Genomic DNA, 115343 nt, shown 5'->3' on the forward strand with positions numbered 1-115343 from the left:
GAGTTGAAGCATAAAACAAGATTCTATAATCTTATTTCTCCTAAAGCTTTTATTACACATACAGAATATATTGGGGAATGTAATGTGATTGCACCGTTTTGTGTGATTGCCTATAACGCAAAAATCGGCACAGGTAACGTTATTAATGTGCAATCTGCAATAGGACATGATAGCCAGATTGGAGATTTTAATGTGATTGGTTCTTATTCTGGATTTGGTGGATTCTCTAAACTTGGCAATGGGAATTATTTAGGTCCTAGAGTGAATCTCTTCCCAAAGTCGGTTGTAGGCAACAATTGCAAAATATCAGCCGGAAGCATTATTTTTAAGCGTATGCGAGATGACAAAATCGCCTTTGGCAATCCTGCCGTAGTCATCGGTGAGAATGAAATATTTACTTTTAATTAAGGAGCAATTATGCAAGAAATTTATCAGAAGTTACAAGAACTTTTAGACGTAGATTCATTGAGTGAAGAACAATTACTAGCGGATTTTGAGGATTGGGATAGCTTAAGCATTATTTCCTTTATTGCTTTTTTGGACACAAAATATCAAATCAATCTCTACACAAATGAGTTGCAACAAGCAAAAAGTGTCAAAGATTTATTGCAACTCATTGCGGATAAGCAGCATGAGCAAGACGGCAAATAAACCATTTATTTTACTTAGTGGTGCTACTTCGGGCATAGGTAGAAGTATAGCCCTAGCCTTAAGCGAAGAATATTCACTTATTGTTCTCGCAAGGGATACCAACAAGGTACATTCCTTGCAAAACGAACTAAACCATAACAAAAAGCGGGATTTTCTCCCTCTTCTATGCGATTTAAGCAAAATCGACTCCCTTAGTAACATACTCAATCAATGTGGAGAAAACACTATACAAGCTTTTATCCATTGCGCTGGATTACGTTATGTGGGCTATGCTAAGACGTTTAATTATGCAGAAATGCTTGAAGTCTCAAATGTCAATCTTTTTGCATGTATGGAAATTATGAAATACCTGCTTAAAAAGCAAAAACATTCCTTGCAGAATTGCGTCTTTCTCTCAAGTGCCTTTAGTCAGAAAGGAGAAGTAGGTAATAGTTTCTACGCCGCTACAAAAGGCGGATTAGATTCCTATATGAGAAGTTTAGCCTTAGAGCTTGCACCAAAGATTCGAGTAAATAGCATTCAATGCGGCGGTATTTTTGACACAAACATGACTAATACACTTTTTACCCCTGCGCAAAAAGAAAAGATACTCCTCTCCTACCCTCTAGGAGAAGGTAACAAAGAAGACATTGTACATGCAGTAAGATTCCTACTTAGCAAACAAGCTCGTTGGATAACGGGAGTGGGTTTACAAGTAGATGGCGGATTGCACATTTAATTCAAAAGGACATTCATGCGTTCACCTGCTCTGTTTGCAACACAACACACAACAATCTCAAAACAAGATATTTTTGCAAGTCTGCGCAAAATAGAAGCTTGCAATAGCGAATATCTTTTTATTCATTCTGCGCTAAACTTTGGCATACCGCTCTTGCCAAAACAAGAAATCCTAAAGCATTTAAGCGATATTTTGCTAAAACTTGGAGCGAAATACCTTATTGTACCTACTTTCACATTTAGTTTTTGCAATAAAGAAAACTTTGATAGAGTGCATTCTAAGTCTTCTATGGGAATGCTGAATGAATATTTAAGGAAGCTTGACATTGCCAAACGTACAAGAGATCCTATTCTCTCTTGCGCTATTATCCCTTGTTCCTCACAAAGCGTACCTTCTGATTTGTTGCTTTTAGGGAAACATTCCTGTGGGAAAGATTCTATTTTTGATAGATTGCATTATGCAGAAAGAGTAAAGTTTCTCTTCTTTGGCAATAGAGTGCATGACTGCTTCACGCATTCGCATTATGTTGAGGAACAATTACAAGTACCCTATCGCTACAATAAAGAATTTAGTGGCTACATTATCGACCAAGACAAACAAGAATGGGAAACATTTATCCTGCCTGTGCGCTACGCCAATGTAAAAGCCTTTAGTGATGACACTCTTAGCAAGGCACTTGATGCGCATCGCGCCATCAAAAGAACAACCCTAGGCAATGGCTCTTTGGAAATAGTAGAGGAGAAACAAGCTTATACAATCATTGCAGACAACATACGTAACAATATTGATTTTATGCTCGCAGAACCCTATCCAAGAGAGCATTTAGATACTACATATATTTATGAAAAGAAGGTAGCCTTATGAATTACACACTTATTACAGGTGCCACATCGGATATTGGTATGGCGGTTTGTCGAAATCTTAAAGCCTATCCTTTGATTTTACACGGTAGAAACACACAAAAGCTTGATTTTTTATTCAAAGAATTAGCAAACCCTTTGAATCGAATCTGGCAACATGATTTAGAAAATATAGAGAATCTTTCTCCATCATTGCAAGCCGTTTTACAAACGCACATTGAACATTCAAACAATACGGGGGGGGCAGTCCATGCAAGATTCTAAGAATCAATCTTCCATGCTAGATTCAAGCTACTCCGAACGTGCCTTACATCACGTTAAAACAGCTCCTAATGATACGGTATATATTAATGCCGTGATACATATTGCAGGGATAGCACAATTTAATGCAATCAAACATTTCTGTTTTTCTGAATGCGAAAGAATGTTTCGCGTAAATGTCTTTAGCATCTGTGAGATTATTAAGGCTCTAAGCAGCAAGCTACATAGAAAGCATTTGCGAAACATTATCTTTCTCTCAAGCATTAGCGCGCATAGAGGATATAAGGCTATGGGGTTATATGGTGCTTCTAAAGCTGGATTATGCTCTCTAGCTAGAAGTCTAAGCGTGGAATTAGCTCCCTATACACAAGTGAATAGCGTTGTGCTAGCGGGCATTCGCACAAGTGGCACGGAATTTCTCTATACAGATTCTTTCATAGAAAAAATGGACACAATTTATCCTTTAGGGCAAGGCACTATCCAAGATGTAGCGAATCTTATAGAGTTTCTACATTCCAAAAGCCGATGGATAAGCGGACAAAATATTTTCTTAGATGGCGCAATGGGTATGGCTGGACAGCAATGAATAGATTGCGCTTCAAATACAATAACCTATTAGGAGGACGTGTTGCATATTAACGTTATGGAATATTTTTTACGCACTGCAAAGAATCATCCAGCCAAAATTGCCTGTCAAGACAAGTATCGCTCTATTTCTTTTGAAGCCTTAGCAAAAGAATGTTTCACTCTCTCAAGTAACCTGCTTAACACAACATCATATTCATCAGAACAAGCGCGCTTGACAAACATTGCTAGTGATTTTTATCATCTATATAATCCACCGCAATGCTATGCCCTATTCTTGCCTAAGAGTATAGAATCTCTTGTTGCGTTGTTTGGTGTATTGCTTTCGGGCAATATGTATATGCCTCTTGATGTGAAGAGTCCTAAAGAGAGGCTAAGAAATATTTTATGTAATATTCAGCCTCAAGCTCTTATTGCAGATACAAAGCATTTAGGGGTTTTGTCTGATTGTTTAGGGGAGAGTTTTGATTCTAAAGAAAGTGTTTGTTATTTAGAATCAAATTGTCAAGAATCCTTTTGTATGCAGATTCTTTTGATAGAAGATTTATTGCGAGAATCTATTATGAAACAAACTAAGTATCAATACAGAATTGATACAGATCCAGCTTATATTATTAATACTTCAGGTTCAACAGGTATTCCTAAGGGGGTGGTTGTTTCTCATAGATCTGTGATTGATTATATAGAATGGATAATAAGTGAAGATTCTCTTAGACCTAGTGTCAATGATATTATTGGGAATCAATCACCTTTTTATTTTGATAAATCATTATTCGATATATATCCCAGTATTGCACTTGGCGTAAAGTTACTACTCATTCCCGAAGAAAAATTTCTTTTCCCTTTAGAGTTGCTGCGATTCGTAGAGCAAAAACATGTGAATTATATTTATTGGGTGCCCTCGATACTCAAAAATATCGCCAACCTTGATTTATTGAAAGTATGCAAACCAAAACTAGAAAAAATCTTCTTTGGAGGTGAAGCTATCAATGCCAAAACACTCAACTATTGGATTGCGAATTATCCTAACGCTACCTTCGCTAATCTGTATGGACCAAGCGAAATCACAGATATATGCGCTTATCATATAGTGAAAAGAACATTTCATGACAAAGAAATCATCCCTATCGGTAAAGCCTGCCGCAACACGCAAATCTTGTTGTTAGATTCTGGCAATAAGCTGATACATACCTCTTTCACAACCGGAGAGCTCTATATTCGTGGCTCTTGTCTTTCCTTGCAATATTGTCGAGATACAGAAAAATCACAACGAGCATTCATACAGAATCCTCTGCACACAAATTTCTATGATAAAGTGTATAAAACAGGGGATTTAGGCTATTACAATGAACATGGTGAAATCGTGCTAGTGGGTAGGAAGGACTTTCAAATCAAGCATAACGGTTATAGAATCGAATTAGGTGAAATCGAAAATATTCTTGCGAATCACAAAAAAATACAAGATGTTTGTGTGTTGTATAGGCAAGAGGAAATTGTCTTATGTTACCAAGGGGAAACTATCACACATCAAGAAATAATACAATACTGCAAAGACAAGATCCCAAAATACGCAATGCCTAGCAAACTCTTTAAAATAGATTCTATGCCACTTAATGCCAATGGCAAAATCGATAGACAAAAATTATTAGATTGGCTTAAACTGCAGTCTTAGGGAAAACAATTTGCAGTAAATGAGCGTTTTCGGAATCCAAAAACCACAACGTTTGTGAATCAATAAGAAAATCCGAAAAGTTTCTGATTTCTTTTTCCAAATATATCTCAAAAACCCTACCTTCAGGAGTAATCTTATATAAAATATTGCGCACATTAACAGATTCTTCCTCTACATGCTGCGCTACTTTATCCTCTCTCTTGCTTACAAAAATCTCTCCTTTGTCTGTAACGGCTATATCAGAAAACTTGCCAGATAAGCTACTCAAATGAGTAATATTTTTTCGGTGAATATCAATTTGTAATATCCGAGCTTGTTCCTGCCTACAAGAAGTGATAACATAGAGATTCGTACCATAATACGCTAAACGATATGGGGAACAAAGAGAGAATGGAATAACAACAAATGTAGAATAGCTCTTTCTTTTTAAATCAACTACAAAAATAACCCCTGTTGTCCTACCGCTTACAAACAACGTATTAGCACCACCATAGATAATATCATTCAAATGCGATTCGCCATTAATTTGCAAGTTAAACACTTGTTTTTTGGTACGTAGATTAAAGCCCTTGATTCTATCAGAATCCATAACATACAAAATATTATTAAGAACTACCATGCCTTGAGGATAATCAAGATTTTTAATGAAATGAGATTCTATAAGCACGCCTGTTTTACTGACTTTAGAGATAAAAGCATTGCCACGTTTGATGGTGTTAGATGTGTTATTAGCAACATTACTGATATATAAAAAGGATTTATCCGCAATAATCCTATTTGGCATAATAAGCTGATTGGCTAAAGTATGCACTTTGACTTCTTGCGCCCAGACAAAACTCTCCCCACCCCATAATAAAATGAGCAAAAAAACCACAATTTTCAAGATACTTCCTTTATTTTCTAATGGATAAAAATTATACTTGAAAATATTATTGATTTAAATTAATTTTTGCCCTCTTTGCAATCTAGCTTTTATAGTCTAAAATACGGGAATAACTTCCCCTTGATAATGCTCTTCAATAAATTTCTTTGTTTCTGGGCTTTGTAATGCCTTTTTGAGGGCTACAATATCTTCTCTATTTTCATCTCCAGATCGTACGACTAAGATATTAGCAAAAGCCGATCGAGAATCTTCTAGCTTTAACGCATCTTTAGCTTTCAAATTTGCTTGCAACGCAAAATTACCATTAATAACAGCCGCATCGACATCATCAAGAGTTTTTGCTAGCAAACCAGCATCAAGCCTCTTAATCTTAATCTTCTTAGGATTGCTCTTAATGTCATGTTCTGTTGCAGCAAGGTTATTTGGATCTTTTAACGTAATGATTCCGCTGTTGTGCAACAAAATAAGCGCACGCGCAAAGTTACTTGCATCGATAGGCACGGAAATAACAGCCCCTTTTCTTAGTTGGCTTATATCTCGAATTTTTTGCGAATAGATTCCAAGTGGCTCGATATGGATTTGCGCAATGCTGACTAAGTGCAGGTTTTTGTCTTTATTGATTTTCTCGAGATACGGCAAGTGTTGCATAAAATTCGCATCTAATGATTTATCCTCTAAAGCAAGATTAGGTGTTATATAATCATTAAAAACAACTATTTTTAAATTCACCCCTTGCTTTTTAAGCATAGGAACAACCGATTGCAGAATCTGTGCGTGAGGGACAGGAGTAGCTCCTACCTTTATCTGACCTGCGAAGCCTACGCCAAAAAGTAGCAAACTCGGTATAACCAAATACAGTAACCTTTTCATAATAATTCTCCTAAATATCTATTGGTATAGAATCTTAACGATACTATGTTTCCACTTAAGGCAATGGAAACTCTCAATATAATACCACTTTTTATTTCAAGCAAAACGAAAATTTTTCTAGGCTTAAAAATTTATTGATATATTTATACAAAATTAACAAGTGCGAGATACTATAATTCTTGTGGCTTTACCAACAAGAGACATAGCTTCGTTATGCTCTCTACTCACAAATACAATGGGGCTGACTTGGCTTTCGACAGGAATGGATAGGCTTAAGTGCATGTGAGCCGGTACGCTCTGAAACTGCCACAATTTATAAACGCAAACAACGCAAATTACGCTCCAGCTTACGCAAAAGTAGCGTAAGCTTCATCGCTTTTTGGAGCCGATTCTAGTATTTCTTTCTAGCAGAAAGCTAGAATCGTCATTCTCGCTAGATGCTTCTTTGCTCGCACCGAAAGTAAAGGAAAAGACAAAGGTTGCTTGTGGATTCTATCTCGGGGCACTGGATAACCACAAAAAGACAGCATTGCCTACTAAACATGTAGATTCTTAAGAAGCTTCATTTTTGGACTGGGGTTCAACTCCCCACAGCTCCACCATTTATTCACACTTTGATTGGCATTTATTTGTTTAATTGTATAAATTTCATTCTACAACACAATATATTCAAGCCTTTTTTCACATTTTACATATTTTGACTTGGCATAAAAGATTCTAATAGTATAATTAAGTCACAATTATTAATTAAATAAAGAATACGAATGGGAACGGACTTCAAAGATTTCACAGGTTTTATCAATGCAGCACAAGTGATTTGTAAAGACAGAGTCTACACAGATTATCTTCGTTTATTTGCTTACGGCACAGACGCATCTTGCTATCGCTACATTCCAAAAGCCGTTGTTATAGCGCACAATGAATCAGAGATACAACAACTCTTTACACTAAGTCAAAAATTCAATGTGCCTCTTACATTTCGCGCCGCAGGGACAAGCCTTAGTGGGCAAGCATGTAGCGATAATATCCTTGTAGTAGCAAATGCGATGTGGAAAAACATAGAAATAACACACAATGCAGAAAGTATTTTTTGTGATTGCGGCGTGATTGGCAGCGAAGCCAATGCGGTACTTAAACCCTTTAACAAAAAAATAGGGCCAGATCCTGCCACTCTCAATAATGCAATGATTGGGGGGATTTTCTCTAATAATTCTAGTGGTATGTGTTGCGGAACGAAACAAAACAGCTATCAAACTATACGTTCAGTGCGAGTAATCTTACATGATGGCTCTGTACTTGATACAAGCGAAAGAGCAAAGCCAAACGAAAGCTTATCGGCTTTCATGCAATTACATAAAGACAAAGCAGACGCTCTGCTAACCCTTCGCCAAGAAATTTTAGATGATAAAGAATTATGCGCGCTGATTAGACGTAAATTCGCTATCAAGAATACTACGGGATATAGTTTGAATGCCCTGCTTGATTTTGATGAACTCAAAGATATTTTAAATCATATTTTCATCGGCGCAGAGGGAACTTTAGCGTTTGTTTCAAAAGTAGAATACGAATGCGTAGAAGACTACACGCATAAAGCATGTGCTCTATTATTTTATCAGGATTTATACTGCGCATCAAAAGCAGTAGAGATTCTTGCACGTAATGAAGATATTGTGAGTGCCGCGGAGATTATGGACTATGGTTGTTTAAAGGCTGTTAGGAGTTTAGACAATATAGACGAAAGGATAATGGACGCACAAGAAGGACAATGTGCATTGCTTGTACAACTCGAGGATTCTAATAAACAAGGCTTAGAATCTAAAATCACCACTATTACAACAGCACTTAAAAATGCGCCTAGTCTTTTTGGAGAAGAGTTTAGCCTTGATGAGAAAACACAAAATTCTTGGTGGAAAATTCGCAAAGGACTCTTGCCACTCTCTGCTTCAATGCGACCGAATCGAAGTGTAGTAATCACGGAAGATATTTGTTTTGAAACACAAACCTTTGCACAGGGTATAGAAAAAATAACACAACTCTTTACTGAATTTAACTTTGAGGGTATTATTTTTGGACATGCGTTATCAGGGAATGTGCACTTTATTATTACTCCTATTTTAGACGATGAAGGCGAAAGCGCTCGCTTTGGTTCTTTTATGGAGGCTATGGTGGATTCTGTAATTGCGCTTGGCGGCTCTACAAAAGCAGAGCATGGTACAGGACGGATGGTTGCTCCATTTGTCGAAAAAGAATGGGGTAAAAAAGCCTATGCAATGAATCAAAAAATTAAAGCTATCTTTGATTCCGATAATCTCATTAACCCTGATGTTATTATTTCTTCTGATCCTTCTATACATCTTAAAAACTTTAAATCTTCCTCTGCCGTAGAGGATTTCATTAATGGCTGTATGGAATGTGGATTCTGCGAAAAAATATGCCCTAGCAAAGAACTAAGTCTTACGCCTAGACAAAGAATCACTATCCAAAGAGAAATCGCAAGACTACAAAACAAGCAATCCCCAACACATGAAGAAACACAGCTCTTAGAAGAATTACAAAGAGATTATCTCTATTTGGGTGTAGAAACTTGCGCAACTTGCTCACTATGTGCGACACTTTGCCCGCTAGAAATTGACACTGCAAAAATCGCCTTACAAATCACACCCAACACCGTCTCAAATACTGCAAAATTCATTGCCGCACAAGTAGGAAAAAACTTGCCTCTTACCCTAAGAATGGCAAAAGTTGGCTTGAATCTAGCCAATATCGGGAATAAAATATTTGGGAATCACACTATCAGCAAGCTAAGCAACAAGGCAAATACATCTTTGCGCATGCCTTTTATCCCCACTACTATGCCACGTAGCAACAACTATATCCCACAAACAAAACACACGCATTCTTCTCCAGCTGATAGGCAAGTCATTTATTTTAGTACCTGCATTAATCGTACTTTTGCCCCTTCAGCTCAAATGAGTGATAGCCGCACTTTACAGCAGGTATTTGAAAACGTTTGTGCTAAAGCTAATATAGCAATTATTTATCCAACCAATCTCGAACACCTTTGTTGCGGTAAAGCCTTTAAAAATTATCCCGAAACTTCTTCTAGCAAAGCATCGGAGTTATATGCAACGCTTATGCAACTAACACAAGGCAACAATATCGATATAGTATGCGACCATAGCGCGTGTAGCTATGAGCTTATAAACTCTATTGCTACAAAACAAGATTCTAAGAATCCGCCCTTAAAAGTCTATGACATGCCACAATACATTGTTGAAGTACTTTTGAATCGATTACACATTACGCCGCTCAACGAAGATATTGCACTTTATGCAACCTGTGCGACAAAAAAAGGAAAAGCGGAGGATACATTGCAAAAAATAGCTAAAGCCTGTACAAACGGACGTATTCTCGTTCATGAAAAAACACATTGCTGTGGATTCGCAGGCAATAAAGGTTTTAGCACCCCCGAACTCAATGCAAGCGCGTTAAGAGAATTTGCTGACTTTTATGCAAACACAACCTGCAAAAGAGGCTTTAGTAGCTCAAGTACTTGCGAAATAGGGTTAAGTCATCACAGCGGCTTTACATGGCAGAATTTACTTTATTTAGTTGATGAAACAAGCACGCAAAAACAATAGACAATAGAGAACATAGTATAATTTGGAAACTATTGCTGATTCTAAAGGAAAATTATGAAGAATATAAGAAATAGCATTAATGATTTTAATGAAGCAAAACAAGTAATTCCTGGCGGAGTAAATTCCCCCGTACGTGCCTATGGTAACGTTGGAGGTACGCCTCGCTTTATTAAAGAGGCAAAGGGAGCCTATCTGATTGACGAGGATGATAATTCCTATATCGATTTTGTACAAAGCTATGGACCGCTTATACTTGGACATAGCCATGAAATAGTCATTCAAGCGGTACAGCAAGCAGCACAAAAAGGATTGAGCTATGGTGCACCAACAGAGCTAGAAACTGCGCTTGCAAAAGAAATCATTAGTACTTGTGAAGGCGTAGAAAAAATACGACTTGTTAATAGCGGCACAGAAGCAACAATGAGTGCTATTCGACTCGCACGTGCCTTTAGTAGTAAAGACGGTATTATGAAATTTGAGGGATGCTATCATGGACATAGTGACAGTTTGTTAGTAAAAAGCGGAAGTGGGTTAGCAACATTCGGAGAGACTAGCTCTAAAGGAGTTATCCACGATATTGCAAAACACACATTTGTAGCCCAATATAATAATTTAGATTCTGTACTTGAATGTTTAAAAGCCCATAAAAATATCGGAACAATCATTGTTGAGCCAATCGCGGGCAATATGGGCTTAGTGCCTGCTACACAAGAATTTTTACAGGGGCTACGTTCTATCTGTGATAAAGAACATATTGTACTAATCATTGATGAAGTAATGAGCGGATTTCGTGCTAGCCTTAAGGGTTCTTATCCTTTCTATGAAGTCAAAGGCGATTTAACCACTTATGGCAAAGTTATTGGCGGTGGCATGCCCTTAGCCGCATTTGGAGGTAGAGCAGAAATCATGGATATGCTTTCCCCTTTAGGCAATGTCTATCAGGCAGGAACATTAAGCGGTAATCCTATTGCAGTTTCAGCTGGGCTCGCAACTCTAGCTGTGATCAAACAAGATACAGGACTCTATACAAGATTAGAATCTTTAGCCAATCAATTCAGCAATGGTTTTATGCAAATCGCAAAAAAATACAATATTTCCCTACAAACGGCAGTTCGTGGTGGCTATGATAATCATACGGTAAAGAGTTCTTGCTCTTCCTTGCTAATATCTAATTGCGAGGAGAGATAGAAATATTTCCTCAACACTAATAAATTAATCGCTGCTTCTAGCTTCGCGTCAAAAAACTGCTCGCAAAATTTATGCGCATTGTGGATAATCTCCTGTGCTTCATCTGTATTGCGTCTATAATATTCCATCTTTTCTATAAGATCGCTATATGTGTTATCAATTGCAACATAATGCACGTCCGCCTTAAGAGAGGATTCCATAAACCATGTTTCCATTTCTGGTTTTGGCATAATGCACAAAGAATTGGAGCTAAGAATCCATTTTAAATTGCTCGCGACATCATACCCCTCAAGACTTAACAAGAACTTATAAGGCAAATGCGCCGCAATCGGTAGTTTAGGCTTACGCCAAAGCTCGTGAAGATTCTGTAATGAATGCGTGTATTGCGAATTGGCATTGGTAATATTTTTTGTGTCTGCAATGAATGCTTGATCTGGATATGCTAGTTTCATTTCAGAATCAAGCATTTGCGTAACATGGCTTGCAGTCATAGTAGGATCTACTCTCCCAACATGCCCTATATCACATTGAGGATGAAAGAAATATTTGTGAAAAAAACGTATTCGGTGTTTTTGATATACCGCTCCACGAAAAAGCAACATGTCTTTTTTGTCTTTAAAATCCATAGTATCGTGCACAAATTGAAAATGCCTGTATTTTTCTAATTGCAAAAGCACGGAGCAATCATTTTGTGGCACGATAGGACGAGATTTCACAATGCTAGGAGTGTTAAGCAAAGAGCTTACATCGTTATACAGAAATGCCCAACGTAAAGAATTAGGAAAATATCGCAACCATTCTTCTGAATCAAAATAATAAACCGAACCAAACTTCGCACTATTATTTCTAATATTGTCTATATGTGGAGATATGACATCTAGTTGATACAAGCGACTAAATGGGGAAAACTGTTTGCTATTATCAATGGTTGTTTTAGGAGGCAATTCCGACTCACTTTGTGGCAGTACAAAAGCTTGCTGCAATTGATTGCAGAAATTCACTCTTTTTTGTAAAATATCCCATTGCTTATCATACATGCGAAAAATACGAGAGATAGAAGATTCTAATTTTTTTTGAAAAAAAATCTTTGGTATCTTTGCTTTGATAATGCCCTGTATATTATAAAGTAGTCGAGGACGGCGCAACATAATCCCTTAAATCATCAAATTCATTGCAGAATAATCAAATGTCAACTAATTAAATTGACTTGATAATTCGCGTACAATTTTGACTAATGCGACAGCATTCTCTCGAGGTAAATCCTCTATCATGCCGTGCCCTAAATTAAAAATATGCCCTTTATTTTGCATGATGTTTAGTATTTCCTTAACGCCTTGTTGCATAGAATCATAATCATAAAGTCGCGCTGGCTCAAGATTACCTTGCAAAACGAATCTATGACCTACTTTATGTTTTGCCTCCTGCATACTAATCTGCCAATCGATACCCAATACGTCAAATTCGCCATACAAATTTTCTAAATATGCTCCTACGCCTCGTGGAAACACAATAATAGGTATGTGAGGGTATTCGCGTTTGATATAAGAGGTAATATCTTGCAGATATTTCCAGCCAAATGCTAAATATTGCGACATCTCAAGAGCATTCGCCCATGAGTCAAAAAGCATGACTGCATTGACACCTGCCTGTATCTGCAGACTTAAATACTGTTTAATTTCATTGCTAAGAATCTGTAAAAGCTTATCTAATAAAGAAGGGTTAGTGTAAAGCATTTTTTTGCTTTTATGGTAATTTTTTGTCCCATGTCCCTCAATCATATAAGTAGCCAATGTCCAAGGTGCACCGCTAAAGCCGATTAACGCTTTGTCAGCAGAAAGCTGTTGGCGAGCGCACGAAATAGTATTATACACATAGCTAAGACTATGCTGTATCCCTGTTTTTAACGAACGCAAAGAATCCGCAGAATCAATACATCGTTGAAACTTAGGTCCAAAGCCTTGAATAAATTCTAACTCTAATCCCATTTCATAGGGAATCACTAAAATATCACTAAAAAGAATTGCCGCGTCAACGTCTAATAAAGTAATTGGTTGCAAGGTAATCTCTGTGGCTAAATCTACTCGCATGCAAAGATCTAAGAAATTTTTCGCTTGCGAGCGTACCTGCTTGTACTCAATCAAATACCTGCCCGCCTGCCTCATCATCCAAATAGGGGTATAGGGGGTAGATTGTCTAAAACATGCTTGAATGAAAACCATATTTAACCTTTTTAACAAATAATCTACTAGCAACCATTAGAGATTTCTAAATGATATTTTAGAATCGTTTTTTGTTTACATCATCTAAAATTTTACTTGCAATAGCATTAACATTATCACTAATAGTCTGTGTCTTGTGTGCAATATCAACGTTATCTTGCGTTACGTTCTCTAATTGTGAAACTGCTTCATTGATTTGAGAAATGCCTTGTGCTTGTTCTCTAATGGATTCTGCCATATCATTAATGGATTGCACTAAGATATTGGTATTGGCTTCTATTTCTCCTAGAGACTTCTGTGTTCTTTCTGCAAGCTTTCTTACTTCATCTGCTACAACTGCAAAGCCTCTGCCATGTTCTCCTGCCCTTGCTGCTTCTATGGCTGCATTTAATGCTAAGAGATTGGTTTGGTCTGCAATGTCTCTAATGATTCCAATTACATTTTTAATGTCTTCACTTTGGTGAATGACTTCATCTGTTCTTCCAGAAACACTCTGCATAGAAGAAGTGATTTCTTCAATAGCTGTGGCTGTTTCTTCTAAAGAGCTTGCTTGTTTGTTGGAAGATTCTGAAAGTGTATTGACTGCATTCTCTAATTCTTTAGATTGAGATTCAAGCTCTTTAGCGAAGTTTCGTGAGGTAATAAATATTTGCGTTATAGAATCTCCAAGATTATTGACACCTTGCTCTAACCCTTGTGGATTCTCTATTCTTGGAGTAAAGTCATTCTTTTCAAAAGAATCAAAGACTCTTTTAGCATCTGCAAGATTATCACCGATAAGATTGTAGAGAGTCTGGGACATTTCATTCAAAGAATCTTTGAGTTTATTGATTTGTGGATTCAAGCTAGTCTGTGTAATGTTCTTTCCAAAGCGACCATGCTTTGCTTCATCAACAATCGACATGACTTCATTCACAAGCAAGGAATCTTGTTCTAGGCTCTTTTGTGTTTTTTCTATGTTGGCATTAATGGCTTCTGCCATATTGCCTAGTTCGTCATTTGCGGTAATTGTAATAGGTTGTGGCTTTTTACCTTCATAATTAATATATTTAAAAAAATTATCGAGAAAAGTACGCAATCGCATTAATCTCGCTAGGATTTGCCATTTTGTAAAAAATGTCAATACGACAAGCACAATAACAATTACACATGCTACCATAATGATAATTTGTGTGCGCAAACTATAATAGACAGAAAGTATATCCTTTGTTGGCGTAAGCGTTAAAACATGCCATTTAACATCACGTCAAACAACGGAATATTGATATTAGCATGTGCCGCATAATTCTTCTGTCCTGTTGTATCCCTGATAGCTGCCTTCATTTCTTCATTATTCAATACTTTAGCAACCACAGATTCCAAATGTGGCGACATCTTTACTAAATCACGTAAATTCAAACCGATGATTTTATCTTTGTTATTGGAGTTAGAAGTGATAATTGTGCCATCTTGTGCTATTAAAATTCTCGCTTCATCAGGATATGAGACATTAGTCGTAGCAAGGAGCACATTGGCAATATGCTCATAGTCCAATATACCACCCAACACACCTATAACCTCACGTTGCTTATTGATAATAGGGAAAGCAAAGACGGAACCTTGTATTTCTCGACCTTCAATCCTTATGCGCATAGGAACACCTAATTGTTCTTTACGAGTCTGTATCGCTTGTTGCACAGCAGGGAGATTGAGAATCTCTCTATCAACTCGTAAAATATTTGAACTACTTTGGCTAGCAAAAATCATAAGACCGTCATCAATTCTTATATTTTCTGGAGCATCAGAATTTCTATGTATCAAATAGAGAAATCCGTAACTTGTATTATCACTCTCGTGAGTAATTCCAAGAACTTGGTCAATCAGATAACTATATTCTAGCGCATGAAAATGTGAGAGACTAGAAGCATATACCTTAAACGGATACAAACCAGAATTTAACAAAGCATTCGCATTGCTAGCGTTATACTTAGCGGACAGCAATATAGAATCCATAGCAGATTCTATTTGTGTTTTTTTGACTTGCCTTAAAACAACCGCACATAAAATACCAATAGTAATAAAAATCGTAGCAAAGATTATTAACCTCATCTTTGAAGCCAAGCCGAAACGATACTTTTTAACCATAACCACTCCTTAAATATTTAAAGTTAAAACATATTCTATTCAATAGCGAGATACATCAGAATCTACCCTGCTCCTGTTGTATCTCGTTGCTCGCATTGTACTCTAATAGTATGTTATTTCATTACTGCTCCTTAACGTACTAACAATTTATTTTAATGTAATTTTTGTAAAAAAAATTCTCCTAATGTATTTTGATAAGTTTCTAACATGCTAATTTCTTTACCTTCAAGCAATATTCGCAATTTATTTTCTGTCCCAGAATAACGAATAATGTGCCGAATATGTTTTGATTCAATTTCCTTGAGAATCTGAGTCAAGCCTTCAATATTTTCAAACGGAATCTTTTTTTGTATAGGAAGATTCGCTTGTATTTGTGGATAGAGAGAAAAAGGATTAAGAATTTCACTACTTGATTTTTGACTTACTGCCATTAGTGCCAATACTTGCAATGCAGACACCAAACCATCACCCGTTTTCGCAAATCGTGAAAAGATAATATGTCCACTTTGCTCTCCGCCAAAAATAAAATCATGCCGTAACATCTCTTGTAATACAAACTTATCGCCAACACCACAACGATAAAGCTGTATCCCATTTGATTGCAAGAAATCCTCTAAAGCATTATTGCTCATAATAGTTGCGACTACGCCAAGATTCTTAAGGCTCTTTTGATTTTTTTGGAAAAGGGCTAATGCTCCAATAAGCTTATCCCCATCTACAATGTTTCCTTGATTATCCACAACTACAAGTCTATCGGCATCACCATCAAGCCCAAAACCAATGTCTGCTCGCATACGTTTTACTTCTAAAGACAAAGAATGAGGGAAAATAGCACCGCAATTTTCATTAATATTATAACCATTAGGAGTATTATTAAGCACAATAACATCTGCACCCAATTCCCTAAAGATACTCGGACCAACCTTGTAAGCTGCTCCATTTGCACAATCTAAAACAATCCGAATCCCTTGTAAATTTAAATGCTTGGGGAAAGAATGCTTAAGATGCACAATGTATCGACCAATTACATCATCAATGCGTTTGCTTGAGCCAATCTCTCTATCTGTTTTATAACATTGCAAAGAATCCACATTGTGATAGATTTCCTCAATTAAAGTTTCCTTATCTTCAAAGAGCTTGAAGCCATAGCTATCAAAAAATTTCACTCCGTTATCATAGAATGGATTATGACTAGCACTTATCATAATTCCTCCATCACAACGCATATCTTCAGTCAAAAAAGCAACTGCGGGCGTTGGCATAGGTCCTATTTGGATAACATCCATGCCAACAGAAGTTAATCCAGAAACCAACGCATTTTCAACCATATAGCCGCTCTTTCTTGTGTCTTTGCCTACGAGAATCTTATTAGCAATTTTGTTTCTTTGAAAGTAGATTCCAGCGGCGATTCCTAGACGCAAAGCAACCATAGAAGTAATATCCACGCCAGCCTTGCCACGAACGCCATCTGTGCCAAAGATTTTCATAGACTATCCTTCATTAAGTAATCAAAGTTACAATACAATCTTAGCATATTTTCTTACTGCAACGTAACTAGTAGCCATTCAATTTAAAGCCTTAAAATGAGAGAAAATGCGATTCTAAACCTCATGGAGAATAATAGATGACACGAAACCTTATGCTCTATAGTGTGCTACACATTTGCTTGTTTGCGGATTCTCTTGATAGTATTGTTATTGAGCAATTGCAGCAAAAACAAGAGCAAAAAGAACAATCTCAAAGCCAGAAACAAACAGAAGACTCCCCACAAAATCAAGAAACAGAATCTACAAACGAACAAGATTCTAATAATCAAGAAAAGCCGCAAGAAAAAGGCAACATGCAACGTTCTATTTTTGATTTTCGTCAAAACAAAACCAAACAACAAACAGCCAACAATACCTCTTTGTGCTGGTTTATCGGTGGAAGTTTTAATGGGTATTATCAAACGCGACTCCATTCACTGGATGTAAATTTCTTCGCAACATCTCTGCACGCGGGAATATTTTATGAGTTGGCTGATAATCATGGTTTCAAGGGATATGCAAGTGTGGCTTATAAGAGCCTTGATAAAAACAATTTGTTTGCCGCTGGAGGTGGAATCGATTATTTTTATAATTTTAAAACCGCAGGAATATTTGGCGGAATCTATGTAGATATACCCATACAAAGCAAGGTTTTACGTTCGGCTGATGTGATTATTCAAGGTGGAATGAGTTTATATGTCTCTCCGAAATTGCGTATAGAATTTGCAATAGGCTATCCTATTGCGCATGATGAAGCAATACAACGTAGCTTTTCTTATGGAGTATCTTTACAATACCTTTTTAAGAATAATCCTCCTCAACGTGATTCAATAAAATGACAACCCGCCTGCAATCTCCGTAATCCATCCTCTAATCGTTCCCTCGAAGTTGCAAGATTCATACGCAAAAACCCCTTGCCATTCTCCCCGAAGTCTGAACCTTTGGAAACATAGAGTCCTGTTTCACGTCGCAATATTTCGCAAAAGTTTTCTATGCTCTCTGAATCTTTCGATGGAATTTGTGAATAATTAATCCATGCAAGATAGGTTGCATTCGAATGAACAACCCGCAAATAAGGCAAATGGGTAGCAATAAAATCTTGAAGTGTTGTTTTATTTTCTTCAATATATTGCACTAAGGATTCTAACCAATATTCACATTGCGTATAAGCAGCGATACAGGCTTGTAATCCGAATATATTAGACGAATGCGCATGCTCCTTTTGCAAAGCTCTTAACATCTTTCTTCGTATATCGCTATTAGGAACAACAAGACAAGCGGTGTGTAAATCTGCTATATTAAAGCTTTTGCCAGCAGAGAGTGTTGTAATACTATGCGCAGCGCAAAGAGAATCAATTGATGCAAACGGTATATAACGTACAAAAGGAGCAGTTATATCGCAATGAATTTCATCCGCTACTACCAATACCTTATGCTTCGCACATAAATGCCCTATTTTGCGTAATATCTCTTTATCCCAAACTTTACCAATAGGATTATGCGGACTACAAAGGAGAAAAACCTTTGTTCGTGTCGCACTAAGTTTTTCTTCTAAATCTTCAAAGTCTATTTCATAATCCCCATTACGATACAACAACGCATTATTTAGTACTTCTCGTTGGTTTTCTTCAATACATCGATAGAACACATGATAAACAGGGGATTGCAACAATACAGAATCTCCCTCATCTGTAAAATGACGAATAATACAAGAAATAGCTGGGATAACTCCTCTTGCAAAAAGCAGCCATTGCCTTTGCATAGCAAAACAATACCTTCTCTGCCACCATGTCATAATACTTTCAAAATATAATTCAGGCACAACTGTATAGCCAAAGATTCCATGTTGTAACACTTTATGCAATGCTTCTGTAATTTCCTTAGCAACTTGGAAATCCATATCTGCCACCCACATGGGTAGTTCGTTTTTCATAACATTCCATTTAAGTGAGCAAGTATCAAAACGATTAAGAGTTTGAGAAAAATCACGCATTATTATTCCTTATCTAGTGCTAATAACAAAGTAATTGTACTACAACTATATAGAATAGAAGAGCAACAAAACACAATCTTAGAATCATAGGAAAGAGTGTTCTAATAAATGGATAGGAAGTAAAAGAAGATCCGTATAAACTATCTAGCAAGATTTGCCAATAGCTTATATTGTAGAGAAGGAGATTTGCTGAATGCAAATCTAATGAATAAAATAGGAATTAGAGCTTATCGCTATTTTGTGAAAGATATTCTTTCACGCCATCTGCTGTTGCTTTCATGCCTTTATCGCCTTTTTGCCAACCAGCAGGACAAACTTCGCCATGTTCCTCATGGAAAAGAATCGCATCTACTAGTCGCAAATATTCATCCATATTTCTACCAAGTGGTAAATCATTCACTGTAGCATGTCTAACAATTTGATTTCTATCAATAATAAAACTTCCTCTAAGTGCTACTGCTCCATTAAAGAGAACATCATAATCTCTTGAAATTTGCTTAGTAATATCAGAAACCATTGGGAAAGTTACTTGACCGATACCGCCTTGATTAATAGCTACATTTTTCCATGCAAAATGCACAACATCAGAATCAATAGACACTCCAATCACATTGAATCCTCTTTCATTAAAAGCCTTAACTCTCTTGTCCATTGCAATAATTTCGCTAGGGCATACAAAGGTAAAGTCTTTTGGCCAAAAGAACAAAACAGCGCCATTTTTACCCAAATTTTTACTTAATTCAAAATTATCAACGATTTGGTTATTTGGCAATACTGCTGGAGCAATAAAGTCTGGTGCTTTTCTTGTTACTAACATGCTTGTCTCCTTGTAAAAAATAAAAATTGTTTGATAATAAATAATTATTATCGCTTCAAGATTCTAACCTAATACATTTAATGATTTTTCACAAAAAAATAAAATTTTTCAAGACATTAAGGAAAGTCCCTAGCAAGTAATTATCTCTGTAAGGATTGCAATGATTCTATTTCTGCTTGTGTGTAGCCTGCCCGCTGTCTCGCAATGATATTTGGAATTTTACCTATCAGATTAAAATCGCTAAAAGATTCTAGAATCTGCGCTAAAGAACGGCTATCGCTTTCCTTATCTTGTGCATACGATAGCCACTTCCCACCCTTTGCAACGTGCGCGATTTCATCATGCAGAATAATTTCTAAGACTCGCAAAATCTCCTCTTTCAAAGAAAGATTGGTTTCTGCAATTTTCTGTGCTACAAAAGGATTAGAATCTAACCCTAAAGCCTCTAACCCCTTGTGCACCAAAGCCATACGTTCAATTAAAGTAGGTGTTCTTTGCATAGCACAAAAGAGATTATCGTGGACAAAAAAATCTCCATACTTAAACCCCAACTCCAATAAAAGAGACTCTAGCATATTAAAATGCGTTACTTCTTCATAAGCCAACTCAATAAAATCTTTATAATATTGCTTTGGCATGTTTCTAAATCGATACGCAGCATCCAGCCCCAAATCAATCGCGTTATACTCGATATGCGCTACTGAGTGTAGCACTTTGGCGACTGACTTTACACTTTCACACTTCTTAGGACGTTTGATTCTCGTAGGGTGAGTAATTTTACACAATGTTGTGTATGAAGGTTCTGATAAGGTATGTATAACGCCTCCATGAATAAACTGCATAGAATCAAAATTAATAGAGATTTCTTTTATTTGCGCACGCTTAGATTCTATATCATTGCTAATAAGTGCTTCAAAAACACGAGCAAAAAAGTCCATTTACACTTACCATGTATCTCTTAAGAAAATCTCACTATCTATAAATAAAACTCTTTCCAACTCTGCCAACATTGTCTATACTGAAATTAAGATTCTCGGTATAAATATTATCATGAATGAAAACCTCTTTTGCTTCTACAATGAGAGTTGAAGAAGTCTGATTAAACTGTAATATCTCTTTAAATTCACAAAAAAATGCTACAAGACTCCCTTGTACCATCGGTGGATAATGGATAGAAACAGATTCTAAAGGAATAGCATATTGCGTTGCTTCACTAACGTCATAGGGCAGTTCTGTACTAGTTTGCTGCATAGATTCTAAAAATCCCACTTGTACCGTGCTAATTGTTATTTTTTGCGTAGATTTTGCATTGATAAGCGTGTCTTTTAATTCTCCATTCCCTTTATTCATAATGTTGACTCCAAAAATAACAGGAGTCGCACAAAGTGGAGCAAAAAAGCTAAAAGGAGCAAGATTCACTACTCCCGCGCTACTTATTGTGCTAATCCAAGCAATGGGTCTAGGCGTGATAGAATTACTAAGAATCTTATAATTAGCAAGTGGTGTAGAATCTAAAAACTTGATTACCATCTATTCATTCTCCAAGCATAAGAAAGTCTAATGCAAAAGATACTACAAATACCGCGCAAAAACTAAGCAAGGCGCAAGTTGCAATAATAAATTTAATGCTAGAAGTAGCATTGTTTTGATAGAAATTTGGATCTTCATTCGCATGCTTTGCTCTAAAAAACATAGCAACAATCGGTTTAAGATAATAACATACAGCAATTGCACTATTAAACATCATTACAAAAGCCAAAGCGATTTCTCCCTTTTGCAACGCGCTACTTACAACAAATATTTTCCCCCAAAAAATGCTAAAAGGCGGTATTCCGGCTAATGACAGCATAAAGAAAGCCATAATAAGTGCCCCGATTGGACAAATTTTACTAAATCCATAGAATCTCTCAAGATGATAATCAGAGCCAGAATAAGCACTCACTGCAATATTATTAGGACGATAGACCCACAATAGCGCAAATGCCCCTAAATTAGTTATCAGAAATAATATCCAATAAAGTGCCAAAGATTCAAAGCTACCTAAATACACACAAGCCAACGCAAAGCCAGAATGAGATATAGAGCTAAAGGCAAGCATTCTTTTTATATCTTTTTGCAAAAGAGCTGCAATATTTGGCAAGGTAATAGTAATAAGTAACAACGTCCACAAGAGCTTTTCTACAAAACCATCTTGCAAAGTTTCCACATCAAAAATAACACCAAAAATCTCTAAAAAAACAACAAATCCAGCAATCTTTGGAACAATAGAAATATAACCAGCTAACACAGGGTTACTTGCTTCATAAATATCAGGCATCCAACTATGCCAAGGCACTAATGAAACCTTAAACCCAAGCCCAGCCAAAATAAATATCACACCACCAAGCACAATAAGATGCCTTGAAATATCTTCATAGCGCGAAACTTCCTTATAATAAGACATAGCATCAGCAATACCGAAACTTCCTACATAAAGATAGAAAAGCAAGATTCCAAAAATAAAAAATATACTTGCTAATGCGCTAGCTACGAAATATTTGATGCTTGCCTCAATCCCATGCGATCGTCTATTAAAGGCAATAATCGTAGCTAAAGGCAAACTCCCAATCTCTAATCCCAATAACACAAAAATAAGATTATTGGCATTTGACATTAATAAAAAGCCAGAAACCGAAAAGAGATATAAAGGGTAAAATTCAGCCGTTTGAAATTCCACAAAACGTAATCGAGAAAAAGTAAGGAATACAAAAAAGAACGAGGCAGTAAGAATGATAAGTTCAGCAACTAAACTCACAAAAGAAGTATTCATGCGATGCCCCACACTTAAACAGAACAAAAATGCGGAAGCAATAAAAATCATACATAAAGAAAGGCTTGTACTACGCGAAAAAGAATTGGCAAAAGCATTGCCAAATAATACGACAATAGCCCCAATAACCAAAATAGCAGATGGCATGTAAGCATAGAAATACATAGAGAGTTCTGTTTGATTCATTGGTTACTCCTATTTTGTTGTATTGCGCGTTCGTTTTCATCAGCAGGGGAATCTTGCGATGACGTTTCATGTAATTCTTCACTCAATAATGTTTCTTGCTGATATTCTTGAAATAACTTCTCTAAAGCCTGACGAATTTCGGCAGAATCTAATATATCATCCGGATTGTCATTATTAGAGATTGTATGTTCAGAATCAATAGAATATCTTTGCGAGATTACAGGACCAATAAGACCTTCATTGACTTTTAATAAATGCTGCTTGCTACTTTCTTCATGCGCTAAAGTATAGATTGTAGCAATAAGCTGTTGTACAGAAATCTGCATGGGCTTCAACAAAGTGTTAGGGAATACTCCAAGCCATATAATCACTAAGACTATTGGAACAATCGCACAATATTCTCTAAAATTCATATCTTTTAAATTCGAAGTGAAAGATTTATTCTCAACAAATTCACCATAAAAAACATTTTTAAACAAATAAAGCATATAGCTTGCTGAAATAATTAATGTCGTACCCGCAAGAGCAGTAAGAATAGGCGATGTTTGGAAATAACCATACAGCGATAAAAATTCACCAACAAAACCAATTGTTAAAGGTAAGCCTACATTAGACATCATAACCACAGCAAAAAACGTAGAGTAATGAGGCATAACAGTAGCTATTCCTCCGAAGTCATTGGTGTGTCTTGTCATTGTGCGATAGTACAGCATACCAGCCAAGAGGAATAGACCGCCGCTTGTGATTCCGTGTGCTACCATCATAAATATTGCACCGCTAATTCCTTCGCTATTAAAACTAAAAATTCCTAGAACTACGATTCCCATATGTGAAATAGAACTATACGCAATGACTTTTTTAATATCTTTCTGCTTAAACGCAATAATCCCTGCATATACGACCATAATTACCGCCAAAACACTCACAATTGGCATAAAATAAATACTTGCATCGGGAAATAATGGCAACGGAAAACGTAACAAAGCATAAGTACCCATCTTAGAGAGCAAAGCCGAAAGCATAACACTTCCTAAAGCTGGTGATTCGGTATAAATATGTGGCAGCCATGTGTGTAAGGGAACAATTGGAATCTTTACAGCAATAGAGAGGAAAAAGCCCAAAAACAACCAAACTTGTGTTTCAAAAGGAATATAAATATCTGCACTCCTCCATACTGAAAGGTTGAAACTCCATGCGCCTGTTTGCTGATAGCATAAATACCCCATATAAATAATTGCAAGCAACATAATCACGCTTGAAGCAAAAGTGTAGACAAAAAACTTCAAACCAATATAAATCCTTTGTCCGCTGCCCCATGCTCCAACCATATAAAGCACAGGAAGCAAAGCCAACTCCCAAAAGGTATAAAACATCAACGCATTCTCTGATAAAAACAACGCCATGAGAATCCCCTCTAATGAGAGCAAGCAAACAACAAAGGGTTTTGCATCATCGAGTCTACGTAAATAGATTGTTGCAATAAATATAAGAAAGGCTGTTAAAACAATAAGAAATAAAGAGATTCCATCAACAAAAACAACATAATCAATGCCTAATTGCGGAATTAAGAAAAACTTATTAAAAAATTGTACATCCACAACATCAGGGCGATAACTTATCCATAAAGTAACCACTAACCCTAATTCGATAAAAGAAATGATTCTGCCAAATCGCTTTGCTCCACCGTCATCAAATATCAAGACAAAGAGACACGCGACAAGAGGGCAAGCGATAATTAAACTCAACAAATATTCCACATTCTACTCCTTGCCTATACCAAAATAAAATAGAGCAACGTTACGATGAAGAGTATCGCGACGCCAACGGACATCAACCGAAGCATACTGCTAAGATTCCCATTTTGAATCGGACGTAAGAGATAGCTCATTACCAAGAATAATTTGCCTACTGAATCCACTATTTTATCAATAATGCCCATATCGATAATATAATAAAACAAATCTGAAAGTAAACCAAATGGCTTAACAAATACTATTCTATAAAGCTGTGGAATGTAGTATTCATTACTAAGAATCCTATGAAAAATATTATAGTGAGATTTTTCTTGATAACCTTTTTTATACATAATATAAGCAAGCCACATAGAAATCACAATGAGTCCGAGCGTTAAAAGAATAAGCAAGAAAAGATTCTCTATATGAATCTCTACTGGCAACAAAGCAGTTGAGAGAAAAAGAGCAAACTGCTGATGAAATAATCCCGCTACAATAGCTAATATAGCCAACGGTGTCATAGCATAAAGCATAACCTTACTTGCCTCATGTGGATGTTCATTGTGATTCTTTGGAGCAATAAACACAAGTGTATACAACCTAAAACTATAAAAGGCTGTACAAACCGCACCCAATAGTAAAACAACCCAAATAGCATACTCATGCTGCGCAAAAGCTAATTCCAGAATCTTGTCCTTTGAAAAATATCCAGCTAAAGGTGGGATTCCACATAATGCAATAGAACCAATCAACATAAAAATCATGCTTGCTCTTAAAGGCTTAGATAGTCCTCCCATCTTTGTAATATCAAGCTTGTCATTCATTGCGTGCATCACGTTGCCAGCCCCTAAAAATAGTAGCGATTTGAAAAAAGCATGCGTAAATAAATGAAACAATGCAATCCAATACGCGCCAAGTCCAGCAGCAACGAACATATAACCAAGTTGAGAAAGTGTAGAATAGGCAATGATACGTTTTAAATCCCGATTAACAATTGCCATAAGCGAAGCAAAAATTGCAACAAAAGCTCCAAGGCATGCAATAAAATAGGCAACATGTGGCACAAGATTATAAATAGGTGCTAAGCGAATAACCAAATAAACGCCGGCAGTTACCATTGTAGCAGCATGAATAAGCGCAGATACGGGAGTTGGTCCCTCCATAGCATTAGCGAGCCATGTATGCAAAGGGAATTGCGCAGATTTACCCATCGCACCAATAAAGAGCAGTAAGGCAATCCACGTAAGAATGGTATCACTAGGAGGATTAGTAGCTAAAGCTACAAAAATATCACTATAAGAAAGCGAACCAACAGCAATATACACAAGAAAGATTCCAAGTAGCATTCCCAAATCTGCTACCCTATTCATTACAAAGGCTTCGATAGAAGCAGCATTAGCACTCTGCCTTTGATACCAAAAACCAATCAACAAATATGAGCAAGTTCCTACACCTTCCCAGCCAACAAACAAAATCAAAAGATTATTGCCGCCTACGAGTAGAAGCATTGAAAAAACAAATCCCCCAAGATAAGCAAAGAATCTATTGAATCCTTTATCATGCGACATATAACCGATAGAATAAAAATGTACCATACTAGAAACAAGGGTAACCACAAAAATCATAACTGCATTAATCTTGTCAAACATCAATGCAAAACTCACATGAAACTGCCCCGTCTCAATGAAATCCCATAGGATAACATGGAAGCTTTTCACATCAGACAATGCAATAAAATACAACAGTAAGCAAGCAATCACAAAACTTAGGCTAATAAGTAAAGAACACACAAAACCAAGTGCTCTTGATGGAGCTAAAGTCGCACTAAATGCACCCAATAGGCTTGCAACAAGAGGAAGAAATACTAGTATCGATAATAATATTTCCTTATAAAGAAATATCCAATTAAGTAACGACATATCAACCCCTCATATTGCTTAGATTATCAATATCTAAAGTTTTATATTTCTTATGCAACAGCAAGATTAATCCAAGTCCAATGGCAACCTCTGCTGCAGCCAATGCAATAATAAACAACGCAATCACTTGTCCCTGCAAATCTTGCGTGTAGTAACCTATGGCGATAAAAGCTACATTCATTGCATTAAGCATAATTTCTGTTGAAAACAACAATAAAAGAATATTCTTGCGCCGCAAGATTCCATAGAGCCCAATACAAAACATAATGGCACTAAATACTAAATAATGGTTGAGCGTAATCATTGCGCATCCTTTGTAGAAAATCTCGAAACTTGAGAACTATGAGAATCTGCCACACAAGCTGTGTTATTGCCATTATCTACCCCAACTAAAGGCGGTAATGTATCAATATCTTGAATAGATAGTTTCTTATGAGCCCCTGCACCAATGCCAGCTATCATTGCCATAAGTAGCATTACTGCCGCAGCCTCAAAGCAAATGAGATATTCTTTAAAAAGCAAATGTGCTAAAGCATTCGTACTCATGTCTTTGGTATGTATTTCATTAACACCATTAAGAGAATCAGCACTACCTACAACAATCAATAAAGCAAGCGCGATAGAACCCGTAAGACTCCATACAAAAAACTGATTATGGAATCTCTCCTTGACTTCTTTATTAGAATCAAAAAACATCATTCCAAACGCATACATTACTACGACTGCACCAGTATAAACAATGATTTGCACAACACCCAAGAAATCTGCATGCAGCAAAAAAAAGAACCCTGAAACCAAAATCATGCCAAAAGCTAGCGCGCTTAACGCGTATAAGATATTATTTGACATAACGACAATAAGAAATGCGCAAAGGGTCAAAGCTGCAAACGTATAAAAGGCAATTACTTCAAACATTCTTTCTCCTTCTCTAATACTAATAATCCAAAGGTGTTTGTTTCACTTCAGAATCTGCATTGGGTCGGACACTGCCAAAACCATCAAATTCAAGCTGCTGATGAAATTTTGCTTCCTCTAAGTCTTTGAGAAAATCCTCTTTCAATCCAAAATGCGCTCTTTGTTCGCTTGCATTCTCAAAACGATTCCCCATAACAATGGCTAGCTCTGGGCAAACTTCCGCGCATAAACCACAATAAATACATCTACCCAAATTAATAGTATAAGAATCAATTTTTTTGCGTCCGTCCTCTCCCTCATGTGTGAGGATTCGAATGCAATTACTCGTACAAATTTTCTCACATAATCCACAACCAATGCAACGTTCGTTACCAGATTCTAACATTCGTTGTAAATTATGAACAGCACGATAACGAGGACTTAGAGGCTGTGTTTCGAAAGGATAGTTAACTGTTACAGGTTTACTAAAAAATTCCTTAATCGTTAAAGCCATGCCTTTTACCAAGTCTAAACCCAGACTCAATTTTGCACTCCGCTTTAATGCTCCAAACGCATTATGCGGTAAAGATTCCATAGGAACAAAATAATAATGCGACTTTGGCGAATCTGCCGATACAGACGCGTTATTTGTCATGTTTCCCAAATTGGATAAGGAAGAATCCTGTACATGTGATTGTGTCTGCGGCAATTGTTCATTGAGTAAACTATCTTGTGTTGTATTGTGATTTGTTTGACTATTATTTGTTTGCATGATTCCTCCTTACAATAACACTATGCCCGTAATAAGCACATTAATTAACGCCAATGGCATAAGGACTTTCCAACACATATTCATTAATTGATCTGGTCGAATATGCGGCAAAGTAGCCCTAACCCACATAAATAAAAAAATAAAAAAGCACACTTTTAGAATAATAGCAAGCCCTCCGGGAATAAATCCAATCGGATTAAATCCTCCTAAGAAAATAAGACTAACAACAAATCCAAAGGCAAACATGTGAGCATATTCTGCAATAAAAAACATTCCCCATTTTAACCCACTATACTCTGTACAATATCCCGCTACAATCTCTGCCTCATGTTCAAGTAAATCAAAAGGCGTCCTATTGAGTTCCGCATAACTTGCAATCAAAAATATAACAAAAGCTAAAGGTTGCTTAAAAATCAACCAATCAAATAGGCTACCACTTTGATAATCATTCATTGCGACAAGAGATAATGATCCTACAAGCATAATAGGCGTAAGAATAGAGAGCGCGCTGACTACTTCAAAGCTCAAGACTTGAATGCAAGCTCTAGCCGCACCTATAAGGCTATATTTGTTCCCGCTACTAAGCCCCGCTAACACAGGAGCATAAATCCCGACTGCGCCAACGGAAATAAAAAAAAGCAATCCAACATTAATATCCGAAATAATGGGCGTTACCTTGTACCCAAATATTTCAAAATCAGGGAAAAATGGAATAGCCACCATAGAAGTCATAGCACTCACAAGAGCTATAACTGGGGCTAATCCAAAAATAATCTTATTGGCTCCAGATGGCAAAATATCTTCTTTTGTGAAAAGCTTGATAGCATCTGCTCCAAATTGCAACAATCCAAAAGGTCCCACATAGCTGGGTCCTAAACGACGTTGAAAAAATCCTAAAACTTTTCTTTCTATATAAGTAGCAAACCCGCCCAAAAAAGAAAAGACTAATACGACTACAAGCACTTTAATAATAGTCTCAATGATAAATGCACTCATAGATATTCCTTTCAATTATCTAGTCTATGAAACCAAATCTACCGACAAGCATACTCTTGTCTACATTCTATATTGCAGCTGGCTCTTTTTCCTCTTTTTTATACAAGGATACTTTTGTATAAAAACCTACATTAAAAAGAGCATCCACTCCCTCAACCATCGGGGAAATAAGAAAAATGCCATCTTCTAAATCGTAATCGCAATAAATAGCTGATTGCACTTCCCCAAATTGACTGCAAATAACAACTCTCTCTTCTTCCTTTAACCCCAACTCCGCAAACATTGCCTTGCTTGTGTAGATTCCGCTCTTTGATTGGAGATTCTTACTTGCAAGAGTGGTGGGATTAAAGTGATTTTGTGTTTCTAATTTGATTGCTTGGAAAGGCATTTGCTCTGCGCACTCTTGTGTTTGCATCGCTGCATTTGCTTGTTCCATAGAATATGGCTGTAATGAAAATTTAAAGTCTATGCCACAACATTTCATTTGCTCCTGCTGTTGCGATGATATTGCATCCCTTGCAAGAAGCATATAACCACGATTGTCCTTTCCGTCTCGCTCAAAACATATCTGCAAATCTTGATAACCAACGTCTTGATAGACAAAATTACCCTTACTATATTTCGCCAAAAATTTAGTGAAATCACCTATGTATTCAATATCTTCTAATTCAGTATGACTAAATACGTCTAATTCCCTTGCGACATCACTTAAATCAAAAGCAGCTTGTAGATTAGAATCCAAATAAGGAATGCTTGGACGAAGCGGTAGAACACGTAATTCCATGCTTGTAACACTTCCTTCGTTTTGCGCAAGTGTAGGGAGTGGGAAATGGGGCTTAATAGTCTCTAAATTGGAATCGAGCACAAAATCCCCTTTTGCCCGAATACCAATACTACATTCAGAACGTATAGAATCTTCTAATGTAAGATTACAGAGATGGGCAATTCCTAAGGTATTAGCACCTTGAGGAATATAAAGTATCTTTAGGTCCAATTTACAGCACACAAAGGCAAGTAAATGAGCAAAAATTTGAATTTTACTTTGTGTATCCATAAGCATATTAGCAATAGGCTTTGTAATGCCTTCGGCAATAGTCGCGCTCACAGCCTCTGTAATACTTGGGGGGTTTGTTGTATCATTATGATTCAGAGCAATACCATATCCATGAATATGCTGTAAATCACTTGCAATAAATTCTTCAATGGTATAAGGCGAGATAAGAAGCACGCCGCCTTTTTTTGCAATCTTTAGGGAATCTAAATTCTCTATATGCAAAGATTCTAATAGCGATGAAAGATTATAGGGTGCAAGATTATCAAGGGAATTATCATGGGATGATTCTGGTGATTCTATGGTTTGCTCAGAAGACTGCATGTGATTTAGCTTATCGGTTAGGGATTGGGAATCTTGTAAAGATTTCTTCGTATGCAAAAGCGATTGTAACGCAAATGGGAAACAACGTTCAAAATCATCAATTAAGTCATTAGCAAATATCAAGCCTAAAATACCAACTACGCTCACTTGAGAATCTGCCGTAATTTGCACAACATTCTTGCCTAAGCTTTGCAATAAAGAATCTTTAAACAAACCAATATTTATAAGTTGTGTGTTTTTTGACATTTTGAGATTATTATTAATCTTATAACGAAGTGAAGGAGCATCATATTTAAAATAAGCATGCAATGCAACAAAAGTCGGGCTAGCTTTTACATCATCATAATTGGCAAACATCTTAGAAGTTCTTTTTCGCAGGTTTTTTTGTGGCTTGTTTTCTTGAAAAGATTCTGATAAAAAATCTTGATAAAAATAGCTAGCCTCAATGAAATATGATTGAAAAATTTGGTATATCCCTGCCTCACGATTAATAAGCGGGAGATTATATTTCTCCGCAATAAGATTCGCTATCAGGGCTTCTTCATTACTTACATCGCTACCTAAAAAAATCGAATCTGCCCTCTTAAATGCTTGCAGCACAGAAGTAAGATTCCTGGTCCCAATAGAAACCGTATCAAAAGCAAATCTCCCCGCGCCACAAATAGGATTATATAGATAATCGTTTTGCACACGATAAACCTTTTGCAAATCCCCTTTGACATCTAAATGCTTCACATTATAAATGAGTTGGCAACCGCTAGCGCAAAACCCGCAAGTTGAATGTACCTTCTCTAATTCCCACGCGTTACTTGTATAAGTGAAGTCCTTATAAGTCATTGCGCCCACAGGACAGACAGAAATACATTCTCCGCAATCCCTACATTCGTGTTTGCCAATAAATTCAATTAAACCCTTTTGTCGTTTTGCCCACACAGAATAAGGGTCTTTTCCCATAGAATCTTTGTAAGAATCAGGGGTAAAAAGATTGGCTTTTCCAGCCTTAAGAAAATTCTCGCCAATATTGTCTTTGCATGTTGTAACACATCTTTCACACATAATACAAAGAGCGGGGTCATAAAAACTCTGCGCGAAACTAAAAGACTTTTTATCAGCCTCTTGCAAGCCGAATTGCTGCGTATCCACCTGTGTATAAAGTGTGAAATCTTGCAATTCGCATTCCCCGCTTTTATCGCATACTCCGCATTCTAACGGGTGATTCACACAATAGGTTGTCATAATTTCATTCCTATCTTTCTGCAATGCTTCATTATGTATAATGACTTCCATGCCATTCTTAATTTTGGCATTACAACTATACATGCGTTTACCGTTTACCTCAACCATACACATTTTGCAGGCTAAAGTTGGGCTACAACCACTCAAAAAACAAATTGTCGGAATCTGAATGGCATTTCTTCTCGCGACATCGAGGATTGTTTCTCCTTCAAATGCCTCAAATTCCTGTCCTTCAATCATTATTGTCACAACAAATCCTTTTTGTGTTATATTCGTTTAAAACCAAAATATTTGTTAGAATCTACAATCACATCGCTAGCAAGCACAGCAACCATTCCCTTTAGAAATGAAGTAAGCAACACCTTGACGCGAATAGCCTGCCTACCAATTTGCAATGTGATAATTTCACTGTCTTGTAGCTTTGAAGCAATGCAAAACTGCTCGGAAACTTTCAGGATTCCATGTACTACATCCCCATTTGTCGCAAACTGCTTGGAATAATATTCGTTACGATAAAAGCTAAAATTACCGCTCATTGCCGCCTTATAGATAAAAATCCCGCCACTCTCGCTAAAGTTGATTTCTTTAGGATAAGCAATCGTAAAATCCTTATATGATTGAGACATAAGACTCGGACATTGCAATGAAGATTGCAAGGTATCGAAACAAAATTCCTTTTTGCCTTTGATAAATGGCAACTTCTGACTAATCTCTATGAGATATTCCTCTGAAAGCTCTAAATACTCTCTACAAATATCAAGCAAATCAAGATTAGGATTCTGATATCCTACGCCTTGAGGCATGGCATTGCTGATACCGCCAAATCCATTATCCACAAAGCTGGGCTGCAACTTAACGAGATTGAGATGAGCATCTATATATGTTCCCTCAAGAAACTGCAATGGCAAAATAGGGCAATAGTTCTGTAAAGATTCTTGTGAAAGACAACAAGATGGCAAATCTGTATTAGAAGAATCCACAGAAGAATCCATATTATCCGCATTTGATGATGGACAATATTCCTTAGAATCTTGGCTAACAATATAAGGGGCATAAGGCATTGGAGCAATGCTAAATTCAGCATTACAGCGAATACCAAGCACAGAGTGAAATAATCCTTCATCATAATCTAAATCGCAAATTGCCCCAATACCATGAATATTATCATAACTAATAAGGCTTATATTCTCGCCTATAGCATGGTGAATCGCACTTAATATTTTCGCAATGATTCGATAATCATCGCAGAGATAAAAATCCTGTCCGACAAGTATCCTTATGTCCGCACAATTCATATTGCTTGCTACGTAAATATTTCGCTGCGATTGTTGTTCATTTGCATGAACTTGCGCCTCAAGAGGTGCTTCATAATTACAAAGATTCTGGAGACGTTCTAATTCATATTCGCTAATAGCAGTCTCTGCGATAATGTATGCCAAATCAAGCTCATTAAGCCATGCTAATGCCTCCCTAGTAGATTCTATAATCTTGCACATACGGTTATCTGTTGTTCCTTGATTTAACATAATATTGCGCTGTAACTTCTCCTTGAAAACATGCAACAAAAGAATAGCTATTCCCAATTCCGTATGTACTTCATACTTCAGCGACAAATCACTCTGGAAACGTTCTTCTGCTATCGTGCTTATCCATACATTTTTACTGCCTTTTTTTAACGCGTTTTTTGCTAAGTCGCTACGTAAAACAGGCATTTCATCATAAAGATAACTGCCAAGCACAATAACTACGTTCTGTGCATGCGCATTCGTTCGTATATCTTGTATCAAAGAATTGTCTTTAGAATCTTCTAAAGATAGAGCGGTAAGAATCTGCAAAAACTCACTATAACGCAATGCTTCATTGCAATAGAGCTTTTTCTTAGCCTTTGTAGCCAACATATTTGCAAGATATGCTTCCTCATTCGTAACATTTGTACCAATACGTAGAGCTTCTACTCTATCTAGCACTTCTGCTAACAAAAAATCCTTTGCTAAGGGATTCTTGATAAACGGATAAGCCACGTAAGAATCTATTGCGCTTGCATGAAGAAAAGTATCACTAAAGGGATTTTGTCGTAGGAAATTATGTCGCCCCGCATGACATAACTGTTTAATATGAGCATCATTTTTGATTCTATACACTTCTTGTTGAGAGTCTATATTACATTTCACTTCGTATCGCAATTCACATCGCAAAGAACAATGCAAGCAGATAGAATCCCTCTTGTCTAATTCCCATGCGTTACTTGTGTAAGTAAATCTTTGTGAAAACATAGCTCCTGTAGGACATACACTTACGCACTCATCGCAATCTTCACAATAAGCATTAAAGTCCACTCCTATCTTGGAATGGAATCCACCACTAAGCACGGTAAGCACATTGTTACCGACAAATTCATTGCAGGTTCTTGCGCAACGTTCGCACATAATGCACAAACCTTCATTGTAGATTTTATTATGAAAATGCACAAAATCTTGTTGTTTTTGTATCGCAAAATAGGGTTGTATAGAGACTTTTGATTCTAAAACCTTATCTTGCAATTCGCACTCCCCGCTTTTATCGCATACTCCGCATTCTAACGGGTGATTAATACATAAAAAGCTCATAATTTGATTGCGATACTTCTGAAGTTTCTCCGTATTAGTGCGGAATCTTACAGGTTTAAGCGATGGATTAGGATAGCTTTTGCAACTAGCGATAACATTGCCATTTTCCTCCTCTACTATGCACATACGACAGGCACCTGTCGGCGATAATTTCGATAAATCACACAAAGTAGGAATATAGATTCCATTTTCACGTGCTATTTGCAAGATGCTTTGTCCGCTTCTAGCGACACATTGCTTCCCGTCAATAAAAATTACAAAGTCCGAACAATGATTATCAGTAAATTTTTTATCATATTGCTTCATGTTACTCACATTCGCCTCCAATCATTGTGCATACTTAGAATCCTCAATAGATTCTAGAAATTTATCTGACATATCCACAACACACATACTAATATAATAACAACGCATACATCTTGATGCTTCACTTAATGCCTTTTCGCGACTAAGTCCAAAATTCACTTCTTCAAAGTTTTTTGCCCGATATTCTGCGGCTAGCTTAGTACTTATCTCGCGTGCATTGCCACGTAAAAACCCATGTACTTCGCGATTTTTATCAAACACTCCAATCTGTTTAAGAATGTCCTCCATTTTCTCATCAGCATTAATTGCAACCTCACCTGTTTGCAAATAATTCGCAATAACACTCGCCACTCTTCTACCATGTCCTACGGCGTTAACTATTGTTAATGGACCACTAACGCAATCTCCTGCGGCAAAAATTCCTTTCTTAGTCGTTGCATAGCTCGCCTCATCAGTAACAATTGTCTTCCATTTGCTAACCTCAACACCAAAGTTAGATTCTAATGGAAAGTCCATTTCTTGGCTCACAGCTGGGATCAGAATATCGCAAGGCATAATGACAGCACCATCTGCAATCAATCGCAATTCGCCCTTAGGGCTTGTTTCACTTTTAATGAGCTCATAGCGATTTACTTTCAATGCAGTAATCCTGCTATTCTCTTCGATAATTTCATCAACAGCACTTAGAAATTGAAACTCTATGCCCTCTTCACATGCCTCATGGTATTCTTCACTCGAAGTATTGGCAATGATTGTCGATTCATCTCTGCGATAGAGCATAATGACTTTTTGCGCTCCCAAACGCACACAGCAACGAACAACATCCATAGAGGTAAATCCACCGCCAACGCATATAACTCTTTTCCCCTTCAAGTTCGGTAATTCACCAATGTGAAATTTTTGCGCAAGATTCACCATATCCATAAATTTTATAGCTGGGATATAACCCTCTAACGCAATATTTTCATTCTTACAGCCAAGCTTCTTACTAGCTCGTGTCCCTACGGCAATAACAAGAGCCGAATGCTTCTCTTCTAATGCGATAATGTTTTGAGAATCTACGAGAAAGTTCGTATGAAAAACAACGCCTAACTCTTTGAGCGCATTAATATCATGATTGTAAGCAGTAATTGGCATACGATAATTCGGCACACCGACTGCAACCTCACCGCCTAAGACGGGTAATGCTTCATACACTTCAACTTTAATCCCGCGTAAAGCCATATAATACGCACTGCTAAGTCCAGCAGGACCCGCACCAATTACCCCTACAGACGCAAAAGATTCGAATTTATTAGTAGAAATTTGCTCGGAATCTTCATGATTAACGATGATAGAATCATTATGTAGGGATACATTATTGGGAGCAGCGTAACCCTTCCAACTTTGAGTTTGCTTCAATGCAAATTCCGCATCTGCACCCACTCTTTTAAGCTCCATAATACTAATTGGGTCATCAAGAATAGCCCTACGGCAGGCATTCTCGCAAGGATGAGGACAGACTCGACCACATACTTGCGCTAAAGGCATATTCGCTCTAGTGCTAGAGAGTGAATCCATATAACGTATATCTTTTACTCCCTCAATATAGGCTGGAATATCTACCCTTGAAGGACATTCATCGGTGCAAGGAGCAGTGATTTTGGAAATATAAGTAGTGCTACCAATCTGTGTTGTAATAGCACTTTTATATCGTTGTAATGGCTCAAAGCTATTCTCTTGTAATCCCCCCTCTTCTTGAATCGATCCAACAAAGTCAGAACGAGCGGCTCGATAAAATACTTGAGATGATGTAGGTATAATGTGTTCTTTTTGATAATCATTAGAAGAACATTGCTCTGTTTGAACGTGCTGTGATATTTGCGTTTGTTTTTCTATCTTTTTAGCAATGGCGTCTGTAAAAACCGACGGCTTGGATTCTAAAATTTGCAATATCGGCTTAGGTGTAGTCTTCCCGATCTCACATTTAGAAGTAACGCGCATAAGCTCGCAAACTTCTTTGAGTTTTTCTATATCTGCATTTGTAGCTTGCGGATCATTTTGAATCTTCTCGAGTAATTCATACAAAACTTTGCCACCAAACTTTCCTGGCGTGCATCTCCCACAAGACTGTGCATAATTTTGATATTGCTTGGCATACACTTTTAGAGTCTGTAAAATATCAACATCTTCATCAAAAATAACTATACCATCCCAACCTACAAAAGCCTTGATTCTTTCAGTCTGCTCACGCTGTTTATCGGTAGTAAAAAATTTGACTTTCGAGAGAGATTGAGGGAAATTACTAAGGCTATAAGGAATGTTTGGGTTATCTTTTCTTACCATAATAAAATCCTTTAAATGTCTTTCATTAAGACTTTTTAACTACAAGCGTCCAATCTACATGATTAAACTGCAATGAATTCATCAAAATATGCCCTCTTTCTTTCACATAAGCGGCACTTTTCGCAACATTCTCATGCTCTCCCTTTTCAAACAAGAATATTCCTACTTCCCCTTGTGCGAGCTGTGTATCAATAAGCTCTCCCATTTTGTCATAAAAATCATTCTTCAAATGTCTTAAATCAAATCGTTTCATCGCTATGCCTTTCTTAAACTATAAAAGCCTTGCTATCTATCAACCTCTCCCAAGATAATATTACTATTACCAATCATTGTAATAATATCTGCCAAGTAGTGTCCAGGCATAATAGCTGTCATACCTTGTAAATGATAAAAACTAGGTGCTTTCACTTTCACTCTATGCGGATAAGGATTGCCAAGAGAACTAATAAAGAAACCTAATTCTCCTTTAGGGGATTCCGTTGGTGCATAAACTTCTCCTTTGGGAGGCCGCATACCCTGCGTTACCAAAACAAAATGTTGCATTAATGCGTAATTTTGCGTCATAACATCTTCCTTTGGTGCAGAGATATAATTTGGCGCATGCGCCATAAGTTGCGTAGAGGTATCTTTATAAAATGCAATTGCCTGATTAATAATCTTGCAACATTGATAAATCTCTTCAGTATAAAGAATATAACGTCCGTAACAATCCCCGCTATCTGTATAAGGCACACTGAAATCAATTTCTTCATAAATCTCATAAGGCTCTTCTTTGCGAATATCATATTGTACACCAGAACCACGTAACATAATGCCACTTAACCCATAATCTCTCGCCTGCTCTTTGGTAATCTTCCCTACTCCTTCAAGCCGCATACGCCAAATCCTATTTTTATCTAAAAGCCCTTTGATAAGATCTGTCGTTTGTGCAACCTCCTTAAGACAGGCTTTAATATTTTCAAACCAATTATTTGGAATGTCCAGAGGAACACCACCAATACGAATAGAATTATGCGTAAGTCGTGCTCCGCAATAATCCTCAATCATATCCAGTATATATTCCCTTCCCTTGAAAGCGTACAAAAATACACTCATCGCCCCTACATCAAGAGCATGTGTTGCTATGAAAAGCAAATGAGAAGCTAAACGATTCAGTTCTAACAGCACAGTGCGGATAACTTTAGCCCTACGCGGTACTTCAATGCCCAATAAAGTCTCCACACCATAGGCAAAAGCATGGTTATTGCTACTTGCAGCAGTATAATCCATGCGATCTGTTGTGGGCATAAATTCATTATAAATCATATTCTCTGCAAGTTTCTCTACACCTCGATGTAAATAGCCAATATCTGCAATCGCTCGTGTAACCATTTCACCATCAAGCTCTAAAATCAAACGTAATTGCCCGTGCGCACTTGGATGTTGTGGACCTAGATTAACTACCATTCTATTATCATCTTGCTCAAAAAGAACATTTTCAAATTGTGTTTGTAATTTATTAAAATACTGTGCCATAGCTACCTCACGTTCTCTTATCTAGGATCTTAGGATTACTTGTAGGAAACTTCTTAAGAATGGGGGGCTTATCTTTCTCTTGATAGGTAACTTCATGAATACAATCGCTAGGTTCTGCTCCTTTGGGAACTTCTTTACCAATACGTGCAAAATTTATGCTGTCATCTCTATCAACTCTCGCACTATCTCTTTGCTCGGGACCAACAATATCACGGTACTCTCTTCCAAAAATCTTATCGACCTCATACCACGAAGCAAACTCATCGCCTTTAAGCGGATAAGATTTCAAAAGTGGAAATCCAACCCAGTCAATAGGCATCAAAATACGTTTAAGAAAAGGATGATTCTCAAATTTAATTCCAAACATATCATAACATTCACGTTCGCTCCAATTAGCGGCAGAAAAAATGCTGCTTACAGACGGTACAGATTCATTATCGCGAATCCTACATTTTACTCGTAGTCTACGTCTGGCTTTGTGTGATTGCTGATGTGAAGTAAGCTGATAAAACAACTCAAAAGAATCATCAATAGCAAGATTATCAATTGCGCTCATTTCTGAAAGAATATCATATTGTAATGATTTAAGAATCTCCAAGCTCTTAAGCAATGAATCTTTTTTTACATAAAAAACTGCCTGCCCTATTTCAACATAGCTTTTGAGAATCTCTACCTCTTGGCTTAGTGCTTCTTCTACAACACAAAATGCAGTTTGCATGGTCGGTGTTCTTGGAGTAAGTGGGGGTTGATAAAATGTGTCTGTGTGATAGACTTTTTTTTGCACATCTTTTTTTGGTTGTTGTTTTCGTATCATTTTAAATCCTTACAATCCTTTCTGCGATATTCCGATTATCCGCCAATCTCTAAGCGCATAATTCCGATTGCGTATAAAACTGCTTAAATATTCTCAAGCAAGCTTAATTATCAATGCTGTTATACAAGACGTTTAGTTGCTGTATCGGGTAAAGCCTTTTTAGAGCGAATTTTCTGCTGTAAAACCATCATGGCGTATTGCAATGTCTCTGGACGAGGCGCACAACCGGGCAAATAAATATCAACAGGAATGATTCTATCTACTCCTTGTACAGTTGCATAAGTATTAAACATTCCCCCTGTATTTGCACAACTCCCCATGGAAACTACCCATTTTGGTTCAGGCATTTGATCATATAAACGTCTCGTAAATTCAGCATGCTTCTTAGTCAATGTTCCAGCAATAATCATTACATCGCTTTGTCTTGGACTCGCGCGAAAAATAATTCCGAATCTATCAAAGTCAAATCTCGAACCGCCTGTCGCCATCATCTCAATGGCGCAACAAGCTAATCCATAAGTAAGTGGCCAAAGCGAATTGCTTCTTCCCCAATTCAGAATCTTATCGACTGTTCCCAATGCAACAGGCATACCTCTAGCACTTAAATAATCTACTTGATGTCTTGCCATGCTAATGCTCCTCGTTTCCACGCAAATAAAAAGCCCACAACAAGCAACCCAATGAAAGCTACCATTTCCATAAACCCAAGCATACCGAGATTACGATATTCTAAAGCCCATGGAATCATAAATATCACTTCAACATCAAATAAAACAAATAAAACTGCTATGATATAAAACTGGTGAGAGATTTTGTTCCCTTGCTTGATAGGAATAGGACCACATTCATAAGGAGCACTTTTAAGTTTATCTCCTCTTTTTTGTGCTAACTTCCTAGAAACTACTCTTTGCAAGAAAAAAGTTACTTGAAAGGCAATGAGGGTAAGAGCGAACATCAAAAACGCCCCAAAATACGGGTGGCTCAAAGCTACATTATCCATTATATCTTCTTCCTTAAAATAAAATTTTCATTTATTTTGGTCTATCGAGATTCTCAATTTGCAAAGCAAACCGAAAAGAATGATACTAAGGAGATTCTAAGTTGTATTCAATAAAGAATTAATAAAACGTAAGAATAAGGAATAATTTATTTTATTTGGGTTACTATTTGTTACTTTATAAATTGTAATTCTTATAATTTATTCAAAGAATCTCTGCAATATTCCAAAGTGGTGTACTCTTAACGCATGAGAAAGCCAATCACCTACACTTTGCACAAATTGCACCAAAATTATTATCACTATACAAGTAAGAAATAAAATGAGTGTATCGGAGTTTTGATAGCCGTTATTAATTGCTAAAGCACCGAGCCCTGGCGCGCCAACAGCACCCGCCATAGCTGAATATCCTATTAATGAGACAATTGTATTAGTCGCAGCATTAATAAGAGACGGCATAGACTCCGCAACCATCATTTTTACTACATCAAGTTTTGTAGCTCCCATGCTTAAAGTCGCCTCAATAAGCCCTTTATCTACTTCTTCTAAAGCTGATTCAAAAAGCCTTGCAACAAAGGGAATAGCGGCAATTGATAATGGGACAATCGCCGCGCTAGAGCCGATACTTGTGCCAATAATCAAGCGGGACAAGGGAAAAAGCAAGATAATAAGAATAATAAAAGGAAACGAGCGCAAAGTATTGACAATTGTTCCTAGAATCCTATTTAATACAGGTTGAGGAAATATTGCCTTAGCCTTTGTAACAGTCAGAAGAATGCCTAAAGGTAACCCCAAAAGTACAGCAAAAAAACTTGAAAAAAACACCATATATATCGTTTCTAAAGTAGAGTTACAAATATCAGAAGCAACATGAAAAAATCGTTCAGCAACATCAGGATCGCCTAACAACGTATAGCAAAGAATCTCAAAGGAATTCTCACTCGGATACTCTTTAAGCGATTCTGGCATATCAATAAATTGCAAAATGAAAGGCCGCATAATAGATCCTACAATTAGAAAAAGTATTAAAGATTGTATCAAAATCAAAGGATATAACATAGCAAATTACTAAATATTGCTAAAGGCTTTCTGTCAAATTAACAATGTGCTTTGACGATACAAAGAATGTTACTCAATAAATTGACAATATTCCTTTAATCTTATGTTGCTAAAAATCAAAGTTATAAGGATTTATATGGAATCACACAAAACCCTCTTCCCCCTTTGGAAAATTAAAGAAATAGAATTCTCTAATCGTATCGTAATGCCCCCTATATGTCAGCATTAAGCCACCAAAGAAGGCAAAGCGACATCTTGGCACAAACTCCACTATTATGCCACAAGGGCAGTAGGTAGCGTTGGATTTATTATCAAAGAAAAGATAAATATGGCAGCAACAAAGCCCTATTTACAAGAGATTCTGCTTGCTTGCAAGATGTCCTACCAAAAGATTATCCAATCTTAGTGAGGATTTCGGCAAATGATTATGCTAAAGAGGGCAATGAGCCTAAAGATTTTATCCTTTTATTAACACCGCTAAAAGACTTAATAGATTGCCTGCATATTAGCATAGGAGGCACTATTGGAAGTGTGCTTATAGATAAAGATACGCAGATTTTCCCGGGCTATCAAAGGAGGGCTTGTGAGATTATCAAAAATGGACTAAAAGATATACCCTGCATTAGTGGGGGCTTGATTACTCAAGTGATTATGGCAAGATGAAATGATGGGAAATAATAGATATGATGCTGTATTTATCGGTAGAGAACTGCTCAAAAATCCTTATTGGGCTTTACAAGCTGCAAAGGAATTAAGCGAAGATAGCATGGCATGAATCCTATAAATATGCGAAATAGCCAATCAAGCCATACAAAGATTGAAACAAATATATTTTAGAGCAGAGCCTAACAATAACAAAAGCATTGCTAGGCTTAGAAGTTTTTATATTCTAAAAGCCTTTATTGACCAAAAGATTCAAAAAAGATACAATCAAAACTCTAAAACAATCTCTAAAGTCTCAAGTCAATCTCCTCTTAAGAGATAATGAGAGAGCATAAGGAAAATGAATGCTAAATGTAATCTTTGATATGGACGGGACACTGCTTGATAGTGAGCCATCTATTTGCGGGGCAGTCAATGAGATTCGTGAATCTTTGGGATTTTCTAAGCTTAGTGATGAGAATATTTTGCATACTATCCATACACCAAGTCTTAATTGTGCGGAAGTGTTTTATAATATTAAGGATTTTCCGCATAAGAGCTACAAGGTAGGATTTGAAAAATATTTTTCTAAGCATTATGAAAATGCAACTTTATTTGATGGGGTTGACGAAATGCTAAAAACTTGCAAAGAAAGGAAATATTTCCTAGCCATTGCTTCTAATGCTCCGCATAGTGGGCTAAAGCCAATTTTGCAAAAACATAAGATTGCAGAGTTTTTTGATGTCATTATCGGCACAGATTCGCACATAGAATCTAAACCCAATCCTATGATGATTTATCGTATTTTGCAAAATGCTCCTTTTAAGAGCAGCGTTTTTGTTGGAAATTGCATAAAAGATGAAGGTGCTGCGACTAATGCAAACATTCCCTATCTCCAAGCAAAATGGGGCGAAGAAACACACGCTAAAAACGAATTTAGCGATGCAAAAGAGCTTTTAGCAAAACTTGAAAAAATATGATTGCAACAATTCATAGTTTAGAATCTATAAATGAAATTTTTAGCCTTGCAATGCAAGATTTCAGTGGTACTTGTTGGCAATAGTCAGTCGCACAAAGGAGGAACATGAGAATTGCAATTATTAGGCTATCCGCTTTAGGTGATGTAATCGTTTCTTCAAGTATGTTAGCTGGATTAAAACTCATGCAAGAATGTCAGATAGAATGGTTTGTTGATGAGAGATTCGCAGGGGTTTTAGAACATTCTCCTTATATTACAAAGATTCACAGTCTCCCTTTTAAGAAGCTCTTAAAAAGTTTGACAGGCATACTCAATATTCGATCCTATATGAAGAATTGCGGACAATATGATATAGTTATTGATATGCAAGGATTAATCAAATCTGCATGTATCGGTAAGTGTTTGATGACTAAAAAATTTGTAGGGTTTAGCAAGGAAGGCTGTAGAGAGTGGTTAGCAAGCTATTTCTACACGCATAAAGTCTCCATTAACTACGATGCGAACATCTTGGAAAGAAACTTTCAAGTATTATTTAGCCATATGGACAAGTTCCAAGAATCGCCTTTTGATATTTCTAAGGTATTACAAGTACATTCTCAAAGTTTAGGTATTCATTATCGCAATTTGGATTCTGAATTAATGGCTATTTTTCGAACAAATAATCACAACGACAAAAAAACTTTCAAATTCCTTTTTATTCTCGAAGCATCAATTCCCGAAAAAATCTACCCTATCAAAAATTATGCGCTGCTTGCTAGTAAACTTGCAACATTTCTCCCAGATTCTGAATTTTTCTTGATATGGCATGACAATCTTGATAATGCAAATAATCTCTTGGATATGCTAAAAAAACAAGGATTAAAGGGATTAAAACTCCCGAAACTCGACCTAAACGCATTAAAATTTATTATGAAACAAATGGATTGCGTGATTGGTGGAGACACTGGTATTACACATTTGGCATGGGCTATGGGAACACCTAGTATTACTCTTTATGGGAATAACAACAAAACATCTAGCAAAAATATGCGCGATACGCGCATTGAACGTGTATTGTTGGGCAATCCCTACCTGGTTTCAACAAGTAATAACTTTGAAATTAGCTCCATTAGTGCAGATTCTATCTTTACACTTTTTAAACACAAAATCTATGAGAGAATCATAGAAGAAAATCGTACGCTATGAAAATGCAACAAATTACCTTTAAATCCAATCGATTCTATAAAATTGAATATTGTGTTTGGTAATAAATCTCAAAATTCTTAAAATATTCTACCAAAATTAAAATATTTGGTTATAATTTTGCATTTCCCAACAACATTAAAGATATTTATTTTAAGGAGAAGTCATGAAAATGTTGAAAAAACTATTGTTTGTTTCTATTGCAACTACAGGATTGCTCGTAGCCTGCCCGAATATGGACAAACATTCAGGAGATGCGGGCAATCATGGTGTAAAAAGCGCACATAAATCACCGGATGGTATACTTGGCGATTTATATGAAAATGCAAGTTTTAAGCAAAAGAGAGAAATTTTACAAATTGAGTATGATTTCCGTAAAGCAGTAAAAAAACAAACTGAAAAATTTAAAGAATACAGAGAAGCCGTGTGGTTTGATATAAAGAATCTTCAAATAGACCTTGAGGAAGCAAAATATGACAGAAACTCATCTAAGGCTACAGCTATTCTTCATAGAATCGTTAAGAAAAAGGAAGAATTGCGTAAAAGCAAACAAGATGAAAAGAACTTGCATTATTTGTTAGACGAGGATAGGATTAAAAAGATTAACGAAGTATTAAAAGTGAAATAATTTAAAAACGTATAATCATAAAAGTTTCATAGAAAAGACTGGGTGAATATCGAATCGTTTATAAGCATCTCATGTTCACCACTCAAATAATTAACGTTGTATTCCAGAAATATTTAAAATTCAATTGTTAATCAATTGATAATATTACCTAAGCTTATTTTATGAAGTATCTGTTATTTATTCTTCTTTCTTCGTCTGTATATGGGAAGTTAAGTTCTTGCCAAGTCATGATTGACAGCATACTCCTGAATGGTTTATGTAAGGGCGTTCTAAAACACGGAAAGTTCATAGGCTATTACAATAACGGCATTATAGCTTGGGAAGTACATTATAAGAACGGTTATTTAGATGGAAGCTTCAAACACTTCTATCCTGATGGAAAATTGCATTTCTCTGGCTACTATAAAAAGTCTCAACTTCACAATACTTTCTACCAATACAATACACAAGAACAGATTCTAAAAGCGCATTTTAAAAATGGAGTATTGCATAATTGGCTATACATTTTCGATAATAACCAGAAAATCGAAGCTCTTAAATACTATTATGGTAAACTTATTCGGCAAGAGTTTTTAGATTAGTTCATACCAAGATTACGATACTCTATAAATTAGGAATCATTTTTTAAATGACTAATAAGCACCATACCTCATTCTCACCCAATACCTCAAAGTTTACATTAACATACAATATATCTTTTATGCCCGATATAGCTGATATACAATGCGCACAAATTCATGAATCAAACAACTATACCCCAGATGATAACAAAAAAACATGCACGTTAAAAACCACTAAGAAAAGAAAATATTTCGCAATGTTGCAGACAAAAATATATGATAAATATTATAAATACAGGAGATACTATCATGACTTTACCGATAAAGAAAAAATCTTTCACTATGCTTCCTCATTAAGTTTTTATAATATTTTTTCAATTATCCCGCTATTACTCGTGTTTATTTCAATTTTTACAACTTTTCCTGTTTTTCATAATCAAATTGCGACTTTTAAGAAACTGATTCTCGACAATATTTTGCCTAATAACACAAACGAAATCTTGCTTATGATTGATAGATTTTTGCTTAATGGTAAAGAAATGGGATTCATAGGTTTTTTAGTTGCCCTTGTAAGCTCATTCTTCTTTTTTCGAAATTTTGATGATATTTCGGCACGAATCTTCATGGCAAAAAAACGCAATGTTTTTGACTCATTTATCATTTATTGGCTACTCATTACTCTGATGCCTATATTTTTTGTAACTTCTATCTATTTTGGTGCAATTGTTTCGCCAAAATATTGGAGTGTTTTTATGGAAATGTCCAAAATAATACCCATGCTTACAACTTGGCTAATTTTTGCGATTTTATTTCGTATTGCAGCCAATAAATCAATGCGTTTTACAGTGCTTGCATTAAGTAGCTTGATAGGCGCGAGTATTTGGTATCTCTTTCGAAGTGTTTTTGTCTATTATATGAGTTATAACCAATTTTATAAAAATATTTATGGTTCTATTTCTATTATCATGTTCGTGTTTCTATGGATTTACGTCTCATGGCTTATTATACTTATTTCTATGAGATTCTGTAAAAAACTTGATGATAAGTTACCTTTAAAAACGCACAATAATTAATGTCCTTTGCTTAATAATTCCCCGTAACTAACACCGATATTTATACTTCTACTTTTACTTAATTTATGAATATCTACTCGTCATGTCAAGAAAATCCCTACTTTTGCCCATCGCAAATTGATTTGCATCAGATAATCACAACATTAAACACACGTTTATAAGGATTAATATCTGCTTAAATCTTTGGTGGTTGATAGTAAAGCTTAAAAATTGCGCGCCTACTTTGTACCAACAAACGATAAAAAGGTCTAAGTATCCTATACCAAGTTTGACAACAATACGGGGGGGGGGGGGATAACATTTAGAATCATAACTATTTTGGGAAGCTCTCTGCAAGGCATCGTCATTCGTGTTGGTATAACGATTTGTAATCGTTGTTTGGGTTGAGAGTTCACTTTCTGCGATAATAAAAGGTTGATAAATAATATTATCCACTTTTGTACGCGCAACAAACTCCATTGACACATCTACAGGAGAATCCCAATATTTTTGGCTCTATAAATTTTTTAGCAGCTTTAGGTGTGATATAGTAACCCTGTGTGCCATTGAGATTCTTTAATGTGTAATAAAACGAAGTATCTCTGATTCTATATACAAACTTCATACGTTTCTTGTCCAAAAAATAAAAACGTATGAAACTCAAAGACGAAGAGATAATCTCTTCTAGCCCCTGTAAAAAATGTGGCATAAACATCACGTCATCCTCTAATACAATGATGGCACTGTCCAATTCTACGCATTTTGCCAAAGTTCATAATGAGAAGCATAACAAGCAATTTCATTATTACTCAAAATTCTACCATGCCACATAAAGCAACGAGCAGGGCTAAAAATGGGATTTATAAAATTCTAATTCACTAAAATGAGAATCTACAGCATCAAAAAAGCTTGCTTTCAGGCGCAGACCAAAACAGATAAACGTATTCCAGACTATATCAGAGCACAAGCTTATATTCACATTTGAGAATCTGATTAAATTAACCTAGAGATAAGAATCAAAGCCCATAATAAAAGAAATAAATTTTGATTTTCACATTTTCATAAGAAATTAGATTTTAGTGTCGTATATTTGCTTAATTATGAGAAATTTAAGTAGAATGTTGTAAAGTCTCAAAAAGGAGAGTTATGAGCAAAAATACAATACAAGAGTCTATTATTGCAGAATCCATGGATATACATTCCATACAAGCAGAAATCAAGGAACATATCGAAGTAGGACAAAAGGCTCTAAAAACACTTTCTCCAGCACTCTTAGAATCTGCACTTGCAATGAGCAATGCACTTGTAAGGGGGAATAAGATTCTTATTTGTGGGAATGGTGGTAGCGCGGCAGATAGTCAACATTTCGCCGCAGAACTTACAGGACGATATAAAAGAGAACGCAAAGGATTGTGCGCTATCGCATTGAGCACTGATACTTCCGCATTAACAGCTATTGGCAATGATTATGGCTATGACTTCGTGTTTAGCCGACAAGTAGAAGCCTTAGCAAAAGAAGGAGATATATTGGTCGGAATCTCAACAAGTGGTAACTCTAAAAATATTATCAATGCTTTGGAATCTGCCAATAAACTCAACTGCATTACGGTGTCCTTAAGTGGAAAAGATGGGGGAATTATTAAAAGTCTTTGCGATTATAGTCTCATTGCTCCAAGCAATGATACACCAAGGATACAGGAGATTCATATTCTTTGCATTCATATTCTTTGCGAATTAATAGAAAAAAGCATGGTGGCTCTAGAGCAGCATGTAGAATCAAAATGATTCTTTGATATTCTCGATTCTATATCATTATTAACCCAATAATTAATACAGAATCATAATGGTTCTTTATGTTTATCTAATTTACATCACTGCTATCAACTAACGTTACACAGAACTATTAATACTAGATAACCACAAACAACATGCAATATAACTTAGCACTTTAATACGTCGCTAGAATGCTATTTTTCACTGACAATCTTAAAAGTTTCTTCTGCTAATGCAACATAAAGTTCCCTCTTCTTGCTGGTTGCCGTGCCCTTCCAACTCTTACTATGCTCCATAAAACTTATACGAAAAAGCTTCTTATCTATGTCATTGGGATAGACTATAATACGCGCGACTAATGCCTTAGAATCCCCGATTTGTTGTAACTGAAAATTAGTGATTCTGTAAAGCGCAAGAGAGGGAACTTGTTTGTTAGAGATAAAAAGAAAATCTAAGCTTTCAAAATAACCATAATCCGTTGTTTTATCTTGCAAATATTCTAATCAATATGTTTTACTACGTAGCTTTTCATTATCTACTTGAGAATCCGCAAACCCTATAACACAACATAACGAATATACAAACAAGCCTCATGCTATCCCCCCAAACGTAACATCAGAGTCTCCAGCCCACAAATAAATTCTTAGTCTATTTTATCAGTATAACAACAAATAAAAATCTGAAAGATAAAGTATTGTAATTCATTGAGTAGAATGATCTGTTATTTTAAAAATAGGATTTTTCATGCAATACCCTCAATTCCTTGCATTAGCCTATAAGATTCCTTATATCTCAAGTTTTAACTTTCTACAAAAAATCAAAGTAGCCTTACAGAAAGAAGGACTTACCATTGATAAAATAGGCTTTTCAGGTACATTAGACCCCTTTGCAAGAGGGCAACTTCTCATAGCAGTGAACCGTTATACAAAACTTTTTCCCCATATTAATAAAGACTATAAAACCTATTTAGCAACAGTATTTCTAGGCTGTCAAAGTGCGAGTTTAGATACAGAAAACATTCTAGCTATCAAGGAAGTCAAGACAAGGGATTTGCAACAAATTAAATCTGCTCTGCACGCTCTCAAAGGTCGTATGAATTTCACTCCCCCTAAGTTTAGCGCAAAGCACATTAATGGTGTACGCGCCTACCAGCTTGCTAGAGCAAACAAAGATTTTTGCTTGCCTCAATGTGTTATGGATATTAAAGAGTGCCAACTTCTAACCTACAACCATCCATTTATTAGTTTTAAAATAACAATGAGTGAAGGCGGATTTGTACGTAGTATTGCCGAAAGAATTGGGCAATTTTTAGAATGCAATGCTAGCCTCTGCTATTTAGAGCGATTGAGCGAAGGTAATCTAGCTTATCATAAATGTGTTGATTCGGACAAAATTATTCCATTGCAATTTGATTATAACGGTATGCGTCAAAAACTAAAACTTGTTTTAATAGACATTCAAAATGCCTTAAAATATGATACAATAAATCTCATTGATTATGCAAAAGAAGCATGGGAAGGTAAGAAAATTTATTTAGATAATACTCACGCCAATACCTCAACTAGCAATAAAATCTATTTGGCAGATTTCGGTAAGCATTATGGAATTATTGAGATTACCACACAAAGAGAAATTAAATATATCGTAAATAGGATTGATAAATGTTAATTTTGTCGAGAAAACAAGAAGAAAGTGTCGTTATAGGAAATGACATTATCTTAAAAGTGATAAGCATTGATAAAGGTAATGTGAAACTAGGTTTTGAAGCACCTCCAAAAACTCTTATTTTACGTGCAGAATTAACAGAGGCTATTAAGAGCGAGAATACTAAAGCAACAGGTAATGTAAGTCAAGATGTGCTTAGTGCGTTAGGAATGCGTTTAAAAAACAAGCGTTCACGAGAAATTAACGCCAAAGATGTCTTTAAGCAAGAACAAGCTAAAAAACAATAACCTATGCCACGAGAACTCTATATCAAAGCCTATCCAAAGATTAATATTACTCTTAAAATCCAAACTCAAGATTCTACATCTCAAACACAGAATACACGGGAGCCTAGCCTTCATAAGCTTTCTTCGCGATTTTGTCTTGCGTTAGGAGAGCTATATGACATTATGTATTTCACGTTGTGTAGCGAAAATGCTTTGCATGACAAACAAGATTCTAAAATTCCACTGTTTCGCGAACAAACGCCTTTACATACACAAAGGCAACTTGTTTTGCAAGGCAATTTTGATTGCGAGATAGAATCTAATTTGATTTATAAAGCCTATAAGATTCTCTTACAAACCGCTAAACAACAAGTAACGTGCCCAAGCGATAATGACTCTAAGCAGCACGTTATTAGTGATTTGACCACATCAAAAGAATCTTTGCTTTTTGTTAAGGTTCTCAAGAATATACCCACAGGTAGTGGACTTGGTGGCGGTAGTGTCAATGCAGCAATTAGTCTTATTGCTATGAACACTCTTCTCAATTTGGGGCTTAATGTTGATTCTGTGTTGCAATGCGCGCAAGCTTTAGGCAGTGATGTCCCATTCTTTGTAGTTTTGTACTTACAAGGAGAGCAAAACCTACACACTTTCTTTTTATCAAATCCTAAAGAGTATGCTCTATCTTTTCTAGCAAAAACCAGCGAACAAAACGTATCGCCTAATCCGCTTAACGCTTACTATGCTGCGGCATCGCAAGCGCAGACAGAATCACATATACGCACACAAACTTACAATATCGAATCAAACGTCGCGCAATCTTTATCGTTTTGTAGTGCTAATGTATTTGGCACGGGTGAGGTGATTATTCCTTTTTACGAAAAACCCATTTGTTTGATTCTCCATTGCAATAGTATTGCTTGTCATACAGGTAAAGTGTATGCAATGTTCGATAAGCTCCAGACAGAGACTACAGAGTCCAAACGATATAGCGCGCATTCCAAGCATTATTCCACACAGCAAAACATCGATTTAACCAAAGATTCTAAAACACTTCTTCTAACACATTCAATCTTTGAACTCAATGACCTTTATAAACCTGCGAGTATGATCTACCCTTTAGAATCAATGCGGCACGTTCTTACAGAAAAATATGGGAAAGTTTTCTTTAGTGGAAGTGGTTCAACTTTTTTTAGTCTCAAACAATCGCAAGAAACAACATATCATAGAGAAACATTCTATTACGCAAGGGATTGACCGTGCAAGAAATCAGACTAAAGATTCTAGATTGGTGGGAAAAGCCAACTATTGAAAACTTTGAGACAAACTATTTTGTAAGGCTATTGCGTAAAAAATACAAGGTAATATATAGCGATAATCCAGATTATATTCTGTATAGCATTCTTGGTAATGAGCATTTGCAATATGATTGTGTCCGCATTTTTCATACGCAGGAAAATATTGCGCCAGACTTTAATATTGCTGATTACGCTCTTTGCTTTGATTATATCGATTTTCTGGACAGATATATGAGGTTGCCACATTTTGCTCTTGATTATTATCATGAGGATTTACGACTTAGCATGAAGAGGCATGAAATAAGTCGCGAAGAAATAGAATCAAAACAAAAGTTTTGCAGTTTCTTAGTAAGTAGCCCGTATGGCAGCAACATACGTGATGAGTTTTTTGAGGCATTATGTCGTTACAAGAAGGTGGATTCTGGTGGCAGATGGAAAAACAATATTGGCGGTCCAATAGATTCTGTCTATTCTCACTGCAATGTACCATTTAATGATTTTCCGCGTCTAAAAAGAAAGTTTATTTCACAATATAAATTTCATCTTTGCTTTGAAAATTCCTCTAACCCCGGATATATCACAGAGAAACTTTGGAGTGCCTTTGCAGCGAAAACTATCCCTATCTATTGGGGTGATAGCTCACTTAGTATGCATTCACCTTATTTTAGCGACACGCCGCAAACTAATGGACAAGGTGAATATATTGTCAATCCCAAAGCTTATATCAATTTACATGATTTTTCCTCATTTCAAGAAGCTATTGAACGTATTATCGAAGTGGATAATGATCCTTCATTGTTTGCAAGCGTGCTGCAAGAAAAAGTATTCTTGCAAGATTATGACATCATTGCTTATTACGAAAATAAGATATTACGTTTTTTTGATTCTATCTTTGCCAAAGGAACAAAAATCCATCGAGAATCTACTGCTATAAATATCCACCATAACGCACGATATAGAACAGGATTTAATTATGAAAATTATGAATATGCACAAAAAGACTACGTAACTATGTATCGCTTGCGAGAAAAGTGTAATGCGCTTATTCCGCGATTCTTGCGACCTCTTTTTGGTTTTAATCGCTATCACTACAGGTATCGCAAAAAAACATAGATTTACAATTTATTCAAACTACGACAAAATTTGGAGACTATTCAATGACAAAAAAGAAACTTATCGTGTATTTTGCACTAACGGCACTTTTCATTTTTAGTTTTTTTTCATTTGCCACGTTATTTATTTTTGTTTGGATAAAAAGCTCCTTTGGCGTTGTAACCTTTGGACAAATTCTTTTTCATCTTTCTTTTCCATTGCAAGGTACAGATATAAGAATCATACAGAACTTCATTGCGATTGTGATTATTCCTAGTCTCGTCTTAGCCTTTTGTATGACTTTTCCTATGATTTGCGTAGGATTCGTGAGGAAATGCCTACATACTTTTATTCATCTGGTACAACAATACCATTTAAGCTTTCGATACAGCTTATGTGTTTTATTGTGTGTAATAGCCGTATTTGTCGCAGAAAAACGATTGCATATCCTTACTTTTATCGCTGATACAACACAAAAACAATATTCACAATTTTATGAAGAACACTATAAAGTAGCATCAAAGCCTACTGATTTAAGCACAACCAATAATCTTATTATCATTTTTGCAGAGTCTTTTGAATCCACTTTCAACAAAATACGGGGGGGGGGGCAAGCTGAACTCATTCCTTATCTTCGCGAGTTAGCTACACAAAATGTAAGCTTTAGCGATACAGAGCAATTTGGCGGATTCATACAAGTTGCCAACACAGGATGGACTATTGCTGGGTTAGTCTCTTATCTGTGTGCGGTACCTTTGTGGCTACCAATAGGGGGCAATGATTTTAATAACGCGTATTTCTTAGATTCGGCTACTTGTGTAAGCGATATTCTATCCGAGCTAAATTACACGCAATTAATGCTTTTAGGTAGCGACGCACAATTTGCAGGCAAAGCAAGCTTCTTTGCATCACATAAGATTCCCTACAAAGATTTTTATTCTTATAAAAGAGAGCATAAAATCCCTTTTGGTTATAAAAAGAATTGGGGATTTGAGGATTCCAAACTTTTCACATTTGCACGGCAAGAATTAGAGCATTTTTATCAAACAAAAAAGCCTTTTGCATTATATATTCTCACAGCAGATACACATTTCCCAAATGGATTCGTAGATCCTATTCTCTGCTCGGATTTACAAGCAGGCTATACAAATGCCGTGCAATGCAGCGATAGGCTGATTCATGACTTTGTAACACACGCGCAAGCTCTCGCAAAACAATACAAACAATCAACTACTATTATTATTCTAGGCGATCATTTAACTATGCAACAAGGACTATTTCCTGACAATCTCGAACGTAGAATCTATAACGCATTCCTTAATGCTACGTTTAGCGTCAATCCTACAACAAACTTATTGCACAATCGGCTACTTAGTCATTTTGATATTGCTCCACTGATTTTAGATTCTATTGGTATAAAAACACAGGCTTTTGGACTCGGACGTAATCCATTATATACAAAGACACTGCTTGAGACATTTGGTTTAGAATCTTTTAATCAGCATATTACGCAACATTCAAGATTCTATGAAAGTTTATGGGTAGTTAATAAGTAACGGATAATAGAGATTATGAAAGAATAACATAAGCTTACAATAGCATCTTCATATAAAGACGCTATTTAAGGAATCCAACTCAATGTTCCGACTAAAATGTAAAACGCTCTTTACTAAAACGTCCTATGCCTTTCTCTCAGGCAAAGGAATCTTTAACCAATCTTCATAAAATGCTTTGATATTTGGCTCAAAATCATGAATAACAGGATACCAAGGTGTAGGTGCCTCAACATCATGCATCACACCGCAAGTGGGGCATATATATTCACGATAGACTTGCCAATTTGTATCGCTCGCAAGCAGTTCCGGATAGACTTCATGCATTTTTTCGGCAGTATCACGTACATAGATATTTGCGTGTAGCTTCCAATTTACTTCTGGTGCGCAATATTCATGCCCGCAGCTGCATTTAATCACCCATGTTTTGTCGCTTTTTTGCACAACATAGAGATGTGGTCCTAGAGGTAGGATAATCTTGTCCTTAAAGTCCACTTTCTCTTGCAAAAGATCCAAATAGATTTCGAATCTTTCTTTGTCTTTTGGCATACTCAACATTCTAAAGGTTGTCTCCCAATCGAGCGTACCTTCCATAAGGTGTTTGATTTCTTCTTTTGTATACTTTGACATAATTTCTCCTTTTATTCTTCAGTCAATACGATAGTTTTCACATCAGGCATTTGCGATAAATCCATGCGGTATTTTGAACCATAGGTATAGACGCCTAGCTCGTCTTCTTTGACATTCCATCCTGCAGGCAAGCCCCAGAATTTGCGGAATTTATCAAGGAATTTAGGCGAGAGCGCAAAGCTTGTCGCATACATATGTAGCACTTGTGGGCTTGCACCTTTTTTCTCAAGGATTTTCACCCTTTCTTCTTCAATCCATTGTGATACAGGCTTAGAGCGTTTGATTCTTTCTTTGCGAATCTCTGCACGTTTTTGTTTGGTTTTTTCCACATCGCAGCTATACACACCTTTGGAATCTTTGCTCACAACCGCTCCATAAACTTTAAGCGCATATTCAGGCAACAATAATTGAAGATTCAAATCTTCTACAATCGCCTCAATCTCTCTTTCAAGCGGATCGCCAAAGCCCGGACCGCCTCGCATATAGTTCAAATACAAGTCATAATTGTCATAGCAAGCCTCTGTTGTCATACATTGCTTATCTCTTTTGACTTTTGCATCTTTGTTGATATGTTTTTCATATTCTTTTGCAATTGGGTTAAAGTCACCGCCAAGAGGTAGGCTTTGCTCATTTTTGATTCTGTCTTTTAGCCCTGTGTTGTGCGCCTCAAAGCGATAGCCACTAGCACTTGGATAGCCGCCCATAAGCCCCCAATCGCTATTCATATAGCCATTGCCCATAAAGAACATCGTCCAGTCATGTGCTTTCCATACCATACGCAAAGATTCAAAGCCACAACCGCCGCGGTATTTGCCATAGCCGCCTGTGTTTGCTTTTGGTGTGCGCCCAAGGAAGAGCAAGGGTTCTGCCATTTCCCAAATCTCGACATCACCCATATCACCTTCAGGATTCCATATCGCTGCGGCATGGTTTAGCCCGTCTTTGATAGCGCAAGCTCCTGTGCCGCATGATGAGGTTTCAAAGCTATTGACAGCATGAATCTCACCATCTTGATTAATCCCTCCGCCTTGTAGCCAGTTAGAAGTATTCGCATTGCCAGCATTGACTTCTTCAAGATAGCCGCGTGAATAATATGCTTGAGAAAGCCCTCGCCAAAGCGCGCTCCAGCCTGAAACAAGGAAATGCCACGCATACGCATGCCCTGTGCGTCTGTCATCAGGGTTCATCCATGTGCCTTTGGGCAAATGGAAGGTTGTCCCAAAATAAGCACCGTCATTAATCCTTGATGTTGGAATGAGTGTTTGAGTCATCATAACCCAGATTCCGCTTGTAAAGCTACATGAGTTCGCATTATAGCTATGCCAACCCCATCGGCTTGAACCTTCAAAGTCAAGCTTCCAGCTTGCATCTTTGTTGATTGTAATCTCAACAGGAGAGTGCATAATCGTATCAAGCTTTGCAAATTCAGAGCAAACGCCAATATCTTCGTGTTTATAGGGCACATCAACAAAGGCTACCTTGCGATAGATTCCCGGAATCGTTGTGGATTTGATACGAGAAACAAGCCCACGTCTGCCTTCTTCTATCACTTCACCGATGAATTTCATATAATTCTCAATGCCCTCTTGCGCAATAACCTCCTCAACGAGAGTTCGAATCATGTGGCAACCTGCAATTCTTGTTCGTTCATCAAGTATCCAATATTTTGGCGTGCGCACGCTGCGTTGTGATTCGTGTAGCCAATCTTTGAAGCTCTCATCGTTTGCCCCTGTTTTGCGGCATGTAATCATATAGCCATCGCCAAAACGTTGCACTTGCCCTGTGCTCATCGAGCCCGGAGTTACAGAGCCTGTGTCAATTACGTGTGTAACGCCACCAGCCCAACCAATGAGCTTGCTTTCCCAGAAAATAGGAACAATCGTCATAATATCGCAAGGATGCACATTACCGATAGAGCAATCGTTGTTTGTGAAAATATCCCCTGGGTTAATGCCCGGATTGTCTTCCCAACCATTTTCAACCATATACTTAATCGCGCTACCCATTGTGCCCACATGGATAATAATCCCTGTTGAAGTGAGGATACTATCGCCCACAGCGTTATAGAGGGTGAAGCAGAGTTCGCCTTCTTGTTCAACAATAGGTGATGCGGCGATTTTTTTCGCAGTCTCTCTTGCATGCACGATTCCACCGCGAAGTTTTGAAAAGATTTTTTCATAACCGATTGGATTCTTCTCTTTGAGTTCAAGTCGCTCTAAGCCATTGTAATAGCCTGTTTTGTGGGTTCTATCCAAGATTTCTTTGCGTTCTTGGCTCAACGTTTTGCCATTTTTTAATAAATTTGCCATATTGTCTCCTTATTTTGTTTCTCTTAAGTGGAATAATCTGTGTTTATCAAGGGTAGTTGCAAAGCCTTTAGGAACAATGAAAGTCGTTGAATCTGATTCAACAATTGCAGGACCAAAAACTTCATTTCCGGGCTTTAATTTTTCCATGCTCCACACATCTGCATCTGCCCATTCTTTATGTCGGTAGAATTTCCTTGTGCCGATTTTTGCGCTTGCATCAGGTGTTTTGCCGTATTCCTTTTCTTCGGGAATCACAGGCTTTTGAGTAACAACATAGCCACGCATAATCACACCTGTAATAGAGAATCCAAGCTCAGGTGAGCAAGCAGATTCAGAATACACGCGTGCATAATATTTTTCATATTCTTCAACAATCTTATCCCAATCTTTTGCATCTTTTGCGCTAAGAACTGGAGAAGAGATTTCTAGGTCATTAAGCTGCCCCATGTATTGCATACGATAGCCGGGCTTTAAGATTACATCTTTTGCGCTAAAGCCATTGAGTTCAAATTCCTCAATAACTTTGTGTGTAAGCTCTTCCCATGCTTCTTGTATGGTTTTGCAAGCTTGTACTTTTTCTTCAACGCTTGCATATTGCGCTAAAGCAATATCTACGCTCTTATCATAGCGGTATTCAAAGTCAGCGCAAGCACAACCAAACGCACTAAACCCAGCAGCCCAAGCTGGAACAATCACATCTTTGAATCCAAGCCCTTCGGTATAACCATAGGTATGCACAGGTCCAGCCCCGCCATACGAGAAGCAGACAAAATCAGATGGGCTATAACCTTTCGCGCTCACATTTGAGCGTAAATATTCATGCAACTCAAGGTCGAGCAATTCAATCACGCCCGCTGCCGCGTCTTCGACACTTAGCCCTAGCGGGTCGGCGATTTGTGCTTTGATGTGTTGTCTTGCTCGTTCCACATCAAGCGTAATCAATCCACCAAGGAAATTATTCGGATTGAGATAGCCTAGCACAACATGGCAATCGCTAACCGAAACCGTATCAAGCCCGCTATCTTTCCAGCAAGTGCCTACTCTATAGCCCGCACTATCAGGTCCTAGCTTGATTGCGCCGCTATGAGGATCAAGCCGCACAAAGCTTCCCGCGCCAGCACCTACAGAATCCATTGCTACAAGTGGGAGTGAAAGCACAAGCCTAGCCATATCGGGGTCTTGAGCAATAGAGAAGTTGCCTTTAACGATTAATGCCATATCAAAGCTTGTTCCGCCAATATCGCTACAAGCAATATTGTCATAGCCAAGCACTTCGCCTAAGAGCTTAGAGCCAATAACACCGCCCACAGGACCAGAAACAATCGTTCTTGCGAGCTCTTTTGCTTTCCAGCTAATTGTGCCGCCATGGGTTGCCATAACGCGCAAATCAAACTTTGCGCCATGCTTTTTAAAGCGGTCGCTCACTTTTTGCAATGTCTGCCTTGATGGCTCTGCCGCATAGGCTTCAAGGATGGTTGTATTCATGCGGTGAGATTCTTTTCGTGATGGATAATAATCTACGCTTGCAAATACAGGAATATCTGCCTTGCCTAGCCTTTTTAGCTCGTCTTTTGCGATATCGCGAACTTTTCTTTCGCTCTCTGGATTCTTATGTGATTGCAAGAGGCAAATCACGATTGCTTTGGCATTTTGCTCTATAAGCTCTTTGGTTACTTGCCGTACTTCTTGTTCGCGCACAGGAATAACCACATCACCTTGCACATCGGTTCGTTCAGTTACGCCTCTTATGCGACTAAGCGGCACAAGTGGATCATCATATTTGTGGGTATTGAGATGCAATCTCTCTTCAAGCGCATAGCCGAGATAACATTGCAGGGCTCTTCCCATAGCATGCATTTGCTCAAAACCTTTGTTGCAAATAAGCCCAACTTCGAGCCCTTTGCGTTGCACAACGCGGTTTAACATTGCCGTGCCCGAATAAACGCATGTAACAAGTTGTGGATAAACCTCATCTACATTACTATTCCAATGCGCTAGGGCGTCTTGCGAGCTATTATAGATAGCTAGACTTTCATCTTGTGGGTTACTTTGCGCCTTGCCAACGACAAATTCTCCATTTGCTTTCACAAAAAAAGTATCTGTCATCGTGCCGCCGGCATCGATACCCATAACTTTGACTTCGGTGTTCATACATATCTCCTTTATCTAATTGCTTAAGGAAAATATTCCTTATTCCTATAAAACCACAAAAAGAAAGTAAATTCAACAAAAATAGAAAAAGAAAGAAATAAACACCGTCTTTTGTTTCAAAACTATACAGAAAATTATAGCTATCTATACATATTGTGTAATTTTATAGAAACCTTGTAATAATGAAAATTTTATTTTGTTTATTTTAGTAAAAATAAGATTGTTTAGGTTCTTTTTTTGAACGTTTATGAAACATAAACATGTTCTTAGCTCTTCATAGTCAGCGATATATTCTTTGTTTTTTTTTTTAATGTTACTTATTGTTAGATATGGAGCATAATAAAAATTTGTTAGCAATTTGTTCTACCTATCTACCTAACGATTCAATGGATTCGCTCTAAATATCTCTTTGCTTCTTGTTTATTCTTGCCCAAAACGAATGAGGAATACTCACTACGTTTTGAGAGAATTTTGGGATAAGTTAGCATTTATACATAAAATCTTTATAGAATCTAAGGGTGTCAAGAGTCATAAATAGATAAAGGGGGATTACTTAAATGAGAAAAGGGCTCGTGAAATTTGTCTATTTTCTTGGTGCTATCCATTTTATAGCTTATTATTGCCTAGCAAATGGATTTAAGATTCAAGAACAAAGTCTTAATGCGACCGCGCTAAGTTCTGCTTATGTGGCTGGAGCTAGAGGGGCAGATGCAAGTTATTACAATCCAGCTAATATGGGATTCAAAAATGATTGGGGTGAAAACAGACATGAATTTGAGTTTGCATTTAGTGTAATTAATATACCCGGATTCGATTTCAACGTACCTAGTACTAACCAAGGACTTAGCTCTAAAACATATATGAGATATGGAGGAGTTGTTGGAACACTGCAACCAATTATGCAAACATTGAATATAGCCCTTATTCCCGGTGAAGTGCTTTTGCAGCATACAGAGGCAGATCCTGCTATGGTAAGTGGCTCTACGGGCGATACAAACTTTATGCTTCCTAAGTTTTTTTACAAATCTAAGACTTATAGCGGTTTTACCTTTGGGGCAAGTTTTAGCGCACCAAGCGGATTGGCTATGAAGTGGAATGGTTTGGGTGGAGAGTTTTTGCAAGATGTGTTTATTTTCTTGATAGAGTTTGCTCCTTCGATCAGCTACACCTATGCAGACAGATTTAGCATAGGAATAGCACCTCGAATCCTCTATGGTATGGGGAAATTTAACAATGTCGTTTATGTGCCTTTAGGCACGGCTAATCAGCAAGCAATTACAGAGGCAAATATTACAAATTTTTTACCATCAAAAGTAAAAGATAGTAACGGGAATTTAGTGCAAGCACCTAACTGTACCCCAGCTTTTGACCCTAAGATATTACAATCTTTGCCTGATGGTTTGATTCCAGAAGATATGGCAGCAATGTTTGATCTTATTATTGATAATCCTATATTTTTTCTTCCTTTACAATTACCCCCAAATTCTTCTCAATTAGATGCTATTAAGGTTATGGTTGCAGAGATACAAACCTGTCTTGTCGGCACTGCAAAAGTCATTCAACAAAGTGATGGTAGTGATTTAGGCATTGGAGCTCGTGTCGCTGTCTCTTTTGCGACTTGGTAAAGGAAGCACATTTTCTATTGTATATAATAGCCCGGTAGCCATGAAGTTTGAGGGGAAAGTGAGTGCTGATACTGTGATTGGCGGACCTGTGGGAAGTGTTCGTATGGATGCCCCGCTCTTTTTGTATGTAACCATGCCGGAGATTCTCACTGTGGCATATAGCCACGAATTTGAAGTGGGCAAATTCCGTAAAGTCCGCTTTGAAGCAACTTATGAAAGGACATTCTGGAGTCAAGGCAGAAAGTTCGATACAGAATTTGACTTTGATAGAGCAGTTTTTACTCCTAGTCCGGGTAGCGTCCCTGAAAGTTTTACGCAAGACATGCTAAAAGGCATGATAAACCTAGCAGACTTTAGCGCAGTGGCTATGGGGAATGGTTGGGTGGACACTGATACCTTTCGCGTAGGTGTTACTTACATTGGTCCTAGATTGCGATTTATGCTCTCTGGCGCGTATGATAAAGCTCCTGTACCACAAAACGCAATCGGCATACCAGATAGCGACGGCTATATGGTAGGCATTGGCGCAAAATATAATCTTAAAGATTTTGATTTAGGGCTCGCCTTATCCCAAACTTTCAAGAATAGTTCGAGAAGCGTTTATGCAAGTGGTGGCACTGGACAGCTACGCATTATGACTTTCTCGCTTGGGTATAGATGGTAAGCCGCACGGGATTTTATCCACAAAAATAATAACAAAAGCCTAAAAAGAAATCCTTATAATGACAGCGAGCGGGTAACACATTGCCTAATTAAAAGGATTCTATGCTATCAAGAATTGCAGTTGAGAATCACATTGCAATTCATACGCGCATTAGTTAAGTGAAGTGGTTTGATATAGCCGCATTAACTTAAGATAGAACTCTTCTTCACCTTTATTTTGTATGATTCCATTAGATGGCAAAATATCATAATACAACCTGTCTAAATCTTTAAATCTATTAGGAAAAAGCGAAGAAAGAATAATCGCCGAAATCTGTCTTCTTACAAGCATAGCTGGAGGCAAAAGCCCTAATCTGAAAAACTCAATAAAAGATTCTGCATTGTAATTAATGTGATGATGATGTCCGTGTGGGCAAGTTCTAATGGAAACTAAAGTTTTACAAATATCACAATATACATATTCAGGTAGAATCTGTATATCGATAGTAATCCCATGTAAAGAATCAAAAATCGAATGTATTTCATTATTTAAATAATACACAGATAGCCCGCGGTTATTCTCTCCAACAAGTAACTTATTGCAACCAAAATTACGTGCCACGATGGCATTCATAATCATTTTATTTTGCCCAGCATAAAGATAAGTATCATCGTGTGGAATGATAATAACCTTCTCTTTCATCAGGTAATTGTCAATCAGAAATTCGAGGCATTTAAGACGTAAGCTATAATCTATCAATGTATCTTTTCTTGGTTTTAATAGAAAGATTACTAGCAAATCACAATTCCCAAGTGCTTCGCGCATAATTTTCTCATGGACTCTATGCAATGGACTAGCGTGCATAACAATACCCATAATGTTTTTTGCATTAAGGATCTCCTTACGTTGGGCTAGCCTTTTTTTATGCTTCTCAATTGGATTCTCTTCCAAGGTGTAGTCCCCACAAACACATAAATTTCCGATGCGATTCTCGATTTCTTTGATAGAACGAGAGGCAAAATCCCCACCCATAATTTTACTTATTCGTTCTTGTTTATTGATGCTAAACACAGAATCTACTATGATACTGCCAGACTTTTTGCCGTCTGTAATAAAGTCTAATTTGTCGCCTTTTTTGGCATTTTCCAACACTTCTTTGTTTCGTTTCCCGCTTGGGCTTAGTAAAAAAGGGCAAGGATAGCTTTGGTCTTTATATATTCCGCTAGTATTTACAACATCCATTTGTTCTTGATTCATAATGGTCGTTGCGGGATATAGCAATCCTTCTTGCGCAAGGTTTAAGACAGAAATTGCCTCTTTATCAATATAAAGCTGTTTATTTTTTCCTTGAGATTCCATATTTCTTCCTTTTCTCCCATAAGCTTTTACGACTCATACCAAGCTTCTTTGCCAATTCTACATCTGGATATCTACCTTCGAATTTTGTAATAACAATTCTTTCATACTCACGAATAGAAAGGATCTCACTGCCAATTTCAAGATTGTTTGCCATATTTGTAATATCCACAATATGCGGGAATGTTATTTTATCGTCAGAAATCATAGAAATAATTACAAACTGATAGCTCGCCATAAAGTCTAAAAATTCTTTTTTTTCATGCTTCTTGAGATTCTCGCAATTTGTGATGTAATAAGATTGTTGCTTATCAAAATGATAGTCTCTCCATGTAATATATTTAAGATTTAGGAAATTAAAACGCATATTTCGTTCAATAGCGTATTTCATTGCATAAATATCCGCGCTTCGTTGTGAGCTCGCTTTAATTAGAATAGGAGGATTATACTGTGGTAATGCGGGGATTTGGAGTTCATTTTGTATAAAAGTGAAGTAATTGTTAAAAAACTTGATATTTTCTACTAATTCCTTAAACCCACAATAATGTTCAATTTTACGCACCAACTCATCCATAATAAAAGGCTTAATAATATAATCCTTTGCTCCCAACTTAAGTGGCTTAGATACTGTATCATCGCTAATATAAGATACCATAAGGATAATAATAGCGTCTTGATGCTTTTCAATAATACTACGGTAATGCTGCCCTACTGTATTCATTGATAGCAAAACAATATCAAACCCATCTCTATTCATTGCCTCATCTAGCGAAGAAGTAATAAGGCAAACGTGATTGCTGTCTGCCAGTTTGCTTGCAATACTTTGAGCGAGATATGTTTCGCTCTCAATAATTAAAACGTTCATAGTGATTCCTTAATTATATATTTGGGTATATACGAGGCTGTAAAGCGGCAACACATTGTGCGAATATTCCCTCTTGTCTACCTATGAAGCCCAGTTTTTCCGCTGTGCTAGCCTTGATACTTATTCGTGATTTAGGCAAATAGAGAATCTGCGATAAAGTCTCTTGCATCTGTGTTTTATAAGGAGAAATTCTAGGCGTTTGTGCGATAATAGTTATATCCAGATTGCTTATTTCAAGTCCTGTGCTCAAACAATAATCATAGATTCTTTGCAAAAGAATTTTAGAATCTATATCCTTAAAAGCAGAATCCGTATCGGGAAATATTTCACCAATATCTCCGCAATTCATTGCTCCAAGCAGAGAATCTATAATCGCGTGGATTCCCACATCGCCATCACTATGCGCTTTCAATCCTTGCTTCGATTCCACTTGCACACCACAAAGATACAGGGGCTTAGAATCTATAAATGCGTGTATATCACTGCCCTGCCCTATTAATAACTGCGTTGTAGCATACATCTTGTAGAGCGGTTTTAACAGCGATAAATCCTCTTTTGTAGTGAGCTTATTCATAGTTGTATCGCCTAACACTAACCCTAAGCGGGTATTAGGCAAGGCACAAATCGCACTCGTTTCATCGCTAAAGTCTTGTTTCAGCTTCGCAGATTCTAAAAGCATGGAGGTTTTTGAAATTTGTGGGGTTTGTATGAGTCTAAGAGATTCCCTAGAGACATGTTGATAGGATTGGGAATCTGAATTTTGCGCATAGAGCACCGTGTCATTCACAGGCAAATAAGGAGCAATACAATCATAGCTATCTTCTAATAGCGCACAAAATAATCTTTCTAAAACCGTTTGCTGTATGTTGCATCTTGCACAGTCATTAACCAATACAAAGTCTGAATCCACTTGCTTTAAGGCATTTTGTAAAGAAACATAACGTGAACTTCCACCTTCGACGATCTGCATAGGAATAGAAAATATAGCGGACGAATGAGAATACGCTATTGGCAACGTATCGGGCAATAACTTTTGCATATAGAATCTATCTTTTGGCGAAGCGGTAACAATTACTTGACTAAGAAATGGCTTTTGTAGAATGTCTATTAATATCTCTAATGATTGCGGATTATCTCCATATTGTTGCACGAGAATCTGTATATCTTTCGCCGTATAGCTACCGTTTATTCTTTTATCTTGCTTTTGTTTGTCAGAAGATTCTAAGAGAAAATTACCTAACGCTGTATTACAACAAAATGGCAGAACTTTTTGGATAAGTGACTCCATAACAACAAGCCATAAAGGAGTAATACCTAAGCGCAGCCATTGTTTTTTTGTCTGTATTTGAGGTGCACAAGAGTTTATAGATGTTGCATCATAATGGAATCGTGTCGAATCTCCTGCAGCCATAATAATAATTGAAATGGTTTGCAAACGTGTTCTCATTAATGGTCCTTAATAGCCTTACAATGATAGTTGTCGTGGTAACATTGATTAGAATCTTAGCTTTCTATGTTGGTAAATTCTCGTTTGTTGCAATGGAAGATTATAACATAAATTGTTACCAATTTATACAATATATAATAGCGAAGATATACTTTGTTACTTTATTATTTTATCATTATGCAGAAATGTATCTTTATTAAGATTTTTGTAGTTTTTACTATATAATTAATTGCCTGAATAGTTAAGTCGGGAAATGAAAGTTTAAGGAATTGCAATGAGCGAAAATATCAGAAATTCTTGGATAGAAAAAAGAAAAGATGACGCAATTAAGACGCAGTTATATTATGCAAAACAGGGAATCATTACTGAAGAGATGCGTTATATCGCAAACATTGAGAATCTAAACCCCGGGCTTATCCAAAAGGAAGTTGCAAGAGGCAGGCTTATTATCCCTGCAAATGTTAATCATAAAAATCTTGAACCTATGGGTATTGGTATCGCTACGCGCACAAAAATCAATGCTAATATCGGTTCATCACAGATTGTAGAAGACATTGATGAGGAAGTGCAAAAGCTCAAAACCTCTATCAAATATGGTGCTGACACTGTAATGGACTTAAGCACAGGTGGAGACTTGGATAAAATTAGAGAGGCAATTATACAAGCTTCAAGCGTGCCTATTGGCACAGTGCCCATGTATCAGATTCTCCATGATGTACAAAACGATGTTTTACGACTTGATATTGACACAATGCTCAACGTCTTGCGCAAACAAGCCAAACAAGGCGTAAGTTATTTCACGATTCATTGCGGGTTTTTGCTCGAACACATGCCTTTTGTCGCCAAACGTAAAATGGGTATTGTGAGTCGAGGTGGGAGCTTAATGGCAAGCTGGATGCTGCATTATCACAAACAAAATCCATTCTATGAATATTTTGATGAGATTCTAAAGATTTGTCAGGAATATGATGTTTCACTTTCTTTAGGAGATTCTTTGCGGCCTGGTTGCTTGGCTGATGCAAGCGATGAGGCGCAATTTGCCGAGCTTAAAATATTAGGAGAACTTGCTAAGAGAGCTTATCATGCCAACGTGCAGGTGATGATAGAGGGACCAGGGCACGTGCCGCTCAATCAAATTGAACGCAATGTAGAGCTACAAAAACAATTTTGCAATGAAGCTCCTTTTTATGTATTAGGACCTTTGGTTACTGATATTGCCGCAGGTTATGATCACATTGCAAGCGCAATTGGTGCTTGCGTGGCGGCATGGAAAGGTGTAGCAATGCTTTGCTATGTAACCCCTAAAGAACATTTAGGATTGCCTAATGCTAACGACGTGCGAGAGGGCATTATCGCTTATAAAATCGCCGCACATGCAGCAGATATTGCACGTGGGAGAGTCGGAGCTAGAGACAGAGATGATGCGATGAGTGATGCAAGATATAGCTTTGATTGGAATAAGCAGTTTGAGTTGGCACTTGATGGAGAAAGAGCGCGTGAATTCCATGATGAAGCCCTCCCGCAAGAAGTATTTAAGGACGCGGAATTTTGTTCAATGTGTGGACCGAAATTTTGCAGCTATAAAATCACACAGGATATTTTTAAAAATTACAAAGAAAACGTATGAGACACAAACACTTTATAAACAAAATATTTTTTAAGAAAAACATACTCTAAGTCGCATAGAATCTTTTCATAGAATCCTTTTTCATTGCTATTGCTTGTCCTCTTTTGGTTCTGTTTGCTATTAGGTGTCATTAAACAAGAAAAATAGCAATGGTTTTCAAGAAACGTTATAACTCTGCACAATCACAATATCTATAATATCTTTGCAGATTCTATAAGCAATCATTTCGCACGAACACTCAAACAGTAAATTACAGCTTTAATCTCAAATATAAAGAGACATTATAAGATAAATGCAATTTGCCTAACATCACATCAGAATAATATTGTAAATACAAGAAAAATAAACATGAATATCTGCAATATAGTATCTATTCGTAACATTTTATAAAGCTATTTCTATCTTTTTTAAATTAGTTATTATTATTTTTGAATAATTATATATTCAATATATAATTATTCAAAAATATATATATTTAATAATTAATATTTTTATGAAATAATAATATAAACAAATAAATATTACTTTTTGATAAATTATACTTCACTAAAAATAGCATATTGTCGCAAGATATTCGCATTTCCTTAATTTTTTTAGGATTTTTTCGCAGCTTATTGTATATTAAGAGCAAACTAATTTTAAGGTGTGTTTATGAATACAACAACTTCTCAATTTTTTCCCACAAAATTTTCAACTGGACATAGGAAATTATTCGTTGCGAGTTTTATATTCGGTGCTTCATTAAGTAGTCTAGAAGCAGCAAGTAAGCTCTCTGAAATAATTGATAATGCGACAATTAGCGGCTTTGCTTTTACGCGTATTTCTAGTTTGCACGGACGAGATGGTGAGGGTACAAGGTGGCAATGGCGATTTAAGCCGGTTGTAACAACTGGTGCCGTAAATGGCTGGAGTGGTTCTGTAGGGATCTTTTTCTCTAAGGGTTCTTCTGTGCCTGATAGCAACAATACAGACGGTGATATTGGAGCAAGCCGAGGCGATGTAAGCGAAACAACGGTAGATAGATTCAGTATTAGCGATTATTATCTTACTTACAATGCAAAAGAGCAGTTAGGCACAGACACTATAATCATTGCTGGACAGAAATCGCCGGGCACAGTGTTTACCGATAATGTGCTTGATAGAGCAATGGGTGTGTTTATTCAAAATAAAGATATATCAGCTCTCAATATCGGCTTGCAATGGTGGGATACATGGATGGGTGATGATATCTACTTCTCTCCTAGAGGCAACATGCAAAATAACGCAGGTATTGGAAATAATGTGTTCCTTCTCTCTCTTGGGAGTGGTTCTGATTTCACGAAGCAAACAGGCTTAGATTATAATCTAACTTATGCGTATGGCAATAGATGGTTTGATTTTATGCTTTTTGGGAATATTGGATATACAGCAAAGTTTGGTAATAATTCTCTAGGTATCCTTATACAAGGAAGCTCGACGCGTCTAACTGATAATCCGCATATTTTTAGTAATGCTACTACATTCAGTGCGATATATCAGCAAACTGGACCAACAGGATCTAATGGATATAACTTCGCGAAGCAAAGAGGTATGTATAATCTGCGCATAGATTATAAATATCATTTATCAGACTCTTCGGCAGAAGATTCTGATGCTCCTAAATCCATTGGTTTTGTTGGTTTCTCTATTGGAACTATGGGAAGCTTTGGACCAGGATATGGTACATTGATTGATAATACAGGCGGCTTAAAGCTAGGCGGCGTACTTTGGAATGGCTATTCTGGACCAGAAGCAAATGGCTTTGGGATCTTAGGCACAGGGGGCTTTGATAAAAGCTGGTTGTATGGCGGGTATCTAAAAGCTGAAATGAAATACAAGAAATTTGGGGCATCTTTGGATGTGGTCTATGTTGCAACTTCACATTTCTATTATCTCAAAAAAGCCGGCACAGATGGAACCCTCAATGCCAATGGAAAACTTTATACTAAAGAGAACGCTATCAAAAAAGCTAACTTTATTGAAGTAAGCCCAACTATCACTTATCAAGTAACACCAAGTATCAGCATGGCAGCGTATTATGGATATTTACTTGGCAATCCGCAATTTGGTAGATTTAGATTCCTTGTTAATTATGTCTTTTAATAGAATCTTGCTAATCATTAAGGAAGAGGACTTCTTGTTTGTCTAATTGACAAGCAAGGAACAAGACAGCATAACAACGAAGCGAATCTTGCCGTATTGGGAGTTTCAAAAGAATCATTAAAGAATCGAAGAATTTACGTCATAACAAAAAGGCAAACAATCATAAATTCATGAAACCTACAATAACACACTGCGCACATTTAAGCATTCCTTTATCGCGCGCAAATCGTCAAGTAAAGCCCTTGTAACGGTGTTATCAACTAAAATCAATGCAAGAGCTTCTTTATGATGTATATCCCCGTGCCTGCCCAATCTAAAGTCTGCGATATTCACATTATGCCTTGCTATCGTGTTACCAATACTTCCAATAACGCCAGGTACGTCAGTGTTTTTCACAAGAATCATATTCCCCTTTGGCTCTAAATCCATGCCAAACCCGTTGATATTATTGAATCGAATAATATGCCCATCATAGACCGTGCCACTAACACTCATACTTTCTTGCTCGGTAGTAACGGTCAGTGTAATAAGATTCTTATATGCCCCTGCACTATGCTTTAGTTCTACATGCGCACTTACACCACGTTCTTTGGCGACAAAATGCGCATTCACATAATTAATGCCATCATCTAGTGAGGGCTTCAAAGCCCCAACGAGCCCAAACGTACATAAGGCGTCTTGATATTTCTCTAGCTCTAATCCATGAATATGCAAAGTTAGGGAGCTTATTGCTCCATTCACAGCTTGCGCGGCAAAGTAACCTAACTTTTGCGCAAGCTCTAAATAACTCGCAATAGAATCTGGAATGTCTTGATTTTTGGTAGGAAGATTGAGTGCGTTAGGGAAAGCAGAACCTCTAGCGGCAGAAATAGCCGCATTAGCAGCTTCAATAGCAATTTTCTCCTGTGATTCAAGAGTATTTGCACCAATGTGCGGCGTTACATAGAGATTCTCTAACTCTAAAAGCTTGTTTTCAATAGCTGGCTCTTTATCAAATACATCAATACCAGCCCATGCAATCTTTCCGCACTTTAATCCCTCATACAAATCATTCTCGTTATACAGCCCTCCTCTAGCGCAATTAATCAGAATCACACCGTCTTTCATTTGCGCTATTTCTTTGCTTGTAATCATATTAGTAGTCTGCTTGTTCTTAGGGGTATGGATAGTGATTATATCGCAAGCTAAAATATCCTGAAAATCTGTCGTATATTGCACTCCTAAATCTAAAGCTTTGTTGGGATTAATATAAGGGTCATAGGCTATAACTTCCATTTCAAAGGCTTTTGCACGAACGCCCACGCGACTACCAATGTTCCCAAATCCAATAATACCTAGCTTTTTATCCTTTAGCTCTATGCCATACCAGTCTTCCCTATTCCATATTTTCTGTGTTTTTAGTTGATAATTCGCCCCAGGAAATCTACGGATAGCACTAAGCAAATGCGTCATAGTAAGCTCCACCGCTGCTATGGTATTGGCTGTCGGTACATTCATAACCACTACTCCACGATAAGAGCAAGAGTCAATATCTACATTATCTACGCCCACGCCAGCGCGCACAATTGCTTTAAGCCTCTTAGAATCCTTGCAGGCAGATTCTAATAAATCGGGGGTAACTGAAGTGGAACTTCTTGTAATAAGTACATCTGCTTTATGCAAGTGTGTAAACAATTCTGGCTTTGATAAGTGCGCTAGATTCTCTACTGAAATATCTGCTTGGGAACGCAAAATTTTCAATCCCTCTTCATGAATATGGTCGCAAACTATGATATGTTTGTGCATCATCTCTCCTTATAATCTGCTAATTCGCAAAATAAATCATTATTGTATAGCATTACTCTAAATCACGGAACTATTAGTAACAATTTGCTAAAAGTATCGTATGCTATCATCATTAAAATGCTAGAATCCTTGATGTATTTACATACCACGATAAAGAGCAAAAATGGACTCGCAACATAAACAAACGCAAATCATTGATATGTTTAATGATATTGCGCCCACATACGATAAAACCAATAGACTTATGAGCATGGGAATTGATACAAGCTGGAGAAAAGAAGCCTGCAAACAAGCCCTAAAAATTATCAACAAAACAAATGTAGATATAGCTGATATTGCCTGTGGGACAGGCGATATGATGTTGCATTGGACACAAGAAAGTCAAAACTTAAATGTTGTAATAGATTCCCTTGTAGGTATAGATCCATCAACAAATATGCTAAATGTTGCTAAGGAAAAGATTCCAAATGGCAATTTTATCATCGCGCAAGCCGATAATCTCCCTCTTGAATCGACAAGCAAGGACATTCTTTCAATTGCTTATGGCTTACGTAATGTGGTGAATAGAAAGGATTCACTACGGGAATTTTATAGGGTGCTAAAACCGCAAGGAGTGCTGATTGTCCTAGAGTTTATGTCGCAAAGTCAAAAAACCGTGCCTTCTTTTTTCATGCAATTCTATACTCGAATCTTTCTTCCGATTATAGGAGGAATTATGTCTCGCAACTTTCGGGCTTATAAATACTTGCCAAATTCTATTGATAATTTCGTTACGCGAGAATCTTTAGAAGAAGAGCTTTTATTACACGGCATGCCTACGATTTTTTCTAAAAGTTATAGTGCCAATGTCTCATCTTTGATTATTGCACAAAAGAGCAATCACTAATCCTATCTAATACGCAATGCAAGGCTTTATTTTACAAATCACGAAAAGCATTAAAGAAGATGTGCTAGTTAAACTTATCACAACAAAGCATTATTATACGCTTTATAGATTCTATGGAGCAAGGCACAGCATCCTCTATGCAGGAAGAAATATTGACTTCGAAGTAGAATATCAAGGGATATACATTCCTAAGTTACGAAATATTTTTCACATTGCCAGAGAGTATGAGCAAGACCTAGAAAAAGTCTATATATGGCAGCAATTTTGCTCGCTTTTAGACAAGCACCTACAAGAGCCCAACAGCCACGAACCAAAAGAGATTCCCCCTTTCTATTACACTATGCTTGAAAACGGAGTAAGAAAACTCAAAAAGCAACAAGCAAAGCGGGTAGCGTGCTGCATGTATGCAGAGCTATTAGAATTTGAAGGGCGACTTTATCAAAAAGAAAACTGCTTTATTTGTGATAATAAATTAGAAAAAAAAATAGCCATCACACGAGGATTCTTACTCGCTCATCCTGCTTGTGTGCATTCTCCTGCTCTATTGGATAGAGATTCTGTTATGAAATTTTACGCAACAAAGAACCTCATTAATTTCAATAACGAAGAATGCGCCAATCTGTATCAAATAGTGCTAGAAGGCTTATAGAAAATATGAAAGGGCTGGAAAAAAGGGAATAAAAGATATAGATTGAAATATATTCTCTGCTTAAATGGGCTGAATGCTTGTAATTAGGAATTGTAATAAAAAGCCGTTTAATGCAAAACAACTTACAAGATTCTGTTGCTGCTTTCGGCAGCTTCTTACAACGATTGTCGCCATTGCAAGAATGATTCATTGTGAAGTGATCATTGTGCTGCAAAATCACACAGCAATCGTACTATGAAAATGCTCAAGATTATAACTGCTTAGCTTTGCTCCATCCACTTCTCCATAAGCTTGCTGCAATGTGCTGACAAGAATAGAATCCAAAGTAATATCACGCAAATAGTTAAGCATAACCCAATTATTATCCCATTGTGTAAAACTATCCTGCATGATGGTTGCATAACGTTGTGTACTATGTTCAAGCATAGCATTCTTGTTTTGTAAAGCTTCCCTCGCTTTAATAGCCAATAAAGAATCATTGACAAGCCAAGCATTATTAACAAAAACGACACTTCTCGTATAAACTTTGGGCGTAGAATCATTAAGCGCGTAACGTCCGCTATCAAGACTAATACCAAAGCATTCAAAGCTCGGAATCCCCGCTTCACGGCAAAGAGCAACAAAAACAGAAGAGGCACTAAGATTCTCGCCTCGCAAAATCTCATTACCATTTATATCTTTGATGCTGCGAATGCCTTGTATGTCCTGTCCATCTTGACTAGAAATATTACGCGTTACCCATGCAAAAAGCTTCTCTGCCTTTTGCCTATCACTTTGATAATCTGCAACAAGAGAATTGACAATGCCCGCTATTGTAGGGTTTGAACGGATATAACGATCTTGGGGCTGATAATCTGTAAAGTCTTTCAAATCAAGACTAGATTCCAAGAATTTGGCTTTCAAATTCAGTGTTGTTTTGAGGTGCTTTTCATTATCATTATGTCGCCAAACTGCATGCAAGATTGGAGTATTATTATCATTGCCTAAAGAATAATCATCATAATTTCCCTCTACTCTAAGGTTGTAAGGTGTTTGAAATCCGTTGCTCAATGCTAAAGGCAACCAAAGATTGAGCGTATTATGCGTCTCAAACCTGCTTTTATAAGTAAAAGAAAGAGAAAAATCTCTAATAGATTCTTCTCTCTTGTTATGCGCATGGGCAAAAAGCATATTTCCCATAGTCATTGCTCCTAGGCTTAAGGCACTGCCCTTTAGGAAAGAACGGCGATTAAGTTTCTGTGTATCCATAAATATTCCTTATTCATTATTGATTTCGCTCAACTAACTCTATTATCAATGTTTGCTAGATGAATCTAGCTAAACTGATTCTATTGTCATAAAATAGAATCTCAAATCTCCAATGTATTTGGCAATCTCAAAGGAAATCTTTTACTTTAACAACTCTGCAACTCTGTTGCCATAAGCTGGATCTGCCTTTTTAAAATGCCCTAACTGCACCTTAATAATGCGGCTATCAATACCTTTCATAGTACCTGCAATAGTTTGGCAAAGTCTCTCTTTTTCCTCTGGTTTCATTAATCGATACAAATCTCCAGCTTGTGTATAGTAGTCATTGTCATCTTCTCGATAATCCCATTGCGCTAGTCTTGTTTCTTGTTCAAAGACATTAGGGTCTAAGATAGGCTCTTTAAGCTTCCAATCATCTTTATAGCCAGGGAGAATACTGGGGTTATAGTTACGCATGCTACCGTATGCTCCATTGGTCATAAAGCCATCTCTTACGGTGCTAGTAACAGGTACTTTTGGCGCATTAATAGGCAATTGATGGTGATTAGCACCCAAACGATAACGATGTGTATCGCCATAAGCAAATAGTCTACCTTGTAATAATCTATCAGGGCTAAAACCAATTCCAGGGACAATGTTTGCAGGGGCAAAGGCAGCTTGCTCAACTTCTGCGAAATAATTTTCGGGATTACGATTAAGCGTCATAATACCAATTTCAATCAAAGGATAATCTTTATGGCTCCAAATCTTTGTTACATCAAACGGATGGAATCTATAAGTTTTTGCATCACTCTCTGGCATTACCTGAATAGAAACTCTCCATCTAGGAAAATCTCTTCTTTCAATAGAATCAAATAAATCTCTTTGGTGAGAATCTGTATCTTTGGCACGTATTGCAGCAGCTTCTTCGTTTGTTAGATTCTTAATGCCCTGTAAGGTATGAAAGTGGAATTTGACCCAAAAACGTTGATTCTTCGCATTAATAAGGCTAAATGTGTGGCTACCATACCCGTTCATGTGTCGATAACTCGCTGGAATACCCCTATCTCCCATAAGGTAAGTTACTTGATGTAAAGATTCTGGTGTTTGACTCCAAAAATCCCACCATGTCTCTGGATCTTGTACACCTTTCTTTGGATCTCTTTTTTGACTATGAATAAAATCTGGGAATTTATAAGGATCTCGAATAAAAAATATAGGGGTATTGTTTCCTACTAAATCCCAATTCCCTTCTTTAGTATAAAATTTCACTGCGAATCCTCTAGGATCGCGCACCGCATCTGCACTTCCGCGTTCTGGAGCCACTGTAGAAAATCTGATAAACATAGGTGTTTTTGTGCCTTTAACAAAAACTTTTGCTTTCGAGTAGCGGCTAATATCGGCTGTTGCTTCAAAAACACCATGTGCACCACTACCGTGTGCATGCACAACTCGCTCTGGAATCCTTTCCCTGTCAAATGCCGCCAATTTCTCCAAATACCAAACATCTTGTAAAAGCAAAGGTCCTCTAGGTCCTACGCTCATCACATTTTGGTTATCATAAACGGGTCTGCCTGTTGTTGTAGTTAATTGAACAAAATCTTGTGCCATATATATCCTTTATAGTAAAATGAACTTAATTATACGAGGTAAATGATTAATGAAAAATACAAATAATAAAAAATATCAAGAAGCTAAATTTACTTTATAATACCAAATCCTAAGTATCAGATTATAAAATATACATTTTGTTCCGAATAAAAGCACTTATAAATGTAATAAATATACAATGAAAAATAATTTTTGTTTATATCTTTGTATAGGATATTTATTATACTTAAATAAAAAATATTAAGACATCGGGTAGAAAAAAGTTACAAAAGTTTAAAAACAAGGGGAAATTATGAATATTATGTAGCATATTTCATGAACCTCATTTACCAGAAACCAATGGCACACAAAAAATAGAAATGCTCTGCTATGTTCCCATCCTGAAGCGTTGTTTCTATTTCCTATTGCATAGGGCTAGCAAAAGAGGCAAACAAATTATAATGATTTCTACTTAAATTCCACTTAAATCTCTCCATTCATCAAGAAGAAGATTTGCCACAATAAAAAGCTCTTCTATTAAAACAATTAATCAAAAGCCAAAGATTCCTTACTGCTGTATTTCGTCTTTTTATAGTAGAATCCTTAAATTATTGTAAAGAGGATTAATATGAATGCAATGATTGACACACATATTCATTTAGATTCTAAAGATTTTCACAATGATTTAGAACAGGTTATCACAGAATCTCAAAATGCCCATGTAAGCCACTTTCTTATACCGGGCGCATCGCTTGAAACATTGCAAAAAGCAATAGACATTGCAGCAAATTATCCAAAAATATTTCTTGCCGCAGGTATTCATCCTTATCATACTGATGAAATGATTTTACGCATAAAAGTGCAAAATCTCTCATATCTGCTTTCTCTTTTTACCCATACAAATGAAAAAGACAAAGGGGTATCTTTAGAATGTTTTGTTGATTCTCTCTTAGAATCTTGGGCACAATGGATAGAGCTTATGGATTCGCATGCGATAATTTGGCAGCAAGATTGTCTTAGGCAATTTGAGAGAATGTTTAAATTAGAATCATGTAAAGCTGTCGGGGAATGCGGGCTAGATTTCTTCCGATTAAACGTGAATGATTTAAGTTTAGAACAAATCGCTCTTGAAGTTCTCTTGCAATTCTTATGCTTTTGCAAACAAATTACATTTGCATTACAGAATAATCTACCGCTTATCTTGCATGTCCGTGATAGCAAGCAGCATTTCGCGGCTAGCCTTTGCACACTAAAGATTCTGCAATTCTACAAAGACAAAGCAAAGTCTCTTTATGGTACACAATTACGAGGAGTGTTTCATTGTTATAATGCCCATGATAGCCTATTAACAATGAGTGAATATTTTTACTATGGAATTGGTGGAATCATCACATTCAAGAATGCAAAAGAAATTGCAGAAATCCTACCAAGTATTCCACTAGAAAGAATCCTGCTTGAAACTGATGCGCCCTATCTAGCACCAACACCACATCGTGGCAAACGCAACGAATCGAAGTTTTTACCACTAATTGTAGACAAAATAAGCGAAATCCTAGCTATACCCGCAAATGAAATCCAAGCTCTGACAACTAATAACGCGAAGAAACTTTTCGCATTGCAATAATAACCTAAATAACTTTTAGAATCTCGCAAACGAAATAAATGTACAAAAACTAGTCAAATGTGTCAATAAGCTCTGCCATATCCAAAATCCTATTCGCATAGCCCGTTTCATTGTCATACCACGACATGAGTTTCACAAGCTTGCCAATCTTAATGCTTAAATCCTGTGCAATAACGCTACTATAAGAACTACCCAAAAAATCACTGCTGACTCTCTCTTTAGTGTCAAGGCTAAGAATCCCCGCCATAGAATCTTTAGCATAGGATTCTAAAAGTTGATGCAAAGAATCTAAGCTTACTTCTTCTCTAATGTAAAAGGATAAATCAGCCATTGACACATCTGCAACGGGAACTCTCAAGCTCTGCCCATGTATTTTACCTTCCATGTTGGGAAGTACTCTTTTTAATCCAAGCGCGGCTCCTGTGCTTGTTGGAATAATATTATTAGGCGCGGAACGTGAACGTCTTTTCTCAAATCGATGAGCATTATCAAGAAGATTCTGATCGTTTGTATAGCTATGAATTGTAGTCATCACGGCATGCTCTATGCAATAGTGCTTATCAAGAATATAACAAATAGGCGCAATGCAATTAGTTGTGCAAGAAGCGTTAGAAATAATTTTTTCGCCTTTATAATCATGCGCATTTACTCCGAGCACAAAAGTCGGCATATTGTCTCGAGCCGGTGCAGAGAGAATAACCTTTTTTGCCCCATTAGTAAGGTAATGAGTGAGTGTGTCAGAATCCAAAAACTTACCACTAGATTCTATCATCACATCGACATCGCTACAATCAATATGCTGTGTGTTAGCAAAATTACTAACTCGGATTAGCGGCTGTGTTTGATAGGCTTCATTTATAGAAAGAAAACGTAGCACCTGTTCCCCATTATTGTCTACCATTACACATTCATAATTAAGCAAATTTCCATGCGTAGTGTCAAAATTAATGAGATAACAAAGAATATCCCATTTCGCAATATCATTAAGAATTTTGATTGTATGTCCTCTTTGTAACGCTAAACGTAAGATTGTACGACCCATTCTACCTAAGCCATTGATTCCTAATGTCATGTCCTAATCCAAGCTAAAAATTGCGCTAAGGTATTATATACCAAAATTTGCTAGAATATCTAGGATTTACATTAAAAGGAGAGCCAGTGAGATATCTACTACTTACGCGTGGAATGCCGCTTTGTGGGAAAACCACATGGATACAGCAAAACAACCTGCAAGAATATACATTAGATACTAAAACACTTGCTTATCTTTTCCAATCTCCCAAACTTGACGTTCACGGAAACCACTATTTCTACCACCATAAACTCTATTTTACTATGCTGTATGAAGCACTCAAATCACGTATGGCAAATGGGGATTTTATCATTATAGAAGATTCACACATTGCACATTCTTACTTTAGTAATTATCAAGAGCTAGCCAAAATATATGCTTATACAATCGTGATTGTGGACTTTAGCGACGTTCCTTTAGAGGAAATTCTCAAGAGAGCGCAGCAAATAACACAAAGTCAAACATTGCAACACAGGCACTATACCCACGAGGAAATTATGGCTCTTTATCAAGAACTGCAACAAACACAGATTCCTATTCCTAGTCAAGTCATTAAGCCTCAAGAGATTGATTCGTTTCTTCGTATAACGCCTTATAATTTAAATGGTTATAAAAAGATTTATCATATTGGAGATATTCACGGCTGTTTTCGGATATTGCAAAAACACCTAGCGACAATACAAGATGACTGTTTCTATATTTTTTTAGGAGATTATATTGATAGGGGATTGCAGAATTACGAAGTGCTGAAATTTCTGACTAGCATTATGCACAATAAAAATGTATGTCTTTTGGAGGGCAATCATGAGAAATGGTTATGGCACTGGGCAAATCATAAAGAAATACATTCACGAGAATTTCGATTAAATACACAAAAAGAACTCGAACAAAAAGGGTTTTCAAAACGAGAAGCAAAACTATTCTACAACAAACTCGTACCATATTTCTATTATAGATTCCATGATAAATATGTTCTTTGTACACATGGTGGACTCTCTAATATTCCACAGCGCTTTCGTTTATTGAGCGCGTCAGAATGTATTTATGGTGTTGGCAACTATACAGAAAATATCATTGTTGCCAATGCGTTTAGCAACAATACAGATTCGAATCATTATCAAATCTTTGGACACAGAAACAAAGAAGATTTGCCATTGAATTTAGCCCCGCGTAATTATCTCTTAGAGGGAAGGATAGAATTTGGTGGATTTCTGCGCACGCTTGAACTTAACCAACAAGGATTTCATGACACGAGCATACGCAACACTCTTTTTATCACAAATCAAGAAAAACAACAAAGAGAAATGATTCAAAAAGACTTTGAATATATGCAAAGAAATAACTTGGCACAGAATCTCGACTATCAATCCTTTGTTGCCTATCGCAAACCATCAACAAAAGCAAAACCTTGTACATTTTACCCTTATGTCATCGATACCAACTTATGGAGGATTGTTGCGCGCGGCATTGCAAACGATACTTATCATTCTTTCACTACTTTACAAAATAAAAATGCTCAAATAGATTATCCGCTCACAATTTACGCCACTACAATGGGAGAAACACATCTCATAAGTTATTACAACGAGAAATTTTATTTCATAACAATGAACGATAAGCCATCTATCACACAGAAGATTCCACAAGGCATACAATTAGACACATCTTGCGCGCAAGAAATCATTACATTGCTACAAAATACGCTCAAAACACCATCTTTCTCCTTGCAAATACAAAGACATCTGCGAGGATGGACTTTAACTAATATTTTTGCTAATTCCTTTGAATCTCATGAGCTCAATTATCCAACATTAGACAAAGTAGCAAAGCTCTTAAACATTCATAGCATAACGCCCATAATTACTATCCAATCTCAAGAAATGCTACAAGAAATATTGCCAATATTCTATCAGCAACAAACCCATACTAATCATTTCTTATTAGAGACTTGCATAGCAGACCTCACTAATAATGACTGCCAAGAGTCAACGCAGATTGCAACCTTGCCTGATACATTCAAACAAGATTCAAAAGTATTAGAATCGTTACAAAATTTCTCTTGTTTAATCAAACAAAAATCATTTTTATTCTGTAATATATTTGCATACGATAGCAAGAATAATTTTTATGAATGTCGTTCATTTATCACACAGGAATATCGAGTAATGGAACATATTGTCAAAATTTGGTCGCTACAAAACACAATCTCACGGCTGCAATGGATAAACACAGACTTGCGGGAAATATTCTATATATGGTTTATAGCGCAACGAGAAATACAACATTCTCTATTACAAATGCCATTTAATGATATTTGGAATCTTTTCTTGCTTTTTCTTTGGAAAGCAAAATAATTGGATTAATCAAACGGTTACGTTTGTGTATTACAATAATTATGTTAATTAGTAAGGAGCTATTGTGTTAAGCGTCTTAAGATTTCTTTATAAATATCTTTGGAAAACATTGCGAAATGGAATTTTCATAATTATTATAAGCCTCCCTGGTTTCGCACAAACTTTAGAAATACAAGATGTGATTAAAGCCATTGAGCAAAATTCCCTAGAACTTATAGAAAATAAAGCGCAATTTGAGAGTTTGCTAGCAGAAGGGAGATCTAATCTAGCATGGCAATATCCCTTTATTGAAGCCAACGGAGAAACAACCAAAACAAATGGTGAGCATGCTGGAGAATGGAGTGCTATTGTGTTTGTTAAACCCAAATTCTGGTGGGTAAACACTCTATTAAGAACAAGTCTTGATAATAAAAACAAAGAATATCAAAGTATGCACAAACTACTTCGCAATATTAGTTTTATTGAAATAAAAAGAATCTATCTCACTTATATCGCCACAAAAGAAAAATATAAGTACCATCTTAAAAGAGAAGCAAACTTTCTACAACTTCTAAACATTGCCAGAAAAAGACTGGTAGGGGGCAGTGTTAGTCGCAAAGACTTCACAAACTTCGAATCTGCTTATACAGATTCTCTATTGACTACTATCGCTGTACGCAATGAGCTTTTAGAGCTACAAAAATCTCTTTTTATAATATTAGGCTTAGATAAAAAAGATTTCATATCGCAAGTAGAACAAAATTCTCAAACTTTGCCACAACCCACAAATATACTAAGCACAAATGATTCTAATGATTCTTTAGCACAGGCTCAATCTGAAGAAGAGGCAGGCTATGGCTTGACTACACAACAATTAACTACCGATCATTTATCGCAGGATCCGCATTCCAATCCTATTATAAACACTGATATTAGAATCGCCAACCTTCATTTTGCTTACATAGAGCCTGATATAGATTTGTCTGCGGAAAAACTGCAAAATTCCCTTTACACAGAGATTCTAGACTTGCAAGCAAAACAACATCAATCAATGAGTAAATATGAAGCAAGAAATCATTGGGATACTTTGGAACTCGGCGCAGGAGTGAAATACTCACTCTCTTCTTATAATCCAACTCTGCAAGTCTCCATCCCTCTGCCTGTTACAAGAAAACAATCATACTTAAAGGCAAAATACATGTCTTTAGAATCTGGTGCACTTGCAAAGCAGGCCATTACAAAAAAGCAAATCGCCATTAAAGTCAAAGCCTATATTCAAGAATTAGCTCTGCAAAGAGAATATATTAATATCGCAGAGAGAAATACACAGGTAAAACGCCACCTAGCAGAGCTCAATCGTCTGGGCTATGAATCCCAACAAGTAACACTCTTTGAATATGTTACTCAAGAAAATGCTTTTGTAGATTCTCAAATTGCATTAGTAAATGCACAAATTAAATACATTGATTTAGTGGCACTTTTGGAACACACATTAGGAGAAAGTTTTACAAAAATAAACTAAAGGAATACAATGCAAATACATAGAAGCCTTATGGTTATATTCACATTACTATTAAGTATAAAGAATCTTTGCGCAGCAAACTACACCGTTATACAGCTCAAAGATTCTGAAATCAAAGCTATGGGTATAGAAACATTCACTATCAAGAATACATCAAGGAATCAAAGGGGGATACCTTTTTCGGCTACAGTGGATTTTGATGACAAAGATGGCTATACGCAAAACTCAAGTTTAGAAGTTGTTGTTGTGAATCTCCATAAGAGATATGGGGAAAGTGTGCAAAAAGGAGAGCCTATTTTAGAAATAAATTCCAATGCTTTAAGTCAGTTATATTTCTCATTACAAAACATTCGTAGTAAATTTCAAATCGCTCAAGAAATAGAACAAAAAGATAAAGACTTATTTCATCAAGGTGTTATCTCTGAACGCGACTATCAAACAAGCTATTTAGCAATGAATGAGCTGCGTTTAAAAATAAGTGAAATTCGCTCTTCTTTTTCTATCTTTGGTATTGACCCCGACAATGCGCGAGGAGAACGTGGGTTTTTAGTTCGGGCAGCTGGAACGGGGAAGATTTCTGTCGTACCAACTCAAATTGGGGAAAAAATTCCAGCTTTTACACCTTATATTCGTATCGCAAAACCAGATAACGATAATGTATTATTGCGAATAAGAGTCCCCCAAAGTCGTATTAAAGGTGTCCAAAAAGGTTTTGCCGTATTTGATGAAAAAGGCAAAAAAATTGGAATGATTGAAAATATTTCGCGCATTATCGACCAACGAACCAACACAATTAGCGCAATAGCACGTGTAGAAACAAAAAATTTCTATGTAGGCGAAATCATAGAAATTTATATTGCAGGTAATATTGGCTCAAACGGGGTAGTAATCCCTGATGATTGTTGGATAAAGTATGATGATGATTACATTGCATTTGTACAAACTAGCACAGGATTCCACCCTGTTAGCATTAACCTTATAGAAGAAAGAGATCAAGAATCAGTTGTAGAAAGCGCGGAACTCACAGTAGGCACAACAATAGCAAAAGGCTCTCTTATCTTTCTTAAAGGCATTATGATTGGTTTAGGGGAAGACGAGGATAATGGAAATGCCCAATAATGCTTGTATTAAAATTCTGCCTTTTTCTCTAACGCAATCTTTGCTGATAAGAATCTTATGGTTGCTTCTACGCAATGCCTATTTGATAAAGCCAAAGGAAATTCTTCATTTTCACTCAAGACTACAAAACAAAAAGTTATTTGGCAATAGCCTTACAAGAAAGGAAAGCTGGAAACATGTCCGCAGATTCACTATTATTATCTACAAACTACCGCCGCATATTTCCTTGTTGTTCCACTATAAAAACATCGGGTTCATACAGGAGTAGGTATGCTAACTAAAATCATTGAATATTCTTTACGGCAAAGAATCATAATTATTATTCTTGCCCTTCTCTTGCTCGCCTGCGGTATTTTTAGCTTTATAAAAATTCCGATTGACGCATTTCCCGATGTAAGCTCTACGCAGGTAAAAATTATTATGAAAATGCCCGGCGCGTCTCCAGAAGAAATGGAAAATCGCGTTGTACGCCCCTTAGAATTAGAATTACTAGGCTTGCAAGGGCAAACTTCTCTACGTAGCACAAGCAAATTTGCAATAGCAGACATTACGATTAACTTCGAAGATTCGGTTGATATGAATATTGCGAGACAAATGGTTAGTGAGCGACTTGTCAATGCTATGTCAGAGCTACCAACAGGAGCAAGCGGAGGATTAGCACCTATCGTAACGCCACTTAGCGACATGTTTATGTTTACAATAGAGGGCAATATTTCAGAAATGCAAAAGCGTCAGCTTCTTGATTTTACCATTCGACCCGCATTACGAAGCATTAAAGGTGTAGCCGATGTCAGCAGTTATGGAGGCTATGCAAAGGCTTATGTGATTATCCCAGATTTCTATGATATGGCAAAGCTTGGTATTTCTATCTCTGAATTAGAATCCACTCTGCAAGAAAATTTAAAAAATGACGGGGCCGGCATTATTAATCGCCCGGGTGAAATGTATTTAGTCAAAATTGAAAGCGCGGCAAAAAGCATTAAAAATATTGAGAATATCTCGATACCCACATCAAAAGGCTATGTTCGCATTAAGGATTTTGCGCAAGTCGTTGAGAATCACAGAACAAGACTTGGTTTTGTAACTATCGATGGCGAATATGAAACCACCGAAGGCATTGTATTGGGCTTGCGAGGAGCAAATTCCAAAAATACCATAGACATGATAGAAAAGAAACTTGCACAAATTCAAGCAAATTTACCTCAAGATGTACGAATCAACACTTTCTATAATCGTTCAGAATTAACGGAAAAAGCCGTTAATTCGGTAATTAAAGTCCTTGTTGAGGCTATAATTCTTATCATTATTGTTTTATTTCTCTTTTTGGGGGATTTACGTGCGGCAGTTGCAGTAAGTGTCATTTTACCTCTTGCATTATCTGTGGCTTTTGTGCTAATGGAGGAAAATGGTTTGAGTGCCAATCTAATGAGTCTGGGGGGACTTATTATCGCTGTTGGAATCCTCGTAGATTCTGCCGTGGTAGTCGTAGAAAATGCCTTTGCAAAACTAAGTCATACGCAAAATCTTACAGCCATTCACACAATTTATCGTGCCGTGAAAGAAATTGCTCCTTCTGTTGTCAGTGGAATCGTCATTATTATTATATTTTTTGTACCGATTTTAACCCTTGAAGGGCTAGAAGGTAAAATGTTTGTGCCACTTGGAGAAACCATAGTATACGCTCTGGTTGGTTCGCTTATATTATCCATTACAGTCATTCCTGTTGTATGCTCTTTTGTCCTCAAAGTAAAGGCACACAAAGAAACGCTTCTGCTACAAGCTATCACATATCTGTATCACCCTATGCTAAGATTCTGTTTAAATCACGGGCGAATAGTTATTATCTCATCTCTTATTTTTCTCGTGCTTGCTTTTTCATTGTTCCCATATATTGGGAAGACCTTTATGCCAACATTGGACGAAGGTGATATTGTTTTAAGTATCGAAACCACGCCGTCAACTTCTATCGATGAATCGCGCGATATTATTCTTAGAATCACAAAACAAATTAAAGAATCTGTACCTGAAATCAAAACTATTATTACGCGTGCGGGAGCCGATGAATTAGGGCTTGACTTAGCGGGATTCTATCAATCAGACTCTTTTATTATTTTGAAACCAAAAGAAGAATGGGAATCTAAAGATAAAAAAGAAATTATTGAGAAAATCAACCGATCGATACAAGACTTTAGAGGCGTTACGTTTATCATGACTCAACCTATCGATATGCGAATTAGCGAAATGGTAACGGGTGTGCGCGGAGACTTAGCAATTAAAATCTTTGGTTCAGAAATCAACGAATTAAACAACATTAGTACGCAGATAGCCGAAATCCTTAAGAACATAGAAGGCAGCAAGGAAGTCTATACCCCTCTAAATAAAGGAGTTAACTATTTATACATAATACCACAAAAAGAAAGAATGGCTCGAGCAAACATTAGCACTGATGAATTTGCAAAGTTCCTTAAAAGCTCACTTGAAGGATTATTTATCGATTATATACCGCAAGGATTCACAAGAACCCCTGTGTTTGTTCGACAATTATCAGATATTGCTAATAATGTCTCAAAGTTCAAGAATTTAGAATTGAGCTCTAAAGACGATGTCGCCGTACCTATTAGCTCCATAGCAGAAATTAAAGCTATCGATGGACCAATTAGCATTATGCGAGAACAAAGTAGCCGCGTTAATATTGTCCGAAGCAATGTTGAAAATAGAGACCTAGGTGGTTTTGTACAAGAAGCTATGGCAAAAATCTCTGCCGAAGTAAAACTTCCTGAAGGTTATAGTATTACTTACGGTGGACAATTTGAAAACCAACAAAGGGCAAATGCGCGTTTTAGCACCGTTATCCCTCTAAGCATTCTAGTAATCTTTTTTATTCTATACTTTACGTTCCATTCCATTACACTTTCATTAATGATTCTCTTAAATATCCCCTTTGCCGTTACGGGAGGATTAATTTCATTATATCTTTCAGGAGAGTATATGTCTGTTCCAGCAAGCGTAGGATTCATAGCTTTATTTGGAATCGCAGTACTTAATGGACTTGTTATGGTGAGTTACTTTGTGAATCTCATTCAACAGGGATATAGTGTTGAAGAAGCAGTGGAAATAGGAGCAAAAAGACGTTTGCGACCCGTGCTAATGACTGCTAGTATCGCGGCACTTGGGCTGATACCTATGCTTATTGGCAGCGGTGTAGGTAGCGAAGTGCAAAAACCTTTGGCAATCGTTGTACTCGGAGGATTGGTAACTTCTACTGCCCTTACTTTGCTAATTCTCCCCCCTACCTTTCAAATGATTGCAAAAAGATTTAAGATTCTGTAATGAGGCTATGCTCGCACCCCATTTATCGCGCTACGACATAGCCGCACTTTTCGCAAAGGCTACTTGCTGGCTCGCCTATTCCAAGTTTATGTTTAAATTCTTGAAAGACTTTAGAAGTTAGAATCTGATGAAGTTTTTGCGTTTTTATTGAGCCAAAACATGCCGCACCACTATAATCAATACAACACGGAACAACATCTCCATTGCATAGAATCCCTATTTGACTATAAGCACCATGACAAAACCTACGTGGCTTTGTTTTAACCCCATCAGACAATACGTCATTTATAGAATCTTTACGTATCCATTCAAATGAGCGCGTAGCAACAAGCAATGTTTTCTTAGCAAGTCGCACGCGCTTGTAGATTTGATTGAATACATTTTCGTGTGGAATATTAAAATGCGAGGCGATATTACGAAGAATCTCACGAAAATACGGGGAATTACTAGCAATATCCTTGTTATGCAAACGTAAATTAATAAAAATAGGAGATTCCTGCATGAGGTTATAATCACAGAAAGCAAAGATACGTTGCAAATGTATATCATGCAGTCGATTGGGATTTGCGAGAAAGGCACTAAGAGAAAATGAAATTTGCACAAAGGGATAAGCTGTGAGCATGGCAAAATCACTTTGACGTAAAAACAACCCGGTTGTAACTAAATCCACTTGCAATTTATAGAATCTAAGAATCTCAATATATTCTACAAGATTATGAATGCTTAACGGATCGCCTAAGATATGCAAGCATACTCTACGGGTTTTACCCGTTATTTGTTCGCAAAGAGACTGAAAGAGACTAAGTGGCATAATGGTACGTAAAGATTGCCCTTTGTTGTTCTCTTCGCTACCTTTAAGGCTGCTTATTACATGAGGATTCTCTGCAGCTTGCCAAGAATAAGGTTGAATGCGCCTAGAGTTCGGGCAGAATCCACAACAAAGCCCACAATAATCAGTAAGTTCTATATATATTTTTTCAAATCGTTTCATCTTGTTATGCAGTAGTTATAAAGAGATTCTTAAACGTGAAATTATTTCTTGGTATTCTCAAGCAATTAGGACTTTGATAACTTAAGTCTTTGCAAGATTCTCAAAAAGGCAATTGCATACATTCATCTCAAGTATTACACGCGATAAAGACACCATCATATCGATTCTATTGACAATTAGAAAGCGCGTGTCCGCTGCTATAATCCCATCTTATTCGGATTTAATATGTTATTTGGATCAAAAGCCTGCTTAATACTGCGAAAAAGCTGCATTTCTTCTGGGCTAAATGCAAGATTCATAAAAGGTGCTTTCGCCAAACCAATACCATGTTCGCCGCTCAATGTTCCCTCCAAATCCACTGCTATCTTAAAAATCTCTGTAATTGCCTGATGTCCTTTCTCAAGATCGTTCAAATCCTCAACCATAACATTTGTATGCACATTGCCATCACCTGTATGTCCAAAACATGGAATCTTAAAGCCATATTTCTTGCTTACTTTATCGATTTCTGCAAGTAAAAGAGGGAGATTCGCACGAGGCACGGTAATGTCTTCATTGAGCTTCTTTTTACCATAAACACTTATGCTCTGACTAACATTTCTCCTTGCAAACCATAAATCTTCACCCTCTTTAGAATCTTTAGCCACCTTAAAGTCCACACAGCCATTTTCTTTAAACTTCTCCTCGATTTTAGCAAGTTGATAAGTAATTTCTTCGGGCAAATTCCCATCAACTTCCGTAATCAGAATCGCTCCAGCTTCCATTGGTAATCCCTTATGAAATTTCTGCTCAACAGCACGTATAGATAAATTATCTAAAAACTCCATAGCCACAGGTGTTACGCCGCTTGCCATTGTTTTATAGACAGCATTCATCGCACTTTCTATTGTGTCAAAAACTCCCATTGCCGAACGTTTCAATATTGGCTTAGAAAGAAGCTTCAAAGTAATTTCCGTGATAACAGCGAGTGTGCCCTCACTTGCAATTAAAATCCCGGCAATATTATAGCCCGCTACGTCTTTAATTGTCTTCTTGCCTGCCCGAATAATATCACCATTAGGCAAAACAGCACGAACAGCCATAACATAATCTTTTGTAATCCCATACTTTGCCGCGCGCATACCGCCTGCATTCTCACTAACGTTGCCTCCAATGGTACTTTGATTCTCACTTGCTGGATCGGGAGGATAAAAAAGCCCATGAGATTCTACGAAATTCTGTAAATCCTTATTAATAACGCCAGGCTGCACACGTACAATGAGATTTTTCTGATCGAGCTCTAAAATCTTGTTCATATATTTTTCTAATGCCAAAACAACGCCACCTTGTGCGACAATACTCCCACCTGTAAAGCCGCTGCCTGCACCGCGAGGCACGATAGGAATCTTATGCGCATTGCAGTAAAAAAGTATCTTGCTTATTTCATTCTCATCTCTTGGAAATAAAACAATATCTGGCTCTCTCTCCTCCCTTGTTGCATCATAACTATAAGCAAGCTTATGTAATTTATCGCTTTTTGTATTCTCTTTACCAAGTAGATTCTCAAAATATTGTACGTGTTTAGGTATGTCCTGCATGCTTGATAAATTGCTCATGATATTCCTTTGTTTAATTAATGTAATCTTAGAATCTATGAAACAAAATCTTAGCGAAAATTGAGCTTTGATACAATGTATATATCCAAAAGTGTATTGTGAATCATGAGATATTTTGCTACAATTAAAGCAAATTTTAGCAAGGAAGCGGTCTATAATGGCGAAATTACGACAAAATATTGCTGTTAAATCCAAGCTTTCTTCCACACTTAAAAGCTGGCTGCCAATCCTGCAAAGCCCTATCAATGAATTAGAAGAAACACTTGGCAAAATTAGCCAAGATAATCCTTACATAGAAATTGAATCTGCGTTTTCTACAAGCCTGCAAAATCTCTCTCAACCTAAATCATCAAAAAAAATAACGCGACATACAAAAAATTCCATTGGCGAAAAAATAGAACTGCTGACTATCTATGAAAAAAGTTTGATAGAAACACTACAAGAGCAAATAAATCCCCCACTATTTCCCACAATAAGGAGTCAAAAAATAGCTTTAGCGATTATTGATAATCTCGACAGCGAAGGATTCTTTGATTGCGATATGCAAATCCTATTGTCCAATCTAGCCAAAATAGGAATAACGTGTGATGAGGAAGAGCTACAAAGAGTACGACAGAGATTCTGTCATTTAGAACCTAGTGGTGTAGGCGCAAAAGACTTACTCGAATGCTTGATTTTTCAATTAGATGCAAGCAATTTAGAGGGTAGGGATTATGAAATAGGGTTACAAATTATACATAATCTCGAAAACCATGCAAAATTTAAAAAATATGATAACTATGAAAAGGTGATGAAAGTCATTCGTGATTTTGCGAGAATCCCCAGCCTTGACTTTCAAGAAGATTCTAATGTTGTCATTGCAGATATTATCATAATGCAAGAAGATGGCAATATTGAATTAAAGCTCAACGACTCCTATTATCCTAGCGTATTGATTGAGAAACCACGTAAAAAAGACGTCCAAGAAGATAGTTTTTTTAAAAATAAACTTAAAGAGGCTAGAGACCTGATTGATGCACTCGATATGCGCAAGGCTACAATAAAAAAAATTGGCTTAATGATTGTAGAATATCAATATGATTTTTTCATGGGGGGAGAAATTAAGCCCATGAAGCTCAAGGATTTAGCTGATGAATTTGGACATTCTCCTAGCACAATTTCACGTGCTATTGCGAATAAGTTTTTAGAATGCAATCGCGGCGTGTTTCCTATTAAAAGTTTTTTCACAACTGCTATTGACGGTGATACTTCTAATGCAAGTATTAAGGATTTTCTCAATGAGCTTATTAAGAATGAGGACAAGAAGAAACCACTATCAGACATTAAGATTCTTGAACTCATCGAAAAAAGGTTCACTCTAAAAATGGTACGCAGAACAATCACAAAATATCGTAAGCAGCTCGGCATACTAGGCTCTAGTCAAAGGAAACGTATGTATGAAATTAGTATTTAGAATTTAATTTACACAAAGAATCTCCAAATCTAATCTATTGCAACGTTATAGAGACTATCGCGAATTAGCTATACCGTATTTTTTGATATTCTTTAGGAATCATGTAATTCTCTACATGAAGTTTATAAGGATAAATTCCCGCATTGTACCCTAATTCATACATTTTGTTCAATGCAGCAAGTTGCGTGCAGTTCATACTATGTGAATGCTCATTGGCATAAAGATGCAAGTAAGTTTGTAAATCTTTCGCATTCACACGGACTAATTGACTATCTAATAACATTTGTGAAAGGATAGGTTGGAATCGCAAGGCAATCTGAATGGCTTTTGTTAAGGTCTCTTCTAAGACAATCGCGCGATTAAGCGGGATTGAACGTCTAATTGCCATACCGCCTAACGGAAGAGGCAACGTGTCTTTAATAAGATCCTGCCAAATATCCCACATTGAAGCTTCCACTTCAAGCGCAGAAGAAAAATGCAGAATAGATTCATGAATCAACACGCCAGCATCTACATTATTATCTAACACGTTTTGTTCTATTTCTAAGAAATTCTTATAAACAATTTTCGCATCAGGGTATTTTAAACGAAAGAGAAAAGCATTAGTAGTATGTGCGCCACTTAGAGCTACTGTAAATCTTTTCCCTAATGTTTTTCCTTTACGTTTTATAAGCTTTGGTCCATAACCATCCCCAAAACTCATACCTGTACTAAGCAGTGCGTACTCATTGCAAATCAATGGATAAAGCGCGAAAGAAATCGCACTTATATCATACATTCCCTGCAAACAAGCAACATTAAGACTTTCAATATCAAGCGCATAATTACTAAGTTTATAAGGGGAATCTATCCAACCAAATTTAATGGCATAATACATAAAAATATCATCAGCATCTGGGCTATGTGCTATTGTATAAGCGTGATTAGCAATAGAATCTTGCATGTGTATCAAAACAAATCCTTATTTGACATTTATGTAGCTGCTACATATATAACCCACCATTCACTCGCAAAACTTCTCCTGTAATGTAGCTTGAATAATCGCTAAGCAAAAAAGCTACTGCATTAGCCACCTCTTCTGCTTTGCCTAATCGCGCCAATGGAATGTTTTTCAGATATTCTGCTTTTACGTTCTCTGATAATTTATCTGTCATTTCTGTTTCTATAAAACCTGGGGTAACGACGTTGTAGCGAATATTGCGGCTTGCAGATTCTAAAGCAAAACTTTTTGTCATCGCTATCATTCCAGCTTTGCTAGCGGCATAGTTAGCCTGCCCTGCATTGCCTTTTTCGCCAACAATCGAAGCAATATTCACCACACTGCCCTTTTGTTGTTTACTCATAATCTTGAAGGCTTCCCTGCAACCAATAAAACAAGAATGGAGATTCGCCTCAATAACTTGCGCAAAATCCGCCACGCTCATACGTAATGCTAACTTATCATTTGTAATTCCAGCATTATTCACTAAATATCCAAGTTCACCATCGCTTTCCTTAATAAGCATCAAGGATTCTTTAAACGCATTTTCATCACTTACATCAAAACCAATAATAGCTGCCTTGCCGCCTTGAGATTCTATTTCTTCTTTTAATGTATTAGCAAGACTCACATTGCTTTTATAATTAATCCATACTTTAAGACCATGTCCTGCTAGTACTCGAGCGATTGCTGCGCCAATCCCTCTACTAGAACCTGTAATCAATGCGTTTTTTCCGCTAAATTGCATGACCTCTCCTTAAACAAAAATAAAACATACATAAGTATACCTAAAAAACAAATTCTAGACTAAATACCCCCTGTTTTATCGTATAATTGCAAATAGCAAATATAGTAAGGATAGGTGTTGCATTTGTTTTACTACATAAGATTCGCTATGTTTTTATATATATTTTTGATAGCCACAGCCAATGGACTTGAAATGAAGCTCAATTATGGCAAACAAAATCAAGAGACTTTTGCGATTCTCAACCTACGTAACACTCATCCATTCTCTTGCGAACAAAGCTTTAATGTCAATGGAATCGCTAAATTTATCTTATGTAAAATTGAAGGTATTCCACAAAGCGGCTTCAACCCCACAAAAAGCTCTATGATTTCTTTTAGCTATGAAATGCAAGATATAAGCGACCCAGACAACCCCAATGAACCACCAAAACGATATATGGTTATTAAAATAACGCCAAACAATAATGCAAAATTACAGCTCTTTTCTGTTTTTAGCGATTTAAAGAACGAAAAGCCAATTCCTGTAACACGTAAATCTTTATCTAAAAGTTACCAAATTGTTGCTTATCATAACAAGCTACCGTTCCTAAATCCCGAAGAGAACAAGGAAAGCAGAGATTCTATCAATTTCCCTGTGGCTATCCCACAAACCTCTACGCCCACAATTAGTGAGTTAGATATAAATCGCAAGCCATTGCATTACACTGCGGGCAAGGACTTAGAGGCATTTTTAGAAATCAAGCAACATATTAGAGATAGAGAATATGATCAGGCTCTAACGAAAATTTCTCAAACACTTGCAAGCTACCCTGATAGTCTTTTTGCAAAAGACCTCTTGTATTACGCCATTGTTGCACTCGACAAAAGCCGGAATGAAAAAGCGGATAATCTCATTATAGAAAAAGCAACACAATGGGCAAAAGTTTATGCAAGTGATGATAATGCGCCAGAGGTTATGTATATTCTAGGAAAAGCCCATATCCATGAAAATAGGTTGAAAGATGCTCTTTACTATTTTAACCGTATTGCAGAAGAATATGAACATTCCAGATACGCTCCATTAGCAAAAATGCAAATTGCTAACACCCTTAAATCTAAATCTGATTTAAGACGAGCACCACTTATTTATCGTGAAGCATACCAGCAAGCCAAAGACTTAGAATCTGCAAGCCAAATCGCTATTTCATGGGCTAGATTCAATCTTAGAAATGAAGATTTTGACAATGCTGATGAACTTTTTAGAAAGGTTTATAAAGTTTTCCCTGCCTACTTTCTGATTGATAAACAACAGACACAAGAAATCCTTAATGAATTAGAAGAAGATCAACGTTATAGTATAGCTGCCGATATTGCCGGATATTTGAGTGGTTATGTGCCTGTAGAGAGCGAACAACACGCGAACTTATTGATGAAAGCTTCAGAATTTGCAATGCGCGCGGGAGATTTTGATAAATCGCATAAATTTAATCAAGATTTCCTATATTATCACCCTAATCATAGTCTTGCCGAAGCAATAAGGGCAAGAGACGATTCATTATTATTTGATATAAGTGGAAATTACAGCGAAAAAATGGCAAGATACGAACACATTATCGCTAACTATCCCAATACAGAGAATGCTAAAAAAGCATTATCCCTTAAAGCGCAACTCTTGTTAGACAATAAAGAATACGCGAATGTTATTGCAATGCGTAATTTGCTACCACAAGATTCTCCAATACTACAACATGCTATCGATAAACAAGTAGAAATTTATATCCGCGAAAATAACTGCAACGGTATAGCTGGCGTGTTAAGCAATGCCAATAAAGTAAGTCTTACAGTGAAAGAAAGTCTTGACGTCTTTGAATGCCTTTATAACCAAAATAATTATGAAAAAGCTAACGAGCTATTTTCCCAATTGCATAAACACATTCAAGATGGTGACAGCCAATTAAAATGGCTCTATTTGCAAGCCAATACTCTTTTTGCGCTAGGGCAAGATAAACTTGCCGTAAAAGCAGCAAGAGATGTTATAGATTTAGCCTTTGCAATGGGGAAAAAACAATATTATGATATAGCTTTCAAGATGTTTAACGCGCTTTTTAATGACGACAGCACCAGAGCGCAGGCTATTCAATTAAGCTCTGAAATAGATTCGTGGTTTCCTCAAGATAGTAGATTATTGCCCGTGCATTTCGCTCTACTCAATGAAGCGCAACACAACAATGACCCTTTAGCCATCAAGCACGAAACAAATACTCTTATGAAACTTCAGAACAGTTTGAAACAATACCCTTATAGCCCTTATATCAACTTTATCTACATTAACGGATTGATTGAAGACAATAAATATGAAACTGCCTTACAACAATTAGAATCTCTTAAGCAATTCCAGCTAAATTTGGACGACAAACAACAAAGATTCTATAAGATAGCAAATATATACTACACTTTAAAGCAAATGGACAAGAGTAAAGAAGCACTCAATGCTTGCATTGCGCTAGACAGCACGACAACTTGGGGAACATTATGTAATAATGCAATGGATTTGCACAATAACAACTTTGAATAGAATTCTAATTAAAAGATTTGCGATTAAAAAACTGCTCTAATGTTTTATGTATTCTCTCTATTGCCTGTGTAGCTGGCATATACAATATTGTATCAAATAGAGATTCTCTAATGTTCGAATGATATTCAAGATTGTTGAGAATCTTATAACCAATTTTTCCTCTTTTTTCAGCCATTGTAACTAGAGAATTGACATCTATCACGTTGGCACTTGTCCCAATAACCAACACACAATCCTCCTGTGTAAGATTCTCGAAAGTTTGGTAGAGAAGAGTATATTGCGGGGCATGTTCAAAGAAAAATACAACAAAAGGCTTAAGATATTGGTATTGACAATTTTGACAATCATGCTTTTGAAACTCATTGTACCCTATTGTAAAAATAGTCTCGCAGCGCGGACAAATAATCTTCGTCAATTCACCATGTAAATGCACGACACGATTCGCCCCAGCGCGTTCTAGCAAATCATCCACATTTTGTGTTATATAAATAACCTCTATTGGCTTATCTGATTGACTTCGCGATGAAGAATCTGCATTAAGAATCATGGGAAGCTGTGCCAAAAAATTGTGCATTTTATTTGGTTGTACTTTTTCTAATTCTTTACGTCTAAGATTGTAGAATTTATGTACAAGTGAAAAGTTACTAAGCCAATTGTTGTAGTTACATACTTCCATAGGGTCATATTGCGCCCATAATCCGTTATCGTCTCTAAAGGTACTTAATCCAGATTCTGCACTTAGTCCCGCTCCACTGAAGACAACAAGCTTTGCCATATATACTCCTTAGAATCTGATTTATGAAATAACAAACAAAATATTACAATTTCATTCGCATAAAGATTCTATCTGGTAATAGCTTAATAAATAGCATAATCCAACGCCATATTGATTTATAATAGAGACAAGTCTTTTTTCCTTGTAATTCTCTATAAATACCTCTAGCAAGCTCATTAGGACTAGCAATCAGAATCTTTCGCGCGACGGCATTTCCTATAGTTACATCTTTGAGACTTTTGGTTTGAGTAAAACCAGCTTTGACACACAGCACTCTGATATTGTTGTCTCTTTGTATTCCAAAGCGATTGGCGAGCCCTTCCATATAGGTACTAAGGGCAGCTTTGCCACAACCATAGAGATAATTGCTAGCCCTGCCTCTTTCTCCAGCCACCGAACTTATAGCAATAATAAAACGACCGATAAAAGACGTAGATTCCTGTTCAAATCGTTGCGCGACTAACTCTAATAAACTTATAGCACCTAAGACATTTACCTCAACACTCTGTTTTGCTAAAGAAAAATTTGACTGCGCATCTTGCTGCTTTGGCATAAAACCAGCGACATAAATTACTCCATAAATATTATCAAATGACTGAATAAATGTTCTATGGCTTGCAAAATCACGAACATCAAGCGTTCGCATTGTTATCTTAACGTTATAACGTGCCGACATATCATGATAAAAAGATTCTAAAGAACAAGTATTTCTTGCGCAAAGAATGAACTCTAAAGAATCTATGGTAGCAAATTGCGCAAATACTTCTACAAGAGCCTTAGAGATTTCGCTTGTTGCACCTATAATAAGGACTTGTTTGGATAGCATGATAACTCCTTTTGATTGCCCGAAATCAGAATATACAACGCGCAAAAATAAAGCAAGCTAGCATAACACAGGGCAAAAAAATGACTAACGATATAAAAATAAGCATCCATATAAAGCAAAATATAAAAACAATAGAGCAGCAAAATAAAAAACTCCATTTTCCGCAAGGCAAACATTCCAATAAACAACAAACAAATAACCACTGTATAATCATAAATATGATGCTGAAATAAGCAAAACGATAGAATAAGCGAAGAGAGAATGATACGGTTTTGTGATGGCTTTATTCTTAGAATCACATATATCCAAGCAATAAGACAACATAATATTACATAGAGAAAAGGATTCTTGCCATTTAATCCACCAAAAGTGTGTTTAGCGAGGCTCAAGAAATCAATCACCATAGAACTTGCATGCTCTTTACCCACCATAACAGGCAGGAATAAAGACTCTAAAAATCCCAAATGAAAATAGTTAGCAAAGACAGCAACAACCAAAACATGAATACTTATAGCAAATACTACAGGTTTATAGAATCTTGCAAAGAAAAAGCCTAGCATAAGCGGGATACCAAAAGTATATTTCACGCCAACAATGCTCAAGGCAATACCACAAATGAAAGTATTATGTCTATAGACGAAACTAAGAATAATGAATAATGCAAGTATTAAAGGAATATTGCCGCGAAAAATCGCCATAGCATAAGTCTGACTTGCAAAAAACGTAACCGCTACGATAGCAAAATATACAAAGGGTATCTTGCGGAATCTCATCTCCCTATAAAGAAAATAAAAAACCACAAGAATGCACAAATTATTCACTATTGCATAAAGAATCTTTGCATTATCATATTCAAACACGGCAAAAGGATACATTAGAACATAAAGTAAATGCGCATAGTTTGCTTTATTGCCAAGGAAATGGTTGCCCTGTAATGTCTCAACAAAAGGGTTAAGACTTGTATCCATTCCATGTAATCCAAAAAGTTGCACAGAAGGATACCATTGCATATCACCACTATCATTGCTACCTAAATAGGCTCCTCCTTCCCTTATGACAATATCATCTATATATAAGAAAATGTAAAAAGCAATCAGGCTAAAAAATATGAGTAAAAAGTGTTTCCCTATCCTAGAATCTTCGAGCTTAATAAATAGGGAATTTATCCTTTCAAAAAGGACATAAAGAGAATCATTAGCTAACAAAACAATCTGTTTTTTACCTTGAGCGTACCAATATGAGAGAGTGTGATTATGGTAATAGAATCGCAATTGCACAACAAGCAAGCAAACAATCCATAGGCTACACAACACAGCAAAACCTTTAGTGGTAAGTTTTGCCTCATAATCAATAGAGCCGATTCTCTCTTTAAGTTGCAAATTTGTATAGCCAATAAGAGTGAAATTAAAATCATAAATTTCATGAATATATGGTTCTATGTTTTTATTAGAATCTTTAAGAGGCTGTGTAGGAACATGCAACTTATAGAGATTCGAACGTGCAAATTCCTTGAGCAGGATCGATATTCCCTTACTTGCTATCATCGCATGAAACACATTAGGCATATCTCGATAAGACTTGATAACAACATCAGCATTCTTAACGCGAATAAGACTACAAGAACAAAGCAAAATTAAGAAAAAAATTGAAATATACTTCATGATACATCCCCAAGATTCATAAATAAAGCAAGACAAAAAAGCTGATAATCCACAAACTAATCACGATTTGTAGAAATCTATCTTTTAAAACAACCTTGCTTGGATCTTCCGTCTTATTCATGACAAAAGTAAGCTGCAAGTAACGTAAGATTCCAAGCAAAACAAAAATACTTGTAAGATAAAGAGAAGAAGTTTGCATACGAATTGTTACAGAGGAATCTATGCTATACAAAATATAAGCTATTAAGATAATGGCAGCAAGAACACCTAAAGCGCAATCAAAAAAAGGAAGATTATAATCTTGCAAACAAGGGCGCATTGTGTGTGATACTTGCCATTCGCCGCGTCTCTTTGCTAATGCAAGAAAAAGCGAAAGGCAAAATGTGATGACAATAATCCAATGTGAAAGGGCAACTTGCGCCGCAAAAGAACCAATAAATAACCGTAAAACAAATCCTGTAGCAATAACACAAATATCTACGATAGCAATGTGCTTTAACTTGAGAGTGTAGGCAATATTAAGAAAGACATAAACACATATAGGCAAAAAGATAAAAATAGCATTTGGCAATATAAAATTCGATGATATAAAGCTTTGCAACCAATAAAAAGAGAGAAAAGAGGAATCAAAAGATCGATTAGTATTAGTTAAGAATGGGGTTGCCCCCCCCCCCCCGTATAGCACGATGCTACAAATCATGAATAATCCAAGCAGCAATAGTAGAGCAGCAAAATAAGCAGCAGCTTGGGGGGATATTGCACCAGAAGCTAAGGGGCGCGAAGCCTTTGTATGGTGCAATCTATCGCGTTCCCTATCAAAAATATCATTTACAACATAAATACTACTACAAACTAAAGAGAATCCTAGAAATACACCACAAAGGGAAAAGAAAATATCAGGATTGAGAATCTGAAACGCAAAAAATGCTGGAGCAAAAATGAAAAGATTCTTTATCCATTGATACGCTCGCATAAGATATAAATAATTCCTCATTGCAATTCCTCAAATCCAAGATTCTCTTGAAGCAAAATTATAGCCAAATAGAGCATTATAACCCTAGTCTCCTGCTTTGCAGGCTTTGTAATTTTTCATGTAAGTTATAATCAATGCGAAGTTTGCGAAATTCTGCCGCCCGTTGATAAGAACTCTCAAAAGTATGTTTACTCATACGGGAATCTTTTGTCAAATACAATCTCCCGCCATGCCTTATAACAATATCATCAAGCTTTTCTAACAATACAAAAACATTCGATGTTCTCTTAAAGTCAAGAGCCAGAGAGTAGCCTTCCAACGGAAAACACAAGAAACTAGAATCTTCTTTACCATAAAGTTTTAAAACATTCAAAAAAGAAGCCTGCTTAGACATTGCGATAAGATGTAATATTTTTTGCAACGCCTGCAATCCATGCTCTTTAGGAATAATACATTGGTATTGCAAAAAACCATTCCTGCCATAGATTTTATTCCAAGATAACACAGAATCAAGCGGATAGAAGAAAGATTCAAAAGGCACTCTTTTGCTGCCATTACTCGCCCTTGCATAATAGAGTGTATTGAAGATTCCCACAGAGAGAGGATTAAGTGTGCTATTGGGGAAATAACAAGGGATAGAGAGTTTTCTAGCTTTCGGGGATTCTTGGCAATTGGTTATTTGATGGCTACATGCACAAGATTGAAACTGCAACGTAGGAACTTCATTATCCTTAGCAAAATCCCCATAAGTTACAAGCCCTCGACCAAGCATTGCACCATGCGCAAGACTATCAATCCAAGCCACTGCGTAAGGTGAATTTTGACACGATTCAAGGGATTGCAGAGTCTCATGAAGATTCTGTGTTTTGATTGTAGTCTGTATAATATACGTGGATGACACAGGCTGTAACCTTATCCTTGCATCAAGAATCACTCCTGTAAGCCCCATGCCTCCAAAAGTTGCATAAAATAAATCAGAATGAGACTCTCTACTACAGTGTTTTATCTCACCATTTGGAAGCATTAGAGAAAAATCCAGTACAGATTCTATGAAATTACCGCCTTTATATTGCGTTTTGTGCATTGTAGAATCCAATACATTATTATAATGATGATTTTTGCCATGCACATTGGAAGCTATCGCTCCTCCCAACGTGATATATTGTGTCCCAGGAGTAATATGCAGAAAAAAGCCCTTTTGCATGCTAAAGCTAAGAATACTCTCAAACGTTACGCCGCATTGCGCATGCAAAACGGCGCATTCAGGACAAAAACTATAGATCTTGCTATAAGGCTTACAATCAAGCACACTTTCGCTTAATGCGCTATCTCCGTAACTTCTTCCATTGCCATGCGGAATGAATGATTTGGTACTGCTAAAAAATTCTTGTAACTCTGAAACACTCCGTAAAGCCTTAATAGCAGATGCAACTGCGGGATATCCACCAAAACCCTGTAACTGCTGTAACTGCATAGAATCCTCCCTAGTTACTTGCACTATGAGAATATTCTGCCGCAAATACTGCCAATGCCTTTTGTGTAAGAGTGGACATCGGGAGATTATTCATCTCATTGTTTGGGAAAAATACAATATCACCGTTTTGCATCAATGCAGAACAACTCAGATTATTCTCGCCCAATGAATGAAAGAAATCTTGGCATTCTTCTTTATCATTACAGACGTGCAGCCATATTTTTGCGTGAATGCGATATTTTGTATAACTATGCTGAATTTCCCCTAAATATCGATATTTTTCTTTTTCTTGAATATCACATTCTTGACATAGAAATTGAGGCAGATTATACAAACCGTAATACAATTTTTCCTTACTTTTTGTGAAAGCAATATACATTGTATTCTCCTTGTAATATGTGCAAATCATGAAACACAAATCAAGATTCTGATAATCTTTCTTTCTACTTTGTGGAAATTCCATTGCGCGCTCTCTACCTTCGCACAATGAATACAAAGGGCACAACGTATAATCCTGCAAACATAAAGGCTTGGGTTTACAAACTAGCGCGCCCAAATCCAATAGAGCTTGGTTATAATCAAAGCTACGTTCAAAACAAAGGATTCTATCTGCAATCTCTTGCAAGAGAGAATCTCTAGACGTAGCAAGCGAGAAAAGCCTGCAAAAAACACGTTTTATATTAGAATCATAAAATGCTACATTTTGTCCAAAACCAAAGCAACTAATTGCGCCTGCTGTGTAATTGCCAATACCTGGCAATTCCCTTAAGAGCTCTGGCTTGCTTGGCAAAGAAGCATGATATTTCTCTAGGCAAATCATTGCGCTTTGCTGCAAATTACGTGCACGTGAATAATATCCTAAGCCCTGCCACATTTTGAGAATAGATTCTTGTGAACTTTTTGCGAGAGATTCTAAATTAGGAAACTGCTTAAGGAAAGGAAAATAGAAAAAATCCAAAACGCGAGTGAGCTGTGTTTGCTGCAACATCACCTCACTGATATAGATTTTATAGCTCTCACTCCCATCTCTAGGAAGATTGCGCCAAAATAATTCCTTTCTGCCGTACTTATGATACCATGAGAGCAATAACTCGTGGTATCGAGTAAGAGTAGTGCCGTAAAACAACAAGAGATTCCATAAAAGATTATCTAATTATAGGACTCAAGATATTCCGAAATATTATTGAACACATCTTTCATATACTCCATTGATTGCACTTCAAAATCAGTGTTAGCAGAAGCTTGTAACGTAAGCAAGACAGACTTTGCACCTACAGGCGAACGATAGAAAGCAAGTAATGAATCTATTTCATCTTGTGTATAGTGTTTAGCCTTAATAACAAGGCTATATTCTACTAACACCGTTTTAAGATTTTCTATGCGACTTCTAGCTTCTTTTTTACTTAGTCCAAATTCCTCTCTTAATGCTGTGTCCAAACCTCGTAAACCTAAATCAATCATTGGTTCTTCTCGTTTAATATCAATAAGCTCTAAAAGTGATTTTTTCTTTTTATCTGCTTTAGAATCTGCGCTCAATGCAAAAGGCGGTAACTTGGGCACTTCACCTGTTTTAATGAACAAAAAATGCGCTCTTGTAATTTCTCTTGCAATTTCCATTTCAACTTGTAGCTCCTTTTTCCCTAATGCAGAACGAACATAGTCGTGAATATCTTGTGCTTCTTGCAAGCTATAAAATCGATGCCAATAGGAGACGGCAAATTTTTTAAAAGATTCTCTTTGTTTGACTAATCTTTTTCTGTTATCTCTAGTTAAAACGCGCTCAAATGTTTCATAGTTATCCAACTTTTTACGTTTAAGTAAATCTGCTGACGTAGAAAGAAAGGCAAGCGTAAGGATAGAATTATCAAAAAAAGACAAAAATTCAGAATCTCTAATATACCCAGACAATTCATAATATAAGCGATCTTTCTTGATTGCTTTCTGTTTCACTTCTTCTATCGTCATAGAGCCAAAAGTATTCTCTGTCTCTAATTGACCCATAGAACCGTGCTTTGGACAAGAGTGCGATTCTGAAGTATGTGCATGCAATAATGTCGAAAAACCAAGAGAGAGAAAGAATCCAAAGCAAAGCATCAAGTGTTGCAGATTCCCAACGGACCGAATACAATGTGCAAAAACACTATACAGAGAAAATCTTGGCTGCTGTCTTATATGTTGTAGCATAACTGCTCCTTGAATTAAAATGTTTAACGAATCTTTAATGTAATAAGAGCAATAATATTGCTCAAAATAGCGATGATCCAAAATCGCACAATAATTTTATTCTCCGCCCATCCCTTCACTTCAAAATGATGATGAATAGGCGCCATCAAAAATATCTTCTTTTGTCGAATCTTATAACTACCAATTTGCAAAATGACAGAAATTGTCTCTATTACAAAAATAGAACCCATACAAATCAATAAAATTTCATTTTTTGAAACAATTGCGCAAAAAGCAATAAAACCACCGAGTGCTAAACTCCCACTATCTCCCATAAATATCTGTGCGGGATGACAATTAAACCACAAAAAGCCAAATAAGGCACCAATCATCGCGAGACTTAAAACCATCACCTCACCCGAATCTATGATATGAGGAATAAATAGGTATTTTGATAATTCAAAATTGCCACCGATATAGACAAAGATACTTAAAGAGGCTAGAGCACAAATGCTAGGCACAGTCGCTAAGCCATCAAGTCCATCTGTTACATTCACGGCATTGGTTGTCGCAAGAAAAACTAACAGCCAAAACCCAATCATAAGAAAAGGGAAAGACTGCAGAGAAAAGAGAGGGTTTTTCATTAACGGAACAAAAAAAGAAGTATTCAATCCTGATACATAAAGCCAAGAGCTTATGCCCAACCCCACTACAAACAACAAGCCAAATTTAATTTTGGAGCTCATGCCAGCATTGCTTTTTGCTGCAATTTTCATATAATCATCTCTTGCACCAATAAGCATAAAGAGAATCATACAGGCAAGCCCAATGTATACATAGCTGTTATCAAGCCTCGCTGTAAGAATACTTGCAATCACAGCTGAAAAAACAAAAACCAGCCCGCCCATAGTCGGCGTGTCTTTTTTATTGCTATGTGCCTTAATAGAATCTGATATAGGTTGATTGGCTTTTTTTGATCTAGCCCATGTTATAAAATACGGCGTAAGCAACACGGTAAGCAAAAAAGCTATAAAAAAAGCTATACCTGCACGAAATGTAATATATTTCAATAATGACACATTTAACATTCCTTGCAAATGCAATTCATACAACATATATCACTCCAAAGAAACTAAATCTTTTAACTTTTTGCATGCAAATACAATCTTGTAATTATAAGTAAAATTTTACTTATAATGAATTTTTCTCAAAAATTCATTATAATTTTGCGTCAATGCGCGTTAAAGTAGCAAATTTTTGTAATAACCACATAACTAAGTTGGGATAGACTTCACAAAATTAAAAGGAATATTATGAATAAAGTACTACTCATTATCACAGATGGTATCGGATTTAGCCCTAAAACCGAATATAACGCTTTCTATCATGCAAAGAAGCCTCACTATGATTATCTCTTTAAGAATATTCCCAATTCCCTCTTGCATACCTATGGGGAAAGTGTGGGTTTACCTAGCGGACAGATGGGTAATTCTGAAGTTGGGCACATGAGCTTGGGGAGCGGCAGAATTCTCTATCAAGATTTAGTAAGGATTAACAAAGCCATCAGTGATAATACTCTACATTCCAATCAAGTGCTGCAAAATGTACTAGATTCTATTCAAACGCTTCATTTAGCGGTACTCGCGAGTAATGCTGGCGTACATTCACACATTAATCATCTCAAAGAACTTGCAAAAATCGCGAAATCTAAAAATAAAAAAATATGGCTACACCTTATCTCTGATGGTAGAGATTCTAAACCACAAAGCTTTTTAGAGCATATTGCAATACTTGATGATATTTTAGATTCAAATGTGCAGATTGCCACAGTATCTGGAAGATTCTATGCAATGGACAGAGATAATCGTTGGGAACGAGTAGAATCTGCCTTTCAAGCTATCGCACACGGTGCCAATCTACAGCACCAAAATATACAGAGCTATATCGCGCAATCCTACCAACATGGAATCTTCGATGAATTTATATTGCCTGCAAGCTTCAATAATTATCTTGGAATGCCAAAAGCCAATATTCAAAGCCTTAAACAAAACCATATTAATCAAGACAATAAAGATTCCAATACAGAGGGATTTATCTTTGTCAACTATCGAAGCGATAGAGCAAGAGAAATTGTTGCTAGTCTTGGACTAAAAGACTTTCAGGGTTTTGAGCGAGATATGCCCAACCTTCTTATGACATGTATGTGTGAATATGATGAGAAATTTCCTTTTGATATTATTTTCCCCAAGAACAAAGTGCAAAATACTTTGGCACAAATTATTGCAGAGCATGGACTAAAGCAAGCGCATGTTGCTGAAACAGAAAAATACGCGCATGTAACTTTCTTTTTCAATGGAGGGAAAGAAGATAGATTAGATGGCGAGGAAAGATTACTAGTGCAGTCTCCCAAAGTAGTAACTTATGACTTACAGCCAGAAATGAGTGCACAAGAAGTAGCAAATGGCGTGTGCGATTTTATTAATAAAGGCTTTGATTTCATTGTGGTTAATTTTGCCAATGGCGATATGGTTGGGCACACAGGCAATTTTGAAGCGAGCATTAAAGCAGTGGAAGCCGTAGATAAAGAATTAGCAAAAATATGGAATCTCGCGAAACAACAGGAATACAGCATTATAATGACAAGCGACCATGGAAACTGCGAGGAAATGAAAGATTCTAATTGCAATCCTCTCCCCAATCACACGGTAGGCGATGTATTTTGCTTTGTAGATTCTAAAAATGTGCATACCATTGCTAATGGCACATTGAGTAACATTGCCCCTACTATTCTCAAAATCATGAATATCCCTATTCCTAAGGAAATGGATAAGCCGCTCTTTTAAATATAATATTTCTTGAGAAACAAGTAGCAACTAACCATGCGCTGTAAAAACAACGTATAAAAGGATTCTTATGTACATTTATTGGTTCAAGGAAATTCCATCTACACAAGAATTTCTTTATGCGCTTACTAAAAACGATGATAGCCTACCTATTCTAGTTTTGACACTCAAACAAACAAAGGGTATTGGTTCTCGAGGGAACAAATGGCAATCACCGCAAGAAGGAATATATTTCTCCTTTGCCCTACATACATCACAACTTCCTAATGACTTACCCATACAATCTAGCTCTATTTATTTTGGTTGGCTGTTTTTGCAAAAGCTGCGCGAGTGCAACAAACATGTTTGGCTTAAATGGCCAAACGACTTATATATACAAGATACAAAGGCTAAAATAGGCAAAATAGGTGGAATCATGACACAGGCAACAAAGCAATGCCTGATTTGTGGAATGGGTATTAATGTTTTTGATTCTAATTATGCTTCACTCTATCAAGAACAACATGAAGAAAATACATTAAAAGTCCTCTATGAAATACTAAGCTTTTTAGGTCTTCATGTCAAATTGGACGAAATATTACAGCAAGAATACGTTAAAATAAAACTCACGCAAAGCAGCTATAATACTGACGTTTTTACTTATATTTCTTGGCAACATGTTTTCACTCAATATCAACAAGAGTTTTACAAAAGTCATAGTTTTACAACTCATATTACATGCAATAACGTCCTACAAGAGATAAAGCTTTCAGATTGTCTATTATGTGAGGACGGTAGCCTTATGAAAGACAATAAGAAGTTTTATAGTTTGCGTTAAGAGCATAAGGAGAATACAATGAGTGAAATTATTTGCATAGCTAGTCAAAAAGGCGGAGTAGGCAAAACAACAACTGCCATTAATCTCTCTGCCTCGCTTTCTTTGCTTAACAAAAAAGTATTACTTATTGATTTTGACCCTCAATCAAATGCTACTGTAAGTTTGGGAGTAAATCGCAGAGATATTATAGAATCAAGTATGTTTACGGTCATGAATGGACGCAAGCATCTTAAAGACATTATACGAGAAACATGTATGGATAATCTCTTTATTGCTCCAACAGACCAACATTTAGCTGGCATAGAATCTGAATATTACCGACAAAAAAAAATCTTACTGCCCAATCGATTAGAAGAAGTAAGAAGGGAATATGATTTTATCATCATAGATACTGCGCCAACTTTAGGTCCTCTTACAATTAACCCTTTGACTGTCGCGAACTCTGTACTTGTGCCTGTACAATGCGAATACTTTGCACTCGACGGGTTAGCACAGCTACTTTCAACAATCAAAGTACTACAACAATCAAACAACCCTAAGTTACAGATTCGTGGTTTCCTGCCCACAATGCACTCTACACAAAACAACCTTTCAAAGGAAGTTTTAGATGATCTAATACGCAATATGCACGCAAATTTCTTCCAAGACGATAAAGGGCACATTATCATTCCTAGAAATATCAAGTTAGCCGAATCGCCCAGCCACAAAAAGCCTATTTGTAAATATGATAAAAAATCTGCTGGTCACTTTGCGTATATGCGACTAGCTCACGCTATTCTTAACAAAAAATTACCACAAAAATTTTCCACAAATTCTCAAACTAGCAAAAAAGCAATCAAAGCCTCTGCCAAGACACAATAAAAGGAGTAAGCATGGCAAAGAAAAAGGCATTGAATACGGGATTAAATGAATTATTAGCTGACATAGATGGTGTCTATCAAGGAGTTTATGAGACAATTGATTCTCAAAAAATACGTCATGTACATATAAATAACATACAACCAAACCCCAATCAACCAAGAAAAGACTTTGATGAAGAAAAAATTAACGAACTTGCAGAATCCATTAAACAACATGGGTTATTGCAACCTCTGATTGTAACAGAATGTCCCGATGCTTCCTATACGCTTATAATAGGAGAACGAAGGCTTAGAGCAGCCAAATTAGCTGGATTGGAAGAAGTTGCAGTAATTGTTAGCGACATTGAACAACACAAGCTACGGGAGCTAGCTTTGATAGAGAATATCCAAAGAGAAAACCTCAACCCAATAGAATTAGCCACATGCTATCAAGCACTTATTAGCGAACACAACATCACACATGATGAGCTTTCACAAAGGCTTTGCAAATCTCGCTCACAAATCACCAACACGCTAAGACTGCTTGGATTGCGTAAAGAAACACAAAATCTGATTGCGCAAAATAAAATTACACAAGGGCACTCTAAGATTCTTATTGGCTTAGGAGAAAAAGATGAAGAAACTATCATTCAATCTATACTCGGGCAGAAACTTAACGTGCGTGATACAGAAATCCTTGCAAAAAAAATAAAAGAAAAGAAACACATTGCAGAATCTAATGAGACAGGCATTAAACAAGATTCCATGTCGTCATCTCATATAGAAAAATCAAAGTTAAAAGAATTACAAAAAATATTACAACACTATCGCATTTCTACGCGCGCGCATACAAATTCAATTACACTGATTTTTTCAGATAATGCCTCGCTACAAAATCTGATAGAATCTTTACATCAAAACTCCATAAATCACTAACTAAAGGCACTCAAACAAACCGAATATAGAATCAAAATAACGGACGCATATTTGATTCTATAAACACTCACAAAATTTTGCTTGATTATTGCCTGAAATTACGAATCGTCCACTTCCCCGATTTCTGGTTCTTTATTGCAAGAAAATATCTTACCATGCGCATAATCTACTATTCTTCCAGCAATTTGATTCAATGGTAAAATTTCCTTTATTGCGCCAGCCTCAATAGCTTTCTTAGGCATACCAAAGACAACACAACTCTCTTTATCTTGCGCAATAGTATAAGCACCATTATCAAAAAGCTCTTTCATTCCAATCATACCGTCATCCCCCATACCCGTAAGAATAATGGCTAATACATTTTTACCTAAAGTATTGTTAGCACTCCTAAAAAGTATGTCTACGCTTGGTCTATGCCTACTGATTTTCTGCGCCTCAAAAGGCGCAACACAGCATCTATTAACTTCATACTTAAAAATAACATGCGCATCGCCATTAGCCACATAAACACAATCTTGCTTCAAAGGCATTTTTTCATTAATCTCATAAATATTTAACTTGCTATTAGCATTTAATCTTGTAACTAAAGATGAAGAAAACATTTTAGGAATATGCTGCACTACTACAATTGGAGGTAACCCTGTGGGCAATGCCGAAAAAATTTGGTAAAGGGCATCCGTGCCACCAGTAGAGCTACCAATAACTACGACTTTATCACGTGAATGTGAACAAGGTTTCTTAGGAAGAATTGTATCAGGATGGTGTTTTTCCTCTATGTGTTTTGATAAAACATTGCTTTTGGATGCCATAATTCTCCTTTAATCAGAGATTAATTTTTTCACAAAAATTTTATTACCAAGTTTATCAAATTTATCCTTGAGACTCAATACATCTTCTGAATGCCCCAAATACAGAGCCCCCCCCTCTTTAAGGACATGATGTAATTTAGTAAGGATATTTTCTTGATTTTTCATTTCAAAATAAATAAGCGCATTACGACAAAATACCATATCAAATTCATTAGCATTGAAAGGGTAGACGTTAGCAAAAAAATTAAGTTGCTGAAAAATAATAAGATTCTTAATGTTGCTTTTTGCTGTAAAATGTGAGACAACATCGGTCTTCTTTACATTGAAATATTTTTCAATTTCCACCCAATCTGGAAGCTTATTTAATCGGGGATCGAATGTGTATTCACCTTTCCTTGCAAATTCCAACATATTAGTATCAATATCAGTCGCTATAATTGTAATAGCAGAATGTGATTTATAGAGTGTCTTCGCATAAATACATGTTGTTGCAATTGAATAAGCCTCCTCTCCGCTAGAGCAAGCTGAACATAGTATTCTGATTTGTTTGTTATTACGTAATGGCTCAATCAATGTACGATTAAGCATATCACTAAAATGATATGACTCACGAAATAAATCCGTCTTATTGGTTGTAAAACTATTAATAAATACTTGCTTTACTTGAGGATTAGTTTTGATGGCATGCACAAGCTCATCGAAAGTAGTAACATCACGTAACAAACTGTTTCTTAAAAGAATATTAATCCTGTTTTTCATCATAGTCTGTTTTGAATCAGTTAAATGAATACCGCAAATTTGTCGTAATAAATCTTGAATAATATGTATTTGTTGAATATCTAGTTGCATATTCTTTTCCTTATAACAATGAGAAAATGTAGTGTTAGAATCTTATAGAATTTGGATTAAATAAGCTATAATAGTAACATATTTTTAAAAATATAGAGGTCTATAATGAAGTTGGGCATAAATATTGACCACATAGCCTATTTACGAGAGACTAGGAAGATCAACGATCCAGATCCGCTTGAAGCAATTTTCATTGCAAAAAGAGCAGGAGCTAGTCAAATTACTGTGCATTTACGTGAAGATAGAAGACATATTTGTGAATATGATTTAGAACGTATTATAGAATCAAGTTTCTTACCTGTGAATGTTGAATGCTCAACTAATCAAGAGATTCTCAATAAAGTATGTACATTACAGCCCCATAGAATCACCCTTGTACCAGAAAATCGCAATGAAGTAACAACGGAAGGAGGCTTGCTATTGAAAGATTCTCTATTGCCTATTTTAGAGAATATTCTCAATAAGGATATACCTCTTGCATTATTTATTGATCCTGATAGACAAAGCATAGAAAAGTGTCTCTCATTTGTCGCGCAACTAGGAATTTGCCCCAAACAACAAGGCATTATCTCTAATAAAAACTCTCGCACAAATTCTGCCACACAATCACATACCCCAAATCGCTACCCATTAGGCATAGAATTGCACACAGGTAAATACGCAAATCTTTTCTTGATGTCGCATTCCAATCTCACACGAACACATAATAGTATTCAAGCACTTCAGCAACCAAGACACGTATTACTATCATTGTTAGATTCTGAATTACACAGCATAGAATCGCAAAGTATTTTTGCAAAAAACGAAGGATTATCAGTTTTTGCTGGACATGGATTAAATTATCATAATGTGCAACCTATTGCAAATATGCAGGCGATAGAAGAACTTAACATTGGGCAAAGCATTATTGCAAGAGCTGTTTTTAGCGGTTTACAAAATGCTATTACGGATATGCTAAATATCATACGGCGCAATTAATTTGATTTGTTGTCATGTGTTATGGGGATAATATGACATTTATAGGCAAGCAATAGCACAAAGACAACACATACAAGAGAATATAATAAAAAATGTTCTTTATCAATAAGCAAACAAATACACGTACAAAGAATACCGATACCAATGGAAATGCGATTGCTTTTTATTTTGTAATTTTCATAGAGCAATATAGTAAAAGTCGCCACAACAATAAAATCTAAACCTTTAATATCTTGGATAAATGAGAGAGAGCTACCAAGCAATGTCCCGCCAACACATCCTGCAATCCAATAGCAATGATTACATAATGAAATAAAAAACATTACTTTTTGATTGTAGCCGTCTCTTTGTTGAGTGCTATTTTGTAGTGCCGTTTGTTGTTCCCTTAGATTGAGGATAGCAAAGGTTTCATCGGTTACAGAAAAAACCAAATACCATTTACGCCAACCTCCTAATTTATATCGATTCAGGCTTGCAATGGCATAGAAAAATTGTCTTGCATTAATGCTAAGACAAATAGCGACAATGCTTAAAAGTGGTATCCCGCCAGCTAATAATCCCACCGCAACAAACTGCATTGCACCCGCATAGATAATAATAGACATGAGCAGACTTAACCATACCGTATAGCCAGCCTCTGCCATCATAATCCCAAACACACCGCCCATCAAAAGATAGGTTGCAAGAATAGGAAGACTATACTTAAAACCTTCTTGAAATGCGAGAAAAGTAGTGTTTTTGGGCATTGGCTGCATTCAATCCTCTCCTAGATAATCTGCGAAAGCACATTATACTCGGATTTCTACAAAACTACTTGCTGAACAATGCCAACAACGTTACATATAGATAATAAAAAGCTATGATTCTCTTGCAAAGCAAGCAGCACAAATAAAGCAACGAATAACATTGCATTGGAATCTTGGTTGCGCATTCTTATGCGCATAAAGCTTCAATTAAATTACATTCTCCATTTAGAACATAAAACGAAAACCGCCATTAACTTGAAAGATGTTTGGCACACCACGACCAAAATGCGTATCAGTAACATACGCTACAACATTTAAAGTTCGCGTAATAGCAAATTCCACCATAACATTAAGTTCATTTTGGATAATACCTGTCGTATTATTGCTCCCGTATCTACCACTATATCCATCAAAGAATGTTGCGCCATACGCTACATACGCACTCAATTTATTATCAAAAAAACTAAGTCTTGAAGCGGCATAAATTAATTTAGCATTTCTTCCGAACTTAATAGCGTTACCGCCCCAAACAAAAAAGGGATGGATATTCTTATAAAACAAAGAATCGTCAGCCTGTGTCCCGTTACCTACACCAAGACTATTAAGTCCCCCCATGCCGCCTCTACCACTCATAACATATCCCACAACAATATCCAACCAACTAAAACCAAAGATTAATTTAGCATCAAACAAAAACGTATTATTGTCTGCGGAGAATCTGCTTTGATGATCCTCAAAACTACCTGCAAATCCTGCATCCACCCCAAACCAAGTTTCACTCCCATTAAATCGAAACCCAGAATGCCACCTAATACCGACACTCCCAAATACATTAGGTATAAATGTACTAAAAATGCTAATATACATGGAGCTTTTATTGTCGCCTTTATTATTCGAAAGAAAATACTTCCCACCAACATCAAACCAGCCTATAGAATCACTGCCACCCAAACGCGTAAAGGGCAGCATTTCATAATAGCTCACGCGCCCCATTCTATATGCCCACATCCCCTCCAATGTCAGATTTTTAAGGCTTGCATTTCGTATCCAGATTCCATCAGTTAAAGTATTAACATATTCGCTAATGGGTTGAAATCTCCCTGCTTTAATAGCAGTATCTCCATCAAAATATTCAAGGAAAGACTCCCCTAACAATATTGCACTATCGCCTATGATTGTGCCATTGATTCCGCCAAAATCTCTTCTAAAGGCATTTTGTGAATCAAAGAAACTCTGCGCGGCACGAAATGAAATAGCGGCACGCAAACTATAATAAAACCCTGTAATATAACCAAGCCCAACTGAACCATTAATATAACCACCAGAGGTATTTGTATATTTACCATACAAAACAACATCTACCTTTTTTGTGCCATTTAACAGAGCATCATCAAGGGTTGTATAACGCGCTTCTATGCTTACACATAAACCCAAAAACAAAAAAATTGCTAAAAGCCGCATAACTCTCCTTAAATAGATTCTGTATCATGCTATTTAATTTCACAAGAAACAATTTGTAAGCACTACTCTTAAGAGGTTATTCTATCCAAAGGTTATCAAGTAGTCTTATCGTGCCTATTCGAATGGCGACAAGAAAAATACAATTCCTTGCTACATCTTGATCTCCTATGAGTTTCAAATCATGGGTATAAAAATCCATATAATCAACTTGCAATCCTTGTAAAACCGCAGCAGCTTCATTTTTAAGAGCTGCGATATTCCTAACGTCATTTTGCAAAATTAAATGTTGCATTCGCAATATGGCGCGTGGTAAGGCTAAGGCTTCTTTTCTCTGAATAGAATCTAAATAGACGTTGCGCGAGCTTAACGCTAAAGAATCAGAATCACGAACAATTGGCATAGGCACAACTTCAATGGGCAAACACAAATCGCGCACCATTTTTTGCACAATTACGAGTTGTTGCGCATCTTTTTTGCCAAAATATGCCCGCACGCAATAACCCCGTATCGCACATCGACTTAGTAGAGAAGCTGGAAGCAACATAAGGTTAAAAAGTTTTAACACAATCTGCAATACACCCGCAAAGTGCGTAGGGCGATAATATCCCTCTAAAATATATCCCATAGACTTTGGTGGACAAAGAGTAATTTCATCAGTGTCATACATTTCCCTAGAATCTGGGGTAAAAATAATATCTACTCCTAAGTTTGTACATATTTCTATGTCTTGCTCTAATGTGCGCGGATACTTTGCTAAATCCTCTGTTGGAGCAAACTGTGTAGGATTCACAAATATTGACACGACAGTTACTGCATTGTTGGCAACACTTGACTCTATAAGGCTTTTATGTCCATCATGTAACGCCCCCATAGTTGGGACTAACCCTAAACTTAATGCTTGAGAATCTTGAACTGCATTTGAACGCAAAGTGAGATATTCTGCAATGTAGTGTTGAAGTTGCTCTCTTGTCGTAGCAATGACTGGCGTAACATAACCCATCATTATCCTTAGTAGTATTAATACGAAATAAATTCATTATTGTAATTCGAAAATTATTATTTGTAAAGAGTCAATATAGAATCTCTATCTTGACATAAGCGCAAGTATTCTCTTTAGATTCTGATTTATATCAATGACAATCAATCTTCATCTATCTTATTATTATCACATAATTGCATTTATATTAATAAATAGACAGGATATTTCTTTTTATAAAGTGGTAGTTTATGAAATTTTTATCATTTTTATATAAATTATGATAAATTAATAAAAAAATACTTGCATTATTATCATTTTATATATATAATGATAATGTTAATTTGCTGATGTCAAATTAAACATACAAATTTAAGGAGACTAACTATGATAAGTCAAGAAGTTGTTAAAAAATTAAACGAACAAGTTGCAAAAGAAATGTATGCCGCGAATTTATATTTAAGCATGAGTTCTTGGTGTTTCAAAAATCGCTATGAAGGTGCTGGAGACTTTTTGTTTAAACATGCTGGACAAGAAAATGAGCACGCACAAAAGTTAATCACTTATCTTAATGAAACAGATTCATTGGTGGAACTACAAGCTATTGCAAAACCAGAAAATAATTTTAAAAATCTGCTTGATGTATTTGAGAAAACCTATAAACATGAAGTATCAATTACAAAATCGATTAATGAACTTGTAAGCTTTATGCTTGAGGAGAAAGACTATTCAACTTTTAATTTCTTACAATGGTATGTAGCGGAACAACACGAGGAAGAGGCTCTCTTTAGAGGTATTATAGATAAAATTAAACTAATAGGCGACCAAAGTAATGGGTTATATCTTGCAGACCAATACATTAAGACCTTAGTAGGTAAATAATCATCACTCTCTACTCTAATAACACAGAATCACAATGTTGCAAATGGTGGATTCCAATAATCTGCCATAACTATGTCAACAAATAAAACCCACCGCAAACAACAACACCAACAAATATTAAAGTTACTACACAATACCCCATAATGTCTTTCGCACCCAATCCAGCAATCGCTAACGCCGGTAAAGCCCAAAAAGGCTGAATCATGTTTGTCCAAGCATCTCCCCATGCAATCGCCATAGCAACCACAGAAGGATCTACTCCTAATGCCTGTCCAGCTGGCATCATAATCGGCGCTTGTACTGCCCATTGCCCTCCTCCAGATGGGACAAAAATATTCACAATACCAGCACTTAAGAATGTCAATAGCGGAAAAGTCTCTGGAGTTGCAATCTTAGCAAACATAGAAGAAAGCAATCCTGCGAAAGATTCTCCACTACTAGAAACACCCATCATCATACCCATAATCCCAGCATAAAAAGGGAATTGCAACAAAATTCCGGCTGCACTTCTTGTTGCCCGATTAATTGCTTTAATATAGGCAATAGGTGTTCTATGCAACAAAATTCCAGCAAAAAGAAAAATTGTATTAACAATATTGAGATTAAGCGTACCTCCCTTTGCAAAATACAGAATAATATATGTTATGCCAAAAGCCCCTATTAACATGCTAATAAGCGCGTGTCTATCAAGATATTCAGCAAAAGTATGCTCATTTTTATGGCTAATAACCTCTACTTCCTCCTTATCTTCAAGTAATTTTTTATCGATTTCGATAACTTCCTGCTTTGGCGGATGAATAAAAGTAAGAATAAGCGGGAGACAAACCAGAATAATTGCACAAATAATGAGATTATAAGAAGAAAA

95 protein-coding genes, 2 other RNA genes and 5 pseudogenes (1 of these 102 running past the window's edge) are annotated in these 115343 nt (G+C 36.6%); 43 read left to right on the forward strand and 59 right to left on the reverse strand.

The window, feature by feature from the left end:
- The 7 genes from CQA66_RS02115 to CQA66_RS02145 form a co-directional block, all read left to right on the forward strand.
- Window positions 1-408, forward strand: a 408-nt coding sequence (locus CQA66_RS02115) for an LbetaH domain-containing protein (RefSeq protein ID WP_483401380.1), incomplete at its 5' end; no start/stop codon positions are given.
- Window positions 409-417: 9 nt separating this feature from the next.
- Window positions 418-651, forward strand: a complete 234-nt coding sequence (locus CQA66_RS02120; protein WP_104763226.1) for an acyl carrier protein — start codon at window positions 418-420, stop codon at window positions 649-651.
- Window positions 632-1369: an SDR family NAD(P)-dependent oxidoreductase gene (locus CQA66_RS02125; RefSeq protein ID WP_158657019.1), complete on the forward strand. Its 738-nt coding sequence runs from the start codon at window positions 632-634 to the stop codon at window positions 1367-1369. Before CQA66_RS02120 ends, CQA66_RS02125 begins: the two co-directional genes overlap by 20 nt.
- A 15-nt stretch (window positions 1370-1384) precedes the next feature.
- Window positions 1385-2233, forward strand: coding sequence for an AAC(3) family N-acetyltransferase (locus tag CQA66_RS02130; RefSeq protein WP_104763228.1), 849 nt, complete (start codon window positions 1385-1387; stop codon window positions 2231-2233).
- Entirely contained in the window at window positions 2230-2493 is a 264-nt protein-coding gene (locus CQA66_RS02135; RefSeq protein ID WP_104763229.1) for an SDR family oxidoreductase, read from the forward strand. The genes CQA66_RS02130 and CQA66_RS02135 overlap by 4 nt, the downstream gene beginning before the upstream one ends.
- A complete protein-coding gene (locus CQA66_RS02140) occupies window positions 2480-3076 on the forward strand; it encodes an SDR family oxidoreductase (RefSeq protein WP_104763230.1) in 597 nt (198 codons plus the stop codon). The genes CQA66_RS02135 and CQA66_RS02140 overlap by 14 nt, the downstream gene beginning before the upstream one ends.
- Before the next feature lie 39 nt (window positions 3077-3115).
- A complete protein-coding gene (locus tag CQA66_RS02145) occupies window positions 3116-4747 on the forward strand; it encodes an AMP-binding protein (RefSeq protein WP_104763231.1) in 1632 nt (543 codons plus the stop codon).
- Here the strand turns inward: CQA66_RS02145 and CQA66_RS02150 are convergent.
- Window positions 4731-5630 (reverse strand): NHL repeat-containing protein, encoded by a 900-nt coding sequence (locus tag CQA66_RS02150; protein WP_104763232.1) that lies wholly within the window; start codon window positions 5628-5630, stop codon window positions 4731-4733. The two genes, CQA66_RS02145 and CQA66_RS02150, sit on opposite strands and share 17 nt — an antisense overlap.
- 96 nt (window positions 5631-5726) lie before the next feature.
- The gene (locus CQA66_RS02155) at window positions 5727-6500 is read right to left on the reverse strand and encodes a MetQ/NlpA family ABC transporter substrate-binding protein (RefSeq protein ID WP_104763233.1); all 774 of its coding nucleotides are present in this window, start codon (window positions 6498-6500) and stop codon (window positions 5727-5729) included.
- Window positions 6501-6737: 237 nt separating this feature from the next.
- Here CQA66_RS02155 and ssrA point away from each other — a divergent pair.
- From ssrA to hemL, 3 genes and pseudogenes are all read left to right on the forward strand, one after another.
- Window positions 6738-7102: a transfer-messenger RNA gene (gene ssrA, locus CQA66_RS02160) on the forward strand.
- A gap of 162 nt (window positions 7103-7264) precedes the next feature.
- Window positions 7265-10141 carry an FAD-binding and (Fe-S)-binding domain-containing protein gene (locus CQA66_RS02165; RefSeq protein WP_104763234.1) on the forward strand — a complete coding sequence of 959 codons (2877 nt, stop codon included), beginning with the start codon at window positions 7265-7267 and terminating at the stop codon, window positions 10139-10141.
- 54 nt (window positions 10142-10195) lie between these two features.
- Window positions 10196-11260, forward strand: a pseudogene (gene hemL, locus CQA66_RS02170) (glutamate-1-semialdehyde 2,1-aminomutase); the annotation flags it as partial.
- A gap of 11 nt (window positions 11261-11271) precedes the next feature.
- On the opposite strand, the gene CQA66_RS09420 reads toward hemL, so the two are convergent.
- From CQA66_RS09420 to glmM, 5 genes and pseudogenes are all read right to left on the reverse strand, one after another.
- Complete coding sequence (locus tag CQA66_RS09420; protein ID WP_244910949.1) at window positions 11272-12474, reverse strand: glycosyl transferase family 90; 1203 nt, start codon at window positions 12472-12474, stop codon at window positions 11272-11274.
- A gap of 48 nt (window positions 12475-12522) precedes the next feature.
- A complete protein-coding gene (gene hemE / locus CQA66_RS02180) occupies window positions 12523-13548 on the reverse strand; it encodes a uroporphyrinogen decarboxylase (RefSeq protein ID WP_104763236.1) in 1026 nt (341 codons plus the stop codon).
- A 58-nt stretch (window positions 13549-13606) separates the two neighbouring features.
- Window positions 13607-14272: pseudogene (locus CQA66_RS09560) on the reverse strand (methyl-accepting chemotaxis protein); the annotation flags it as partial.
- 497 nt (window positions 14273-14769) lie between these two features.
- A complete protein-coding gene (locus CQA66_RS09430; protein WP_104763237.1) occupies window positions 14770-15672 on the reverse strand; it encodes a cache domain-containing protein in 903 nt (300 codons plus the stop codon).
- A 152-nt stretch (window positions 15673-15824) separates the two neighbouring features.
- Window positions 15825-17159 carry a phosphoglucosamine mutase gene (gene glmM / locus CQA66_RS02195; RefSeq protein WP_104763238.1) on the reverse strand — a complete coding sequence of 445 codons (1335 nt, stop codon included), beginning with the start codon at window positions 17157-17159 and terminating at the stop codon, window positions 15825-15827.
- A gap of 137 nt (window positions 17160-17296) precedes the next feature.
- Between glmM and CQA66_RS02200 the strand changes: the two genes are divergently transcribed.
- A complete protein-coding gene (locus CQA66_RS02200) occupies window positions 17297-18037 on the forward strand; it encodes a hypothetical protein (RefSeq protein ID WP_104763239.1) in 741 nt (246 codons plus the stop codon).
- Here CQA66_RS02200 and CQA66_RS02205 read toward each other — a convergent pair.
- The 20 genes and pseudogenes from CQA66_RS02205 to CQA66_RS02300 all read right to left on the reverse strand — a co-directional run bounded on the left by CQA66_RS02205 (window position 18016) and on the right by CQA66_RS02300 (window position 41319).
- Window positions 18016-19191 (reverse strand): MalY/PatB family protein, encoded by a 1176-nt coding sequence (locus CQA66_RS02205; RefSeq protein WP_104763240.1) that lies wholly within the window; start codon window positions 19189-19191, stop codon window positions 18016-18018. The genes CQA66_RS02200 and CQA66_RS02205 overlap by 22 nt on opposite strands.
- 220 nt (window positions 19192-19411) lie before the next feature.
- Window positions 19412-20008, reverse strand: a complete 597-nt coding sequence (locus CQA66_RS02210; RefSeq protein WP_104763241.1) for a peroxiredoxin — start codon at window positions 20006-20008, stop codon at window positions 19412-19414.
- Window positions 20009-20148: 140 nt separating this feature from the next.
- Window positions 20149-20946, reverse strand: coding sequence for a ferritin-like domain-containing protein (locus CQA66_RS02215; protein WP_104763242.1), 798 nt, complete (start codon window positions 20944-20946; stop codon window positions 20149-20151).
- Window positions 20947-20980: 34 nt separating this feature from the next.
- Window positions 20981-21538 (reverse strand): flavin reductase family protein, encoded by a 558-nt coding sequence (locus CQA66_RS02220; protein ID WP_104763243.1) that lies wholly within the window; start codon window positions 21536-21538, stop codon window positions 20981-20983.
- A gap of 4 nt (window positions 21539-21542) precedes the next feature.
- Entirely contained in the window at window positions 21543-23003 is a 1461-nt protein-coding gene (locus tag CQA66_RS02225) for an NADH-quinone oxidoreductase subunit N (protein WP_104763244.1), read from the reverse strand.
- The gene (locus CQA66_RS02230) at window positions 23000-24760 is read right to left on the reverse strand and encodes a complex I subunit 4 family protein (protein ID WP_233707750.1); all 1761 of its coding nucleotides are present in this window, start codon (window positions 24758-24760) and stop codon (window positions 23000-23002) included. The genes CQA66_RS02225 and CQA66_RS02230 overlap by 4 nt, the downstream gene beginning before the upstream one ends.
- 14 nt (window positions 24761-24774) lie before the next feature.
- Window positions 24775-26655 (reverse strand): NADH-quinone oxidoreductase subunit L, encoded by a 1881-nt coding sequence (gene nuoL / locus CQA66_RS02235; protein ID WP_104763245.1) that lies wholly within the window; start codon window positions 26653-26655, stop codon window positions 24775-24777.
- Window position 26656: 1 nt separating this feature from the next.
- Window positions 26657-26959 (reverse strand): NADH-quinone oxidoreductase subunit NuoK, encoded by a 303-nt coding sequence (gene nuoK, locus CQA66_RS02240; protein WP_104763246.1) that lies wholly within the window; start codon window positions 26957-26959, stop codon window positions 26657-26659.
- Window positions 26956-27570 (reverse strand): NADH-quinone oxidoreductase subunit J, encoded by a 615-nt coding sequence (locus CQA66_RS02245; protein ID WP_104763247.1) that lies wholly within the window; start codon window positions 27568-27570, stop codon window positions 26956-26958. Before CQA66_RS02245 ends, nuoK begins: the two co-directional genes overlap by 4 nt.
- 22 nt (window positions 27571-27592) lie before the next feature.
- Window positions 27593-28204, reverse strand: a pseudogene (gene nuoI, locus CQA66_RS02250) (NADH-quinone oxidoreductase subunit NuoI); the annotation flags it as partial.
- 126 nt (window positions 28205-28330) lie between these two features.
- Window positions 28331-29317, reverse strand: a complete 987-nt coding sequence (gene nuoH / locus CQA66_RS02255; RefSeq protein ID WP_104763248.1) for an NADH-quinone oxidoreductase subunit NuoH — start codon at window positions 29315-29317, stop codon at window positions 28331-28333.
- Window positions 29318-29384: 67 nt separating this feature from the next.
- The gene (locus CQA66_RS02260) at window positions 29385-32168 is read right to left on the reverse strand and encodes a 2Fe-2S iron-sulfur cluster-binding protein (protein WP_233707755.1); all 2784 of its coding nucleotides are present in this window, start codon (window positions 32166-32168) and stop codon (window positions 29385-29387) included.
- Between the two features lie 26 nt (window positions 32169-32194).
- On the reverse strand, window positions 32195-34840 hold the full coding sequence (locus CQA66_RS02265; protein ID WP_104763281.1) for a 2Fe-2S iron-sulfur cluster-binding protein: 2646 nt from the start codon (window positions 34838-34840) through the stop codon (window positions 32195-32197).
- A 21-nt stretch (window positions 34841-34861) separates the two neighbouring features.
- A complete protein-coding gene (locus tag CQA66_RS02270) occupies window positions 34862-37165 on the reverse strand; it encodes an FAD-dependent oxidoreductase (protein WP_104763250.1) in 2304 nt (767 codons plus the stop codon).
- 25 nt (window positions 37166-37190) lie between these two features.
- Window positions 37191-37418, reverse strand: coding sequence for an NADH-ubiquinone oxidoreductase subunit E family protein (locus CQA66_RS02275; protein WP_104763251.1), 228 nt, complete (start codon window positions 37416-37418; stop codon window positions 37191-37193).
- 32 nt (window positions 37419-37450) lie between these two features.
- Entirely contained in the window at window positions 37451-38680 is a 1230-nt protein-coding gene (gene nuoD / locus CQA66_RS02280; RefSeq protein ID WP_104763252.1) for an NADH dehydrogenase (quinone) subunit D, read from the reverse strand.
- A gap of 7 nt (window positions 38681-38687) precedes the next feature.
- Complete coding sequence (locus CQA66_RS02285) at window positions 38688-39494, reverse strand: NADH-quinone oxidoreductase subunit C (protein ID WP_104763253.1); 807 nt, start codon at window positions 39492-39494, stop codon at window positions 38688-38690.
- Window positions 39495-39613: 119 nt separating this feature from the next.
- Complete coding sequence (locus tag CQA66_RS02290) at window positions 39614-40123, reverse strand: NuoB/complex I 20 kDa subunit family protein (RefSeq protein ID WP_104763254.1); 510 nt, start codon at window positions 40121-40123, stop codon at window positions 39614-39616.
- The gene (locus CQA66_RS02295) at window positions 40105-40494 is read right to left on the reverse strand and encodes an NAD(P)H-quinone oxidoreductase subunit 3 (protein ID WP_104763255.1); all 390 of its coding nucleotides are present in this window, start codon (window positions 40492-40494) and stop codon (window positions 40105-40107) included. Before CQA66_RS02295 ends, CQA66_RS02290 begins: the two co-directional genes overlap by 19 nt.
- A gap of 198 nt (window positions 40495-40692) precedes the next feature.
- Window positions 40693-41319 carry a methionine ABC transporter permease gene (locus tag CQA66_RS02300; protein ID WP_233707756.1) on the reverse strand — a complete coding sequence of 209 codons (627 nt, stop codon included), beginning with the start codon at window positions 41317-41319 and terminating at the stop codon, window positions 40693-40695.
- 600 nt (window positions 41320-41919) lie between these two features.
- Between CQA66_RS02300 and CQA66_RS02305 the strand changes: the two genes are divergently transcribed.
- The 6 genes from CQA66_RS02305 to CQA66_RS02330 all read left to right on the forward strand — a co-directional run bounded on the left by CQA66_RS02305 (window position 41920) and on the right by CQA66_RS02330 (window position 46614).
- Complete coding sequence (locus tag CQA66_RS02305; RefSeq protein ID WP_104763256.1) at window positions 41920-42213, forward strand: beta/alpha barrel domain-containing protein; 294 nt, start codon at window positions 41920-41922, stop codon at window positions 42211-42213.
- A 344-nt stretch (window positions 42214-42557) separates the two neighbouring features.
- Window positions 42558-43172 (forward strand): HAD family hydrolase, encoded by a 615-nt coding sequence (locus tag CQA66_RS02310; RefSeq protein ID WP_104763257.1) that lies wholly within the window; start codon window positions 42558-42560, stop codon window positions 43170-43172.
- Between the two features lie 104 nt (window positions 43173-43276).
- Window positions 43277-44356, forward strand: coding sequence for a lipopolysaccharide heptosyltransferase I (gene waaC / locus CQA66_RS02315; RefSeq protein WP_104763258.1), 1080 nt, complete (start codon window positions 43277-43279; stop codon window positions 44354-44356).
- A 163-nt stretch (window positions 44357-44519) separates the two neighbouring features.
- A complete protein-coding gene (locus CQA66_RS02320) occupies window positions 44520-44981 on the forward strand; it encodes a hypothetical protein (protein ID WP_104763259.1) in 462 nt (153 codons plus the stop codon).
- Between the two features lie 161 nt (window positions 44982-45142).
- Entirely contained in the window at window positions 45143-45562 is a 420-nt protein-coding gene (locus CQA66_RS02325; protein ID WP_104763260.1) for a toxin-antitoxin system YwqK family antitoxin, read from the forward strand.
- A 47-nt stretch (window positions 45563-45609) separates the two neighbouring features.
- On the forward strand, window positions 45610-46614 hold the full coding sequence (locus tag CQA66_RS02330; protein WP_233707751.1) for a YihY family inner membrane protein: 1005 nt from the start codon (window positions 45610-45612) through the stop codon (window positions 46612-46614).
- Window positions 46615-46749: 135 nt separating this feature from the next.
- Here the strand turns inward: CQA66_RS02330 and CQA66_RS02335 are convergent, their stop codons facing one another.
- Together CQA66_RS02335 and CQA66_RS02340 are read right to left on the reverse strand one after the other, a co-directional pair.
- Window positions 46750-47073 (reverse strand): hypothetical protein, encoded by a 324-nt coding sequence (locus CQA66_RS02335; protein WP_147289195.1) that lies wholly within the window; start codon window positions 47071-47073, stop codon window positions 46750-46752.
- Window positions 47042-47424: pseudogene (locus CQA66_RS02340) on the reverse strand (glycosyltransferase family 25 protein). Before CQA66_RS02340 ends, CQA66_RS02335 begins: the two are co-directional and overlap by 32 nt.
- 357 nt (window positions 47425-47781) lie before the next feature.
- Between CQA66_RS02340 and gmhA the strand changes: the two are divergent.
- On the forward strand, window positions 47782-48378 hold the full coding sequence (gmhA, locus tag CQA66_RS02350; protein WP_104763285.1) for a D-sedoheptulose 7-phosphate isomerase: 597 nt from the start codon (window positions 47782-47784) through the stop codon (window positions 48376-48378).
- 182 nt (window positions 48379-48560) lie between these two features.
- Here gmhA and CQA66_RS02355 read toward each other — a convergent pair whose 3' ends face one another.
- Window positions 48561-48860: a L,D-transpeptidase Cds6 family protein gene (locus CQA66_RS02355; RefSeq protein ID WP_104763263.1), complete on the reverse strand. Its 300-nt coding sequence runs from the start codon at window positions 48858-48860 to the stop codon at window positions 48561-48563.
- A gap of 250 nt (window positions 48861-49110) precedes the next feature.
- Between CQA66_RS02355 and CQA66_RS02360 the strand changes: the two genes are divergently transcribed.
- From CQA66_RS02360 to CQA66_RS02380, 5 genes are read left to right on the forward strand one after another with little or no spacing between them, the layout of a single operon-like run.
- Window positions 49111-50034 (forward strand): pseudouridine synthase family protein, encoded by a 924-nt coding sequence (locus CQA66_RS02360; protein WP_104763264.1) that lies wholly within the window; start codon window positions 49111-49113, stop codon window positions 50032-50034.
- Window positions 50028-50318 carry a carbon storage regulator gene (locus tag CQA66_RS02365; RefSeq protein ID WP_104763265.1) on the forward strand — a complete coding sequence of 97 codons (291 nt, stop codon included), beginning with the start codon at window positions 50028-50030 and terminating at the stop codon, window positions 50316-50318. Before CQA66_RS02360 ends, CQA66_RS02365 begins: the two co-directional genes overlap by 7 nt.
- Window positions 50319-50321: 3 nt before the next feature.
- The gene (locus CQA66_RS02370; protein WP_104763266.1) at window positions 50322-51554 is read left to right on the forward strand and encodes a GHMP family kinase ATP-binding protein; all 1233 of its coding nucleotides are present in this window, start codon (window positions 50322-50324) and stop codon (window positions 51552-51554) included.
- Window positions 51555-51556: 2 nt separating this feature from the next.
- Complete coding sequence (locus tag CQA66_RS02375) at window positions 51557-52708, forward strand: glycosyltransferase family 10 domain-containing protein (RefSeq protein ID WP_104763267.1); 1152 nt, start codon at window positions 51557-51559, stop codon at window positions 52706-52708.
- 44 nt (window positions 52709-52752) lie between these two features.
- The gene (locus CQA66_RS02380) at window positions 52753-54243 is read left to right on the forward strand and encodes a sulfatase-like hydrolase/transferase (protein ID WP_115582536.1); all 1491 of its coding nucleotides are present in this window, start codon (window positions 52753-52755) and stop codon (window positions 54241-54243) included.
- A 123-nt stretch (window positions 54244-54366) separates the two neighbouring features.
- On the opposite strand, the gene CQA66_RS02385 is transcribed toward CQA66_RS02380, so the two are convergent.
- Genes CQA66_RS02385 through CQA66_RS02395 form a run of 3 tightly spaced genes read right to left on the reverse strand, consistent with a single transcriptional unit; the run spans window position 54367 to window position 59330 of the window.
- On the reverse strand, window positions 54367-54870 hold the full coding sequence (locus CQA66_RS02385) for an acetone carboxylase subunit gamma (protein ID WP_104763270.1): 504 nt from the start codon (window positions 54868-54870) through the stop codon (window positions 54367-54369).
- 11 nt (window positions 54871-54881) lie between these two features.
- On the reverse strand, window positions 54882-57179 hold the full coding sequence (locus CQA66_RS02390) for a hydantoinase B/oxoprolinase family protein (RefSeq protein WP_104763271.1): 2298 nt from the start codon (window positions 57177-57179) through the stop codon (window positions 54882-54884).
- A gap of 9 nt (window positions 57180-57188) precedes the next feature.
- Window positions 57189-59330, reverse strand: a complete 2142-nt coding sequence (locus CQA66_RS02395; protein WP_104763272.1) for a hydantoinase/oxoprolinase family protein — start codon at window positions 59328-59330, stop codon at window positions 57189-57191.
- Between the two features lie 572 nt (window positions 59331-59902).
- On the opposite strand from CQA66_RS02395, the pseudogene CQA66_RS09650 reads away from it, so the two are divergent.
- A pseudogene (locus CQA66_RS09650) lies at window positions 59903-60583 on the forward strand (outer membrane protein transport protein); the annotation flags it as partial.
- A gap of 343 nt (window positions 60584-60926) precedes the next feature.
- Entirely contained in the window at window positions 60927-61619 is a 693-nt protein-coding gene (locus tag CQA66_RS09655; RefSeq protein WP_147289196.1) for an OmpP1/FadL family transporter, read from the forward strand.
- A gap of 150 nt (window positions 61620-61769) precedes the next feature.
- Here the strand turns inward: CQA66_RS09655 and CQA66_RS02410 are convergent, their stop codons facing one another.
- The 3 genes from CQA66_RS02410 to ispF are packed head-to-tail and all read right to left on the reverse strand — an operon-like array spanning window position 61770 to window position 65266.
- Window positions 61770-62957, reverse strand: coding sequence for a sulfate adenylyltransferase (locus CQA66_RS02410; protein ID WP_104763275.1), 1188 nt, complete (start codon window positions 62955-62957; stop codon window positions 61770-61772).
- Window positions 62935-63819 carry a response regulator gene (locus tag CQA66_RS02415; RefSeq protein ID WP_104763276.1) on the reverse strand — a complete coding sequence of 295 codons (885 nt, stop codon included), beginning with the start codon at window positions 63817-63819 and terminating at the stop codon, window positions 62935-62937. Before CQA66_RS02415 ends, CQA66_RS02410 begins: the two co-directional genes overlap by 23 nt.
- A gap of 13 nt (window positions 63820-63832) precedes the next feature.
- Entirely contained in the window at window positions 63833-65266 is a 1434-nt protein-coding gene (gene ispF, locus CQA66_RS02420) for a 2-C-methyl-D-erythritol 2,4-cyclodiphosphate synthase (RefSeq protein WP_233707753.1), read from the reverse strand.
- Between the two features lie 274 nt (window positions 65267-65540).
- Between ispF and thiC the strand changes: the two genes are divergently transcribed.
- Both thiC and CQA66_RS02430 read left to right on the forward strand, forming a co-directional pair.
- Window positions 65541-66893: a phosphomethylpyrimidine synthase ThiC gene (thiC, locus tag CQA66_RS02425; RefSeq protein ID WP_104763277.1), complete on the forward strand. Its 1353-nt coding sequence runs from the start codon at window positions 65541-65543 to the stop codon at window positions 66891-66893.
- Between the two features lie 651 nt (window positions 66894-67544).
- Window positions 67545-69014 (forward strand): major outer membrane protein, encoded by a 1470-nt coding sequence (locus CQA66_RS02430; protein WP_104762748.1) that lies wholly within the window; start codon window positions 67545-67547, stop codon window positions 69012-69014.
- A gap of 177 nt (window positions 69015-69191) precedes the next feature.
- On the opposite strand, the gene serA is transcribed toward CQA66_RS02430, so the two are convergent.
- Window positions 69192-70799: a phosphoglycerate dehydrogenase gene (gene serA / locus CQA66_RS02435; RefSeq protein WP_104762747.1), complete on the reverse strand. Its 1608-nt coding sequence runs from the start codon at window positions 70797-70799 to the stop codon at window positions 69192-69194.
- Between the two features lie 163 nt (window positions 70800-70962).
- Here serA and ubiE point away from each other — a divergent pair, with 163 nt between their 5' ends.
- Both ubiE and recO read left to right on the forward strand, forming a co-directional pair.
- Complete coding sequence (ubiE, locus tag CQA66_RS02440; RefSeq protein ID WP_104762746.1) at window positions 70963-71685, forward strand: bifunctional demethylmenaquinone methyltransferase/2-methoxy-6-polyprenyl-1,4-benzoquinol methylase UbiE; 723 nt, start codon at window positions 70963-70965, stop codon at window positions 71683-71685.
- A 16-nt stretch (window positions 71686-71701) separates the two neighbouring features.
- Entirely contained in the window at window positions 71702-72334 is a 633-nt protein-coding gene (gene recO, locus CQA66_RS02445; protein WP_104762745.1) for a recombination protein RecO, read from the forward strand.
- A 216-nt stretch (window positions 72335-72550) separates the two neighbouring features.
- On the opposite strand, the gene CQA66_RS02450 is transcribed toward recO, so the two are convergent.
- The 3 genes from CQA66_RS02450 to ffs all read right to left on the reverse strand — a co-directional run bounded on the left by CQA66_RS02450 (window position 72551) and on the right by ffs (window position 75593).
- Window positions 72551-73582, reverse strand: coding sequence for a twin-arginine translocation signal domain-containing protein (locus CQA66_RS02450; protein ID WP_104762744.1), 1032 nt, complete (start codon window positions 73580-73582; stop codon window positions 72551-72553).
- A 141-nt stretch (window positions 73583-73723) separates the two neighbouring features.
- On the reverse strand, window positions 73724-75172 hold the full coding sequence (locus CQA66_RS02455) for a catalase (RefSeq protein ID WP_104762743.1): 1449 nt from the start codon (window positions 75170-75172) through the stop codon (window positions 73724-73726).
- Window positions 75173-75495: 323 nt separating this feature from the next.
- Window positions 75496-75593: signal recognition particle sRNA small type (gene ffs, locus CQA66_RS02460), an RNA gene on the reverse strand.
- 186 nt (window positions 75594-75779) lie between these two features.
- On the opposite strand from ffs, the gene CQA66_RS02465 reads away from it, so the two are divergent.
- Entirely contained in the window at window positions 75780-76775 is a 996-nt protein-coding gene (locus tag CQA66_RS02465; RefSeq protein ID WP_104762742.1) for a TatD family hydrolase, read from the forward strand.
- Window positions 76776-76824: 49 nt separating this feature from the next.
- Here CQA66_RS02465 and CQA66_RS02470 read toward each other — a convergent pair whose 3' ends face one another.
- Window positions 76825-77847, reverse strand: coding sequence for a type I glyceraldehyde-3-phosphate dehydrogenase (locus CQA66_RS02470; protein ID WP_104762741.1), 1023 nt, complete (start codon window positions 77845-77847; stop codon window positions 76825-76827).
- An 86-nt stretch (window positions 77848-77933) separates the two neighbouring features.
- Here CQA66_RS02470 and CQA66_RS02475 point away from each other — a divergent pair, with 86 nt between their 5' ends.
- From CQA66_RS02475 to CQA66_RS02495, 5 genes are all read left to right on the forward strand, one after another.
- The gene (locus CQA66_RS02475) at window positions 77934-80201 is read left to right on the forward strand and encodes a metallophosphoesterase (protein ID WP_104762740.1); all 2268 of its coding nucleotides are present in this window, start codon (window positions 77934-77936) and stop codon (window positions 80199-80201) included.
- 64 nt (window positions 80202-80265) lie between these two features.
- Window positions 80266-81702, forward strand: a complete 1437-nt coding sequence (locus tag CQA66_RS02480; RefSeq protein ID WP_233707700.1) for a TolC family protein — start codon at window positions 80266-80268, stop codon at window positions 81700-81702.
- 9 nt (window positions 81703-81711) lie between these two features.
- Window positions 81712-82821, forward strand: coding sequence for an efflux RND transporter periplasmic adaptor subunit (locus tag CQA66_RS02485; RefSeq protein WP_233707699.1), 1110 nt, complete (start codon window positions 81712-81714; stop codon window positions 82819-82821).
- The gene (locus CQA66_RS02490) at window positions 82811-83089 is read left to right on the forward strand and encodes a hypothetical protein (RefSeq protein WP_104762739.1); all 279 of its coding nucleotides are present in this window, start codon (window positions 82811-82813) and stop codon (window positions 83087-83089) included. The genes CQA66_RS02485 and CQA66_RS02490 overlap by 11 nt, the downstream gene beginning before the upstream one ends.
- A 2-nt stretch (window positions 83090-83091) precedes the next feature.
- Window positions 83092-86151, forward strand: coding sequence for an efflux RND transporter permease subunit (locus CQA66_RS02495; protein ID WP_104762738.1), 3060 nt, complete (start codon window positions 83092-83094; stop codon window positions 86149-86151).
- 22 nt (window positions 86152-86173) lie between these two features.
- Here CQA66_RS02495 and CQA66_RS02500 read toward each other — a convergent pair whose 3' ends face one another.
- Together CQA66_RS02500 and CQA66_RS02505 are read right to left on the reverse strand one after the other, a co-directional pair.
- Window positions 86174-87142 carry an SPASM domain-containing protein gene (locus CQA66_RS02500; protein WP_104762737.1) on the reverse strand — a complete coding sequence of 323 codons (969 nt, stop codon included), beginning with the start codon at window positions 87140-87142 and terminating at the stop codon, window positions 86174-86176.
- 197 nt (window positions 87143-87339) lie between these two features.
- Window positions 87340-88719, reverse strand: coding sequence for an FAD-linked oxidase C-terminal domain-containing protein (locus CQA66_RS02505; protein WP_104762755.1), 1380 nt, complete (start codon window positions 88717-88719; stop codon window positions 87340-87342).
- 175 nt (window positions 88720-88894) lie between these two features.
- Between CQA66_RS02505 and CQA66_RS02510 the strand changes: the two genes are divergently transcribed.
- Entirely contained in the window at window positions 88895-90190 is a 1296-nt protein-coding gene (locus tag CQA66_RS02510) for an RNA polymerase factor sigma-54 (RefSeq protein WP_104762736.1), read from the forward strand.
- A 64-nt stretch (window positions 90191-90254) separates the two neighbouring features.
- Here the strand turns inward: CQA66_RS02510 and CQA66_RS02515 are convergent, their stop codons facing one another.
- Together CQA66_RS02515 and fabG are read right to left on the reverse strand one after the other, a co-directional pair.
- Complete coding sequence (locus tag CQA66_RS02515; RefSeq protein ID WP_104762754.1) at window positions 90255-91133, reverse strand: menaquinone biosynthesis family protein; 879 nt, start codon at window positions 91131-91133, stop codon at window positions 90255-90257.
- A 40-nt stretch (window positions 91134-91173) separates the two neighbouring features.
- Complete coding sequence (gene fabG / locus CQA66_RS02520; RefSeq protein WP_104762735.1) at window positions 91174-91917, reverse strand: 3-oxoacyl-ACP reductase FabG; 744 nt, start codon at window positions 91915-91917, stop codon at window positions 91174-91176.
- 147 nt (window positions 91918-92064) lie between these two features.
- Here fabG and CQA66_RS02525 point away from each other — a divergent pair, with 147 nt between their 5' ends.
- Complete coding sequence (locus tag CQA66_RS02525; protein ID WP_104762753.1) at window positions 92065-94470, forward strand: tetratricopeptide repeat protein; 2406 nt, start codon at window positions 92065-92067, stop codon at window positions 94468-94470.
- A gap of 4 nt (window positions 94471-94474) precedes the next feature.
- On the opposite strand, the gene CQA66_RS02530 is transcribed toward CQA66_RS02525, so the two are convergent.
- Genes CQA66_RS02530 through mraY form a run of 8 tightly spaced genes read right to left on the reverse strand, consistent with a single transcriptional unit; the run spans window position 94475 to window position 103457 of the window.
- The gene (locus CQA66_RS02530; protein WP_104762734.1) at window positions 94475-95245 is read right to left on the reverse strand and encodes an SIR2 family NAD-dependent protein deacylase; all 771 of its coding nucleotides are present in this window, start codon (window positions 95243-95245) and stop codon (window positions 94475-94477) included.
- A gap of 43 nt (window positions 95246-95288) precedes the next feature.
- A complete protein-coding gene (locus CQA66_RS02535) occupies window positions 95289-96071 on the reverse strand; it encodes an SDR family NAD(P)-dependent oxidoreductase (RefSeq protein ID WP_104762733.1) in 783 nt (260 codons plus the stop codon).
- The gene (locus CQA66_RS02540) at window positions 96044-97732 is read right to left on the reverse strand and encodes a glycosyltransferase 87 family protein (RefSeq protein ID WP_104762732.1); all 1689 of its coding nucleotides are present in this window, start codon (window positions 97730-97732) and stop codon (window positions 96044-96046) included. Before CQA66_RS02540 ends, CQA66_RS02535 begins: the two co-directional genes overlap by 28 nt.
- 16 nt (window positions 97733-97748) lie before the next feature.
- Entirely contained in the window at window positions 97749-98726 is a 978-nt protein-coding gene (locus tag CQA66_RS02545) for a UbiA prenyltransferase family protein (protein ID WP_115582537.1), read from the reverse strand.
- Window positions 98727-98781: 55 nt separating this feature from the next.
- Window positions 98782-100224: an FAD-binding oxidoreductase gene (locus CQA66_RS02550; RefSeq protein WP_233707698.1), complete on the reverse strand. Its 1443-nt coding sequence runs from the start codon at window positions 100222-100224 to the stop codon at window positions 98782-98784.
- Window positions 100190-101308 (reverse strand): HhH-GPD family protein, encoded by a 1119-nt coding sequence (locus tag CQA66_RS02555; protein WP_104762728.1) that lies wholly within the window; start codon window positions 101306-101308, stop codon window positions 100190-100192. The genes CQA66_RS02550 and CQA66_RS02555 overlap by 35 nt, the downstream gene beginning before the upstream one ends.
- A 20-nt stretch (window positions 101309-101328) precedes the next feature.
- Complete coding sequence (locus CQA66_RS02560) at window positions 101329-102363, reverse strand: DUF2059 domain-containing protein (protein WP_104762727.1); 1035 nt, start codon at window positions 102361-102363, stop codon at window positions 101329-101331.
- Between the two features lie 23 nt (window positions 102364-102386).
- Window positions 102387-103457, reverse strand: a complete 1071-nt coding sequence (mraY, locus tag CQA66_RS02565; protein ID WP_104762726.1) for a phospho-N-acetylmuramoyl-pentapeptide-transferase — start codon at window positions 103455-103457, stop codon at window positions 102387-102389.
- A gap of 195 nt (window positions 103458-103652) precedes the next feature.
- Here mraY and gpmI point away from each other — a divergent pair, with 195 nt between their 5' ends.
- The 4 genes from gpmI (at window position 103653) to CQA66_RS02585 (ending at window position 107777) form a co-directional block, all read left to right on the forward strand.
- Entirely contained in the window at window positions 103653-105185 is a 1533-nt protein-coding gene (gene gpmI / locus CQA66_RS02570; RefSeq protein ID WP_181882222.1) for a 2,3-bisphosphoglycerate-independent phosphoglycerate mutase, read from the forward strand.
- Between the two features lie 70 nt (window positions 105186-105255).
- Window positions 105256-106002, forward strand: coding sequence for a biotin--[acetyl-CoA-carboxylase] ligase (locus tag CQA66_RS02575; protein ID WP_104762724.1), 747 nt, complete (start codon window positions 105256-105258; stop codon window positions 106000-106002).
- Between the two features lie 18 nt (window positions 106003-106020).
- Window positions 106021-106863, forward strand: coding sequence for a ParA family protein (locus tag CQA66_RS02580; RefSeq protein ID WP_104762723.1), 843 nt, complete (start codon window positions 106021-106023; stop codon window positions 106861-106863).
- Between the two features lie 11 nt (window positions 106864-106874).
- Window positions 106875-107777 carry a ParB/RepB/Spo0J family partition protein gene (locus CQA66_RS02585; protein ID WP_104762722.1) on the forward strand — a complete coding sequence of 301 codons (903 nt, stop codon included), beginning with the start codon at window positions 106875-106877 and terminating at the stop codon, window positions 107775-107777.
- Between the two features lie 98 nt (window positions 107778-107875).
- On the opposite strand, the gene CQA66_RS02590 is transcribed toward CQA66_RS02585, so the two are convergent.
- Together CQA66_RS02590 and CQA66_RS02595 are read right to left on the reverse strand one after the other, a co-directional pair.
- Entirely contained in the window at window positions 107876-108586 is a 711-nt protein-coding gene (locus tag CQA66_RS02590; protein ID WP_104762721.1) for a CheB methylesterase domain-containing protein, read from the reverse strand.
- A 9-nt stretch (window positions 108587-108595) separates the two neighbouring features.
- Entirely contained in the window at window positions 108596-109435 is an 840-nt protein-coding gene (locus CQA66_RS02595) for a CheR family methyltransferase (RefSeq protein ID WP_104762720.1), read from the reverse strand.
- A gap of 105 nt (window positions 109436-109540) precedes the next feature.
- Between CQA66_RS02595 and CQA66_RS02600 the strand changes: the two genes are divergently transcribed.
- A complete protein-coding gene (locus tag CQA66_RS02600) occupies window positions 109541-110413 on the forward strand; it encodes a pyridoxine 5'-phosphate synthase (RefSeq protein WP_104762719.1) in 873 nt (290 codons plus the stop codon).
- Here the strand turns inward: CQA66_RS02600 and CQA66_RS02605 are convergent.
- The 3 genes from CQA66_RS02605 to panC form a co-directional block, all read right to left on the reverse strand.
- Entirely contained in the window at window positions 110410-111168 is a 759-nt protein-coding gene (locus tag CQA66_RS02605; RefSeq protein WP_233707697.1) for an AzlC family ABC transporter permease, read from the reverse strand. The two genes, CQA66_RS02600 and CQA66_RS02605, sit on opposite strands and share 4 nt — an antisense overlap.
- A gap of 216 nt (window positions 111169-111384) precedes the next feature.
- On the reverse strand, window positions 111385-112620 hold the full coding sequence (locus CQA66_RS02610) for a hypothetical protein (protein ID WP_104762718.1): 1236 nt from the start codon (window positions 112618-112620) through the stop codon (window positions 111385-111387).
- A gap of 76 nt (window positions 112621-112696) precedes the next feature.
- On the reverse strand, window positions 112697-113620 hold the full coding sequence (panC, locus tag CQA66_RS02615) for a pantoate--beta-alanine ligase (protein ID WP_104762717.1): 924 nt from the start codon (window positions 113618-113620) through the stop codon (window positions 112697-112699).
- 363 nt (window positions 113621-113983) lie between these two features.
- Here panC and CQA66_RS02620 point away from each other — a divergent pair, with 363 nt between their 5' ends.
- The gene (locus CQA66_RS02620; protein WP_104762716.1) at window positions 113984-114478 is read left to right on the forward strand and encodes a ferritin; all 495 of its coding nucleotides are present in this window, start codon (window positions 113984-113986) and stop codon (window positions 114476-114478) included.
- A gap of 70 nt (window positions 114479-114548) precedes the next feature.
- On the opposite strand, the gene CQA66_RS02625 is transcribed toward CQA66_RS02620, so the two are convergent.
- Window positions 114549-115343, reverse strand: partial view of a TIGR00366 family protein gene (locus tag CQA66_RS02625; protein ID WP_104762715.1) — the 3' portion only. 567 nt of this gene lie beyond the right edge of the window; only the last 795 of its 1362 coding nucleotides appear in the window; its start codon lies off the right edge, out of view; it ends in the stop codon at window positions 114549-114551.

The sequence above is a fragment of the Helicobacter aurati genome (genome assembly GCF_003364265.1).
GTDB lineage: Bacteria > Campylobacterota > Campylobacteria > Campylobacterales > Helicobacteraceae > Helicobacter_A > Helicobacter_A aurati.

Coding starts and splice junctions, on each gene's coding strand:
- CQA66_RS02515 (WP_104762754.1), bottom strand. CDS start 91,133: ATGCAAGATTCTATTGCTAATCACGCTTATACAATAGCACATAGCCCA.
- hemE (WP_104763236.1), bottom strand. CDS start 13,548: ATGGTTTTCATTCAAGCATGTTTTAGACAATCTACCCCCTATACCCCT.
- mraY (WP_104762726.1), bottom strand. CDS start 103,457: ATGTTGTATGAATTGCATTTGCAAGGAATGTTAAATGTGTCATTATTG.
- gmhA (WP_104763285.1), top strand. CDS start 47,782: ATGGATATACATTCCATACAAGCAGAAATCAAGGAACATATCGAAGTA.
- serA (WP_104762747.1), bottom strand. CDS start 70,799: ATGCACAAACATATCATAGTTTGCGACCATATTCATGAAGAGGGATTG.
- CQA66_RS02510 (WP_104762736.1), top strand. CDS start 88,895: ATGGCGAAATTACGACAAAATATTGCTGTTAAATCCAAGCTTTCTTCC.
- CQA66_RS02360 (WP_104763264.1), top strand. CDS start 49,111: ATGCAATACCCTCAATTCCTTGCATTAGCCTATAAGATTCCTTATATC.
- CQA66_RS02430 (WP_104762748.1), top strand. CDS start 67,545: ATGAATACAACAACTTCTCAATTTTTTCCCACAAAATTTTCAACTGGA.
- CQA66_RS02225 (WP_104763244.1), bottom strand. CDS start 23,003: ATGAATCAAACAGAACTCTCTATGTATTTCTATGCTTACATGCCATCT.
- CQA66_RS02580 (WP_104762723.1), top strand. CDS start 106,021: ATGAGTGAAATTATTTGCATAGCTAGTCAAAAAGGCGGAGTAGGCAAA.
- CQA66_RS02585 (WP_104762722.1), top strand. CDS start 106,875: ATGGCAAAGAAAAAGGCATTGAATACGGGATTAAATGAATTATTAGCT.
- CQA66_RS02210 (WP_104763241.1), bottom strand. CDS start 20,008: ATGTTAGTAACAAGAAAAGCACCAGACTTTATTGCTCCAGCAGTATTG.
- CQA66_RS02535 (WP_104762733.1), bottom strand. CDS start 96,071: ATGCTATCCAAACAAGTCCTTATTATAGGTGCAACAAGCGAAATCTCT.
- CQA66_RS02270 (WP_104763250.1), bottom strand. CDS start 37,165: ATGGTAAGAAAAGATAACCCAAACATTCCTTATAGCCTTAGTAATTTC.
- CQA66_RS02295 (WP_104763255.1), bottom strand. CDS start 40,494: ATGGATAATGTAGCTTTGAGCCACCCGTATTTTGGGGCGTTTTTGATG.
- CQA66_RS02320 (WP_104763259.1), top strand. CDS start 44,520: ATGAAAATGTTGAAAAAACTATTGTTTGTTTCTATTGCAACTACAGGA.
- CQA66_RS02390 (WP_104763271.1), bottom strand. CDS start 57,179: ATGGCAAATTTATTAAAAAATGGCAAAACGTTGAGCCAAGAACGCAAA.
- CQA66_RS02620 (WP_104762716.1), top strand. CDS start 113,984: ATGATAAGTCAAGAAGTTGTTAAAAAATTAAACGAACAAGTTGCAAAA.
- CQA66_RS02590 (WP_104762721.1), bottom strand. CDS start 108,586: ATGGCATCCAAAAGCAATGTTTTATCAAAACACATAGAGGAAAAACAC.
- CQA66_RS02325 (WP_104763260.1), top strand. CDS start 45,143: ATGAAGTATCTGTTATTTATTCTTCTTTCTTCGTCTGTATATGGGAAG.
- CQA66_RS02560 (WP_104762727.1), bottom strand. CDS start 102,363: ATGCTACAACATATAAGACAGCAGCCAAGATTTTCTCTGTATAGTGTT.
- CQA66_RS02120 (WP_104763226.1), top strand. CDS start 418: ATGCAAGAAATTTATCAGAAGTTACAAGAACTTTTAGACGTAGATTCA.
- nuoL (WP_104763245.1), bottom strand. CDS start 26,655: ATGTCGTTACTTAATTGGATATTTCTTTATAAGGAAATATTATTATCG.
- CQA66_RS02205 (WP_104763240.1), bottom strand. CDS start 19,191: ATGCGTGATTTTTCTCAAACTCTTAATCGTTTTGATACTTGCTCACTT.
- CQA66_RS02605 (WP_233707697.1), bottom strand. CDS start 111,168: ATGCAGCCAATGCCCAAAAACACTACTTTTCTCGCATTTCAAGAAGGT.
- CQA66_RS02495 (WP_104762738.1), top strand. CDS start 83,092: ATGCTAACTAAAATCATTGAATATTCTTTACGGCAAAGAATCATAATT.
- CQA66_RS02300 (WP_233707756.1), bottom strand. CDS start 41,319: ATGGTGTTTTTTTCAAGTTTTTTTGCTGTACTTTTGGGGTTACCTTTA.
- CQA66_RS02450 (WP_104762744.1), bottom strand. CDS start 73,582: ATGGATACACAGAAACTTAATCGCCGTTCTTTCCTAAAGGGCAGTGCC.
- CQA66_RS02470 (WP_104762741.1), bottom strand. CDS start 77,847: ATGACATTAGGAATCAATGGCTTAGGTAGAATGGGTCGTACAATCTTA.
- CQA66_RS02385 (WP_104763270.1), bottom strand. CDS start 54,870: ATGTCAAAGTATACAAAAGAAGAAATCAAACACCTTATGGAAGGTACG.
- CQA66_RS02215 (WP_104763242.1), bottom strand. CDS start 20,946: ATGGACTTTTTTGCTCGTGTTTTTGAAGCACTTATTAGCAATGATATA.
- CQA66_RS02285 (WP_104763253.1), bottom strand. CDS start 39,494: ATGATACGAAAACAACAACCAAAAAAAGATGTGCAAAAAAAAGTCTAT.
- CQA66_RS02370 (WP_104763266.1), top strand. CDS start 50,322: ATGCCACGAGAACTCTATATCAAAGCCTATCCAAAGATTAATATTACT.
- CQA66_RS02245 (WP_104763247.1), bottom strand. CDS start 27,570: ATGTTTGAAGTAATTGCCTTTTATACGTTTGCAGCTTTGACCCTTTGC.
- CQA66_RS02135 (WP_104763229.1), top strand. CDS start 2,230: ATGAATTACACACTTATTACAGGTGCCACATCGGATATTGGTATGGCG.
- CQA66_RS02545 (WP_115582537.1), bottom strand. CDS start 98,726: ATGAGGAATTATTTATATCTTATGCGAGCGTATCAATGGATAAAGAAT.
- CQA66_RS02290 (WP_104763254.1), bottom strand. CDS start 40,123: ATGGCAAGACATCAAGTAGATTATTTAAGTGCTAGAGGTATGCCTGTT.
- CQA66_RS02310 (WP_104763257.1), top strand. CDS start 42,558: ATGCTAAATGTAATCTTTGATATGGACGGGACACTGCTTGATAGTGAG.
- fabG (WP_104762735.1), bottom strand. CDS start 91,917: ATGCAATTTAGCGGAAAAAACGCATTGATTACAGGTTCTAGTAGAGGG.
- CQA66_RS02165 (WP_104763234.1), top strand. CDS start 7,265: ATGGGAACGGACTTCAAAGATTTCACAGGTTTTATCAATGCAGCACAA.
- CQA66_RS02365 (WP_104763265.1), top strand. CDS start 50,028: ATGTTAATTTTGTCGAGAAAACAAGAAGAAAGTGTCGTTATAGGAAAT.
- CQA66_RS02265 (WP_104763281.1), bottom strand. CDS start 34,840: ATGAAGCAATATGATAAAAAATTTACTGATAATCATTGTTCGGACTTT.
- CQA66_RS02140 (WP_104763230.1), top strand. CDS start 2,480: ATGCAAGATTCTAAGAATCAATCTTCCATGCTAGATTCAAGCTACTCC.
- CQA66_RS02610 (WP_104762718.1), bottom strand. CDS start 112,620: ATGCGGCTTTTAGCAATTTTTTTGTTTTTGGGTTTATGTGTAAGCATA.
- CQA66_RS02530 (WP_104762734.1), bottom strand. CDS start 95,245: ATGGCAAAGCTTGTTGTCTTCAGTGGAGCGGGACTAAGTGCAGAATCT.
- CQA66_RS02600 (WP_104762719.1), top strand. CDS start 109,541: ATGAAGTTGGGCATAAATATTGACCACATAGCCTATTTACGAGAGACT.
- ispF (WP_233707753.1), bottom strand. CDS start 65,266: ATGAGAACACGTTTGCAAACCATTTCAATTATTATTATGGCTGCAGGA.
- CQA66_RS02330 (WP_233707751.1), top strand. CDS start 45,610: ATGACTAATAAGCACCATACCTCATTCTCACCCAATACCTCAAAGTTT.
- CQA66_RS09430 (WP_104763237.1), bottom strand. CDS start 15,672: ATGGTTAAAAAGTATCGTTTCGGCTTGGCTTCAAAGATGAGGTTAATA.
- ubiE (WP_104762746.1), top strand. CDS start 70,963: ATGGACTCGCAACATAAACAAACGCAAATCATTGATATGTTTAATGAT.
- CQA66_RS02200 (WP_104763239.1), top strand. CDS start 17,297: ATGACACGAAACCTTATGCTCTATAGTGTGCTACACATTTGCTTGTTT.
- CQA66_RS02395 (WP_104763272.1), bottom strand. CDS start 59,330: ATGAACACCGAAGTCAAAGTTATGGGTATCGATGCCGGCGGCACGATG.
- CQA66_RS02505 (WP_104762755.1), bottom strand. CDS start 88,719: ATGCAGGACATACCTAAACACGTACAATATTTTGAGAATCTACTTGGT.
- CQA66_RS02410 (WP_104763275.1), bottom strand. CDS start 62,957: ATGGAATCTCAAGGAAAAAATAAACAGCTTTATATTGATAAAGAGGCA.
- CQA66_RS02125 (WP_158657019.1), top strand. CDS start 632: ATGAGCAAGACGGCAAATAAACCATTTATTTTACTTAGTGGTGCTACT.
- nuoD (WP_104763252.1), bottom strand. CDS start 38,680: ATGGCACAGTATTTTAATAAATTACAAACACAATTTGAAAATGTTCTT.
- CQA66_RS02465 (WP_104762742.1), top strand. CDS start 75,780: ATGAATGCAATGATTGACACACATATTCATTTAGATTCTAAAGATTTT.
- CQA66_RS02155 (WP_104763233.1), bottom strand. CDS start 6,500: ATGAAAAGGTTACTGTATTTGGTTATACCGAGTTTGCTACTTTTTGGC.
- nuoH (WP_104763248.1), bottom strand. CDS start 29,317: ATGAGTGCATTTATCATTGAGACTATTATTAAAGTGCTTGTAGTCGTA.
- waaC (WP_104763258.1), top strand. CDS start 43,277: ATGAGAATTGCAATTATTAGGCTATCCGCTTTAGGTGATGTAATCGTT.
- CQA66_RS02380 (WP_115582536.1), top strand. CDS start 52,753: ATGACAAAAAAGAAACTTATCGTGTATTTTGCACTAACGGCACTTTTC.
- CQA66_RS02575 (WP_104762724.1), top strand. CDS start 105,256: ATGTACATTTATTGGTTCAAGGAAATTCCATCTACACAAGAATTTCTT.
- CQA66_RS02335 (WP_147289195.1), bottom strand. CDS start 47,073: ATGGAGTTTGTTGCGCGTACAAAAGTGGATAATATTATTTATCAACCT.
- thiC (WP_104763277.1), top strand. CDS start 65,541: ATGAGCGAAAATATCAGAAATTCTTGGATAGAAAAAAGAAAAGATGAC.
- CQA66_RS02275 (WP_104763251.1), bottom strand. CDS start 37,418: ATGAAACGATTTGATTTAAGACATTTGAAGAATGATTTTTATGACAAA.
- CQA66_RS02220 (WP_104763243.1), bottom strand. CDS start 21,538: ATGGTAATCAAGTTTTTAGATTCTACACCACTTGCTAATTATAAGATT.
- nuoK (WP_104763246.1), bottom strand. CDS start 26,959: ATGATTACGCTCAACCATTATTTAGTATTTAGTGCCATTATGTTTTGT.
- recO (WP_104762745.1), top strand. CDS start 71,702: ATGCAAGGCTTTATTTTACAAATCACGAAAAGCATTAAAGAAGATGTG.
- CQA66_RS02500 (WP_104762737.1), bottom strand. CDS start 87,142: ATGAAACGATTTGAAAAAATATATATAGAACTTACTGATTATTGTGGG.
- CQA66_RS02455 (WP_104762743.1), bottom strand. CDS start 75,172: ATGGCACAAGATTTTGTTCAATTAACTACAACAACAGGCAGACCCGTT.
- CQA66_RS02540 (WP_104762732.1), bottom strand. CDS start 97,732: ATGAAGTATATTTCAATTTTTTTCTTAATTTTGCTTTGTTCTTGTAGT.
- CQA66_RS02260 (WP_233707755.1), bottom strand. CDS start 32,168: ATGATTGAAGGACAGGAATTTGAGGCATTTGAAGGAGAAACAATCCTC.
- CQA66_RS02595 (WP_104762720.1), bottom strand. CDS start 109,435: ATGCAACTAGATATTCAACAAATACATATTATTCAAGATTTATTACGA.
- CQA66_RS02525 (WP_104762753.1), top strand. CDS start 92,065: ATGTTTTTATATATATTTTTGATAGCCACAGCCAATGGACTTGAAATG.
- glmM (WP_104763238.1), bottom strand. CDS start 17,159: ATGAAAATCTTTGGCACAGATGGCGTTCGTGGCAAGGCTGGCGTGGAT.
- CQA66_RS02490 (WP_104762739.1), top strand. CDS start 82,811: ATGCCCAATAATGCTTGTATTAAAATTCTGCCTTTTTCTCTAACGCAA.
- panC (WP_104762717.1), bottom strand. CDS start 113,620: ATGGGTTATGTTACGCCAGTCATTGCTACGACAAGAGAGCAACTTCAA.
- CQA66_RS02130 (WP_104763228.1), top strand. CDS start 1,385: ATGCGTTCACCTGCTCTGTTTGCAACACAACACACAACAATCTCAAAA.
- CQA66_RS02485 (WP_233707699.1), top strand. CDS start 81,712: ATGCAAATACATAGAAGCCTTATGGTTATATTCACATTACTATTAAGT.
- CQA66_RS02415 (WP_104763276.1), bottom strand. CDS start 63,819: ATGAACGTTTTAATTATTGAGAGCGAAACATATCTCGCTCAAAGTATT.